Source organism: Acinetobacter entericus, assembly GCF_026168575.1.
GTDB lineage: Bacteria > Pseudomonadota > Gammaproteobacteria > Pseudomonadales > Moraxellaceae > Acinetobacter > Acinetobacter bouvetii.
In genome coordinates this window covers 1-103,922 of the sequence record NZ_JAPEQW010000013.1, presented here as the reverse complement: position 1 = coordinate 103,922, position 103,922 = coordinate 1, and the positions used below count along the sequence as shown (strand labels likewise).

Sequence of the window (103,922 nt, the reverse complement as noted above, 5' to 3'; positions counted from 1 at the left end):
GAGCTTGTTTGAGCCTTTGAGTTTTCCACCCTGGATTTGCCGATGTGAAATGTGGTCTGATGACTTATTAAAGCCGTTTGTGTACCCCATATTCAACGAGATGAGGCATTTGAAGAAGCTTTTAGCGCAATTTGCAAACCAGTAATTGCTCGCCCTTATCCGCGAAATGTTAAAGGTGAATATATTTATAAAGAAATTCATGAAGCATATGTGATGTGGCAAGAAGCCAAAGCTCAAGCGATTCCTGAAGGTTTTGTGCTTATGCCAAAAAATCCGAGCGAAAAAATATTGAAAGCTATTTATGACAATAAAAACTCTACAGCTAATGCATACAGAGCAATAATCAAAGCACAGGAGCAAGGCCATGACAGCTAAAATTTTAGACCCTTGCTGCGGCTCCCGGATGATGCATTTTGATCGTATTAATCCGAATGTTGTTTTTGGGGATATTCGAACAGAAAGTCATATTTTGTGTGATGGGCGTTCTTTAGAAGTTGCACCGGACATTGAGATGGATTTTCGTAATATGCCTTTTAATGACGGCCAATTTAATTTAGTTGTTTTTGATCCACCTCACTTGATTAAAGCAGGCCCTTTAAGTTGGCTGGCACTCAAATATGGAAAGCTTCATGAAAATTGGCGTGATGATATCCGCAAAGGCTTTTCAGAATGCTTCCGTGTGTTGGCCAATGGTGGTGTGCTGATATTTAAATGGAATGAAACTCAAATAAAAGTCAGTGAAATATTGGATCTGACAGATCAAAAGCCAGTGTTCGGGCACATAAGTGGAAAACGCGCTAATACGCACTGGATCACTTTTATGAAGATGGAGTCAGCCGATGACTGAACTATCCCCTGCTGAAATCNTGGAATGAAACTCAAATAAAAGTCAGTGAAATATTGGATCTGACAGATCAAAAGCCAGTGTTCGGGCACATAAGTGGAAAACGCGCTAATACGCACTGGATCACTTTTATGAAGATGGAGTCAGCCGATGACTGAACTATCCCCTGCTGAAATCGAACTTTTAGAAGAATTTCGCGAAGACCTGGCGCCACGGCATGTATCCGGAATGTTTTATACAACAACATTGCCAGCTGAACTTGTCACGCTGTTATACGCGATTATTGATGAAAAATTGGCTGCGGCAGATGGGTTGCCTGCGGCAGTTAGAAAAAGTTTGAAGGAGGTGTCATGATGGTTGCATCAGAATTAAAACCAGAGGAACGCTTAAGCCAGCTTATCTCCTCTGGAACAAGCTTAGTTGGACATACCGACTTTGCAAAAGTAATGGGATTAAAAGCCAATACAGTAAGAGTTTGGGCAACACGCGGCAACGGCCCTATTCAACCGGTGATTATTAATGATGTATATAAATGGCGATTAACTGATATACGAAATCTTCTCAAGATTTAAAACCAGCACCCTAGGGTGCTTTTTTAATGCCTATTCTGGTTTAAAGTATTGTTTTTATCTGCTTACATAGCGCTTACATGGATTCTAAAAACAAAAAACCACTTAGGATTAGTACACCTAAGTGGTTGTTTTATATGGTGGGCCCAGACAGACTTGAACTGTCGACCAACGGATTATGAGTCCGCTGCTCTAACCAACTGAGCTATAGGCCCTATAGGCTGAACTCTTTATATATCAATAAGTTCAAGCGGAAAGAATATTATCGGAGATTATTTTAAAATACAAGCATTTTTAAGACTGCTTGCACATTAAGACAACAATCCCCCAAAAATGGCCAATCTATAGCAAAAAAGTAAACAATAGCCTTTTCAAAAATGAAAAAATTGATGATAAATAAAGCAATAAGCAATCAAGAAAAGAGATAAAAACCGCAGCCAATTGCAGCACTGATACTTTATAAGTATCAGAACATCACACACCAATAACGTTGATTGTTTCAGAAATAAGATCCGCGATTTAAATATAAATCCTGCCGATCTCCAAAATTAGAGATCAAACTGTTCCTGCTTTTTTGATTCTGTATAAAATTCAATCAGCGACCACAGCAACACTAAAGCAAAAATTACTGATGCAAACAAAAAAGCAGTCAAATAAGTCATTTTTCTCAGCCTCTGCAGAATATCTATGACTTAAAAAAGCATCGTACATTTTTCAAGTCCTACGACAAAAGTCTAATAAGAATTAGGCTGTCTGAATAGACATGAGGCTATTTTTTTTAATATTCTTTTTCTATGTTTTAAGACTAATTTTCTATGAATACAAATATAATTATCGTTTTAAAGTCTTAGTCAGCTTCCTGCATCTCTATTAGCAATAAACTATAAAAATGCAAATGTATTTTATTTATCTGCTTTCGCAAATTTCCTATTGACTGTCCTCTGAAACAAGCAGAAATTAGCGCAGATTGCCTTTGCAGAAACTGTAATTTTGTATGTTGAAAAAATTTATCGGTGAAACCTCATTCAAATTGGCTGGCTGGACTTATGAAGTAAAGCCGGATGTGCTTGAAAATAAGCAAGTCATTGTCGGCTTTGAACACACCTCTATGATGGATGCGGTACTGTCTCTAGCCCTCTTCCAAATTTATGACTTAAAAATTCATACCCTTATTAAAAAAGAATTGTTTAAAGGTCCTTTGAAGCCTTTTTTAACGGCGGTTGGCGGCATTCCTGTAGACCGCAAGTCGAGCAAAGATATTGTTTCGCAAATGGTTGAGCATTTTGAAAAAAATGAAAAATTCAATCTGGTGATTGCGCCTGAAGCGACCCGTGCAGAGCGCGGTGAAGCCCGCAAACCCATCCGCACTGGGTTCTGGCATATTGCTAAAGCGGCTGGCGTACCCATTGTTTTAATGTATGCCAACTCTAAAACCAAGCAAGGCGGCATCTTTGGAAAAATTTATCCAACAGAACTCGACTATGACCTCGCTTTGATGAAAAAACTGTATAAAGAAAATGTTGGACTGGACATTATTATTCCAGAACCCAAAAATCAGGCATGATTGTTTAAAAACTCGAAGGCTAGCCCTTTATCAAAAAAAAGGGCTTATGGTAGAATTTGCACAATCTGATAGGCATAAAGCCAATCTACAAGGAGCATATTTCGCATGGCGGGTCATTCCAAGTGGGCTAACACAAAGCATCGTAAAGCAAAACAAGATGCGAGCCGCGCTAAAGTATTCACAAAATTCATTCGTGAAATCGTTACAGCTGCCCGTTTAGGCGGCGGTGATGTTGCGTCTAACCCACGTTTACGTGCTGTCGTTGAGAAAGCCTTAGTTGCAAACATGACACGTGACACCATCAACCGCGCAGTTCAGCGCGGTGTTGGCGGTGAAGAAAATGCTGATTTAAAAGAAGTCACTTACGAAGGTTATGGCGTTGGCGGCGTTGCGGTTATCATTGAAACAATGACTGACAACTTAAACCGTACAGTGCCTGATGTTCGCCATTGTTTCTCTAAAACTGACGGTAACTTAGGTACTGCTGGTTCAGTGGCATATATGTTTACTAAACGCGGTGAAATTACGTTTGAAGATGTGTCTTTAGAAGACAAAATCATGGACGTGGCTTTAGAGGCCGGCGCAGAAGACATTGAAGTGGATGAAGATGAGATTTTAGTCATCACAACACCTGAAACTTTTGGTGAAGTTCAAGATGCGCTCACAGCAGCAGGTTTAAAGTCTGACAATGCTGAAGTAGTAATGAACCCTTCAACTAAAGCCTTGATTTCAGATGTTGATCAAGCGAAAAAAATCGTAAAAATGATTGATATGTTTGAAGATTTAGATGATGTGCAAAACGTTTATACAAACGTTGAATTCACAGAAGAAGTTTTAGCTCAGCTTGATGAGTAATCTTTCAAAAAATTAAAAAACGCGCTCATAGGCGCGTTTTTTTATGCTTGCCTGTAATCAACAGGCTGCAGCTGATAGATGATGCTGATCAGCCGCTGTCTTTTAAGCTTTGCTCAGCAAACCTGTGCAATTAAATACGTTGTATTCCTTAATCACAAAGCTCGAATGCAGTGCTACAACATGTTCAATTTTACCAATGCGCTTGAGCAGGACATCACTGTAATTTTCCATATCCTTCGCAACAACTTCCACAATAAAATCAGCCGACTGCCCCGTGACTAAAAATGCATTTATCACCTCAGGAATGCTTTCCAGTTCTTCTAAAAATTTCGCAAAGGTGTCTGTATCATGCTTACTCAGCGACACCTGCAAAAGCACATGCAGGCTAAACCCCAGCTTTTGATAATTCAGTTCCCGTTTCAGCCCAGAAATCACCCCCGCATCAATAAGATGCTTAATTCGGCGGTGTACAGAACTGACTGAAAGATTGATGCGTTCAGATAATTCATTCAGATTTAAATCTTCATGCGTTAAAATTTCTAAGATTTGCTTATCAAAACGATCCAATTCCATTTTTTCTCCAGTTACTGCCCGCCGCATATGCATGTTTCAATGCATTGAATAAATAACTTTGAACAGCCTATGGGGATTTTCTCCCGATTAAGGCCATTTAAATTATTCTTAAAATGCCGGACAGTTTTTAAAATTTATTTTCATGTATTCTCCATATATAAAAAATATATTTATATTTTGCAAATTATTTTGACTTATTTTTTCTTTTTGATTGCTGTTAACCGTAAAATTTCCTACTTTCAACCCGCTTATCCGTTCTGTGAATTTCATACCTCAAACTGTTGATTTTTTATGCCGCTCATCCGTAAGACATGGCAATCCGATGAATATTTTATTGTTTAAAAATAATTAATTATAAATAGCACAAAACCCCAAAAGAGACTTACATCACATTAAACTGCTGACGGATGCGTCATGCAAATTTTACTTTCCCTTAAAAAGGCTTTAAAAAATTTCAGTTTGAAAAAGAACAATAAATCTTAAAACAATAAGGAATAAATACACATGGCGATCAAGTCTCTTAGCGTTCTGACCTCTAAACTCAGTTCAGCTCTCAGTCCTGCTTTTCAGCTGAATTCATCATCGGCGCAATTAAAGCTGAACAGCACGGCGCTCAGCAGCCTGCTAAATCCTGAAAAAATCAGCAGCACCCTCTCAAACTTATTTAGCGCTGCCAGTGCACCTAAATCCAGCGCAATTGACCTAAGCAGCTTGACCAATTCATTGCCTAAAATCATGGATCTGATGCAAAGCATTCTTTATAATCAAACTTCAGGCAGCAATTCAAATTCACTGAATACGTTGATGCAGACCTTACAGCCCTTGCTTCAATCCTTGAGCGGAACAGGCTCGGCACAGCAAGGCGAATTGCTTCAGGCTTTGCCAGCTGTGATCAGCAGCGTGCAAACGCTGATCAGCAGCTTTAATGGGCAAAGTAATCTGCCAGACAATATTTCATCAGCCTTAACCGCCATTAAACCGCTTTTAAATGTGCTCAGCAGTGTGGCAGCAAATACCGATGCTGCGCAAATCATATCAACATTAAATCAAGTTTTAGAACACGCGCAGCCTTTAATTCAAGCAGCCGGCTCAATCGCTGCTGACCATGCAGACTTAGGGGATATTGCCCAAGGCGCAGCGCAGGCTTTAATGCCTCTGCTGGCGTCAATTGATACAGGCAATACGAATATTGATATGGCCAAGCTGCAGCAAGCGCTTCCAGCGGTGATTGGCAGTGTGACAACTTTGATTTCCACCCTGACCCAGGCCAATCAAGGCAATATTCCTGAAACCATTTCTGGCGTGATTAAGGGCATTAATCCCTTGATTAAAATGTTGGAAAACAGCGACGCCTTAGACAGTATGCAGGCGGATACCGTGCACAAAGTTTATGACGTCTTAAACAGCGTGAAAACTGTTTTAGACTTTGTCAATGATCCTTCATTGCTGACGTTGTCTAAAGATTTAAACCAAGTGATCGATTCACTGAAGCCTGTCATTGCCATGATTGACCAAAAAGGCGATTTCAGCGCGCTGCTGGATCACATTGAAATTCCTGACTTAAGCGGCCTGCTGACCGGCGCCTATAAACCTGAGCTGTTAGCAGGCAGCACGAAAAGCGCATTGGGTGACCTGCTGAATGGAACCGAAAATCATCTTCCCAACATTAGTGACTTGTTTCAGAACACCAGCAGCCTAGGCACGATCAATTTAAGCGATCTCATTACGCAAGCGCCTGCATCGGCTGCAGCCCCAAATACCGCTCAAACTGCGCCGCAAGACTATATGTCATTGCCGAATCCAGCGGTCCAGTTAGATCTTGAACAGGCCGCACACTACATTTGATTACAGCTTACTGCTTTACCGCAAAAAAAACGCACGTTAAAGTGCGTTTTTTTGCGGCGTTGAACGGTTAAACCCCGCGCCAATCCACCCGTGAGTTGCGTTCAGTCTGATAAATACGCAGCACATACTGCCCAAGCGGCAAATCCGTTAAATATGCTTTATAGGCTTTAAAATCTTCAGATAAATTTTCGGAATGCTCTTTTTCCCAAGGTGTTCCAGCAACTTCCAAAATCGGTGCGAGCATTGAACAAACCGCTATATCCGCCAGGCCTAAGCGGTCGCCAACCAAATATCGGCAGCCATGCTGAATGAGCCGCCCATTTAATTCTTCAATAATGCCTTGCATCGCCTCTTTCGAGTGTTCCACCCGGTCAGAGTCTAATTGATACCCTTTCGAGACCAGCGCCTTAATCAAGGGTTTTGAATATTTTTCAAATTGGCGCAAATAGCCCTTCTCACCAATTAAAATATCTAAAGATTCTTCATTTTCTTTCAGCACATGCGACAGCGCCCAGCGGCGCACATGGCGGCCTAATTCAACAGATAGTTCATTGATCTCCAGCGCCTGCTGACGAAGGTCTGCATCCGCACGCAGCAAGGCATGCTCAGGATACTGATCATCCAGATACAGCGCGATTTGGGTGGAATCTGCAATCCACTGCTCCCCATCACGTAAAATAGGCAATTTGTTCTGCCCGGTTTTTAATTGCGCAAAGGCCCGGTGCACACCGGGCATCAAATTATGAGCTGTATATTCCAGTTCTTTGTAATCCAGCAGCCAGCGCGCTTTTTCACAGAAGTGTGATAACGGAAACTGGTATAACGTACGCATAAATGCTCCGAATTTATTGTTTTCCACGACCCAGCATTGCTAAGTATTTTAGTGGGATACTTTAGACATACCGTTTTAGAAAAACAATGGACTTTTTACCTTAAATTAAATATTAAAAGTATTTGCGAATGAATACATTTATACATATTTAGCGCATGAATATATGAAAAGATGATATAAAATTTATAATTTTAGTTTGAAATTAAATAAATTTAATATTTTTCATAATATTAACATATAAAAATACAATACATATTAATCAATAATTCTCTAAAAGACATTTTTTGATATTTAAATCTGAATCCATCATTTAATTTTTCTACACTGAACAGTTAGCGTTTTGATATCTAGTACAGGTGTCATTATGTCTCGTTTAACTGCTGAAAATATTCATATAATCGAAAGCGATCAAGAAGCAATTACGGCTGCCTATCATGTGGCAGATTTTGCTCTGGAAGGCCGCAATGAGCGTGATCAAAACCGTCAGCTTCCCTTTGCCGAAATTGATTTATTTAGTCAAAAAGGCTTAGGCGGCATCCGCATTCCGAAAGCATTCGGCGGCGCGTTTGTTACCAACAAAACACTCGCACAAGTCTTCCGTATTTTAAATAAAGCCGACTCCAGTGTCGGGCAAATTCCGCAAAATCAAATTGCCCTGCTGAACATGATTGACATCATAGGAACAGCTGAGCAAAAAGCCTTTATTTTCAATGAAATTTTAAAAGGGAAGCGCTTGGCCAATGGCGGCCCTGAACGCAATACCAAAGATACAAGAACCTTAAGCACTTTTTTGCAGATCGAAGATGGCAAATATTTTATACACGGTGAAAAATTCTATTCAACAGGCAGCAGTTTTGCGCACTGGCTGACCATCAAAGCCATTCATCCTGAAGGCCATGTGGTTTTAACTATTGTTGACCGCCAATCTCAAGGCCTATCTGTAATTGATAATTGGGATGGTTTTGGACAGCGCACAACGTCAAGCGGCACGGTTAAACTCAATCATGTTGAAGTGGATGCTTTTTTAATTTTTGATGAACGCAAACTGGCGTCGCAGCCGAGTTACCGCGGCGCTTTCTCACAGCTGCTTCAAGTTGCCATTGATGTCGGCATTGCCGAAGCGGCTTTTGCAGATACCGTTGCAGCCGTCAAAAAAGCGCGGCCTATTGCCGATGCGCAGGTGGAAAAAGCCAGTGAAGAGCATTACACCCTGCAGGAAGTCGGCAAATCTGCTGTGCTGCTGGATGCCGCCATCTTGCTGCTGGATGAAGCTGCTGAATATTTAGATGAGCTGGATCTGCTGAAAAATGTCAGTGATGAGCAGGCCGCCAAAGCCTCGATTTTAGTGGCGGAAGCCAAAGTCTATGCCAATGATGCCGCATTGCAGATCTCTGAAAAACTCTTAGAGCTGGGCGGCAGCCGCTCCAGCTTAAATGTGCACAATTTTGACCAGCACTGGCGCAACGCCCGCGTGCATACCCTGCATGACCCAATCCGCTGGAAACTGCATGCTCTAGGCGACTATTACCTGAACCATACCTTGCCCGCCCGCCACGCTTGGATTTAAGGAGAACACGATGACTTCATTTCAAAATATTGTGCCGTTTAAATCGGGTACTGCCTCTGAAACAGCGCATGCGCATATTATTCGCTCTGATGCTGAAGCTTTGGAAATCGCGCAGCGTTTGGCTGAAGAATTCAAACAGACCGCCGTGGCCCGAGATGCACAGCGCATTTTGCCATTTGAGGAAATTGAAGCGTACAGCCAATCTGGCTTATGGGCCATTACCGTGCCGAAAGCATACGGCGGCGCCGATGTTTCCAGCTATACCGTCGCGCAAGTCATTGCGATGATGAGCGGTGCAGACGGTTCAATCGGCCAAATTCCGCAAAACCACTTTTATGCGCTGGAAGTGCTGCGCAATACAGGGACTGAACAGCAGAAACAAAAACTGTATGCGGAAGTGCTGCAAGGCGCACGATTTGGCAATGCCTTAGCGGAATTTAAAACCAAAAGCGCATCTCAAAAACAAACCGTGATTTCACCAAAAGCGGATGGCTATGAGATCAATGGCGAAAAATTCTACTGCACAGGCAGCCTGTTTGCACACCGCATTCCCACATTAGTCAAAGATGCGGAGGGCAATGAATTTTTAGCTTTTCTTCCACGTGACAGCCAAGGCTTAGAACTGGCTGATGACTGGTCTGGCTTTGGGCAGCGCACCACAGGCAGCGGCACAGTAAAGTTTCATCGTGTCCCCGTGGCTGCTGAAGATGTCATTCCATTCGGCACTGCATTCTCTGAACCCACGCTTGTTGGCCCATTTGCGCAGATTATGCATGCCGCGATTGAAACCGGCATAGCCCGCGCCGCTTTTGAAGAAACCCTTGTCCGTGTCCGTCAAGCCCGCCCATGGATTGATTCTGGTGTCGAACATGCCATCGATGACCCGCTGACCAAATTTGAACTTGGACGCATTATTGCCGATGTGCGCGCCAGCGAAGTGTTACTGAAACAAGCCGGACGCTCAATTGATGCTGCCCGCCCTCAGCCAACTGCTGAAAATGTCGCCAAAGCCTCTTTAGATGTGGCCAAAGTCCGCGCGCACAGTTCAGAAACTGCACTCAAGGCATCTTCCAAGCTGATTGAACTGGCAGGCAGCCGCGGCAGCCAGCGTGCAGACGGCTTAGACCGATTTTGGCGCAATGCCCGCGTGCATACCCTGCACGACGCCTCACGCTGGAAATATTACTTTATTGCCAATTATTTATTAAACGGTGTCCTGCCGCCGCGCAGAGGGACATTGTAATGACAAATAATCATACTGCAGATGCACATGCATCAAATCACATCATCCTGAATGCCTTTGACATGAATTGTGCGGGCCATATCAATCATGGCTTGTGGACACATCCACGTGATGAATCGCACCGCTTCAATGAACTCAGCTATTGGACAGACCTTGCCAAGACCTTAGAACAAGGCCTATTTGACGGCTTATTCATTGCGGACATTACCGGCGTGTATGACGTCTATCAAGGCAATATCGACCTGACGTTAAAAGAGTCGATCCAGCTGCCGAGCCATGACCCAAGTACTTTAGTCTCCGCGATGGCAGCCGTGACGGAACATCTCGGCTTTGGCGTCACGGTGAATTTAAGCTATGAAACGCCCTATCAATTTGCAAGGCGCTTGGCCAGTTTGGATCATCTAACCCAAGGCCGCATTGGCTGGAACATTGTCACTGGCTATTTAGACAGCGCCGAACGGCTGATTGGACAAAAAGGCTTAAAAGATCATGACCTGCGCTATGAACAAGCCGAAGAATTTTTAGAACTTTGCTATAAGTTCTGGGAAGGCTCTTGGGAAGATGATGCTGTGCGCAAAGACAAAACCCGGCGGATTTTCTCTGACCCAGCCAAAGTGCATGTCATTCAGCATCAAGGGCAGTTTTACCAAAGCCAGGGCGTGTTTCAGGTGTCGCCTTCTCTCCAGCGGACACCAGTACTGTATCAGGCAGGCGCTTCCCCGCGAGGCCTAGCCTTTGCCACACAGCATGCAGAAGGCATGTTTATCGGCGCAGACAAGCCTGAAAAAATAAAGCAGCAGGTGGATAAAATCCGCACCCAAGCGCAGGAACAAGGCCGTGACCCGCATGCCATCAAGCTGTTTGTCGGCATCAGCGTGGTGACAGCAGAAACCGATGAACTGGCGCAGGAAAAATTGGCTGAATATATCCGCTATGCCAGCCCGGAAGCAGGCCTGGCGCATTTTTCCAGCTCGGTCGGCATGGATCTCAGCAAGTTTTCAGATGATGAAGCGATTCCTTATCAAAAAACCAACAGCATTGCCTCAGTCAACAGCAAATTCAAAGAACAGAAAATCACGCCAAAGGATTTAAAGGCGCAGCTCAAACTCGGCGGGCGCTACCCGCTGATTGTCGGCAGCGGCGCTTCGGTTGCCGAGCAGCTTATTGAGCTATTCGATGAAACGGGCGTCGACGGCTTTAATCTCACCCGCACGGTTGCGCCAGAATCACATCAGGATTTTATCCGTTTGGTCATTCCAGAGCTGCAGCAGCGCGGGCGCTACAAAACTGAATATGCGCATGGCAGCTTGCGCAACAAGCTGTTTCAAAACGGCAACCGCCTGTCTGCTCCGCACCCTGCTGACCAATACCGATTGCACAGCGCAGCGCAAAAGCTGGCGCCGCAATCTGCCGAGCACACTGAATAAACACATTACACAGACTTAAAAATTTCGAGGGAACCTATGGCGCTTAATTCAAAATCCAAACTGACATTGATCGGCGCAATTGCAGCCGCCTTGATTATCGGACTGCTGGTTTGGAATCATCAGAAGAAATCGGTTGCAGATGAATTGGTGATTGGCATCAGTCCATCATTTGCCAAACCGCTGCAGGCAGCTGCAGAAGAAGCTAAACAGCAAGGGCTGAATGTCAAATTAGTGGAATTTTCGGACTGGAATACCCCCAATATTACTTTAAGTCATGGCGATATTGACGCTAACTTTTTCCAGCATCAGCCATTTTTAGACAATGCAAAAAAAGAAACTGATTTTAAAATCAAAGCTTTTGATGTCGGCGCTGCCACGCATGTAGGCCTGTATTCAAAAAAAGTTAAAAGCTTTGACGAACTTCAGCAAAATGCAAAAGTTGTCATTCCGAATGACCCTGTTAACCAAGGCCGCGCCTTGCAGCTGCTGCAGCAAGCTCAGTTGATTACGCTGAAACAGCCGGATAACTTCCTGTCTGGTGTAAATGATATTGCTGAAAACCCGAAAAAACTGCAGTTCATCGAAGTTGAAGGCCCGCAAACTGCCCGCGCTATTGACGATGCCGACTTGGCTTTTGGCTACCCGCATTACTTGCGTCTGGCCAAAACAGCCGATCCGGAAAGCGCATTACTGTTTGACTCTAACACCGATAAGCGTTTTGCCATTTTATTTGCGGTGCGTGACGACTACCAAGACACCAACGGCAAGCTGCGCAAATTTGTTGATATTTACCAAAATTCACCAAAAGTAAAACAGGCGCTGGATGCTGACTTTGGCGCAAAACTTTGGTTCCCAGGCTGGAAATGAGGGTCACATGATGCCAAATTTACTCCGCAAGAACCGTAAAATTTGGACAATCGCCATTGCGGCGGCTGTCCTCGCGCTCAGCCTCATTGCTTACCGCTGGTCAACGCAGCACACGCAGCGCAATACGCTGAAAATCGGCATTAGCCCGCCCTATGCCGAACTGCTGCAAAGTGTCGCGGATGACCTTAAACCGCAAGGCATCCATGTGGAGCTGATTGAATTTTCCGACTGGCAAGCGCCAAATGTTGCCGTGCAAAATGGCGATATTGACGCCAATTTTTTCCAGCAAAGCGTGTTTCTTGCCAATGCAGTGCAGCAAACTGGCTATAAGCTGCATGCTTTTGCAACAGGCAGCGGCAGCCATGTGGGCCTGTATTCCAAACACTATAAAACGCTGGACGCGCTGCCGCAAAAAGCGCGTGTGGTTATTCCAAGCGACCCGGTCAATTCTGCCCGCGCTTTAATTCTATTGAACCGCGCCGGACTGATTCAGCTCAAAGATATCAATAATGAACATTCAACACTTGCAGATATTGCGGCCAACCCGAAACAGCTGCAGTTCCTTGAAGTCGAAGGCCCGCAAACTGCGCTCGCCTATGACGATGCCGATTTAATCTTTGGCTTTCCGCATTACTTGAATATGGCAAAAAAAGCGGACCCGCACAGCGCGCTGTTTTTAGACCCTATTGACAAAAAATACGCGATCCTTTTTGTCACACGCAAAGACTATGCGGATGAAAACCAAAAATTGGCCGCCTTTGTCAGCACCTTTCAAAACTCTGAAAAAGTGAAAGCGATTTTAGACCGCGACTTTGGCAAAGGCATGTGGTTTGAAGGCTGGAAATAAGGAGAATTACGATGGTTAGTTTTGGTGCACATACGGAATTTTCCGTTCCCTATATTAAAATCCGCAACCTGAATAAATATTATACTGTTCAAGGAACACAGGTCCATGCATTGAAGGATATCAATTTAGATATTCCTAAAGGCTCTATTTTCGGCATAATCGGCAAAAGCGGCGCAGGCAAATCCTCCCTGATCCGCACACTGAATGGTTTGGAAAGCGTCAGTGATGGCAGTATTCATATTCACCAGCAAGATTTAGCCCGGCTCAATCACGCAGAGCTGATTCAGCTGCGTCAAAAAACCGGCATGATCTTTCAGCACTTCAACTTAATGTCGGCAAAAACAGTTTATGAAAATGTCGCGCTGCCGTTAAAAGTTGCGTCCTATCCGAAAGATCAAATTGATGCGCGTGTCAATGAAGTGCTCAATTTAGTTGGACTGAGCAATAAAGCCGACAATTACCCGTCACAGCTTTCAGGCGGTCAAAAACAGCGTGTCGGCATTGCCCGCGCGCTGGTGCATCATCCGGAAGTGCTGCTGTGTGATGAAGCAACCTCTGCACTTGACCCGGAAAGCACTTCAGTTGTTTTGTCTTTACTGAAAGAAATTAATCAGACCTTAGGCATTACCATTGTGCTCATCACCCATGAAATGCAGGTGATCCGTGAAATCTGTGATCAAGTCGTGGTGATTGATCACGGTGAAATTGCAGAATCAGGCCAAGTCTGGTCAGTGTTTTCATCACCGCAGCAAAAAATCACGCAGGAATTGCTGAACCTGGAACAGCTGGATCTTCCGATTGATTGTCTGCCGGACATACAGCCAGACAGCACTTACAGCATTTTAAAATTGCGCTATGAATCTGCCGTTGATCAATCCCCCAATTTAAAGACGATTTTTGAACAGTTTGATGCGCCTGTACATTTACTGCAAAGCCATGTCGATACCATTCAAAACTATCTGATTGGTTCATTCATTATTGCTTTGAAGCAAACCGATGCTGATTTCAACGCATTGTCTGCCAAATTAAAACCGTCTATTGCACAGCTGGAGGTGCTGGGTTATGCAAAATCAGCTTATTGATTTATTAGTGACTGGCCTGATCGATACCCTATTAATGGTTGGGTCTTCGGCCATTTTGGCGTTTTTAATTGGCCTGCCGTTGGCTATTCTGCTGGTTATCAGCTCTGAACATGGCATCTACCCATCTAAAGGCATTAACCAAAGCTTAGGATGGATCGTGAACGTAACGCGCTCTGTGCCATTTTTAATTTTAATGGTTGCGCTGATTCCCCTGACCCGCTGGATTGTCGGCACCAGTTATGGCGTTTGGGCCGCCGTTGTGCCGCTGACTTTAGCTGCAACGCCATTCTTTGCCCGCATAGCGGAAGTCAGCCTGCGCGAAGTGGATCATGGCCTGATTGAAGCCGCGCAAGCCATCGGCTGCAACCGCAAGCAAATTATCTGGCATGTGCTGCTGCCGGAAGCGCTGCCGGGCATTGTCGCAGGCTTTACCGTCACCCTCGTCACTATGATTAATTCATCGGCGATTGCAGGCGCCATTGGCGCAGGAGGCTTGGGCGATATTGCCTACCGATATGGCTATCAGCGCTTTGATATGCACATCATGCTGGCGGTAATTGTGGTGCTGGTCATTTTAGTCATGCTGGTGCAGGCTGCCGGAGATACCATTTCCGCACAGCTGGATAAGCGCAAGATTTAAGTCTAACGTATTGGCCTGCTCCCGCAGCTCAACCAAGCCATGACTTTGTCATGGCTTTCATGTAAAATCATCGGCAATTTTTATATAACACTGTGTGAGTCATTTCATGGGTTTTAATTGCGGTATTGTCGGCTTGCCGAACGTTGGTAAATCTACACTTTTCAATGCATTGACTAAAGCTGCGATTGCTGCAGAAAACTTCCCATTCTGTACCATCGAACCAAACACAGGCATCGTGCCTGTACCTGACCCGCGTTTGGATAAACTGACTGCTATTGTTAAACCGCAGCGCGTCATCCCAACCACGATGGAATTCGTAGACATCGCAGGCCTTGTAGCTGGCGCATCTAAAGGCGAAGGCTTGGGCAACCAGTTCCTTGCCAACATCCGTGAAACTGACGCAATTGCTCATGTAGTGCGCTGTTTTGAAGATGAAAACGTGATTCACGTAAATGGCAAAATTGACCCGCTGGACGATATTGCCACCATCAACACAGAACTGGCGCTGGCTGACTTAGATACAATTACTAAAGCAATCACCCGTTTAGCGAAATCTGCCAAAGGCGGCGACAAAGACGCGATTGCAACCAAAGCCGTTTTAGACAAAATCTTGCCTCTACTTGAAGAAGGCAAACCTGCCCGCGCTGCGGACTTAGACGATGATGAACGCAAGCTAGTACGCGGTTTTGGCTTAATGACTTTAAAACCGACAATGTACATTGCCAACGTGGCGGAAGACGGTTTTGAAAACAACCCTCACCTTGATGCTGTGAAAAAGCTAGCAGCTGAAGAAAATGCGATTGTGGTGCCGCTATGCAATCAAATTGAAGCGGAAATTTCATTGCTTGAAGATGAAGACCGTGCTGAATTTTTAGAAGCTTTAGGCATGGAAGAGCCTGGCTTGAACATCGTAATCCGCGCAGGCTATGGCTTACTTGGCCTGCAAACATACTTTACGGCTGGCGTACAGGAAGTCCGCGCTTGGACAGTTAAAATAGGCGCAACGGCACCGCAAGCGGCTGGCGTTATTCACACTGACTTCGAAAAAGGCTTTATCCGCGCTGAATGCATAGCATATGATGACTTTGTGCAGTACAACGGTGAAGCTGGCGCGAAAGAGGCTGGCAAATGGCGCTTAGAAGGCAAAACGTATATCGTTCAAGACGGCGATGTATTGCACTTCCGTTTTAACGTTTAAACCCAATTGGAAAAGCCAGCATTAAGCTGGCTTTTTTATTTGCAAAATTTGCGCATTGCCCATCTTTCATGAACGCTGCTATGTGCAGCATGTGCGCGTCATGCTAGATTCTTTTCTATGTTCTGCGCTATTTTTATTAAAATTCATAAAAAATGATGCTCTTTTATTAATTTTCTGATTGTTGTTTTTTGATCAATACAAGCTTAAACCCTGCTTAAAATCTCAAAAAAACCCACAGTTTCACTGTAGCTGATTGCATTTCAGCAACCGCATTGCAACTGAATCATGAATCAAATTTGCCTAATTTGGAAACAGGCGCTGATGCCTGTTTCCAAAGAATAACAGCAATGAAAAAACTCAGCACAATTCTGACTGCAGTAATCTTCACCATGCTTAGTGCAACAGCATTTGCGTGCCCTAAAGGGACAACCGCTACAGGCGGCACAGGCCCCAATCATAAAGGCGGCACCTGTGTTCCAGCCAAAATGCATGCAGCTAAACCGCATGAAAAAGCTAAAAGCCAGGCCACTAAAGAACACGCCAATATGATGAAGCCTGCAGAGCAAAATATGCACAATGCCAATATGAAAATGAACAAGCCAGCAACAGATATGAATAAAACCCATACCGAGATGAATAAGCCCAAACCATAAGGTTAAAAAAGCCGGTTCAATAAACCGGCTTTTTTATCATTCAACTTTTTAAATTAAGAGATGTTCACAATTTTGGCATCCATCAATGCCCGCTGCCTCCTTGCCTCTCCCAGCATGCGCTGTTCTATCTCTTTTCTGAAGCCCAGCATAAACACCACTTCCGCTAACACAAATAACGGTCCGATGGCTAAGCCAATCACATCATCCATAAAGGCTGGTTTTTTCTTTTCATAAAAATGACCAATAAATTGGATAACCCAGCCCACAAAAAATATGCCTAAGCTGGCACCTAGCCATGCACCCATACTCCATTGCGCAATCATATGCGACAGCGGGTAAGACACGGCAAAGATCAACAGCATGAGGAAACCAAATATTTTATCTAAACTTAAATAATAGATAACCGTCATAGCAATAATCAGCAAAGCCAGCGTAACTTCAAAACCTGCAACCATTACCCCAGCACGGGCGGTTAAACACATAATTGAAAATACAATCAGCGGAATGCCAACAAAATGCGTTAGGATATTTTTATGATCCAGATGATAAGCTGCATACTGGCTAAGCAGCTGTTCGAGTTTAGTCATGGTGATGCGTCCTTGTATTAGTTATGCTTTCACGCGATATATCGACTATATAAGAAAGCCGATACTCGAGTTGTCGTGCAGACGACAAGTGTTGCTCTGACCGCTGCATTCAACTGAAAATGGAATTTCACTTATGCTTGACCCGCAGTATCTACCGCATTTAAACAATAATTATTGGTATGCACAGCTAAGCCCTGATTTTCAGCGCTATATTTTAGAACATGCCCATTTACAGCATGTACAAAAAGAACAGCGCATCTTCCTATCAGGCGATGCCTTTGATGGCATGTATGCCGTTTTAGAAGGCGCAGTACGCCTAGGCTATATTGATATACAGGGCAAAGAAGCAGTTGCTGCTATTGCGGAACCCATTATGTGGTTTGGAGAGATCTCTCTGGTAGATCAGCAGCCGCGCTCACACGATGCAATAGCTATCCAAAAATCTACAATTTTGCATCTGCCAAGCGCCAGTATTCAGCAACTGCTGCATGAGCATCCACAGTTTTGGTTTCATATTGCACAATTAACCAGTCAAAAGTTGCGCTTTGCATTTTTAGAACTCATTTCAATACAAACTCAAAATATTAGTCAGCGCCTTGCACAGCGCCTGCTGTTTATTTTAAACGGCTATGGCAATCATATTGAAATTGAACAGCATAGTATTCATATGTCGCAGGAACAGCTGGCGCAGCTGCTCGTTTGCTCACGGCAAACGGTCAATCAGGAACTTCAAGAGTTAGAAAAACGCGGCGTGCTTAAACTGGCTTTTCGTAAAATAGAAATTTTAGATACTGCTCTGCTGCATCAAATTGCATATGCATGGCCGCACTCTTAAAATCTAAGGCACGATACAATTAATACCGTTGTACAATTTAGGTGCAGTATAGTGCTCTATTTTGGATCGATTTATTTTATTGAATTATATTAGTGCGGTTTTACATCTGTTAAAAATATTAATCTGCCAGATTAAGACAACAGTTGGCAAACATTCACGCTGTCAAAACCATTGGTGCATGGCGCAACTTCTTGAGCATTAGATTCAGATTCAACACTTGTATTGGCCTGTACATTTACGGCTGCAGTTAAACATGCTGCCATTGTTAACATCATTAAAACTTTTTTCATCTTTATCACCATTCATCTTCTTTTGAAATGACATCTACGAAACTTCTTTTACGCAGTTATTTTTACATATTTTATCAAATAACGATAATTCACATTTTTTATTACATTATTGTATTTTTATATTATTCATTGCTTTTACATCTTAGCAAGAAAACAAAAACTAGAGAAAATAAAAACATATCCATTATGTTTCAATTATTTAAGTTTAAAAAAATACCACACCCATAAATTTAAACCTTCTTTTTAAGACACAATAATTCTTATAAAAGCCATTTTTATTTTTTTAATTTATGCTTAATTTTCTTATTTTAAAAACAGCAGTGTTAAAAAAACCGCTAAATCAGCTTTAACGGTTTTTAATCACAGCGGTTATACACCCACTTTTTTCGGATCTGTATTGCCTAACTGCGGCTGCTCAATCGCACCCTGACACTGTTTTTTATCACGCTCATAATCCGCTTGCTTTTGCGCAGCAGTATCTGTCTTCTCTATTGTTTCACGCGCCCAAATTTCTAAACTGGTCAGCGCTTTACGGCACAGTGCATATTTGCCTTCTGTAACAGAGTCAGTCATTTTGACATTAATGCGCCAGTCCGTACTCAGCTTGCGAGCAGGTTTTCGAACGTGCTCTTCCAATTGATCAATCTGCTTGCCGTACACCAACGGATCAACTTGATTTATGAACTTCCATGCTTCATTTGCATATGCCGTTGCGTCATTACTGAGTTTTGGCGCAGGCTTAATGACGACTTTGTCTTCTTGAGCGTCAGATGAATTGCCGCAAGCTTGCAGCAACAGTACACTGCTCATCAGCATTAGGGCTTTTAAAGTATTCGGTGCAAAGCTGAACATCGCAAGTTCACTCATACAAACTATTCGGCACTATGCTAGTAAATTCGGATACAATACACAATCTCATTTGACCTATTGATCAACTCCCCCGCTAAGGTGTGTCGTGTCAGAGCACAATCCCTCTCAAGTACAGCCCGCTGGCTTTTGGCAAGGCGCTAAAGATAGCCAAGCAATTATTTTTACCTATCTTCCTGTTTCTTTTGCCTTTGGCGTTTCTGCGACTCAATTCGGCTTCAGCGCATGGGAAGCTTTGTTTTTGTCCTGCTCAATGTATGCAGGCGCCAGCCAATTTTTAGTAGTCGCCCTGCTCGGCAGCGGCACGTCCATTTGGATGACCGCACTTACGGTAATTGCCTTAGATATTCGTCATTTACTCTATGGCCCTGCCTTACAAAACCTCATTCAAGACCGCTTGAACCTTAAAAAAACTGCTGTTTGGGCATGGGGCTTAACCGATGAAGTTTTTGCATCGGGCATGATTAAGCTGTCGCAGCGCCGTCAAGAGTGGTCAGAATCTTGGATGCTGGGTTTAAGTTTATTCAGCTGGATGTCTTGGGCGCTGGGCTCTTTTTTAGGTGGACTGTTTGCAGATCAAGTCAGTAATTTGCCACAGTTTTTGCAAGCGGCATTAGACTTCTTATTACCTGCGCTGTTCCTCAGTTTCTTATTAGCTGCCTTTGAAAAGAAACACAGTTTTGTCGTTGCGGTCACGATCATTATTTCCGCAATCGCTTGTTATTTTATCGATTTATCTGCCGCCATTTTCATTGGCATTTCATCAGGCATCTGCGCAGGACTGTTTAAACATTATGTGCTTAAACAGCCTGATCCAGAGCATATGGGAGGCTAATTATGAGTTTAGAGATAATCTTGGTCGGCATTGTGGTCGGCATTGCCAATTTTGCTTCACGCTTCGGACCATTTTATTTTATTCAAAAATTCCAGCAAGGTTCACAGCATCGCGGTTCTTTATGGCTAAAAATTGCTTTGGGCTCCATTGGTATTTCAGCAATCAGTTCTATGCTTGTAGTGGCTACTTTGCCGCCTTTACTGGAAACACCCAATAAAAGCATGGCGATGCTGGCGGGGTTTATCGTGCTGACAGGTTTATATTTTAAATTCAAGAAAATTGTACCCGCCACATTGACTGCAGCGCTTACTTATGGCTTGGTGTATACCTATGTGCCTTTTCATTTTTAAGGTCTGATGATGTAATCTACTCGCTTACATCAGAAGCCTCACCTTATTATAAAATTCGCATCTTAAGCGTCTAAATTCATATTTTTAGACGCTTTTTCATGAAGTCTATACAGAAATTCTGCCGAATTTATTCATAAATAAAATTGTTGGACAATATCATTTATTTATGTGAATTGCAGCTTAAACAAACATTCAGTTCTGGTATGCTAAAAGTCCATAAAATCAAGCATGGATGATACACATGAGCGTGACTATTGGTACCCCACTTCAATCTTCTGCTTTTAAAGTTTTACTTTTAGGCTCTGGCGAACTGGGTAAAGAAGTGGTGATTTCTTTACAGCGTTTAGGTGTAGAAGTCCACGCTGCAGACCGTTATGAACACGCCCCAGCCATGCAGGTTGCACATTATTCTTATGCACTGAATATGGCCGATCCAGCCGCACTAAAAGAGCTGATTAATCAAGTACAGCCCAATCTGATTGTTCCAGAAATTGAAGCGATTGCAACGCAGGTTTTAGTAGAGATTGAAGAGCAGAATATTGCCACGGTCATTCCTTCTGCCAAAGCCGTCAACCTCACCATGAACCGTGAAGGTATTCGCCGCCTTGCTGCTGAAGAACTCGGCCTTCCAACATCCGCTTACCGTTTTGCAGACACACTGGAATCTTTCCGTGCCGCCTGTGACGACATTGGCTACCCAAATTTTGTTAAACCGGTCATGTCTTCTTCTGGCAAAGGTCAATCCCGCGTAAAAAGCTTTGCAGAAGTGGATGCTGCTTGGGAATATGCGCAAACTGGCGGCCGCGTTAATCAAGGCAAAGTCATTGTGGAATCGCAAATTGATTTTGATTTTGAAATTACCCTGCTGACTGTTCGTGCTAAAAATGCGGAAACTGGTGAGATTGAAACTTCATTTTGTGACCCAATCGGCCACCGCCAAGACTCAGGCGATTACGTTGAAAGCTGGCAGCCGCAAGCCATGACGCCTGCCGCATTAGAAGAGTCTAAACGCATTGCCAATAAAGTGACCGTTTCGCTTGGCGGCTGCGGCATTTTTGGCGTGGAACTATTTGTCAAAGGCGACAAAGTATGGTTTAGTGAAGTATCTCCCCGCCCGCATGATACAGGCCTCGTGACGCTTGCATCTCAATTCCAAAGTGAATTTGAACTGCATGCGCGCGCCATTTTAGGTTTGCCGGTCAATACTGCACGCCATAGTACAGCAGCCAGCGCGGTGATTTATGCGGGGGTTGATGACACCAATTTATCTTTTTCTGGCTTGAATCTTGCTTTGGCAAATCCAAATACTGATTTGCGCCTCTTTGGCAAACCAGAAGGTTTTAAACGCCGCCGTATGGGTGTTGCAACAGCACGTGCAGAAACAACTGATCAAGCACGTGAACTGGCACTGCAAACCGTACAGTACATCAGTGTTCATCAAAACTAAGCTTGCTACACCATAACGGACAACTGTTCATGATCAATACTTTACCGCTGCTGAATTACATTAAAAGTAATCAAGACATTCAAGCAATTAACCAATGGCGCACAGATGTCGAAAATCAGCTGCAGGAATATTTTGACAATGGGCAGTCTATCCGTGATGTGATTTTAGCGCGCTCCAATATTATTGATGAAGCGCTGCAATTTTTATGGACACATGCCGGTCTTGATCAAACCGGCTTAGGCTTATTTGCCGTAGGCGGTTACGGCCGCCGTGAAATGCTGCCCTATTCCGATGTTGACATCATGATTCTCTCAGAAGACACCATTTCTGAAGAACACGAAAAATTGATATCGACCTTTATTTCATCATTATGGGATGTCGGCAATTTCAAGCCCGGCATCAGCGTGCGCACCATTGCAGACTGCGTAACGCAGGCCACCAATGACCTGACCGTTGCGACTGCGTTAATTGAATCGCGCCTAATTACTGGCAATCAGCATTTGGCTAAATGGCCGCGCCGCATTGTGTCGCAGACATGGACGGACAAAACCTTCTATGATGCAAAAATGCAGGAACAGGCTAAACGCTATGCGCAGCACAACAACACAGAAAGCAACTTAGAGCCTGACATTAAAAACGCGCCAGGCGGCATCCGCGACATCAACCAAATTGGCTGGATTGCCAAGCGGCATTTCCGAGTCAACCGCATTTACGATTTAGTGCATTTGGGCTTTATTTCTGAATTTGAACTGGGCGTACTAGAGGCGGCTGAAAGTTTCCTTTGGGAAATCCGCCATCATCTGCACCGTTTAACCAAACGAGATGAAAACCGCTTGCTGTTTGATTATCAGCGTGAAATCGCAGCGAAATTCGGCTATGTGCGTGAAGAAGACAAATCGCCGAATTACCCAATTGAACAGTTCATGAAGCGCTATTACCGCAATGCGCAGCAAGTATCCACCTTAAATGAAATGCTGCTGGCGTATTTCAATGAATCGGTTATTACTCCGCGCCTGCCGGACTACAGCCGCAGCATTGAAGAGATTAACAGCAACTTTAAACTGGTTGACGGCAAACTGGCTGTGCAGCATCACAAAATTTTTTCAGAAAATCCAAGCGCGATTTTAGAAATTTTCTATCTGCTGGCGAACCGTCCTGAAATTACCGGCATCCGCGCGCGCACGCTGCGCCTGCTGACTTTGGCTGCGAAACGCATTAATCAAAATTTCAGGGATAATCCAGAACACCAAGCCATGTTTATGGCAATCATCCGCTCGCCTTACCGCCTGTATGACACCATGGTTGCCATGAAGCGCTACGGTGTTTTAGGCAATTACATTCCTGCATTTGGGCAAATCATGGGGCTGATGCAGTATGATTTATTCCATATTTATACGGTCGATGCGCATACTTTATTGCTGATTCGCAATTTAAACCGCTTTAAAGAACCTGAATTTGCTAAGGATTTCCCTGTAGTCAGTTCAGTCTTCCAGCGCCTTGCCCGCAGAGACATTGTTTACCTCGCGGCTATTTTCCATGACATTGCCAAAGGCCGTGGCGGCGATCACAGCGAGCTGGGCGCAGCCGATGCAATTAAATTCTGCATGACACATGGCTTTAGCGAGCGTGAAGCCAATCTTGTCGCCTGGCTCGTCAACAATCATTTGCAAATGTCGGTGACTGCACAGAAAAAAGACATTTCAGACCCTGATGTTGTGCGCACATTCGCAGAGAAAATGGGCGACATGGAGCACTTGGATTATCTGTATGCCCTGACGGTTGCAGATATCAACGCTACCAATCCAACATTATGGAATACATGGCGCGCATCATTAATGCGCCAGCTGTATACGCAAGCGCGCGATGTGATCCGTTCCGGCCTTGGCCGTCCAGTCGACTACCAAATGCTGATTGAAGACACAAAATTTGCGGCCAGCGAACAGCTGGTCGAAGAATTCTCATTGGACGAAGTGGAAAAAGTCTGGCAGGAATTAGGCGATGAATACTTTATTAAAGAATCTGCTGATGAAATTGCATGGCACACCCGCGCGATTCTGAAACACGGCGATAATCCTGAACCGCTGGTGCTGATGCGCGCGCACCGCAAATATGCGCAAGACGCCGTGCAGATTTTTATTTACACGCAAGATCAGCCCAACCTCTTTGCCACAACAGTGGCCATTTTAGACCGCATGAATTTAGACGTGCAGGATGCGCGGATTATTACTGCATTAAAAGCATTCAGCCTGGATACCTATGTGGTCTTGGACCGTTTTGGCACACTGCTGAATGACCCTGAACGGCAGGAAACCGTGATTCAAGCGCTGGTGAAAGCGCTCAGCCAGTCTGATAAATATCCAGGCCTGATGCAGCGCCGCATTCCGCGCCAGCTACGCCACTTTGATATTGAAAATACAGTAGATATCTCGCTGAACGAAGCCTTGCAGCAGAATATGGTTGAAATTGCAACACTTGACCACCCTGGCCTACTTGCCAAAGTCGGCGGTTTATTTATGATGCAGGGGCTGGATATTCACTCTGCAAGAATTGCCACTTTAGGCGAACGCGCTGAAGATATTTTCTTTGTGACTAAAAAAGATGGCACGCCAATGAATGCTGATGAAGCCGAAACCTTCGCTGCTCAGCTGAAGTCCGCGCTGGACGAAGCCTCGCATTTAGTTTGCGGCCATCATTAACTTATTTGAACCGGTAACCATTCCATGAACTCTAGTTTGTCATTATTGCACCCATATCCATTCGAAAAGCTGAATAAGCTTTTTCAGGACGTTACACCTGCAAATTTGCCTTTAATTCCATTATCGATTGGTGAACCAAAGCATCCTGCACCTGAATTTGTGAAGCAGGCAATTATTGACAACTTCCAGCATCTCTCCACTTATCCAAACAGCAAAGGCCTTTCTGAACTTCGCAGCAGCATTGCCAACTGGCTGACACGCCGTTTCAAGCTCAACAGCATCAGCTCTGAAAATCATGTGCTGCCTGTTTCCGGCACACGTGAAGCCATCTTCTCGTTTGTGCAGGCTCTGGTAAACCGTGAAGATGCGCCTTATGTGGTAATGCCAAATCCGTTCTACCAAATTTATGAAGGTGCAACTTTACTTGCAGGCGCAACGCCTTACTTCATTAACTGTACTGAAGAAAACAACTATTTAGGCGATTTTGACTCAGTACCCGCAGAAGTTTGGGAAAAAACAACCTTGCTTTTTGTCTGCACACCGGGCAACCCAACAGGCGCAGTCTTGTCTAAAGAACAGTTTAAGAAGCTGATTGCACTGTCTGACCAATACAACTTTGTCATTGCTTCAGATGAATGCTATTCAGAGCTTTGGTTTGACGAAGCACCTGCTGGACTGTTAGAAGTGTGTGCAGAGATTGGCCGTGACGACTACAAAAACTGTGTCGTGTTCCACTCACTGTCTAAACGCTCTAATTTGCCGGGTATGCGTTCTGGCTTTGTGGCTGGTGATGCAGAATTGCTGAAGCCTTATTTGAAATACCGGACTTATCATGGCGCTGCTATGCCAGTTCAGCATCAAATTGCATCAATTGCTGCCTGGGATGATGAAACCCATGTCGAAGAGAACCGTAAGCTGTACCGCGCAAAATTTGAATTATTCCAAAACGAACTTGGTCATTTATTGCCTTTACAGAAACCGGATGCCGGCTTCTATTACTGGCTAAAAGTAGACAATGATGAAGCATTTGCCAAAATGCTGATGGAAAAAGCGCATATTAAAGTTTTACCAGGCCGTTATTTGTCTCGTGAAACTGCCGCAGGCAATCCAGGCGAAAACCATGTCCGCATGGCGCTTGTTGCCGATATTGCACAATGTGAGCAAGTGATTCAGCGCTTAAAAGCCATACTTTAATGGGTTTAAAACATTCAGTTAAAAGCAAAAAAATGCCCCATATGTGGGGCATTTTTTTGCTTTAGATTTGAGTCAATACTATTTTAAAAATCAAACGTTGCACTGAGTTTAAAAGTTCGAGGCTCACTGAGTGACAGATAAGTGTAGTCATTTACTGATGCTGAAGCCCAGTAGTCTTTATCTAATACGTTGGTCACACTGAAATTCAAAGTGGTTGGCACTGTATTAATTTGGGTTTTATAGTTCGCTCCCACATCAACACGTGTCCAGTCGTTTAATTTTAAAGTGTTTGCATTATTTGCGTAAGTTGAACCTGTATATACCACACGTCCATTGACACTGATGTCTTGCTCAGTCGGCAATTGCCAGTCGGCTTCTACATTTGCTTGAAACTCAGGCACACCAATTACATGATGACCATCGAATAAGCCCTGATAGGTGTTTTTTTGCTGTGTATCAATCCATGTTGCCCCACCCAAGATTTTGATTGAATCACTCAATTGACCATAGGCATTAAACTCAACACCTTGGTGAATATTGGTCGCTTGACTGATTTGGGCAGTACCAGAAGTATTCACTGAAGCTTTTTGACGGTCTGTGTAAAAATAATTGAGTGTTCCGCCCAATAAGCCATTTTCAAATTTCAGACCGACTTCTTTTTGTTTCGACACAAATGGATCTGCAATATAGTTATTACCTTCACTATCCAAAATCGCGTCACCTTGCACTAAGGCTTCGATGTAATTGGCATACATAGACCATTCAGGACTTAACTTATAGCTCACACCCAATGCTGGAGTAAGTTGATTTTTATTAATGTTGTATTTGTACGTCCCGTAAGAATATACGTCTTGATCAATTTCTTGATAACGTGCACCCAGCATCAGCGTCAAACGATCATCCAACATGGAAATATTGTCGCCTAAAGCAATACTTTTAAGAGTACTTAAACCTGCTTTAGGATACGCTCCCACCTCGCCTAGCCATTTATCAATATTCGAGTTTTCAGTGTAAATCGGGTCATAAAAATTATCATTCAAACTTGTTGCATAACCATAGTTATAGCGCTTATCCGCACGATTTAAGGAGCCAGACACTACAACTTGATGTTTTAAATTGCCCGTTTCAAATTTGGTTTTTAAACCGAGTTCAGCACTGTGGTTGGTATCTTTACGCGGAATCACGGAAGCAGACAATTTTGCCGCTCCTGTGGCGGTATCACTTAATTGCTGACTCGAATACACACCCGCTTCTTCTGATTTACGAAAACCATAAGCGGCATAAGCTGTTGTCGCATCTGTAAGATCATATTCGGCACGTATACTTCCAAACAAATCCTCTTCATTTGAATAGGTCCACGCTTGTCCATGATAATTTGCATATTGTGATGCGCTTGGTACCTGTGTGACGGCATTCGTTAAACGCAAACTTGGCCGATTTTCAGAAAGGCGGTTGTTGTTATAGCCTAAATCACCGGATAGGCGGAATTGATCCCCTTTATAGTCCGCAGAAATTAAAGCCAGCCCCAAGGCTTTATTTTCTTTATCAGCTTCTGTCCCGCCATCATGGTAGGCTGTGTTTACGCGCACACCAAATTGATCATTCTCACCCAAGCGACGCGAAACATCCGATGCCACGTATCCGCCATTAAAATTTGTACCCACACTGATACGCGTTAAAGGATCATTACTGGCACGTTTAGGCAGTAAGTTAATCGATCCGCCAATTCCTGTTCCACCTGGAATTGCCCCATTTAAAAAAGCAGATGCACCTTTAAAAACTTCAACACGTTCAAATAGCTCGGTTGGAATGTATTGGCGCGGCAATATGCCATATAGACCGTTATACGCCGTATCATCGGATGCAAGCGCAAAACCACGAATAAAATAGGCTTCTTGAAAGTTCCCATAACCTTTTGCTGTCCGCACCCCAGCATCCGCTTGCAATACTTCCCCTACACTTTGCGCTTGGCGGTCTTGAATATACTGATTGGTATAACTAGTAATATTAAAGGGCGTGTCTAAATTTTTCTGATTGCCAAATATCCCAATTTTACCCCCTGTAGCGACTTGGCCGCCCGCATAAGGTTTCATTAAACCATCTGCAGAAGCATCTGCACTCACTACAATATTTATTACATCTAAAGTCTGAACAGCAGATGCATCAACACGTCCAGCTAAATTATCCGTTTCAGCTGCCTCATTAGCATAAGCATATGTAAAGCCTTGAGCCGTACATGCCATCATCACACAGAGCTGTTTCATTTTTAACATTGGGAAATTATCCTAGAAAACACGCCACACATAATAAATAATAATTATTAGCATTTACCTTTTCATTTCATTATTTCCTATGCGTTTTATTCATCACTTTTTATTTTTTAATTGTATTTTTTTATTAAAGCCTATCTAGTGAGCTAATGTTGCCCGATTACTGAATAGATATTTTGAATTAATTGAACTTTTATAAAACGGCTCAATCATGATCATCATTTTAAGTAAAAAATCGCTTATTTCACTGGTCGTTTATAGCTTTTCATCGCACCACTCCCTACCCTAAGGATTTTTTTAGGAATGCCATCTAGAGATTCGGTGTTGCCAAAAATAAAGGCGCCTATGCGCCTTTAAATCTTATATTTGGAAAAGTTTAACCAGCTAAAGCCTTTTCAATATCTTCCTGCAAAGCGTCTGGTTTTGTAGTTGGCGCATAGCGGTTCAGTACCTGACCATTCTTACCAATTAAAAACTTAGTGAAATTCCACTTAATGCCATTTCCCAAGACCCCTTTAGAGTTATTGGTTAAATAACGGAAAATTGCATGCGCTTCAGGGCCTTTTACATCCACTTTTGCAAACATTGGAAAATCTACACCGTAATTTTTTTGACAAAACGCGCCAATTTGATCATTTGATCCAGGGTCCTGCCCACCAAACTGGTTGCAAGGAAAGCCCAGCACCAGAAATCCTTGGTCTTTATACTGCTGGTATAATTTTTCTAGTCCAGCAAATTGCGGGGTAAAACCGCATTTGCTTGCGGTATTCACTACCAGTAAAACTTTTCCTTCGTAATCTGCGAAAGATTTATTTTTACCATCCAACAACTCAGCTTCAAACTGATAAATGCTTGTCATGGATAAGTTTCCTCGTCATTTTTTTCTTGTGTTTTTAAGTCTAATGAAGCCGAATTCACGCAATAGCGCAATCCTGTCGGCTGTGGACCATCTGGGAAAACATGCCCTAAATGTGCGTCACAATGATGACAGACAATTTCTGTTCTCACCATGCCGTGCGATGCATCTTGATGCTCCTCAATCACTGTCCCATTTATAGGGCGGAAAAAACTTGGCCAGCCACATCCGCTGTCAAACTTTGTTTCAGAAGTAAATAATGGCTCTCCGCAGCAGCGGCAAACATATGTGCCTTCTTGCTTAGTATTCCAGTATTTTCCCGTAAAAGCCGGTTCAGTTCCCTTCTGACGTGTAATGCGAAACTCTTCTGGCGATAACTCTCTTTGCCATTCTCTTTCTGTTTTATTGAGTTTTCCCATGATGACGTCCCTTTATATCGTGCTATTTAAAATAGGATAATCCTATATTTACGTCATTCAATCTTAAATTTCTAGTCTTTATTCAACAATTTACAAAATCTATATAATGCTCAAAAAAGCAAAAAGTAAGCAAACATAAAATCAAAGTAAGCAATTCTAAAAATTAAATGCTTTTTTGTGAGCAAATTTAGTGTTAGGCTTGGTCTGACTCTTGCTCAGGATTAAAAAATGTCGCAGAAAAAGAGCGTAATTTTTAAAAATCTGCTGCCCGTGATTAAACAATATCAACAGGCAGGGTTTACGCATGAAAAAATTGTTGCTTTACTCAGAGATGAACATCATCTCGATTTGGTAACAACCGAGACATTTAAAAGCTATTTATACCGTTATGCAAAAGTGACCTCCACTCTTTCCGAGAACATTAAAATGCCGAACACTTTCCACACCCCACGCGAAATTAAGAAATCGTCTAAGCTCGAGCATGTATGCTACGACATTCGCGGGCCAGTGTTGCGAGCGGCCAACGAAATGGAAGAGGCTGGACACAAAATCATTAAGCTGAATATCGGCAACCCCGCCCCATTCGGCTTTGAAGCACCGCAAGAAATCATCAATGATGTTGCATTGAACCTGCCGAATGCGATTGGCTATACAGATTCGAAAGGCATCTTCCCTGCGCGCAAAGCCATTTGCCAGTATTATCAGCAAAAAGGCATTCTAAACATGCATGTCAACGACGTGTATGTGGGCAATGGCGTATCAGAACTGATTGTCATGGCGATGCAGGGCCTGCTGGATGACGGCGATGAAATGCTGGTGCCCATGCCGGATTATCCGCTTTGGACTGCTGCCGTTAACTTATCTGGCGGCACCGCTATCCACTATAAATGCGATGAAGAAAACTACTGGTATCCAGACATTGCGGATATGGAAAGCAAAATCACGCCCAATACCCGCGGTATTGTGATTATCAATCCAAACAATCCGACTGGTGCGGTATATCCTCGCCATGTGCTGGAACAAATTGTTGCCTTAGCCAAAAAATATGACTTAATTTTGTTTGCTGACGAAATTTACGACAAAATTATTTATGACGGCATTGAGCATGTATCCGTAGCAGCTTTAGCCGGTGATCAGCTGTGCATTTCATTTAACGGCCTATCTAAAGCATACCGCATCGCAGGCTACCGCTCCGGCTGGATGGCCATCACTGGCGATAAATCCCGCGCTATGGATTATATCGAAGGTTTGGACATGCTGGCGTCTATGCGCCTGTGCGCCAATCATCAAGCGCAATATGCGATTCAAACCGCGCTTGGCGGTTATCAGTCTATTAATGACTTGATCCGCCCAGGCGGCCGTTTGTACGAGCAGCGCAACATTGCATGGGAAATGCTGAATGAAATTCCTGGCGTATCTTGTGTGAAGCCGGAAGGCGCAATGTACTGCTTCCCTAAATTAGACCCTGAAGTTTATCCAATTGAAGATGATGAAAAATTCATGCTGGATTTCTTAAGGGCTGAAAAAGTCTTGCTGGTTCAAGGAACGGGCTTCAACTGGCCGACACCGGATCACTTCCGCGTTGTCTTCCTGCCAGCAGAAAATGAACTTCGTGAAGCAATTACACGCTTAGGACGTTTCTTGTCTAAAATGCGTTAAGTTACGGAAAATATAAAACCGCACAACCGTGCGGTTTTTTCATTTTTCATAATAAGGTTAAATTTAATGCAGCTTAAGCGGATTGCCGAACTGCTTAATGTAGGCTAAGCCTAATTGCTGAGAACCTATATAGTTTAGATGATTATCATCTTTATTCCGGTACAGCGGCACGCCATTTATATTAATACTGCACAATGCTGCGCCACAAATTGAATAGGCAGGACGGATAACCCTAAGCTGTGGAAACTGATGCTCTGCCCGCGCAACTATCTTATAAAACTGGATTAAATCCCGCTGAAACACTTGCCGGGAAACAGCGCAATTGACTCGTATATTTAATATTTCATTTCGCACAATGCAATCTGCAGGAACATCATTCTGCATTAAACGCGGCATATCATCCAGCAGGATCACTTGATCAGCAGATTGGGAAGCGATTGCAATTGCTTTCATCAGCCCTTTTTCAAAGATCTCTTCACTGCTGTGTTCTGTGCCATCCTGCAATTTCCATCCCTGATGAAAATACGGATAGTACCCGCCAGCCAAGATAATCACAGGATAATGCTTATGCGCTAGATGCGCAGTAATAGCATCATTTCTTTGCTTCGTTTGTTCCAATTCTATCCATTTGCCATAATTCATTTGCAAGGTATGCACATCTGGCAAATAGAATGTCGAACTTTGCGTTACATCATAGCCGCGCAACTGAGCATCTTTAGCCCAAACATCCAGCATGCCGCTATAACTATTGGCATGTGAATCACCAATCAGTAAAAAATCAATTTCATCTTTTTGCCGGCCCAATACGCAGTCTTCAGGTTTTGGCAAAGTGCTGGGATCTTCAGTATCCATGCATTTATAGTGGATCTCATGCGCAAAAGCATTCAAGGCCGCTGTTTGCGTATAGATCGCTTGAGGAAAACGCTGCGGGTAGCCTTGTTGCTGCCACATCGAAAATGCCGCACTGGAAAACAGCAAGGCTGGCAGTACAAAACCCGCTAAAATCACCGTCTTATTCGGCAGCATGACAAAGCGTTTCGAGGGCTTTTCAATGAATATATAAGTTAAATATGCCAGTGAGAGGGAAATCACCAGCACCAAAAACTGGTTAAGTGCATTCATCGGCCGCATATACATATAAAACAGCACAATAACCGGCCAATGCCACAAGTACAGCGGATAAGAAATTTTCCCCACCCATCGGCTAAAACCATTGCTGAGCAGCAAACTTTGCCGCGGCGCTGAACCGCCAGCATAAATAATCAATGCAGCAGCCACGCAGGGAAACAGCGCCATTACTCCCGGAAATGGCGTTTTATGATCCATTAAGCACGCCGCGGCAAAAATAACCGCCAAACACAACCAGACAATGAGCTTAGTTACAGCGGCCGTCAACTTAATTTTAGGCATAAAGCAGATCAATGCTCCGCAAAGCAGTTCAAAAGCCCGTACTGGCATGCTGTAATACGCTTTTTCTGCATTATCATGAAGTTCAAATTGCGCATAGGCCAAAGACGCAATAAATAAAGCGCCAATCAGCCACAGGACATGCTTGAATCCCCATTTTTGAACAAAAAACAGCAGGATCAGCGGCCAAAAAATATAAAACTGCTCTTCCACGCCTAAAGACCATAAGTGCAGCAAAGGCGTTTCGTGCACACTTTGACTAAAGTAATCTCCCACTTCCTTCTGCATAAAGATATTAGCCATTAAAAACGTTGCGTACAGCACGCTTTTAAAGTAAGTCATAAGATCATCAGGTAAAAGCACATGCCAAGCGCCAAGAGATACAGCAGTCAATACCGTAAAATACGCAGGCGCTAATCGGACCACCCGCTTCTTATAAAAACGAGCTACTGAAAATTTTTCTGTCTGAATATCATGAATCACCGTCATTGTTATCAAATAACCAGAGATCACAAAAAAAATATCTACACCAATATAACCGCCGGAAAAAAAAGTCCAGCCTATATGATTGAAAATGACCAATAAAACTGCAGCCGCTCGTAGACCGTCAATATCAGCGCGGTATGAAAGATTCATGATTTATGACAGTGGCAAAATAGTATCGCGATTGTATGCCTTTCTTTCGAAAATTCAATTTGCAAGCTTAAACGTTTTATTCACTGTACGCCTGAGTACAAGACAAACATACAAGCTGAGCATATGGGCCTCTTTTTTATCATCTTTTGTGATTTACAGTCCTACAAAACCTGCCTTATTCATGCTATTTTTTAAGCAAATGTAGAACCTTATGAGTACAGGATGTCCTCAACCCGCGTTAAATTAAGCATTTTTTTATGCCTATGCATGTGCTTAGGCATTGGCATTCTGCGTTTTTCCTATACGGCGCTTTTACCGACAACACGTGAATCTTTTGGCTGGACAGCTCATTTCGCCAGCATCCTCGGCAGTGCAAATTTGCTGGGCTATTTAATGGGCGCATTTTGGGCGATGCGTTTGCCGCAAACCCGTGTCATGGCAGCTTATATTCAAGCCTCAGCCTTTGCCGGCATGTTCAGTTTAATGAGCTGCGCCTTTTCCGGCTTTCCTGACTTGTGGTATCTATTTTGGCGGGTTATTTCCGGCATCTGCGGCGGTTTGATCATGATTCTTTCACCCAGTATTGTGGCGCAGTGCTGCGAGTTAAAAGACCGTTTTAAAATTAACTTTATCGGCTTTAGCGGCATAGGTATCGGAGTTTTGCTGGCCACGCTGTTCCTGCCCTATTTGGACCAAATCGCAGTCCGTACCGCCTGGCTCATCTTAAGCGCATTTGCACTGGCGATCAGTGCCTGCTTAAATGTGCTGCTGCAAGACCTTAAACCGCTGCTCAGTACCCGTTCGGTAAAACAGCATGAGCAAGTTCAGCTGAATACCGTATTTTTAAGCTTAATTGCAGTCTATGGCTGCAGCGCTTTTGCTTATGTGCCGCATTCATTATTTTGGATTGATTATTTAACCCAAGTGTTAAAGCTGGACTTATATTGGATGAATTTCAACTGGATTCTATATGGTTCCGGCAGCGCCCTAGGCGCATTCTGCTCTTATCTCTTAGCCAAGAAATTAGGGAATTTCACCACTTTAAAAATGCTTTACTGCACTTATGTTTTTGCTATTGCAGTGGCAATACTCAACATCAGCCCGCTTTTTACCTTTATGTCCTCATTTTTGACAGGCCTGCTCAACCCTGCCGTGGTCTTTTTAACCTCCTACACCATTTTGCAATTATACGGCAACGCCTATAAAAAGCTGTGGAGCATTGCCACGCTGACTTTTGCCGCCATCCAATTGATCGGAGGACTCAGCTTCAGCGCGCTGCAGCATTTTAACGTCAGCTATCATCAGCAATTTATGATTGCTTCTGCTGTTCTGCTGATTGGCACCTTGCAATTGTTTTGGGTAACACGAAAAAAAGCACATATAGCGGCTCAGTAGTCCCGTGAGTTAAGCCTGTCATCCAGCAGAAAAGCAATACTGCTATTGATGGCAAAAACAAACAGGCGTCAAATCCCTTGACGCCTGTTTATTTTATAGCTTTTGCTATGGGTTTTATTCTTAGCCAAAACACCGTCTAATTCTAAAGCAATGCCTTGGCTATTAAGCCTAAATTTTTAAAAACTCCATATAAACACTGTCATTCGCAGCTCAGCTGAAACTTTAGCGCTGCTGCTGATTGCGTTGATTTTTCTGGTTGTGCTGCTGTTTGCCAGATTTCTGATCTTGCTGCGGTTGCTGTTGCTGTTGTTGATTCTGCTGGTTTTGCTGTTGCTGATCCTGTTGCTGCTGGTTTTGCTGTTGCTGCTGATGACGGGCCATTTCATGTAACTCCTGCTCTGTGAAATGAAATCAATGCATACACCTAAAGCCATGTATCCATCTGTGATAAAAATACCGCTTTGTTCAGCTTTCCTTATTCAACATCTTGGCAATAACCACTTTAGCCCAGTTATCCGTGTTTCCAAGCTCCGAGCTGTTTCAAAATGCTTCAATGTAATGACACTTTAAATAAAATGAATAAATTCAGCAGCCCGATAATTTAATATTTACGGAATTAACGCTACTGCTAACGATGCAAACTTAATTAAACACAACCTTCAGCAGAGTAAAAATTTTTCCCGACTGTACTGCAAATACTGAGCCTGCATAGCCTCATGTCGCAATAGATCTGAAAATCATCTGATGCAGCGCTGGGCTATCTATCCCTGCAGATAGTGTGCCAAGCTGCAGGCCAAACAATCAGGATGAGCATCACTTATGCAAATAATAATCCCGCAAAAAGCGGGATTATTATTTGACGGCAATCAGGCGGCATACAAACTTGCTTTAAGCGTTACTTTCAACGCTGAAGGCTTAGCGCTCTTTCGTCATTTTGTAAGCATCTTGCGCAATGGCTAAACTTTTCTTTTTGCCTTCTTCGGTATCAGCAATTTCATTCGTTGTGCCATTTTTTGCTTTAGGCTGACTGGGAGCATGTGTTTGACCGTATAACCGCCGCTGCTCTTGCTGAAAATTGGCATCTGCTGTCGCGCCCGGACAAGGCTTGGACTGATAAATGATTGAACCTTTAAGATTGCATTTATACACTGCGCCAGCCTGCGCTAAACATGGCATTCCCAGCAAAATTAAAATTGACCAGTAAAGTTTCATTTTTTATTTCCCTTATAATTTCCGTACAAAATATCATCAAGTTTTTAAAAATTCTAGCTTTTACAAACAAATAACCCGCAATATATGCGGGTTATTTGAAATTGGACGGAGCTTCTTGCCAGCGGCTATTCCATATTATCAATAATGGCTTGGCCAAATTCAGAACACCGAAGCAACGTTGCATCCGGCATCAAACGCTCAAAATCGTAAGTGACGGTCTTGGCCTCTATTGCTCCGGAAATGCCTTTGATAATTAAGTCAGCAGCCTCTCCCCAGCCCATATCGCGCAGCATCATTTCGGCAGAAAGAATAATGGAGCCTGGATTCACCTTATCTTGGCCTGCATATTTGGGCGCTGTGCCATGTGTCGCTTCGTACACCTGAACCGCACCGCCAATATTCGCTCCCGGAGCAATGCCAATACCGCCAACTTCGGCCGCCAGCGCATCTGATATATAGTCACCGTTTAAGTTCAGCGTCGCAATTACGGAATAGTCTGACGGACGCATTAAAATCTGCTGCAGGAATGCATCAGCAATCACATCTTTAATAATGATATCTTTACCTGTTTTGGGGTTTTTAATTTTAACCCAAGGGCCGCCGTCAATCAGTTCTCCGCCAAAACGCTCAAGTGCCAGTTCATAGCCCCACTCTTTAAATGCGCCTTCGGTATATTTCATAATATTGCCTTTGTGAACCAGCGTCACAGACGGCTTATTGTTATCAATCGCAAATTGAATGGCTTTACGAACCAGACGCTGAGTGCCTTCCTTAGAGACTGGCTTAATGCCGATACCGCAGTTCTCTTCAAAACGGATCTTGGTGACACCCATTTCTTCTTTTAAAAATTTGATGACTTTTTTCGCTTCCGGAGAATCCGCCTTCCATTCAATGCCTGCATAAATATCTTCAGAATTCTCACGGAAAATCACCATGTCGGTCTGTTCCGGATGCTGCACAGGAGACGGCACACCTTTAAACCAGCGTACTGGGCGCACGCAGACATATAAGTCAAGTTCCTGACGCAGTGCAACATTAAGCGAGCGGATACCGCCGCCTACAGGAGTTGTCAGCGGGCCTTTAATCGATACAACATATTCACGCAGCGCTTCCAAAGTTTCATCCGGCATATAGGTGCCGTAAATTTTATTGGCTTTTTCGCCGCAATACACTTCCATCCATTCAATAGAGCGTTTAGCGCCATAGGCCTTTTGCACAGCCGCATCGACCACGGCTTTCATGACAGGTGTGATGTCTACACCAATGCCGTCACCTTCAATAAAAGGGATAATCGGCTGATTAGGAACGTTTAATGACAAATCTGAATTTACACTTATTTTACTGCCATCCACAGGCACGGCAATTTTTTGATAACCCATTTTCTGTAATTCTCCTTCTTCTTTATCTGGCAATCTAAAAAATATTTGCCAATTCACAATACTTTCATTCTATCTTCACGCATAATAGATTAATCGAATTCAAACATCTTTGAGATTTATAAGGGAAATAGCCTTATTTCCCGCTTAAATAAAACTCGATGTTTCTTTTATTTATATTAGTGAAGAAGCTATTTCATATGAAAATCGTCATTCTCAATAAGCCTTATGACGTGCTCTCCCAATTCCGTAAAGACGAAGCGCACTTGACCATGTCCGACTTCGTAGACGATCCAACTTTGCGTTTGGCTGGCCGTCTAGATATGGACTCCGAAGGTTTAGTCTTCCTAACCGATCACGGCGGTCTAAACCAATACATCACCAACCCTGCCAATAAAAAGTTTAAAACTTATTTGGTTCAGGTGGAAGGTGATGTCACTGAAGAAGCACTTGAGCAGCTTCGCAAAGGCGTAGAGCTAAAAGACGGCATGACACTTCCTGCCAAAGCAGACAAAGTTGAACAACCTGAATGGTTGTGGGAACGTGATCCTCCTGTACGTTTCCGTGCCTCTATCCCGACATCTTGGGTTGAAATTTCAATCTGTGAAGGACGTAACCGCCAAGTGCGCCGTATGTGCGCTGCTGTAGGTTTCCCAGTTTTGCGCTTGATCCGCACTCAAATTGGCGGAATCAGTCTGGTTCAAATGGACTTAAAGCCAGGTGAAACAAAAGAGATTGAACCGCTGCTTTACCCAGACTTCCAAAATATTCCTGCGGAAGAGCCTTACCGTTCACGTTCTTATGTAAAAAAACCGGGCGGTACGGGCGGTAAGCCAATGGTTCGTAAGAACAAAGATGGTTCTGTTAAAAAGTCTGGTACTAAACGTATCTGGCAAATGGATGACAGCGAGAAGCCAAAGCGCCGTACCAATGGTACGACACGCCCAAATACTAAAGCGCCACGCGGCCGCGGGCGTAATGGCCGTTAAGACTTAGGATTTTTTTATAAATTAAGCCCCTCAATTGAGGGGCTTAATTTTTTAATATTTACTTTCAATCTCATTAAAATTAAGCTGATAACTATCAGGCTCTAAATACATTTTATAAAATTTAATATTCTTATTTTTTAGTGCAAACATAACATCGTTTTGACTAACTACAACATCTTTATCACCACATTCAGGCATTCTTAATCCAAAATATATCCCTGTTATAGCATCTTCACTAATTTTTTTTGACCCAGATGATTCTGTCAGTAATCTAATTTCATCTTCATGTATCCAAGCATTAGATTTATTGCCTAATATTAATTTCAATAACTTATTTATCGAGTTATTAACAAATGCACTTCCAAAATTAAGCTTATTAATATCTCCATAATTAACATCAAAATATGTTTTTAAATCATTTATTTTAAGTAGCTCATCTAAATCGTATTCGATACAAAAACCCTTATGAGAATTAGCATAATAAGCCCAAAGCAATTCATCTATTGGCGTTTTACTTAAAGAATAAATACCTATATTTTCACTTTCTTCGTAGAATCTTTTAAATTGTTCTCTAAGATATGGATGTAAAGAATTTCCTTTATCTGACACAATTTCATCAATGAATACCCCTTCACAAGGATCAGTCAACTGATTACTATTTGGTGCAAATAATTCCATCGATTCTAAAGTTTTCAAATCCCTCCCAGAACCACACCTATACTTATATACTTTCATTATTCACCAATAAAAACCCATACCTAAGTATGGGTTTTACCTGAAAATTAAATGCTTATCAAATTAAGCTTTCAGCCATAAATTCGCTTTGGCCTGATCTACAACTTTCAGTTCAACTTCACTCAGTTCAGAACCTGCAGCCTTCACACCAAAAGACATCAATTCATCACGGCGGAACGCCAGCACAGTATAATCACCCGCTTGCTTGGCATACTGTTCAAGCAGCTTGGCTGTCGCCCTCAAGCCGTCAACAGCAATAATGATGTCATTTGCAGATAAGCCTGCTTGAGCGCCAGCGCCATCACGGCGCGCAGACTGAACTAGAACGCCTTCAGGCTTATCGGCAAGCTTTAAGCCAAATGGCAAAGTTTTGTCATTTTTCAGGCTATAGCTTAAACCAAACTCTGGGAACAGCTGATCTAAGGGCAATTCATCTGTGGTATTGATCAAATGATTAATCTGTTCCAGCCAGCTGTCACCCGTCAGTTCTTTACATAAATCGAAAATGGTGCGTTCATTGACTTGAATGCCATTTTGCGCATTTTCGTACAGCTTACGCATTAAAGCATCCAAGCTCGAACCGCGCATCCGTAAGCCTAAATCCAAGCACAGCGCCACTAAACAGCCTTTGTTATAGTAGCTCGTACCCGCATTATTTGAGTTTTCATCCTGACGGTAAAACTTCACCCATGCATCAAAGCTAGACTCAGACACTGACTGCACTAAACGTCCAGGGTTTTGCAAATAACGGTCTATTTGCGCTTTCAGCAATGTCAAATATGAATCCTGATGAATCACGCCGCTGCGCAGTAAAATCAGATCATCATAATATGAGGTAAACCCTTCAAAGATCCACAGCAAAGAAGTGTAGCCTTCTTTGTTCAGGTCATAATTGACGAAATTTTCAGGGCGGATAAATTTCACCAGCCATGAGTGGAAATATTCGTGACTGCATAAGCCCAAAAAGCGCTGATAGTCCTTTGACGGCTCTTCCGGTTCATCGGCTTTTGGCAGGTCATCACGCGGTGTAATCAGGCTCGTACTGTTTGGATGTTCTAAACCGCCATAGCTGCTGCCTGTCGCCATGGTCATAAAGGTATAGTCCGTGAACGGCGCTGAACCAAACATTGAAATTTCAGTGCTGCAGATTTTTTCAATGTCCTGCTGCATGCGCTGCGCATTCATGGCATGTTTGCCAGACACCACAAACTCATGCGGAATGCCATTGGCTTCAAAGCTAAACCGTGTTTGATCTGCGAGCTCAAAAGGCGAATCAATCAGCTGCGCATAATTGTCTGCATACAGGGTGTAACGGCCTTTCACCAAAGTTTTAGACTTTAAGCCGGTGGCAATCTGAAAATGCTTCAGTTCTTCAGGCAAGAAAATTTCCGCTTCAATGGCCTTGTGTTCCTGCCCTTCCAAACCTAAACACGCGCAAGCTGGATTGACATATAAACGGGACTGGTCGACATAAGCACCGCGCACTGACAAATCATAAGCATAGACGTCATATTCAACCGTAATCAGCTCATGATCGGTATTGAATAAGCGCCATTTATTCTTTTCAAATTTTTGAATCTGCAGCTGGCGCCCGTCTTCATCATAAGCGCGTACTGCTTCAATATGTTTTGAAAACTCGCGGATTAAATAGCTTCCCGGTATCCAAGACGGCAGTGACAGCACTTGCGTTGGATCTGCCAAGAAACGCGCGGTGACATGAATAAGGTGCTGACGATAATCGTCAAATTCGATTTGATAATGCAGCATAATGGGCAATACAAAATAAAAAAAGATAACTTGGCAATAAGCTTAACATTTTTTGACACAACGGTGCGCAACAGTCTTAATTGTCTACAATTAAGACTAGTCAGCGGAAAAAAAAAGGCATAGCATTCCTTAAATTTTTTTGTATTTTCGGCCTACGGAAAGGCTATAAGGAATCTCATTGAAACGCGTAATTTACTTCATCGTGGCGCTATGCGCTTTATGCTCCACGGTAGCAAATGCTGCACTGCTCAACATCAATCCAGAAACGGTAGAAGCTGAAGCGTGGACTATTCTAGATCCGCAATCGGGACAAGTGATTGCTGAACATAATAGCCATGTACAGCGCGCTCCTGCCTCTTTAACCAAAATGATGGTGGCCTATATTGCCCTGAAAGAAATCAAAGCGGGCCATTTGAATAAAAATGAAGTTCTGACAGCCACCCCAGTGGTCAATGTGGTTCAATGGGATGAATCGCAAATGTATTTAAAGCCAGGCGAGCAAATTACGGTTGACCACCTGTTGGCAGGCCTAGTGGTTATGTCCGCGAATGATGCAGCGGTCACTCTGGCAGAGAAAATTTCTGGCGGCCTTCCGCAATTTATTGAGCGCATGAATAAAGAAGCCAAAGCGCTCGGCATGAATGACACCCACTTTCAAAACCCGGCAGGCATTACTATGCCGGAGCACTATTCTTCTGCAGCAGACCTCGCGCGTTTGGGCCGCGCCTTAGTGCAGGAAACACCGGACTATCTTAACTATTCCAAACAAACCAGCTTCAGCTATAACAATCATTTTCATAAAGCGACCAATATCTTGCTCAAGCAAGACCCGACAGTCGATGGCATGAAAACTGGCTTTACCAAAGCGGCTGGCTATAACCTAGCCTTAACCACCAACCGCCCTTCAGGCCTGCATAATGTGCCTGACCGCCGTTTAATTGTAGTGGTTATGGGCACTAAAAGCGGACTGAAGCGCGCTGAAGTAGCCCATAAGCTGATGAACCTTGCTTATGTCTATACCCGCAATGAAGTTGCCATTAAAGACAAACAGCTGATTGCCGAATTGCCAGTCATTAAGTCCACTTTAAAAATGTTTAAAGTGGAAACCAAAAAGCCGCAAATCATTACCACGTCATTATTTGACCCTGCGCTGACCATTGATATGAACACCTTTGATCAGCCGCATCAGCGCATCATGCTGGATACTGGCAATGGCTTATTGCAAGGCATTGAACCGCTGCAGCAAACTCAAACGCATATGAATATCGAAGTGAATGAAAAATTGCTCACTGCACCTTTGGCTCAAGTGATGAAATTAGTCACCGTAAATGTGTATCAAAACAACCAGCTGATCAACACCATTGATATTGAAGATGACGTAAATATTGACGAGGCCAATGTTTTCGAGCGTTTCTTATTTTGGCTTAAAAGTGTTTTCGGTATTTTCTCAGCAGATTCAGGCGCTGTAAAAACCTACCCATTGCAGCAATAATCGGCCTGCAGAATTCTTATCGGTGAGATAATGTAACTTGTAAGACAATTCAAAAAACACCCATAAAAATAGGCATTTCGATGAATCCTGAAAAGAATAGTAATCTGCACCGGATTGTCATTGTCGGCGGCGGCGCAGGCGGTCTGGAATTAGCTACACAATTAGGCGGCAGTCTCGGGAAATCAGGCAAAGCGCATATTACTTTGGTTGACATGAAACTCACCCATGTCTGGAAGCCGCTGCTGCATGAAATTGCAGCCGGCACCATGAATATCAATGAAGAAGCCACCAATTATTATGCCCATGCCGCCAAGCATTCTTATGACTTTGTTTTAGGCTGCTTGAAAAACATCATTCCTGCAGAAAAGCGCATTGTTCTGAACCGGGCACCCTTGGGAAAATACGGCAGTTCAGACGAAAATTTGATGCTGCATTACGACACCCTTATTTTAGCTGTAGGTTCTGTTTCCAATGATTTTGGCACAGCCGGCGTATCAGAGCATTGCCACTATTTAGACAGCCTGCAGCAGGCTGAAATCTTCCAGCAGGATCTGCTGCATCTGTATTTAGATGCGCAAAACAGCAATGAACCCTGCCAGCTGAACATCGGCATTATTGGCGCTGGTGCAACGGGCGTAGAACTTTCTGCCGCGCTGACAGAAGCCAAGCACAATTTTTACCAATACGGGCTCAATAAAATCTTGCCCCAGAATGTGCAAATCACCTTAATTGAAGGCGCTGACAGAATTTTGCCCGCCTTGCCCGAAAAACTGGCCGATCATGCATATAAACAGCTGGACCGCATGAAAATTGATGTGCTGACCTCTAAGCGCGTCGCAAAAGTCGATGCTGACAAAATTTACTTTGATGACGGCAGCTGCATTCATGCAGAACTCAAGGTCTGGGCAGCAGGCATTAAAGCTCCGCCAGTTATTGCCAGCCTGCCAGGCTTTGCCAAAGACCATATGGGCCGCATAGACGTCTATGCTACCCTGCAGACTAAGGCAGACCCGAATATTTTTGCCTTTGGGGATTGTGCGCATTGCCAGCCGCGGGCCGACGAGCCTGTACTTGGCCCTCGGGCGCAGGTTACAAGCCAACAGGCGTCTTTTTTGGCAGAAGCCTTAAAAGCCCGCCTGAACGGTCAGCCGCTGCCCATGTTTAATTTTTCAGATAAGGGCTCTTTAGTTTCACTCAGTAAAAATAAAGCCGTCGGTGAATTATTAGGCCAGGTTAATGTGCAGGGCTTTATCGCAAAATCCATGTATGTGTCTTTATACCGCATGCATCAAGCCACCATTTACGGCTATGCGCATGCAGGCTTACTGACCGCCAAAGATTTTGTGAGCAGAAAAATTTCGCCAAAAATAAAAATGCATTGAAATTTTAATATTCACCCCGATTAATGAAAAAACCATCATCTGAATAGTAAAAGTGCAATTTTTTAGTAAATTTAGTCTACAAAAAAGCAATTTCACTTTATGATGTACCCTTAAAAAATTGAATGGATCAATAACATGACTGCTATTGCAAATAACCTTGTGGTTTCTTTCCACTACACATTGACTAATGCTGAAGGTGAAACACTTGACCAATCTCAAGGTGAACCACTTGCCTATTTGCACGGCGCTGGCAACATCATTCCTGGCCTAGAAAAAGCATTATTAGGCAAAACAGTTGGCGAAAAATTTACTGTAACTGTTCCTGCTGCTGAAGGTTATGGCGAATACAACCCAGACCTAGTACAAGAAGTTCCAGCTCAAATGTTCCAAGGCGTTGACAATATTCAAGCTGGCATGCAATTCCAAGCTCAAACTGATGACGGCGTTCAAATCGTAACTGTTAAAGCAGTTGAAGGCGACAATGTTGTTGTAGATGCAAACTTCCCGCTTGCTGGCCAAGACCTGACTTTTGCAGTTGAAATCATTGAAATCCGTGAACCTTCTCAAGAAGAATTAGATCACGGTCACGTACACGGTGCAGGCGGCCACCACCACTAAGATCTTATGATCTGACGTGCAAAAGGCAAAGTTTTTACTTTGCCTTTTTTATTGCTGATACATGGCAAATGATATTCCGCACCCAGGGCAGTTTCAACTATTCATCCGGCTTTAGATCATTTCATACTGCAGCACACTTTATTTTTAAGCTTATATGTGAACACCCAATCATTATCTAAGCACCTGCACTAGCGCTAAAAAAGCGCATTGTAAAAGCCGCTGTGGCTGTTGAACATACAGCTGAACAGAATGAATGACTTCAAATCCCGCTTAGCTAGCATGCAAGTGCCAAGGTACACATCATCATCTGAATAAACATCGGCCTTAAAACAGCGCCTCCGTTTAACTTGAAAATTAGATCGCATAAAAAAGCAGAGCCTATGCTCTGCTTTTTTATCGGAATTTATATCCTGCGCATGCGCTTTAATTTTTTTTATCTGCGCTGGTTGTAAATCTGCTGCGCAGCCGGCAGGTTTTTACGCATGGCATCAATCCGCTGGCTATTTGACGGGTGAGTCGACAGGAACGATGAACCGCCAGCGCCTTCAAGCTTATTCATTTTTTCCCACAGCGTAATTGCAGCTTGAGGATTATAGCCTGCCCGCGCCATCAGCATTAAGCCACCCTGATCCGCTCGGCTTTCCAAACTGCGTGAATAGGGCAAGCCAATCCCAATTTGGCTGCCCAATTGCGCTGCCGCTGTGCCTGTCTGCCCTACACCCGCTGCACTTAAGCCAATGCCCAGCGCCAAATCTGTCAACGCCTGCGCGCCCACTTTATTCTTCGAATGCTCTTCTAGGGCATGCACCATTTCATGGCCCATCACCGCCGCAATTTCAGCATCCGTCAGGTTCAGCTTAGTGACAATCCCTGTATAAAATACAACTTTACCGCCTGGCGCCACATAAGCATTGACTTGCGGCGATTTCAGCACTGCAAGCTGCCAGTCAAATTTAGTCCCGGTTTGGTTCATTTGATCTGCATAAGGCTTAAGGCGGGTAAACACGCTGTAAATACGCTTATAAGTCGCAGATGAGGTATCTAAAGTATTGCTGTTGCGCGCTTCAGCGACCGTTTTATTAAAACCTTGAGTCGCTACCGTATTCAGCGTTGCTGTATCCGCGCCAGCCATATCAGCCACAGTTGTACAGCCAGAAACTGTTACAGCACCCGCTGCACATAAGCTCATTAATATTTTTTTATTCATTATTCAGGACTCCAAACCCACAATCTAAACAGCATGAATTATAGCAATTATATTCTTCAAATTTAGGAGGTTGAATGAAGTTAAAGCACATTATCATAGGATTTATGTAAAATGTGTTCATCCAATAAATTGGATATAAAGCCAATAGAGCAAACAACAGGCATTCAAAAATAGATACAGTTTGCACAGCGGTTCAACCTTTGCCTCAAGTGTTTCACTTTTACGCTTAAAAAATAGAAATGCATTTTGAATCAATATAATTGGTACTAAAATGCAGGCAATCATGGCCGATAATCCAACAAAAGCTGTGTAAATAATTTCAGGGTCCGAGGTTTGCGCCCGAATAATCATCATCGCGATTGTGGGCGCACCGCCCATGGCAAACAGCAAAGAATAAAAAATAGTTCCTGATATATACTTCTGCATCCTGCAGCGCCTGAAATATGAAGTGAAATGCATTTTAGCAACTCTGCTGACACTGTACAGCACACTGAACTGCAACTTTAGTATCGAGATTAACCCGAACTCAGATTTTATTCAAAATCTAGGGCTTAGCAGAAACGGCTGAACAGGTTTGATCAGATTAGGCTTAGGCATCCGATTGCTGTTTTACAGCTGTAAAAAAGCCCCGCTTTTGCGGGGCTTTTTTTGCATCATATTCTAAGCATTAAGCTTGGAATGGGTGACGCAGAATCATCGTTTCTTCACGGTCTGGACCTGTAGAAATGATGTCGATTGGACATTCAATCAGCTGCTCGATACGCTTAATGTAGTTGATCGCATTTTGAGGCAATTGATCTAAAGATTTTGCACCAAAAGTTGACTCAGACCAGCCCGGCATCGTTTCATAGATTGGTTTTAAAGTTTCAAATGCAAGCGCATCAGATGAACCCACACAGCCAGAATCTGCAGCTTCATAACCCACGCAGATTTTCACTTCTTCTAAACCATCAAGAACGTCAAGTTTAGTTAAGCAAATGCCTGAAAGCGAGTTGACATCTACAGAACGGCGCAGGATTTCAGCATCAAACCAGCCGCAGCGGCGCTGACGGCCAGTAGACGCGCCAAATTCTGAACCGATTGTACCCAGGTGTTTACCAATCGCATCGCCAACATCATTGGCGGCATCGTAAACAAGTTCAGTTGGGAATGGTCCAGCGCCGACACGGGTTGTATACGCTTTGGTAATACCCAAAACATAATCCAGGTGCAATGGGCCAAGGCCTGAGCCTGAGCTTACGCCGCCAGCAGTGGTGTTTGAAGAAGTTACATACGGGTATGTACCATGGTCGACGTCAAGAAGTGAACCTTGCGCGCCTTCAAACATAATGTTGTCGCCGTTTTTACGGTAGTTGTGAAGCTCTGTGGTTACGTCAATAACCAGCGGAGCAACAACTTTACGCCATTCATCACACAGCGCAACAACATCATCAACATTTACGGCTTCAACACCGAAGAATTGAGTCAATTGGAAGTTATGGTATTCAAGTAATTCTTCAAGCTGCGCTTTAAGATGCTCACCGCCGCGTACCAAGTCAGCAACACGGATTGCACGGCGTGCAACTTTGTCTTCGTATGCTGGGCCAATACCGCGGCCAGTGGTGCCAATTTTTGCATTGCCGCGCTTAATTTCGCGCGCCTGGTCTAACGCAATATGATGCGGAAGAATCAATGGGCAGTTTGGAGAAATACGCAGACGCTCACGAACTGGCACACCTTCTTTTTCAAGAATGTCCATTTCTTTAATCAGCGCTTCCGGTGAAAGTACAACACCATTACCAATTAAGCACAGTACGTTTTCACGCAAGATGCCAGATGGAATGAGGTGTAATACAGTTTTCTTACCACCAACTACGAGAGTATGGCCAGCGTTGTGACCGCCTTGATAGCGAACAACTGCAGCCGCTTGATCTGTGAGCAGGTCGACGATCTTGCCTTTGCCTTCGTCGCCCCATTGGGTACCAAGTACCACAACATTCTTGCCCATAATAGCCTCATTACATCATGCTGTTAAAATTGAGAGTAAAACTGAATGACATGAACATTCAGCCTTGCCATTAAACTGTTTCGATTAAACCGCTTCGACTTTCCACTCACCTGCAACATTCACCAATTGATGCGTTGCATTTGGAACTGATTTTAAATTATCGTTCCCAAGTAACTGAATTACACTTAGGCCTTGTGCGCGGACGTCCGCAATTGCGTCAAGCAATGCCTTGTCTGTGCCTTTAGGCGCAACAACTTTTTGAATCTGCTTAAATTGACCTGCACATAATGCATAAAGGTCACAAGAAAAGCCTGTTGCCGGACGCGCGCGTCCAAAGTGCTGGCCAATTCCGTCATAACGTCCGCCTTGAGCCAGCGGCGCTGCACGGTTTGGCGCATATACGGCATACATTAAACCAGTGTGATAGTGATATGAACGAAGCTCTACAACATCTATACCAATATGCAGCGCTGGCCAGCGCGCCTGAATTTCTGACTGGGTTTGCTTAACAGCATCAAATGCCTGCTTGAACTCAGGATTTTCAAAAATCTCAGCACTTAAATGTGTCTGCAGCGCATCTAAATCGCTTGCATAACGGCCTAAATTATAAAAATCTGCACCGAATTTTAATTCTTGAGTAAATTCAGCTAGTTCAGGCAATGCTTTGCGCTGATATAAATCAGAAAGCTGACGCTCAACTGCTTTCGATAAGCCTGCATGCGCCACCAGGCTGCGGAATAATCCGACATGGCCTAAATCTAAATGAATGCCCTCAGCCAAACCAGCTGTTTGAAGCAAGCTCAGCATCACATCGACCATTTCAACGTCGGCATCAATGCTGTCTGAACCAAATAATTCTGCACCCAGCTGCAGCGGCGCGCGTGTGGTATTAAACCCCTGAGGCTTCGTATGCAAAACCGTGCCAGCATAGCAATAACGCGCTACGCCTTCGACTGGATGTACATGCGCATCGATACGGGCCACTTGCGGTGTCATATCGGCACGCACACCAAGCAATCGGCCAGACAGCTGGTCAATCACTTTAAAAGTGGCTAAGTCTAAATCTTGATTCGATTCGGAGAGAGAAGAAAGAGATTCGATGTATTCGATAAATGGCGTGTACACCAGCTGATAACCTCGAGTTGCGAGGAAATCCAATGCTTCACGGCGCAAAGCTTCAATAACTTGCGCTTGTTCTGGTAATACATCAGCTACACCATCAGGTAATAACCATGTCTCTGAAATGGGCATGTTGTAAACCTAAATACTTGTCAGCGCGGAAATAATCCGCATAAAAAAATCGGGAACACACCCGATTTCTCATAGTGTATCACGTTCAATTTAGCCATGCATCAGACAATTCAGGAAAATTTCATTTATCGTGTTAAAGCCGTACAGGCTGGCTTAGAGCCGCCGCTTCAATTGCACAGGCAAGCAGCAGTTTTAAACTAGAACGCGTTAAAAAAAAGTAACGCTCCGCTCCATAGTATTTATTGATTAAATTTATTTAAAACACAATTTTATTCTTAAATTTCAATTATAAAAAGAATGGTTTAGGCCGCTAATTCATCTATACTTTTGTTCAATTCAGCATCAACAACAAGTCCAGCTGAACATTCATTCAATGCTTTGATTACGCAATTTCACTTTGGGGAAAAGATATGGAATTACACAGCAATTTGTATTACAGGCATGCAGATGCTCAAATAATGTCAAAATTAGACCGTTTATTTGAAGAACACCGCGGTGATTCAGATAAATTTATCGCCCTCGCCTGTGACATTAACCCCGAACATGGCGCTGAGCTGGCCAGAGAAATTTTAGAAACTGTGGATAACATTGAATTTGATCTGGGGCCAGAACTGCTGTACCCGATCGAAGGCTATTCAATTGCGCATTTTGTGCATGGCTCATCAGGTGATGAATTTATTGAGGCAATATTATTTTTTCTAAAAGCGCTGGCCCCGTCTATCCACGCTCAGGCTTGGGGATGCGGTGACGATGATCCTTGGGAATTTTGGTTTAAATTTGAGGGCGATGAACTGCTACGTGAAGATGATGAGCCATTCAATGATCCTGAAGAAGACGAAGAAATTAAAGCCAATATTTACACTTGGTGGCATGCCGGCCTGCCTCAGCAAATCAAAGAAGGCTTTTTAAACGAAAACGTTGAGCAATAAACCTTTGAATACCTGACAACCCGCAGCTTGAGGCGGCGATTATACCTCCCAGGCTGCAGACCGCAATATATAAATCTGAGCATTATTTGCGCTCTAAAAAATACTTCCGCATCGTTATAGAATAGGCAATGCGGTAGTCTGCTTGATTTTCTGCAGCGGAATTTCCGTCTTCACATTTTGAATACTGGAAATTTTATTCAAACGCTGAATTTGAAACTGACGGTAGGCATCCAAATCTGCCACCATAATTCTCAGGAAAAAATCACAGTCTCCTGCCATCAGCTGGCATTCCACCACTTCATCCATAGACTGAATAGCCTCTACGAAGGCATTGACCGTTTGCTCATCCTGCCCTTTTAGCCAAATTCGGGCGAATACGGTCAGCCCTAAATTGATCTTCTGCGGATTCAGCAGCGCCACATATTTTTCGATAATGCCGTCATCTTCCAGCTGTTTGACACGGCGCAAGCATGGCGATGGTGAAAGCCCCACTTTCTGAGCCAAATCGACATTCTGCAGCCTGCCATTGCGCTGAATTTCCCAAAGAATCCGCTTATCAATAAGATCCATCTTAAACCCCAGCAGTTCATGCTAATTTTCTATACATTTAAAGCATATTATGCCAAAAGTGAATGCATATAAATTAAATTCAGCGCCAAATGCTGCAGTGAAGCTTTTACAATGTTTTTCTTTGTAATTAAAAGATTGGAAAGCCTCATGTTGACCTTTCGGACTGCCGCAGCTGACACCAAAACCTCCGAGAAGCTTGCAGAATTCAAACGCGGTCTGAAAACTTCCATTCCCCTGCTGCTCGGCATTATTCCCTTTGCTTTAGTGCTGGGCGCGCAAGCTACTCAAAAAGGCTTGTCATTTGCGGAAGTTTCATTGCTGACTGGCTTAAACTTTGCCGGCGGTTCTGAGTTTGCCATTTTGGAAGTGTGGACTAATCCGCCAAATATTATCATGCTGATTTTCATCACTTTCCTCGTAAACAGCCGGCACTTGTTAATGGGTGCAAGCCTAGCGCCCTATTTACGGCATTTACCCAATCGCACAGTGTTTACCGCCCTGTTTTTTATGTGCGATGAGAGCTGGGCTTTAAGCTTAGCTGACGCACAAAAGAAACAGCACTATTTAGGCATACAGCGCGCATTCAGCATGCTGTTCTACGCAGGCCTTTGTTTTGCGCTTTACCTCATGTGGATTGGCTTCACCACACTCGGCGCAATAATTGGCCCCGTGCTGGGAGATGTCAGCCGTTTCGGTTTTGATATGGCCTTTCCTGCTGTCTTTTTAGTGCTGCTGCGCGGCATGTGGAAAGGCATTCGCGCTGCCCGCCCGTGGCTGGTCAGTTTAGTTGCCGCAGCATTGGCTTACTTATATTTGCCTCCTGGCTGGCATGTGCCTATCGGCGCGGTTTGCGGAATTGCCTCTGCTGTATTCTTGACAGGAGATGAAGCATGATTCACGCACCAACAGTCATCGCGATTTTATTTATCGCCTTCACCACTTACCTGACCCGCGTCCTCGGCTATGTTTTGCTGAAGCATAAAACGTTAAGCAAGAAACAGCGCCAGATTTTGGAAGTTGTGCCCGGCTGCGTGCTGATTTCTGTGATTGCGCCTTATTTTGTAAAAGACAACCCTGCAGACCTTCTCGCAATTGTTATTACCCTGCTGGCTGCATCGCGTTTTTCATTATTGCCGACCGTGGCCATCAGCATGGCATCCGCTGCATGTCTGCGGCTGCTGCTGGTTTGACCCCACAGCCGCACAAAAAATAAAGCCTCCCATGTTCATCACAGAGAGGCTTTTGTAAATAGGATTATGCTTTCGCACTTAACTCTCAATCTTTAGGCGCCATGACTTTCGCCAGCAAATTCACCAGCTCTGCATTTTGCAGCTCAACCTGCTGCAGCTTCTGCGATGTTTGATCCATCGTCTCCTGCTGCACATGCATCTTTTTCGCTAAATCCTGCATAATTTCTAAGGTTTTCTTCAGATTCGCTTCTAAATGGACGATTTTTTCTTCCAAGTGCAAGCTTGCTTGAACTTCAGCATTGTCATCTTGATTTTTAAACTGCAGCCATATCAGAAAGATTACTGCCATCGACAGTAAAAAAATAAATCCCCACAATAGAATCATCAGCTTTGCTCTTTTTAATCATTCATTTGTTTCATCTTACCTAATTTTTTAAAGTTTTTTTTCAGAAAAAACCGTTATTTCATTACTTTTACGATCAATGATGCAATTCCAGCGATCAAAACAAGGTGATTTCACTTTCAGTTCGAACAATCCAGCGCCTTTAGGCGCTTTAAACTGATAACGTCACGTAAAAGACTCGCAGAGATCCAGCAGGCGGTTGGCATAGCCCCATTCATTGTCATACCAGGCAAAAACTTTGGCTTGCCGCCCGACAGCCATGGTTTGGCTTAAATCGACAATTAAAGAATACGGCGAATGGTTAAAATCGCTGGAGACCAGCGGTTCATCCGTCACTGACATAATTGCAGCGTAATCATGCTCAGCAGATTTCACCAAAACCTCATTCAAGCGGTGCTGAGTAATAGGCGACTGTGCGATAAACGTCAGATCAATCGCCGCCACATTAATGGTAGGCACTCGAATAGAAAAACCATCGATGCGGTCTTCCATTTTCGGCATTACACGTTTTAAAGCGCCTAAAGCAGAAGATGTGGTTGGAATGATGTTTTGCCCTGATGCGCGCGCGCGGCGCAGATCACGGTGCGCATGGTCTAAAACTGACTGATCTGCGGTTACCGCATGAATTTCCGTCATCAGCGCAGACTCTATGCCAAAAGCATCATCAATAATTTTCACCAAAGGCACTAAAGCTTGAGTCGTGCAGGATACACTGGAGATAATCTGATCGTGCGCTTTGACATCATGATGATTCACACCGTACACAATCGCAGCATCCACACTGTCAAAAGGCGCCGCGCCAATGATCACGCGTTTCGCCCCAGCATGAATATGCTGAGTGGCCGCTTCTCGTGAACGGAATAATCCTGTGCACTCTAAAACCACATCAATATTCAAAGCTTGCCATGGCAGCAATACCGGCTCTGCACTGCGCAACACCTGAACCCGCAGCGCAGCCTCACCGGCCCGTATACTTAGAAATTGCTTGCCATTTTCAGTTTCTATTTGCACTTCGCCCTGAAACCGGCCATGGGTTGAATCGTATTTAAACAGATGCAATAAAGTTTCGATGTCCGCAACATCGTTAATGGCAATAATTTCAAAATGAAATTGTTTAGGATTTTCAAACCAAGCTCTGAGAACATTGCGTCCAATTCGCCCAAATCCGTTAATTGCCACACGTTGCATCATTATTCCTTACAATTGAAACAAGGGTTTTCACGCTTATGTTATCGGATTTCTTAGCTTTTACGGAGAATATTTGTCAAAATTAGCGAGAAATATTTACATTAAAAATAAATGCCATATATCCAATACTTTGTGAAAAATAAAATGAACCCATTTAAGCAAATTTCGAAATTATGTTTATGTCTTTTCGCCTTCTATAGTTCTGAACTATTAGCCACATCGCTTTATTCCTCTTGTGCGCCAGAACAGACAGCTAAACTGATTCAAGAGCTAAAACTACTTACAAGCAAGACATTGAAATCTGATGAACTGCAAGAGCGTTCAGATTGTATTTATCTCGATGCCAACAGCTTGCTTATTGCAACTGCAAATCTCATCCCAAATAAAGAAAATATTTATCAAATTCAGCTTTACCTGCTTAATCCAAATCACAAAAAAATCTTGTTCAAATATATACATTCACAAACGATTTCTGAGGAAAATGGCAGATTTTCATCGATTAAATTTGATCGTGTTCCCTACTCTAGTTTACCAAAGGAAAATGTGGTTGGACTCAATACCCATCATTTGAACAATGGCTACTTTAGCTATGACTTGGATACATTCAATTTATTTCGCGTTCGATCCAATCCAAATTCTCAAAAATACAATATTCAATGGGTGCTTAGAGATATCCAGACCAACATCCAAACCAATTGGCGTCCTGCATATGGCTGTGAAAATGGAACAAATGACGATATTAAAAGTATTTTCATTCTCCAAAATAGTCAAAACCATCAACTGCAAGATATGATTTTAAAACAAATTAAGAAATCAGAAGATACTGATGAAAAATGTAAAACGATACACTCCAAGAAAACTGAACAACAACTTTTAAAATTTAATGGGGAATATTATCAAATCAATAAAAAGCAACTGTTAACATCGGAAGATATCAGAGATGAATAAATCAAATTTATGAAAAAATCTATTTAAAGCCTTCCCCCTTGGGTCTCCTTTTATTTTCTTAAAATGCTGGTGCCACTCCCATACCTGAGCCTAAATGCAAATCAAAAACTGCCCGCCATTAGTAACTCTATACAGTTAAAAGAAGACGTTTCGGATTATTATTTAAAATTGTTTTTCATTGATGTTCATCTTTATAAAATTATGAAAAGCTATAAAGAACCGATCAGCACAGCTTCCGAGGCCTCTCGCTTTGAAATATCCGGTTTGATATCACCCCTTTTCACTTTCACATCAACGAAAACTGGCGGGTCTTCGATATCAACATGGACATTATCCAAAAGACATGTGATACATTTAAACCCACATATCACAAACGGCTTACAAGATATAATATCAACGGGATGCAAACCTCGACTGATTTTTGATGATCTAAATCAGGACAACATTGAACCTAAAGCAAAAATTTCAAAAGAGACACACGCCTTCAAGTCTAATACTCAACAATATCAAGTTGATGTAAAAAAGCTTTTCATGCTCAATAAATAAAATACCGAGCTGAATAATAAAATAACAATGACCATGCATACTCAAATTTAAGGGTCAAAATTACATTTTCAATAAAGCACAATTTTTGCAGTTTGATGGCTTTTGAATCTTTTTAGATTAACCAGTTCAGCGAATTATAAAAAAAAATAATTCACCTTAAAATCATTGGTGCGTACAGCATTTTCCGTTATAATTTGTCGTTTTAAAATTTTAAGCCAGCATATCAAGTCAGCTTGAATCAATAAGTAAGACTCGCTTGCTATGCTATCCGCCAAATACAAAATTGAGGAGTGACTTGGTTGTGAGTACTCGTTTTATGACAACTGCTGAAATACGTGAAGCATTTTTGCGCTACTTTGAATCGCAAGGACATACACGTGTCGCGTCAAGTTCACTTGTACCTGCCAATGACCCTACTCTGCTGTTTACCAATGCAGGGATGAACCAATTCAAAGACTGTTTCCTCGGTCTTGAAAAACGTGACTATGTCCGTGCAACAACCTCACAAAAATGCGTTCGTGCTGGCGGCAAACACAACGACTTAGACAACGTCGGTTATACAGCTCGTCACCATACATTCTTTGAAATGCTGGGCAACTTCTCTTTTGGCGATTATTTCAAACATGATGCCATCCGATTTGCATGGGATTTCCTAACTGGCGAAGAATGGTTAGCGCTGCCTAAAGATAAACTCTACGCCACTGTTTACCATACCGATGATGAAGCATTTGACATCTGGAACAAAGAAATTGGTCTGGATGCAAGCCGTATTATCCGCATTGGTGACAACAAAGGCGAAAAATACGCATCAGACAACTTCTGGGCAATGGGCGATACAGGTCCTTGCGGCCCTTGTTCTGAAATCTTCTTTGACCATGGCGACCACATTTGGGGCGGCTTACCGGGTACACCTGAAGAAGACGGCGACCGTTTCATTGAAATCTGGAACAACGTATTCATGCAGTTCAACCGCACTGCAGATGGCGTATTGCATAATCTTCCTGCACCTTCTGTCGATACAGGCATGGGCTTGGAACGTATTTCTGCAGTTTTGCAGCACGTCAATTCGAACTACGAAATTGATTTATTCCAGCACTTGCTAAAATCAGCGGCTGAAATCATCGGTGTAGATACTGCTGAAGCTGAAGCAGCGGCCAAAGAATCAGGTAAACCTGTTGAATACCCAGCTTCACTGAAAGTGGTTGCGGATCATGCTCGTTCTTGCTGCTTCCTGATTGCAGATGGCGTGAACCCTTCTAATGAAGGCCGTGGCTATGTATTGCGCCGCATTATCCGCCGCGCAGTGCGTCACGGAAACAAACTTGGCGCAACAGGTGCATTCTTCTACAAAATGCTGCAACCGCTGATTGAAGCAATGGGTCTAGCTTATCCTGAACTTGAAGCGCAAAAAGCACGTATCGAAGCGCAATTGCTGAAAGAAGAAGAACAGTTTGCAAAAACACTTGAGCAAGGCTTGAAGTTGCTTGAAGGCGAATTGGCAAATCTTAAAGGTTCTGTCATTCCAGGTGAAGTCGTATTTAAACTTTACGACACTTATGGCTTCCCTGCTGACTTAACGGCTGATATTGCCCGTGAACGCGATTTAACTATTGACGAAGCTGGCTTTGACGTTGAAATGGCGGCTCAGCGTCAACGTGCGCGTGATGCCGGTAAGTTTGCAATTGATTACAACTCAATTGTTAAAGTTGAAGGCGAAACTCAATTTGATGGCTATGATGCAACGCAAGGTCAAGGTCAAATCATTGCAATCTATAAAGATGGCGAGCCAGTTGATGAAGTCGTTGAAGGCGATGAAGCGCTCATCGTATTGAACCAGACCCCTTTCTATGCGGAAAGCGGCGGTCAAATCGGCGATACAGGGATCTTCAAAAACGATACCGGTATTTTTGAAGTTCAAGATACCAAAAAATCTGGGGGCGCATTTGTCCACCAAGGTATCGTGACCATGGGCAGCTTAAAAGCCGCTCAATCTGTTGAAGCGATTGTGAAAGCTGATCTTCGTGACGCAACTGCACGCAATCACTCTGCAACACATTTACTGCACGCTGCTTTACGTCAAGTTTTAGGCGAGCATGTACAACAAAAAGGTTCATTGGTTGCGTCAGAAGTTTTACGTTTCGACTTCGCCAATGACCAGCCTGTTTCATTTGAGCAATTGCAAGAAATTGAACGTATTGTCAATGCTGAAGTGATTGCCAATACTGCTGTTTCGACTGAACTTTTAAACATTGAAGCGGCCAAAGAGAAAGGCGCAATGATGTTGTTTGGCGAAAAGTATGGCGATGAAGTCCGTGTGCTTGCGATGGGTACGACAAAGGATGAGAAAAACTTCTCAATCGAACTTTGTGGTGGTATCCATGTGAAACGTACGGGTGATATTGGTTTATTCAAAATCACTTCTGAAGGCGGTGTGGCTGCCGGCGTCCGCCGTATCGAAGCGGTAACAGGCACGAAAGCGCTTGAAGTGGTTCAAAAAGTTGATGCGGATATCGTCCACATCAATGATTTGCTCAAAGCGCAAAAAGACCAAACTGTTGAGAAAGTTGAAGCCACTGTTGAAACAGCGCATCAATTGCAAAAGCAAATTGAGCAGTTAAATCAAAAACTGGCGAACTTCCAAGCGTCTGAACTGATGAATCAAGTTCAGGAAATTGCTGGCCGCCAAACACTGACTGCCACCGTTCAAGGACAAGATGCGAAATCACTTCGCCATCTGCATGACAGTGTTAAATCTAAATTAGACCATGCTGTGATTGTACTGGCAGGTGTTGAGGGCGATAAAGTCAGCCTGATCGCTTCTGTTGCGAAAGACTTCACTTCAGCAGTAAAAGCGGGCGACATTATCAAGCATTTAGCCACTGAGTTGGGCGGCAAAGGCGGCGGTAAACCTGATCTCGCTCAAGGCGGCGCACCACTCAATGAGAAGTTTGAATCCGTTATGGCCGATTTAACTGCTTGGCTTGCACAAAAATAAACCGCAAGTATTTCAGGTAAAAGCTGGCCATGCTGTTGGCTTTTACCTTCCCCAGTTCAGCTTATAAGATGCTGTGTTAAGCCCACGCGGTTTGGAACAGCATCGCTTAAGCGGATAGAGCAAGCGTCTGACGCTGCAAATGATATTTATGCTGAAATCACACAATGACAGCCGCTGAATAATAAAGATGGAACCTGATGACTGTTTTGTGCAGTATCAGGCGCAAAGTATCCCGATAAATTGCGATTGCAGATTGCAATTTAGGAGCTGCGTGGTATTTTGGGGCTGCTCACTGCAGTAAGCTCCAAATATGTGTAAGTGCTTTAAGTCTTTAGACTTATTTACTTGGTAAGGATAGTTATGGCATTAATCGTTCAAAAATATGGCGGTACTTCGATGGGTACTCCTGAGCGCATTTTAAATGTAGCTCGTCGTGTAAAGCGCTGGCATGATCACGGTCACAAGGTCGTTGTGGTCGTATCTGCGATGAGTGGCGAAACCAATCGCCTGCTTGCTTTAGCGAAAGCCATTACGGACACCCCTGACCCTCGTGAGTTAGACCAAATGGTCTCTACAGGTGAACAGGTAACGATTTCGATGTTAGCAATGGCGCTGAATTCTATCGGCGTTGCAGCTAAGTCACTGACAGGCCGTCAAGTTGGTATTAAAACCGACAGCGCCTTCACCAAAGCACGTATTGAATCAATTGACACTGATGTGATGACCAGCCATTTAGATGCGGGCCGTGTCATTGTTGTTGCCGGCTTCCAAGGTTTTGATGCTGAAGGAAACATCACAACTTTAGGCCGTGGCGGTTCTGATACTTCAGGTGTTGCGCTTGCAGCAGCGCTGAAAGCAGATGAATGTCAGATCTATACCGATGTAGACGGTGTTTATACCACTGACCCGCGTGTTGCGCCTAAAGCGAAAAAAGTGGATCGCATTTCTTTTGAAGAAATGCTGGAAATGGCATCTCTTGGTTCTAAAGTTCTTCAAATTCGTTCAGTTGAATTTGCAGGAAAATACCAAGTGCCTTTACGCGTATTATCAAGTTTTGATAATGACAATGATGGCGCATTCGACGAAAACTTTAAACAAAACGTCGGAACACTAATCACCACTGAAGCGGAAGATAATATGGAACAGCCAATTATTTCAGGTATCGCGTTTAACCGTGACGAAGCAAAATTAACCATTTTAGGTGTGCCTGATGTTCCAGGTATTGCCTCTAAAATCTTATCGCCTATCGGCGCTGCAAACATTGAAGTGGATATGATTATCCAAAATGTTGAAGAAGATGGTACGACTGATTTCACCTTTACAGTAAACCGCGGTGACTTTAAAAAAGCCAAAGCAATTTTAGAAGCGACTGCTCAAGCAATTGGCGCGCGTGAAGTTGCAGCACGTGACGACATTGTAAAAGTATCTATCGTAGGCGTAGGCATGCGCTCTCATGCAGGCGTTGCAAGTAAAATGTTTACTGCTCTTGCTGACGAAGGCATCAACATTTTGATGATCTCTACTTCTGAAATTAAAATTTCAGTCATCATTGAAGAAAATTACCTGGAACTTGCAGTACGCACCTTGCACACAGCATTTGGCCTTGACCGCGAACACGGCGAATCAAGCGTACGTGCGTAATAAATGTATCAACAATTGTCATTGTTAGACAGTATTTGAAAAACATTACAAATAAACTAGAGCCACTATAGTTTTTCTTATAGTGGCTCTGTTATATTAAGCCTGAGGATTTTTAGAAACTTTATTAGAATTAAATTTGTAACAACGATGGTTACTGTTATCTGGTGAATTTTCTTTGCTTTTTCAGGTTGTGTTTTTACATTCTAGATCAATTGCAGGTTTAGCGTTTTGCAAGGAGATAAACATGCTGATTCTGACTCGACGCGTCGGAGAAACATTGATGATTGGGGACCAGGTCAGCGTGACTGTGCTTGGGGTTAAAGGCAATCAAGTGCGTATTGGCGTAAATGCTCCAAAAGAAGTATCCGTTCATCGTGAAGAAATTTACCAACGTATTCAACATGAACGAGCTATGCACGAGCATCTTCAACATCTCGATCAAGATTATCAGCCTTCTTTTGAAGATGATAATTTTTCACAGAACAACTTCAATCGCTAATATTGGCGTTGTTCTGTGAAAATAAAGCGGCTATCCAGCCGCTTTAAACTTTTCAAGCATCTCAATTTTTTACTTTTCTGCTTTTATTTCCCGCCCTGCTCAATCACTTTTCGCACAGGCCCAAAACTTCGGCGATGTTCAGCAATCACACCATATTGCGCAATTGCTTCAAAATGAGCTTTGGTCGGATACCCCTTATGCTTGGCAAAACCATATTGCGGATATTTTGCATCCAGTTCCACCATTTCGCGGTCACGGGTCACTTTTGCCAAAATGCTGGCTGCTGAAATTTCAGGATGCAGCGCATCACCGCCAACTACCGCATCACAACTCATGCTTAAGCCTTGGGGCACTTTATTGCCATCCACCAGTAAATGCTCCGGCTGAACTGAAAGCTTCTCTACAGCACGGCGCATCGCCAGCAGTGATGCCTGCAAAATATTGTATTCATCAATTTCAGCAGCAGAACATTCCGCAATTGCCCAAGCTAAAGCCTTTTCCTGAATTTCAATAAATAACTTTTCCCGTTTTTTTTCACTGAGCTTTTTTGAATCGTTCAATCCTTCAATTGGATTGCTGGGATCCAATATTACAGCAGCAGCAACTACCGACCCCACTAAAGGCCCTCGTCCCGCTTCATCAGCACCTGCAATTTTCATCATTATTACCTTTTGAATATCATAAAAATAAGCTGAACTGGTCAGCCTATTTTCAAACCGCTATTTTATTTCAGCTATATTTAAAGCTGCACTCGAATAGCGGTAAATCACTCATGCTTAGTTTACAGCTTCCCGCACACACGCATTAATTGTTTTAGACACAACATTGCTGACGATTGCAGCACGCGCATTCGGATCAAGCGCAGCCGTTGCCAAATCAACAGCCGTTACGCTTTGCGGCGCTTTTTCACTGACGCAGCCGCAAATCTCAGATTGAATATTTTGCTTTTGTGTTGAAGTCATCACTTTAGTAGCGGTTTGCCATGCTGGAAGCGTATTCAATTCAGTTGTGCATTTTGCGTTAATTGCAATTTTAATCGCAGCCATTCCCAGCTGCTGTGTCGCAGTCTGTGCGCCAGTTGAAGTCGTCGATGATGTGCCGGTTGCTGTACAAGCCGAAAGAACAATTGCGAGTGGCGCCATAACAGCAAGAAGTTTTTTCACTGCGTTTCCTTATCATGTTTATAAAATTCAGCAGCGCTATTTTGCCCAAAGTTGAAATTTTAAGAAATAGCTACAATACAAATACACGGCAGATGTATATTAATAAAACATTATTGAGCGTTGCAGATTTTCAACGCTATGTTCCTAAATTTCACTTTCTTCCCGCTCAGATATAAAATAGGATTCATCAACCTCAAATAGCTTGATGCTAAAATGAAAAATACAACTGGATACTACACGCGCACAGCACAGCTGCTGCATTGGCTTATGGCAATTATTTTTATTGCCGCATGGCTTATTGGATTTTACAGCGGCAATTTTTTAAGCTATGAAACAGATGGCAGCTTTAAAGGGGAAGTCATCACCCTGCATAAAAATATTGCAACCACCATCATCTTTTTAGTGGTCATCCGGATTTTCTGGCGCTACACTCACCCCGCGCCGGAGCTGCCCGCGAGCATGTCGCCGCTGATGAAAAAATTGGCGCATTTGGGCCATTTAGCGCTTTATTTAGTTTTACTTGCACTGCCGATTACTGGCTGTCTGTTCAGCTGGAGCGCAGGCCACCCCGTCCCTGTACTGTATTTATTTGATATTCCGCGCTTAGTGCAGGAAGACCCGGATATCCTCACGATTGTTAAACCGCTGCATATTTATATCTCATGGGCTGCTGGCCTACTGCTTGCGGGTCATATACTGGCGGCTTTAAAGCATCACTTTATTGATAAAGACAACGTCTTGAGAAGCATGATCCGCCAAGGCAAATAAACCGCAATTTCCCTCTAACACCCATTAAAAGCGCCTTAAGGCGCTTTTAAATTTTCTGCTGCATGATGCAGCTTTTTACCGTATTCAGCACAGCTTTTTTAATCAGCTGATTTTTAGCCTCAGCGCTTACTGCAGCATGCGCCAATTCTGACGCCGGCACATCATTCAGCGCATTGGCACTGACACAGCTGCAGACATCCTGTTCGAATTGCCGCTTATTGCCTGCTGTCATTAAAAACGTAGAAGCTTTCCATAAGTTAGAATCTTTCAATTCTAAAGCGCATTGATGTTCAATCACGGGATTCAGCATTTTCTGCATTGCAGACTGGCCAGCTTCTGCACTGCAGAAATAGAGCATGCTGCAGAAAAATACAGATGCTTTGGCACATACATTCATTTTTGATGTCGATTCAATTTTCTTGATTTAAAAAAGGGCAGCTGATGCTGCCCTCTATTCGCTCAGCGCTTAATGCAAGTTTTCAATTTGCAGCTTCCATTTCTGCTTTTCTTCAGCAGAAATAAATGAAGCTTCAAATGAATTAATTGCCAGCTGCTTCAGCTCCTCATTGCTTAAATCCAGCGCTTGAGCAATCGCTATGAAATTATCATTCATATAGCCGCCAAAATACGATGGGTCATCTGAATTGACCGTAACATGCACGCCCTGCTGCAGCAAACGGCGGATGTTATGCTCTGCCATATCTTTGACCACACACAGCTTTAAGTTGCTGAGCGGACAGACCGTTAACGGCATTTTTTCAGCAATCAGGCGCTGCATCAGTTTCGGATCTTCTTCCGAACGCACACCGTGATCAATGCGGTTCACTTTCAGCAAATCCAGCGCTTCCCAGACATATTCCGCTGGCCCTTCTTCGCCCGCATGCGCAACAATCAGAAAGCCCTGCTCACGCGCTTTGGCAAAGACACGTTCAAATTTTGCCGGCGGATGCCCCATTTCACTGGAGTCCAGACCTACGCCAATAATTTGATCTTTGAACGGCAGCGCCTGCTCCAGCGTTTCAAATGCAGCTTCCTCGCTCAAATGACGCAGGAAGCACATGATTAAATGCGATGTAATGCCCAATTTCGCTTTTGCGTCATCACAGGCGCGCTGCAGGCCATTCATTACTGTTTCAAATGCGATACCGCGGTCGGTATGTGTTTGCGGATCAAAGAACATTTCTGTGTGAACCACATTGTCTTCTGCGCATTTTTCAAAATACGCCCAAGCCAAATCGTAAAAATCCTGCTCATGAATGAGCACATTCGCGCCCGCATAATAAATGTCTAAAAAAGACTGTAAATTATGAAAGTTATACGCCTGCTTTACTTCTTCTACAGATTGATAAGGGATTGCAATTTGATTGCGCTGCGCGATTTCAAACATTAACTCGGGCTCAAAGGTCCCTTCAATATGCACATGCAGCTCTGCTTTAGGCAAAGCGCAAATCAGCTCAAGTTGATCCATCTCTTATCCTCATAAAAATAAAAAAGGGTGTAAACTGAGTTTACACCCTTTGACTTGCCTGGCGAATTAACCGCCAAACATCGCAAATTTCAATGCCCAAAGCGCAGCAATAATCCATACCATATAAGGTACAGTTTTCGCTTTGCCAGTAAACAATTTAATTAATGCATAGCTGATGAAACCCATTGCAATGCCGTCTGCAATTGAATAGGTAAACGGCATAAAGACAATGGTTAAGAATGCTGGAACTGCTTCCGTAATTTCATCCCATTCAATATGCACAATCCCCTGAATCATCAGTACGCCAACAAACAGAAGCGCTGGCGCTGTGGCAAAGCCCGGCACCGATTGCGCTAATGGCGCTAAAAATAAGCACAGGACAAACAGGATAGCGACAACGACAGCAGTCAATCCTGTACGGCCGCCGGCAGCAACACCGGCAGAAGATTCAATATATGGCGTTGTAGATGATGTGCCTAATGCAGCGCCGGCAACAATTGCTGTTGAATCAGCAAATAAGGCTTTTTTCAAACGCGGCAGTTTGCCATCTTTCAACAAGCCTGCACGGTGTGAAACACCAACCAATGTCCCTGTTGAGTCAAACAAATCGACCAAAAAGAATACAAAGATGACGCCAATCAGACTTGCTTCAAACAAGCCCGAAAAATCCATTTGCATGAATGTTGGCGCAATTGAAGGAATTTCACCGACTACGCCTTGGAACTGGTTATAGCCTAAAGCAGTAGAAATCGCAGTAACCACCAAAATACTGATGATAATTGAACCGCGGACTTTAAACTGATGCATGATCACAATTAATAAAAAGCCCAGCAGCGCTAACATTGCAGGAGGCTGACCCAGGTCGCCCAAGCCCACTAAAGTTGCATCATTTTTGACAATAATGCCTGCATTTTTCAATGCAACCAGCGCAAGGAACAAGCCAATACCGCCGCCAATCGCCAGTTTCAGCGACATTGGAATTGCATTGACAATTGCTTCTCGGATTTTGAACATGCTGATGGCAATAAAAATTAAGCCTGATACAAAGACTGCTGCCAAAGCCGTTTGCCAAGGCACGCCCATGCCTAAACACACTGAATAAGTAAAGTAGGCATTCAAGCCCATACCCGGCGCAAGCGCAATAGGATAGTTTGCAACCAGCCCCATTACCAAACAGCCGATGGCTGCTGCAAGACAAGTTGCAACAAAGACAGCGCCATGATCCATGCCTGTTTCAGACAAAATCATTGGATTCACAATAATGATGTAACACATCGTAAGGAATGTCGTTACACCTGCTAATACCTCTGTTCTAAAGCTGGTTTTGTTTTCACTCAGCTTGAACAGGCGTTCAAGTATATTTTCTGAAGATGGATTAGGAGTCGTCATGACCTAGCCCCTATTGAGTAAACTTTATGCCCTAAGCACTCCACAAAATTAATCACAATTGAAATATCATTAATTTTGTGGATGTTCTAGCAATCTGTATGCCAGCATTTTCATACTGCAAGAAAAAATATTTATGCAATCAACCAATTAAGCGATATATTGCAAACAGCTAAACGGTCACCAACAAAAAAGCTGCATAGTCTTATGCAGCTTCATTTACCTGAATTAAATCAGAAGCTTAAAAAGCAATAAACCGATCTAATTTTACATACCTTAAATTATAACACATTGATTTTTATTGTTTCTAAATTTTATTGTGCTGATAAATGCATTATATTTAAGGTATTGGTTTTATTTAAAAGAAATTCAATTTCCTAAAAAAGTTAAGTTTTTTATCCTGCTGGCTATTTTTCCGCAGTTTGAGCCGAACTAAGGCTAAAAGAGCTGTCCATCCCTTCTACGTTTTGGGTCTGATTGACTTCATTCATCAGCTGATTCAGTTCCTGCTGCCTCTTGACCTCTGTATCTTTATAGACCACAAATCCCAAGATGCACACGAGCATGATAAAGAATGGAATGATAAGAATTTTCATAACTGGCTTTTATTGTTTACTTAACTTTTTATTATAATAACAAAACTAAAACACAAAATGTGATTCAAATCACTCTTTATTGAGTAAGTTTATCGTTTTTATCTTTTTTTTCATCGGAAAAGTTATAATTTATTTTAAAAATAAACTTACCTATAGTTACTAGCTAAATAAAAGATAGCAATATGCAATTTTTAATACGGCCAAAGTGAAATACATACATTTTCGTATTGCTAACCATGCGGCACAACATTCAGCAATGCGTGTTCCCGGTAAAATGCATTGCTGAAAATATGATTCAGGACTATTCATAATTTGCCTGACGCTTTATCGCATGATCCAATAAAGCGCAATTTAAGCAAAATTAAATTAAGGCTTTAAGCTGCTTGCTCATCACGTTTAAACACCAATTCGCTTTGGGATGAGCTATCTGCATCAAAATAATACCCTCCTGTATTAAATGACTTTAAGTCTTCAGCCCGTTCAATTTTATGTTCAAGCATATAGCGCGCCATTAGACCGCGGGCTTTTTTGGCATAGAAACTGATGACTTTATATTTGCCATTTTTCTGATCCAAGAACACAGGCTTAATAATCTGAGCTTGAATCCCGCTTTCCTTGACCGATTTGTAATACTCATCTGAAGCGATATTTAGCAGAAGCTCTGAGCCGGCTTCCGCCAAGTCCTTATTAATCATTTTCGTGATGTGATCGCCCCAAAATTCATAAAGGTTATGACCGCGCGGATTTTGCAGTTTTGTTCCCATTTCTAAGCGGTACGGCATCATTAAATCTAAGGGGCGCAATAGTCCATATAAACCCGAAAGCATGCGCAAATGCTTTTGCGCATAATCGATTTGCTGATCATTCAGGCTATATGCATCTAAGCCCGTATACACATCACCTTTGAAAGCAAACAGTGCCTGCCGCGCATTAGAAAAATTCAGGTCGGACTGCCAATCCCGAAAGCGCGCTGCGTTTAAAGTCGCGATTTTCTCACTCACACTCATTAAATTGGCGATATCTGAAGCGGACAGTTTACGACTTACGTCGATAAGCGCTTGTGAATGATCCAGCAATCTTGGTAATGTGTTTTGATCTGTAGGTAAAGCAGTTTCATAATCCAAGGTTTTGGCAGGAGAAATTAAAGCGAGCATAAATAACTTGATTAAAATTTAAGTAAACAAACTATAACAGTAGACTTATTTTATTTCCAATCTGTGTTTTTACTGAGCATTATCGGTAGAATAGTGTATTCTCCCGCCATTTAATCTCTCCTTATGTCTGAACAGATTTTCCTTCAAGGCACAGCCGGCCAAATTGAAGTTTTTGTAGATTATCCACAGGGTGAAGTGAAAGGATTCGCGGTAGTTACCCACCCCCACCCGCTGCAAGGCGGTACGCCGCAGCACAAAGTCCCTGTACTTTTAGCACAAATGTTTTTAGAACGCGGCTGTATTGTATACCGCCCAAGTTTTCGCGGTTCTGGTCAAAGTGCCGGCATTCATGACGATGGCAACGGTGAAACCCAAGACACCATGAATGTCATTCAATACGCGCGCAGCCAGCATGCCGATTTGCCGTTTTATGCAGGCGGCTTCAGTTTTGGCGCAAATGTAATGACCAAATGCTATGCCTTGCTTCCTACTGACTTACAGCCCGTGCAAACGATTTTATGCGGTTTACCAACCACAACAGTCGCGGGTGTCCGCCACTATGTAACACCGCATATTAAAGGTGACATTTTATTTATTCATGGCGAAGCCGATGATGTAACTCTGCTGTCTGACTTAATTCAATGGGCTAAACCGCAGCGCCATTTAATTACAGTTTTACCTGGCGCAAATCATTTCTTTACAGGCTATTTAAAGCAATTGCGCGTTGCAATTAGCCGTTTTTTAATTGTAAGTTAATTCTTCTAAGCTATGAATAAAAAAGCCATGAAAATCATGGCTTTTTTATTCATAGCGTTTTATATTTCAGCTGAATTCACACATCACCAGCAGGTTTTCAGACAGAATAGAATATTGGAAAAATCCACCACCAATTGCTAAAAATTAAGCATTATTGCAATTCATATAATAAACTAATAAAAATACAATCAACTACTTAGCCAATATTGGCTTTTAGACTTTACATGGAACTTCTTTCATACTTATAGGGATACTATGAAAACATTCATTGGGATAATGAGTCTTGCTTTGTTATGTTCTTCTGCCATGGCGCAAAATATTACAGGAACATGGCGTTACATGGATGATAAAACAGGCGAAGCTAAAGGGTTAGTAAAAATAGAACAGCAAGTCGATGGAACTTATGCCGGCACTGCTCTAAAGGCCACTCCACGCGCGGGCTATATACCGAAAGAGTTGTGTTCCAATTGCCCTGCACCCTATACCAATAAGCCAATTATCGGCATGCAAGTCATCACAGGCTTAAAAACATCAGATCAAGTAAATTATACCGATGGGCGAATCATCGACCCTGTTTCAGGAAAAATCTACCGCTTAAAAGGTAAATTAAACTCAAGCGGGAAAAAATTATTTCTTCGCGGCTATATTGGCGTTTCTGCGGTAGGACGCAATCAAACGTGGCTGCGTGTGGAATAAAATGCAACTCAACACCCCATTTATTCACGACAGCTATTGATTAACCGCCAAAAAACAACATGGCAGACTGCGTATTACTGCTATCTGCCATGCAAACTATAAATTTATTTTTCTCTAGACATTCAGAGCAGCAAAATCAGCTTTTCCACTGAAACTGACTAAATGACTCATCTTCTTTCAGCGTATTTTCAACCGCCTGCGCCAATTGATTCAATAAACTCTGTTCTGCAATGCGGTCTAACCAATCCTGATCTTCATCCGGGTATGATGTAATTTCACACACCAAATGGCCATCTACATTATGTCCTTGGCATGTCACTGACAATGGCAAAGCATGATTATCCACGCTCACCGCAATTTGATCGCCGCTTTGAGATAAGGTTTGAAAACCGTATTGACTCAGTTTAGCAGCCAATAAATCAGCCACTTGTTTTTGCACGACATTATAGTCATCTACTTTTGGCTGATGGGCACAGTTCGCCGCAAATTGTAATTTTCTCATCGTGTTATCCAAAGGCATTTTTGTTGTATGGTTTTAGAATAAGCAATAAATACAAAACAGCCAAGCATTTGCTTGGCTGTTGTCTAACAAATATACAGTTTTTACATATTTTTATTCAGTCACCTGAATCGCCAAACCTGCCTGAGTTGCCAATCCAGTAAATGTTGGGAAACTGGTTGCCACGGTTTCTGTACCCACGATTTTAATCTCACCTGATGTACGCAATCCAGCCATAGAAAAACTCATGGCAATACGGTGGTCGTGATGCGACTCAATTTCACCGCCAGTGAATATTGCGCCCCACTCGTCTGCTTTGCCTTTTCCTTCAATGATGATGCCATCATCAGTTGGCGTGCAGTCAATGCCCATAATTTTCAAGCCATCCGCCATCACTTGAATACGGTCAGACTCTTTCACGCGAAGTTCCGCAGCGCCGGTTAAAATGGTTTGGCCTTCAGCACAGGCCGCAGCGATAAACAATGCAGGAAATTCATCAATGGCCAACGGCACTTGATCTTCCGGCATATGAATGCCTTTCAATGTCCGTGTCCCGCGGATACGGATGTCTGCAATCGGCTCACCGCCTGCAATGCGTTCATTTTCTACAGTTAAGTCAGCGCCCATCTGTTTTAAAATTTCAATGACACCTGTGCGCGTTGGGTTAATGCCCACAGCTTCCAGTGTTACATCTGAACCTTCATTAATGGCAGCGCCCACCATAAAGAAGGCCGCCGATGAAATGTCAGATGGAACTTGAATATCGGTAGCGGTTAGCTTGCCGCCGCCTTGCAGTGAAATACGGTTGCCTTCAGTTTTCACATCATAGCCAAAAGCGCGAAGCATGCGTTCTGAATGATCCCGCGTCGGTTCTGGTTCAGTAACCGCTGTTTCACCTTCAGCCCAAAGCCCTGCCAATAAAATACCTGATTTTACTTGTGCAGACGCCATTGGCAAATCGTACTGAATCCCTTTTAAAGACTGGTTGCCCGTAATTGATACAGGCGGTGTTCCGCGTTCACCCGTTGTTTGAATATGTGCGCCCATTGCACGCAAAGGTTTGGCAATACGCTCCATTGGGCGCTTAGACAGTGATGCATCACCGGTCATGACAGAATCGAATTTCTGTGCAGACAGCATGCCTGCAAGCAAACGCATCGATGTGCCTGAGTTGCCCATGTACAGCGCGCTGGCCGGTGCTTTCAAGCCATGCATGCCTACACCGTGAATAGTGACTTCGCCATTTTTAGGGCCTTCAATGCTCACGCCCATATCCCGGAAAGCCTGAAGTGTTGCAAGCGCATCTTCGCCTTCCAAAAAGCCTGTCACGTGCGTTGTGCCTTCAGCAATGGCGCCAAACATGATGGAACGGTGTGACACAGATTTGTCGCCTGGCACGGTAAATTTACCTTGGAAATTTTTCTGGCCCGGTAAAATAGTAAATTGCTGTGTCGTCACTTTGTTTTTCTCCATCAAAGGTTTGTTGGCAAGCATATGATTAAAATGCTGGCGGGCTGCCTGTGCATGTCCCAATACACCCATGAGTGCTTGAGAGTTTTCATCTTCAATCAATTGACGCAAAGTCTTAAGCTGTTTTTCAAAGCCGTCGACTGCATTTAAGATTGCTTTTTTATTGGCAAAAAAAATGTCATGCCACATTTGCGGATCACTGGCTGCAATTCTGGAAAAATCGCGGAAGCCGCCAGCGGCATAACGGAAAATATCTAGATTGTCTTCACGGTTGGCCAATTGCTCGACCAGATTAAAGGCCATTAAGTGCGGAAGATGGCTGGTATGCGCAAGCACTTCATCATGCTTTTCAACATCCATACAAATCACTTCCGCCTTGGTGGCTTGCCACAGCTGAATCAGCTTCTCTACAGCCCAATCTGCGCTGCTCGGCAGCGGCGTTAAAATCACTTTATGGTTGGCAAATAAATCGACTTTACCTGCATGCACCCCTGTGTGTTCTGCACCTGCAATCGGATGACCAGGCACAAAACCTGCTGGCAATTGCTCGCCAAACACAGCTTTGGCTGCATCAACCACATTGCCTTTGGTGCTGCCGACATCGGTCAAAATCACATTTTCAGACAAATATGGCTTGATGCATTCCAGAACTTTTTGCGTAGCGCGCACAGGCAAAGCCAGTACCACAAGATCAGCGCCTTTTACGGCTTCAATCGGGTCAGTATAGCCTTCTTGAATTAAACCTAAGGCTTTTGCATCTGCCAGCGTCTGTTTAGAACGAGTAGATGCAACGATTTGCTTTGCTAATTTTTCCGCAATAATCACACGGGCAAGACTTGAGCCAATCAGCCCAAGCCCGATAAAAGCAACTTTTTCAAACAGTGGCGCAGACATAGCTTAAGCAACAGCCTCTAATTCAAGTACTTTTGCTAAAGCAGCAAGGAACTTGGCATTTTCAGCTTCTGTACCAATGGATACACGAAGATGATTTGCAATACCTACTGGACGCACAATCACACCCTGTTTAAGCAAACCATTAAAGGTTTGCGCAGGATCGGCTTGTACATCCACCAAAATAAAGTTGGCGCGGGACGGTACATAATTCAAGCCCAGCTTTTCAAAACCCGCCTGCAGCTGAGCCATGCCCGCTTTGTTCACTTCACGCGATTTTGCAATAAAGTCTTCATCTTTTAGGGCAGCAACCGCAGCTACCATCGCCAAGTGATTGACGTTAAATGGCTGACGGATACGGTTTAAATAATCAGTCACTTCTACAGATGCCAAAGCAAAACCAACGCGCAGCGCAGCCAAGCCATAGCACTTAGACAATGTACGGCTCACAATCAGGTTTGGATACTGCTCTAAAAATTTCAAGCTATTGAAGTTTTCTGGGAAATATTCCACATAGGCTTCATCCAGCACAACAATGACATTGGCTGGCACTTTTTTCATGAAAGCATCAAATTCTGCCTCTTCAAACCAAGTCCCCGTCGGATTGTTCGGGTTGGCAATAAAAATCAGCTTGGTATTTTCTTTTACCGCCGCGGCCATCGCGTCTAAATCGTGCGAAAAACCTTTAGCTGGCACTTCGATTGCTTCAGCATTAATCGCTTGCGTGACTAAGCTGTACACAGCAAAAGCATGCTGGCTGTACACCACTGAATCGCTTGAAGATACGAATGCACGGGCAAACATTTCCAGAAGATCGTTTGAACCATTACCCAAAGTAATTCGGTCATGCGCAACACCAAACTGCGCTTGAACTTGGTATTTTAAAATGAAACCGCCGCCGTCTGGATATCGCCCAATTTCAGCCAACTCTGCAGCTACCGCCTCTTTCACCTTGTCAGAGCAACCCAATGGATTTTCATTTGAGGCTAATTTGACAATATCAGTAATCCCCAACTCGCGTTCAAGTTCACTGATCGGTTTACCCGGTTGATACGGCTTAAGTTTAGCAATGCCTTCATTGGCTGGGACAAACGTCATTTTACACTTCCGATAATTACAAGTGATTAATGCACTGAACCCTGATGCAGATTCAGTGCGGCTGTGATTTATAAAACGGCAATAGGATATGAACCCAATACACGCAGCTCTTTCACCAATGGGCGGATTTCTTCCAGCGCAGCTTTGACATTGTCCTGTTCTACATGGCCTTCCAAATCAATGAAGAACACATAGGCCCATTTCTCAGGCAGCGCTGGACGGGTTTCAATACTGGTCAAGCTGATTTTATGCTTAGCGAACGGCGCCAAGATTTCCAGCAATGCGCCAGCGCGGTCATGTGCTGAAATTAACAAAGAGGTTTTATCATTGCCGCTTTGCGGAATTTTTTCACGGCCAATCACCAAGAAACGTGTGGTGTTTTCTGGGTTGTCTTCAATGTTGCTGTGCAGAATTTCTAAATTGTAAATATTGGCAGCCACTTCTGACGCAATCGCGGCAGAATGCCATTCATTGCGGATACGGCGCGCCGCTTCTGCATTTGAGCTGAGCGCTACGCGTTCCACACCCGGGTAATGCGCATCCAGCCAGCTGCGGCACTGCGCCAACGTTTGCTGATGCGCATAAATCTGCTTAATGCTGTCTTTACGGGTATTTTCAGAAATCAAAAATTGATGATGAATGGGCAATTCAACTTCGCCAATCACATTTAAATGCGAAGTTTTGAAGCAATCCAATGTATGGTTAACCACGCCTTCTGACGAATTTTCCACCGGCACCAGACCATAATGCGCACTGCCCGCTTCAACTTCACGGAAAACTTCATCAATCGTCGGCAATGGGCGGATCACTGCATCCTGACCAAAATGCTTTAATACGGCGGAATGCGTGTACGTGCCGACTGGGCCTAAAAATGCAATGCTTTGCGGAGCTTCCAGCGCCAGGCAAGCCGACATAATTTCACGAAATAAGCGCGCCATTGTAGCATCTGACAGCGGACCTTCATTACGCTCCATAACTTTGCGTAAAACTTGCGCTTCACGTTCAGGACGGTAAAACAGCGGGTTCTCTTCAGCAGCAAACTTCGCTTTAGCAACGGCTTCTGCCAATTTTGCGCGGCGGTTAATCAGCTGTTGAATCTGCATATCAACCGAGTCAATGTCCTCACGGATTTGAACTAGGTCAAGAGAAGCCGTGGTGTTCTGATCGTCATTGATCATTGTTATGTCGCCCTTCAAAATCATGGTTGCAGACAGTATAACAATAGTTAGGTTTCAAATGTTGCGCAATACAACATTGATTGATTCAGCCTTAAAAACATACAGTTGTTTAAACCATCAGCAGTATTGAAAAACCTCATCAACAAAATAAATATAAGGCCTGAGATAAACAAAGCGGTTTAGCAATCCTATTACCGCCATTGTATGCGAAATACAAAGCTACTGATGCATCATTTCCCGATGAGCACAGATATTTTATCTATAAAGAAAACCATGAAAGTGATAGTTTTTTAAGCAAAAGTCATTTAAATTTGAATGATCAAGGCTTGGCCGCCGCAATCAATATCCATCTACTTAAAACTGAATACATTTTATTTTTAGCAAATATTTTCAATAACATTATTAGACCAATATGCTGCAAACCAATCACAGATTTTTAATATTTTTCCTATAGTCTTTTAGAATGCAATACTGGAACAGGAATTTCGCTCATGCGCAAAAGAATCGCGGTACTGGTCACTCATGATTTTGAAGATTCAGAATATGCCGAACCGGTTGAAGCATTCCGCGCAGCCCGGCATTGCATTTCCAATATTGAGCATCGCGCTGGCAATATTGTCTATGGAAAAAACAGAACCTACGCCGTCACTATCGACCAAAGTATAGACCACGTTTCAATTCATGATTTTGATGCGCTGCTGATCCCTGGAGGGCACTCACCCAGCTTGCTGCGCAGTGATGAGCGCTATGTGGAGTTTGTCCGTGATTTTGCCGGCGCCTACAAGCCGATTATGTGCATTTGCCACGGACCGCAGCTGCTGATTAATGCGCAAGTGGTGAAAGGCCGCAGAATGACCTCGATTGAACCTATAATGATTGAACTGCAGAATGCAGGCGCCGTCTATTTTGACAAGCCGGTCGTGAATGACAATAATTTATATATTACCTCCCGCGCGCCGGCAGACCTGCCTGAATTTATCCGCGAAACGCTGCATGTTCTCAGCCAGTAAGCCGCAATAAAAAAGAGCGCGGAAGCTCTTTTTTATTGCCTGCCTGCAGCCATTAGCGGCCTAACATGCCGCGCGCGACAATTTCTTTCATAATTTCATTGGTGCCGCCATAAATGCGCTGAATCCGCGCATCAACAAAGAAGCGTGAAATCGGATATTCAGTCATATAGCCGTAGCCGCCAAACAGCTGCAGTAAATTGTCTGCAATTTTCATCTGCATATCTGTTGAGAAACTCTTTAAAGCAGCCGCTGTTTCTACATCTAATTTGCCTTGCATATACAGTTCAACATTGCGCTCATAAAATGCTGCTGTAGCCAGTTCATCTATTTTGGCCTGCGCCAAGACAAAGCGGGTATTTTGGAACTGGCCTATCGCTTGGCCAAAAGCCTGACGCTCTTTGACATATTGAACAGCCAAATCAATAGAGCCGCGGATGGCGCCTATTGCCGTTGATGCGATGGCAGTGCGTTCACGCGGCAATTCCTGCATTAAATAAGCAAAACCTTGGCCAGCCTGCCCCAAAAGCTGTTCTTTTGGAACTTTAACATTGTCATAGAACAGCTCCGAAGTGTCCTGTGAATGCAGGCCAATCTTGTCGAGGTTTGTCCCCTTCTTAAAGCCGTCGAAATGCGTATCCACCAGCAGTAAAGAAACGCCTTTCGCGCGCGCTTGCGGATCTGTTTTCGCCGCCAGCACCACTAAATCTGCATGCTGCCCATTGGAAATAAAGGTTTTAGAACCATTCAGCAGATAATGATCGCCTTGCAAAATTGCGCTGCTGCGCATGGATTGCAAATCTGAACCTGCCCCCGGCTCGGTCATGCCAATTGCGCCCACGACTTCACCGCTGACCATTTTCGGCAGCCAATATTGCTTTTGCTTTTCTGAGCCAATGTGCAGAATATACGGCGCAGCAATTTCTGAATGGCATGAAATGCCTGTCGACAGCGCGCTGAATCCCGCACGGGCAGACTCTTCCACCAGCATCAGAGAATAGTGAGTCGGCACCCCATATCCGCCATATTCTTCTGGCACATCTACGCACAGGAAGCCATTTTCACCTAAAGCAGTCCATACAGAACGCGGCATAATGCCCTCACGCTCCCATTGCTCATAATGCGGCGCAATCTGTTCCTGCATAAAACGGCGGAAATTATCTCTAAATAATTCTAAATCTGCATCATAAGCCAGCATGGCGCATTTCCTTGTTCACATTGTTGTTTTGATTCACACCATCCTATTCGAGTTTTTTGCATGCGTCATGAAAGAAAACCTCAGCGTTCAAATTTCGCGGCCGCTGAATCATGTAGCCCACAGCGGACACAAAAAAAGGAAGCCGAAGCTTCCTTTTTAACAGCAAAACAAATTAAGCATGCGCCTGATTGTTTTCCTCAAGCATTTTGCGGTCAACTTCTGCAGGATTATTCAATGCATCATTCAGCTTATCAGTATCTAACTGGCCAACCCATTTTGCTACCACAATAGTTGCCAAAGAGTTGCCGACCAAGTTAGTTAATGCGCGGGCTTCTGACATGAAACGGTCAATACCTAAAATCAATGCCAAGCCTGCAACAGGAATATGGCCGACAGCAGACAATGTCGCCGCCATGACAATAAAGCCTGAACCTGTTACGCCAGCTGCGCCTTTAGATGAAATCAGCAGAACCGCTAAAAGCGTAATTTCATGCGCTAAATCCAACTGCGTATTAGTCGCTTGCGCAATAAAGATTGCGGCCATTGTTAAATAGATGGATGTACCGTCTAAGTTAAATGAATAGCCGGTCGGAATCACCAGACCCACAACCGATTTTTCACAGCCGGCAATTTCCAGCTTTTTCAGCATGCGCGGCAATACAGATTCAGAAGATGATGTGCCCAGTACAATCAGCAATTCTTCACGGATCATGCGGATCATTTTTAGAATACTGAAGCCGCTGAAACGCGCGATAGAACCCAATACAATAAAAATAAACAGCAAGCACGTGATATAGAAGCAGATGATCAATTGCGCCAATTGAGCCAAAGAACCAATGCCGTATTTACCAATCGTAAACGCCATTGCGCCAAATGCGCCAATCGGAGCCAGCTTCATGATCATGTTCACAATGTTAAAGAATACATGTGAAATTTGATCAATAAATTTCAATACCGGCTTGCCTGCATCGCCTAATTTATGCAGCGCAAAACCAAACAGCAGCGCAAACAGCAGGACTTGCAGAATTTCGCCTTCCGCAAATGCGCCAACAACGGTATTTGGGATAATATGCAGCAAGAAATCAACTGTCGATTGCGAAGCGCCAGATTCTACGTATTTAGAAATGCCCGATACATCTAAAGTCGCAGGGTCGATGTTCATGCCCACACCCGGCTTGGCGATATTAATCACCAGCAGGCCAATAACCAATGCCAGGGTCGACACGACTTCAAAGTAAAGCAGCGCGATACCGCCGGTTTTACCGACAGACTTCATGCTTTCCATGCCGGCAATACCGCTGACAACTGTACAGAAAATTACAGGCGCAATGATCATTTTGATGAGCTTAATAAAAGCATCACCCAATGGTTTCAGCTGCTCACCCAATCCAGGTACGCTTTGTTTTACGCCGTTTACTATTTCAGTGGAACTTGGTGAGAAATGCCCCACCAGAACACCCAAAATAATAGCAACAATAACCTGAAAATACAGCGACTTATAAATTGGTTTTTTCGTCATGAGAATACTTCACGATCAGCTTCCGTTTCCAGAAAATTTCCATTTTTATGTTTATTTCCTAAGAAATAAACAGCCCAAACTCATTTGCCGCTGACAAAAGAGCACTATCGTATTGAATATCATCCAATACTTAAAAAATCTTAAAAAGTGTGAGTGTGATTTTTAAGGAGAAAAAAACCACGTCAAGCCAACATTACATGCAGTAAATGCTCAGGAGATAAAGAACACACAAGAATACGGTTAAATTTTACCAATTTCTTAAGCCGATTTTTTGCCTTAAATGTTAAATTTGATCAATAAACGCTCATTTTTTATTAGACTATAGTCTAGCATCTACTAAATGGTCATAAAAAATTGGCTGAAAAATACCAAATGAAAACGTAAACTGAAATGTTTGCCTATACTTTTAAAAAATCCCGTCCCATGAATACCAAACGAAATATTTATAAAGATGCTGAACATCCATTTGCCCAATTTGTCCGCATTATCGGCAAAGGGAAAAATGGCGCCCGCTCATTAAGCTATGACGAAGCCTATCAAGCCTTCAGCATGATTTTGAAAGATGAAGTCCTGGACGTGCAATTAGGCGCATTTCTAATGCTGCTGCGGGTAAAAGAAGAATCGGTAGATGAACTGGCCGGTTTTGTACAGGCGACCCGTGATCAATTGAATTTTAAATCTTTACAGGTCGATTTAGACTGGTCTTCATATGCAGGAAAGCGCAAGCACTACCCGTGGTTTTTACTTGCGGCGCTGACGTTGGCTCAGCACGGCTATAAAGTGGTTATGCATGGCGCATCGGGACACACAATTAACCGCCTGTATACCGAGCAGGTTTTAGAATACCTCAGTTACCCAATCTGCAGCAGCGATACTGAAGTGGAAGCACAGCTGGCTGAACGGAATTTTGCTTATCTGCCTTTGCATGCCATTTCTCCAATCCTCAGCGATTTGATTGCCCTGCGCAATGTGATGGGGCTGCGTTCCCCTATTCATACTTTGGCGCGACTGATTAATCCATTTAATGCCAAAGCCACGATGCAGGCCATTTTCCACCCGGCATACCGCAGTTCACATCAGCAGGCCGCTTTTAAACTGGGTTATCAGAACAGTGCCGTCATTAAAGGTGAAGGCGGCGAGTTTGAACGCAATCCAGATGCAAAAACCTTAATTTGCGGCATTCAGGATGGCGAGATGTATGAACATGAATTGCCAAAACTGACGGTCAACCGCAGCCCAGTCGAAGAAGAATTGGATTTAGCAGTCTTTAAGGCGGTTTGGGAAGGCAAGCAAAGTCATGAATATGGTGAACTTGCAACTGTAGAGACCATGGGCATCGCGCTGTATGCCATGGGCGCCGTCCGCAGTTTTGAAGAAGCAATGCCGCTGGCTCAAAACCTATGGCTGAAACGCGGCGCTGCATCTGAAATTGCGGAATAAATTGCTGCAAGATTAATACAGAGCAAGATGAGATCCGCTAGGCATAGCGGATCAACCATGCTAATTTATTTGTGTGCATCCGTTATCATAAATAAAATAAAGAGGGACCCACATGGCAATATCAATGCATACCCGCGCTGCGGAAAAAGAATCGCAGGCCCGCAACGCCTTATTTGACGCCATCAGTTTTAGAAACTCATTTACCCAAGTGGTCATGCAGTTTATCCAGCATCATTTGGATACTATCCCTGCCGCATATTGGACAGCGCATTTTGGCAGCCCTAAACCAAGCACAGAACAAATTATTGATAAATTAGAACTGGATGACCATTACGCATTAAATGCTGATGATTTAACCGATGATGAAATCCTGTTTCATGAAAATCATTTAGATTTTGTACTGCCTGCAGATGTCAGCATCTACGCGCTGTGTGTCAGCTTTGAAAATAGTCAAATGTACAGCATCAGCATTGCCAATTAAAAAGCCAGCATGATGCTGGCTTTTTAGATATTGTACCGAAATCAATCACACAAAACGAATTGGCTTGAACTCAGGCTCTTCAACATGAGAGTCGCAATGTTCATCTTCTTCTTTGGTTCCGCGGTCAATATAACCGCTGCGCTCAGTTTCCGGTAAATTCTTAATTTCCCATGCATAGACCGCTTGCATGCAGGTTTTACGCTGTTCTGGCGTAAGCGCCACGCCATTAGGCCATTTTCCAATTTCAATTGCCGTCTTTAAGCGCGCAACGATTTCAGGATCAAGTACGGCAAGCATTTGTTCAATATTCATGGGCTAATCCTGTTTAAATGAGTCAAAGTCTTGATTCCAGCCAAGCTTGGTACGGCAAGCCATATAGAAGTCATAACCTGGCGGGTGAAGCAAATTTAGTTTAAATGGATGCTTACGGATGTGTAAGCTGTCGCCAACACCCAGCGTTACACTGTTTTGGCCATCAGCGCTGACCATGGGCAGCACGCGGTTTTCACGGATGAAAATCTTAATTTCGCTTTGGCCTCCCACCACAATCGGGCGGGATGACAGCGTATGCGGATGCATCGGCACTAAAGCTATTGCATCCATGCTGGGATGCACAATTGGCCCGCCGCCAGACAGCGCATAGGCTGTTGAACCAGTCGGTGTAGAGACAATTAAGCCATCACTATGCTGGCGGTAAACATATTGACCGTCAATATTCAATTCAAAGTCAATCATGTGGACCGATTTGCCTGAGTGCAGCACCACATCATTTAAGGCAATCGCGTCATAAATAGTTTCGCCTTTTGAGCGGATTTCAATTTCCAGCAAAAAGCGCCGATCTTGCTGAAACTCACCTTTCAATACTTGATCCAGCTTAAAAATCACTTCAGTTGGCTTGATGTCAGTTAGAAAGCCTAAACGTCCGCGGTTGACCCCGATGACTGGGGTATTGAACTTAACCAATGACCGCGCGGCATGCAGCAAAGAACCGTCACCGCCGACAACGATGACCAAATCCACGACTTCACCCAGCAATGCCTTGCTGACCGTTTGGGTATTGCTGTAAGGAACCAGCTGTGCTGTTTCCGTGTCAAAAACCGGATGCAGCCCTAAACTCAATAAATGATCATGTATCAGGCATAAGGTTTCAACCACTGACGATTTGTCAGGACGTCCAATTAATCCGATATTACGAAAAGCCTTATGTGAAATATGCACCTGCGCCATTGCTCCGCTACGCCTCATGCTTATCATAGCATTAACGCTTTTGATTTAAAAAAACTTTGAATTGCAAATTAATCAGACCTCAGCCTTCTTATTTTGCATAGTTATACAGTTTAAATATTGCAAATTACGCAAAAGCTTCGCATGATTAGCAAAATTTCTCAGGATCTTATAATAATTTATGAAGTCTGAACGCGGCATAGGCGCTATCGCATTTATTTTCTGTATTTTGGTCATTGGCGCATTCGTCGCTTTCAGTGTTTATCTGATCAAAATTGATAATGTGGTGAGGGCCAAATTTGAAGGACAGCGCTGGGACATTCCTGCGAAAGTATTCGCACGCCCAATGGAAATCTTTACCAATGCGCCTGTCAGTCAGGATGATATGCAGGAAGAGCTGAAAATGCTCGGCTACAAGAATGCTGAAAGCTATGCAAAGACTGGCAGCTATGTTACTTCCGGCAACGAAATGTATGTGCATACCCGCGGTTTTGACTTCGGCGACAGTCTTGAACCTGAGCAAGTCTTAAAAATTTCATTTGGCAAAGACACGGTTACCGATGTCAGCGCAACCAAGCCGTCATCAAATGGCATTGCCCGTTTAGAACCTTTATTGATCGGCGGCATTTATCCGCAGCACAATGAAGACCGCGTGCTGATCAAACTGAAAAATGTGCCTAAGCCGCTGATAGAAGCCTTAATTGCCACCGAAGACCGTAATTTTTATCACCATCATGGCGTATCCGTGCGCGGCACTGCCCGCGCGATAGTCAGCAACGTGACAGGCGGCAAGCGTCAGGGCGGTTCAACGCTAACTCAGCAGCTGGTCAAAAACTTTTACTTAAGTCCTGAGAAAACACTTAAGCGCAAAGTCAATGAAGCGCTGATGGCACTGCTGATTGAGCTGCATTACGATAAAGATGAAATTCTTGAAGCGTATTTGAATGAAGTAAATTTAGGCCAAAACGGCAACTATTCGATTAATGGCTATGGCTTGGCATCGCAGTTTTACTTTGGCCTGCCTTTGCGTGAGCTGAACATTGCCCAGCAGGCTTACCTGGTCGGGTTGGTGCAAGGGCCAACACTGTATAATCCTTGGCGCAACCCGGAAGCGGCTATAAAGCGCCGCAATATTGTGCTGAACAATATGCTGGTGATGGGCTACTTAACTCAGCAGCAATATGAAATAGAATCTGCGCGTCCGCTCAATGTCATTGCAAAACCGACCCTTGGCCCTGCCCGCTTCCCGGATTTCTTAGATATTGTCCGCCGCCAGCTGCGTACAGAATATCAAGAAAGCGACTTGACCAACCAAGGCCTGAAAATTTTCACCACTTTAGACCCCTTGGCGCAAACCCGTATTCAAAACAGCTTTAAAGAAACTGTAACGCGCTTGAGCAATGCCAACCCAAACCGTTTGAAGGAACTGCAAGGCGCAGTGCTGATCGCCCATCCTGAAAATGGCGAATTAGTCGCTGCTGTCGGCTCTACGCAAGATTTTACCGGCTTTAACCGTACTGTAGATGCCAAACGCCAAGTTGGTTCTTTGCTGAAACCAGTGATTTACCTGAGCGCAATTGAGTCTGGACGCTATAACTGGGCCAGCCCAATCGAAGACAGCGCCATCAGCATTCAAAGCGAAGGAAAAGCCTGGACGCCGAAAAACTACAGCGGCGGCGAACACGGCGTTGTTCCAATGGTGCAGGCACTGTCACAATCCTATAACCTGGCGGCAGTGCGCTTAGGTCAGGAATTTGGCATTTCAACCTTCATTAACCATCTAAAAAAATTTGGCGTCACCTCAAATATTCCCAGCTATCCATCCATTTATTTGGGGGCGGTAGATATGTCGCCTATGGATGTCATGAGCATCTATGGCAACTTTGCAACAGGCGGCTTTAAATATCCTGTGAAGTCGATCCGCTCAGTTGTAGATAACAATGGACATACGCTGGAGCGCTACAGTTTATCCGTGCAGCCGACCATTGATCCTGCTGCGGCCTATGTCTTGAACTATGGCTTGCAGCAAGTGATGAATTCAGGCACCGGCCGCTCAGCCTACAGCACTCTTCCGACTTCACTGGAACTGGCTGGAAAATCAGGCACCACCAATGATACCCGCGACTCATGGTTTGCCGGTTATGCTGGCAACTATGCTGCCGTGGTTTGGCTGGGTCTGGATGACAACAAAATTACCGGGTTAACTGGCTCTTCAGGCGCATTGCCGGTTTGGATCAATGTGATGAAACAGCTGCGCCTGAAGCCGGTTAATTTACGCCAGCCTGCCGATGTGCAATGGCATTGGCTAGACAGCACTACCGGTGAACTGTCTGCATCCGGCTGTGCAGGCGCTATTCATATTCCGCTGCTGCGCAGTTCTGTGCCTAACCGCGCAACGGCATGCGGCCAGTCACAATATGAAGTGCAGCCGCAGCCTTACACAAGCGATACTGAAACCCCTCAAGAAACTGCCCCGCAAAATGATAGTTTAGACAACTACATCCGCGAGAGTGATTCGGGCACAGAGCAAGACTCATCTGATAATCCGCGTGTCATTTCCAGCGGCAGTTTTAACAACTGAGGTTAACCATTGATTTTAAGAAAGACGCTGATCAGCGCAATTGTATTGGGTCTTGCAGGCTGCCAAAGCCTGCCGGCTCCTGAACAGAATGCGCCAGAGAAAAAAGTACAGAAAGAACCGCCCAAGGAAATCCACGATCCTTCCGGCGTTATGATTCATCCTTATGACCGCCCTGACATTGAGCGCAAGCGCCTTGTGATTCCGGAACAGCAGGAACGCGTTCAAAGATTTGAAGATGGCCGCAACCTGCCAGCCTTTAAAAAGCTCATGCAGCAGACACAAGCGTTTTATGCCAAAGGTGAGCTGAATAAGGCCGAAGATAGCGCAATGCAGGCACAGCGCCTTGCACCGCAATCAGCTGAAACCTTTATGTATCTGGCAATGATTGCCAGCCGCAAGAATCAGCCAGCTAATGCCGAAGCCTTGGCGCAGCGCGGTTTAAGCTATGCGCAAAGCGGCCCGATGAAAAAGCAGCTGTGGAAAATTATTCTGCAGGCTGGACAAAAGCAAAAGAAAACTCAAACCATTCAAAAAGCGCAGCAAGCATTAAAAGCCCTTTAAAAGACTTTTAATGCTTCGGCTGGAATTTTTATAGAAAGCGCGCACCTGCAATGCCATAGCCATGATGATGCTGCACATCAGTTAAACGCTCTGGCGTCATCCCGCCCAATGCAAATACGGGAATATCCAATTGCTTTGCGATCTGTGCAAATTGTTCCCAGCCTAAAGGCCTCGCATCCGGATGTGTTGCTGTCGGCAAAACAGGGCTGAGCAGAATGGCATCACAGCCTATGGCCTGCGCATGCAAAGCAGAGATTAAATCATGACAGGCTGCAATATGGCGGCAGCCAATTTTTAAATCACCTGGCTTCAAGTGCATCAATTGCGCCTGCTTAAGGTGAATTGCGCCTATATTCTGCTGCTGAATGCTGTTCAGCTGCTTCCAGAGTTCTATATTGATGATCAATTTATCCAGCAGATTAATATTGCATGCCGCCAGCGTGATCAAATTTTCCTGATTCGCCTCAACCCGCCAATACATCAGCTGCTGCGCATTCAACTGCTCCACTGCAGACAGATCACTAGAAATCTTGATTTGATGCTGCCAATGCAGGCGCTTCAGCATCGCTTTATTGGCTTTCGGAAAATTTAAACCCAGCAATTGGTCACGGCTGTACCATGTCCACGGCTGCTGAATTTCATTCAGCAGTTCATCAGGCACGGCGGCTTGAAACACATGCAGATTCACCACGACATCATCATATTCATGACGGATAAAATCGAACGCTTGCCAATTGTTCAGCCCTACGCCGACCTCTTCATATATTTCACGGCGGCAGGCTTCGGCAGGCGTTTCGCCATCTTCAACTTTTCCGCCAGGAAATTCATGCTTATTGCCCTGATGCTGCGATGCTTCACGCCAGCCCACCAAAACTTTGCCCTGATGCAGCAAAATGCCGATCGCTATATGCAGATTTGGCTTTGACATAAAACCGGTTCCATTTTGTTAAAATTTTACTGAGTGTAAGCAAATTTGAGTTTTTTATAAAATATTATCATTTACCGTTGACAGGTCTATTCGATAATGATTATCATTTAAATCACTCAAACACACCACGGAGTCAACGGAATGAACGCACCATTTAGCTTATTTACACGCCACACAGAATCTCATCATGCACTGCCAATGCTGCACTCGAATAACTTATTTGCATTAGGCCGTGAAATCCGAATCATGCACGCGGGTGAAGAATACCGCTTACGTTTAACGCGCAACAACCGGCTGATTCTCACAAAATAATTAAAATAGCGAAAGAATAATAAACGTGGGAATAAGCAGTATGCGCTACTTCATACTGCTTTTTTTAATGCTGTTGATCATATTCAAAAATGAAAGCGCACAAAATCAGCTGATCCGCTCTGCCTGAGGCAGCAGAATTTGCACTTGCAAACCGCCCATGGCCGATTTTGAAAAGACCACTGCGCCTTGATGCAGTTCGATAATTTTTTTACAAATGGATAAGCCGAGTCCCGACCCTTGAGTTTGCGTACCCAAAGCGCGGTAGAAACGCTCACCTAAGCGCGCTAAAACTTCCTCAGTGACCTCTGTGCCATTATCCTCAATCTTCCACTCCACCTGCTGACTCACTTCTGCTATCTGAATCTGCAGCTGCCCATTGCGGCTGGCGTAACGCACGGCGTTGTCCACTAAATTGCGCAGGCAGGTAAACAGGAGCTCTGTATTGCCAAAAACCTGCAGCGGACTCGTGTGCACCGCTACATGGATTTCTTTTTGCTGTACAAATGGCGCGAGCGCCTGCAGCACCTCATGTGTGACATCGGCCAAATCAATGCGTGTTTTGATTAAATCATTTGGCTTGGATGGATCGAGCCTTGCCAGCAGCAGCAAGTTTTCCAGCACTTGTGTGCCGCGGCTGACGTCCTGCTGAATTTGCAGCAATTCTGCCGGCAATTGCGGATGATCCTGATATTTACGCTTTAAAACCTGCACCCGCATTTGAATGGCAGACAGCGGAGAACGCAATTCATGTGAAGCATCTGCGGTAAAGCGCTGTTCTGCAATCAAAGCCTGCTTGACCCGTTCCAGCATATGATTAAGCTGCTGCACCATCGGCTGCAGCTCAGCCAACTCAGGCTCAGGTGAATTAATCGGTTCTAGATCATCAGCGCTTTTTTCTGAGATTTGCTGTGATAGAGCATGAATATTTTTAAATTGCTGCTTTACAGACAAATGCACAATCAGCCATTGCAAACACCACAGCACCGCTAAAACCGCTGCATAACCCGCCGCTGTAGAAATAATCTCTGCAAAACGCACGTCTAATGGCTGCACGGCATACAGCGTCATCCCTGATTCATTTTGGACATAAGCCCGCCATAATTCCCCCCTATGCCACATGATGGAGTAGCCATGCTCAGAATGATGCTGCGCCAAATACTGAAAAACTTCATTTTGCGCATCTTCAGACTGAGTTAGGGTTTGCCCCTCATAAATCAGGCGGTAATGAATATCAAACTGGTCACTCAGCTCATCAATTTGATGTCCCGAACTATGCGCTATATCAGTCAGCAGCAGCATGTCTGAGATTTCATCCATAATCTCATCCTGCAAATGCATGGTCTGATACACTGAAATGCCCAGCAGCAGCAGCAGGGAAATTAAACCCGCAGCAATCGAACTGAAAACCGAGGTTTTGACCAGCCGATGCTGCAGCGAAACCGCCTGTTTTTTCTGCATGCCTTATTCCTGCGGCTGATTCATGCGGTAACCCAGGCCGCGTATCGTTTTGATGTACTGACTGCCGATTTTTTTGCGCAGCTGGTAAATAAAAACTTCAATGGCGTTGCTCTCAATTTCATCACCCCATGCATATAGTGACTCTTCTAGCTGTTCTCGGGTAATGACATGCTCTGGCTTTTGCATGAGTTTATAGAGGATTTGAAATTCTTTGGCTGTCAGTGTCAGCGTTTCATCATTTTGAATAACAACTTTTGCCTGCGTATCCAAAGTCAAATCTGCGAAATGGATTTGCTGGCTATTCACACAGTGCTTCTGGCGCATTTGCGAACGCACACGGGCCGACAGCTCTTCCAGGCTAAACGGCTTAACCAAGTAATCATTGGCGCCTAAGTCCAGACCTTCTACACGGTCTTGCACACTGTCCCTTGCCGTTAAGAAGATCACTGGCGTATTCAGCTGCTTCTTCCGCAGGGCTTGAAGAATTTCATCGCCTGTTGCTTTGGGCAAGCCGCGGTCCAGCAGTACGCAATCATATTGATGCTGCTCAATCGCGGAGATGGCAAAATCGCCTCGCTCCACCCAGTCAATGCTGTAGCCATCCATTTCCAGCCAAGTTTTTATACTTTGCGCCTGAGAGGCATCATCTTCCGCAAGTAAAATTCTCATAAAGCCTCTGCCTATTGATTGCTAATCTTTGATTCATGATACTGCTTAAATTTCTTTACAGCATTGTTATTACACAAATAAAAACAGCATGCCTATAGCTGTAGCGGCATGCTGTCATTTGATTCAAAGCTGCTGTTCATTGCCCTATGCGCGGATTAGAACTTGACTGAATCCACATCAATGCTGACACGTTTGGCCGGCTTATAATCAATATCAATTTCGCCAGTAATGGTGACCGGTGTTTTGGCCAAGACTTTTTTGCCATGCCAAAGCTTGTCGTCAATTTCTACTGTAATGGTGCCAGTGCTGTCACGGAACTGATATTTTTCATCACCCAGCGACTTGACCACATGGCCTTTTAATTCAACTTTTGCATCATCTTTCATGGCCAGCGCCTGCTTCACTGTAACTGCCTTGGCAAAAGAAGCATGATTGACCGCTTCATGCCCTGCATGCTCTGGCATTGCAGGCGCCTTTGCTGTATTTGCCATAGACACCGCTGATACAGCAGTAAAACCAGCAGCCAAAATGACTTTAGTGAACTTATTCATGTTCTAGCCTCATAGTTGTGTTGTATTGCGTTAAAATCATTTAAACAATTGCAAATGAACTGAACCTTAAGAGCGCATTGCCGGCTGAAAGCGCTACCGATCTTAATTCAGCGGCACAACCCTTAAGACCTCTTCTAAGGTGGTGATGCCGGCAACCACTTTACGCGCGCCCGCAATTCTCAGCGGCTCAATGCCTTCCTTGCGCGCCTGCAAGCGCAGCTGCGCTAAGTCCGCATGGGCGCCAATAAGATGCTTAGCCTCCAAACTCAAGGGCATGAACTCATAGATGCCGACACGGCCTTTATAGCCGGTATGACGGCAAGCCTCGCAGCCAACCGCTTTAAACACAAATTCAGGCGTTTTTACATTGTAATCAAAGGTTAAATGTTTCCATTCCTGATCATTGATGAAGGTTTCTGCCTTGCAGTGCGGACATAACTGACGCACCAAGCGCTGCGCTAATACTCCAAGGATTGTTGCTGCGGTTAAAAATGGCTGAACACCCAAATCATGCAGGCGGGTTAAACTGGATGGCGCATCATTGGTATGCAGCGTCGACAACACCAAATGCCCTGTCAATGCAGCCTGAATCGCCATATTGGCGGTATCCTGATCCCGGATTTCCCCGACCATAATAATGTCCGGATCTTGGCGCATCAGCGCGCGCACACCGTCAGCAAAACCAAGGTCAATGCCTGTATTGACCTGCATCTGGTTAAAGCTCGGCTCCAGCATTTCAATCGGATCTTCAATGGTGCAGACATTGACTTGTTCTGTCGCCAGCTGCTTCAGCGATGAATACAGCGTGGTGGTTTTGCCTGAACCCGTAGGGCCCGTCACTAAAATGATGCCGTGACTGTGGCTGGTCAGCTGATTCCACGATTCCTGCAGGCGGCCTTCGAATCCGAGCTGCTGAAAGCTTCGCACCAGCACGTCTGGATCAAAAATACGCATGACCATTTTTTCACCGAAGGCAGTCGGCAGTGTCGATAAACGCAGCTCCGTTTCCTGCCCTTTCGGCGTTCGGGTTTTTAAGCGCCCATCCTGCGGCTTGCGCTTTTCCGCAACATTCATCCGGCCTAAAATCTTGATCCGGGAAATCACCGCAGTCAATGTATTCGCAGGCATGTTGTAAATGGTATGCAGCACGCCGTCAATACGGAAACGCACCTTGCCGGTATCCTTGCGCGGCTCTAAGTGAATATCGCTAGCGCCCTGCTCAAAGGCAAACTGCAGCACCCAATCCACCAGCTTAACAATATGCTGATCATTGGCATCCGGGTTTTGCGAATCTCCCAGCTGCAGCAGCGCCTCAACCCCTTTATTTTCACGGTCATAAGACGATGATTTTTGCGATGAATTCACCGCACGGCTGACTTGGTAATATTCCACCAAATAACGCTGCAGCTGATCTGGGCTGAGCAGCACACGCTTAATCTTTCTTGGAAGCACTGTCCGCTCTAAATTGCCCACCCATTCAGATTTATAAGGCTGATCGGTTGCAATTAAGACATATTCATTTTGCAGCTCTACCGCCAAAATCTTATTGCGCATGGCAAATTCTTGCGACATGACACTGGTCAGCGCCTGAACATCAGCTTTTAAAGGATCAATAATATAAAACGGCAGATCTGCTTTTTCTGACAGCCACTGGCACAGCCGGTTCAACGTTAATTTGCTTTGCGGATGGCTCAAATCGGCTAAATTGAAATTGGCAATCCACTGCAAAGGATGCCATTTCAGCTGATCACGCTGACGGTGCGTGGTTTGCACCAGCATTTTCTCACGTTCTGTAATACGGCCGTCTTTTTGTAATTGCTCTAAACACCAAGAGGTGTCAATCTCAAAATTAAATGTCATTCGTTCATGTCCCCAAACATGGCTCAACTATAGCAAGTTTTCACAGCGCTGTTGCACTATAAAAAGGACTTATCTGCCGCTCACTGGACTCCATATAATCCAATCTCAGATAAATACTGTTAATACCATATTATTTTTAAGGATTAGTTAATTTAAGCTGATTTTTGCTTGATCATTCTTGAACGCATCGCCTATATTTTAGACTCGTATGCTCTTTTAAATTTAGGGGGTAATGCTTGGATTTTTCAATGCTTTCAGTCAGTACAGGTAATTTTCAGGAACTGCTTGCCATGTTTGCCTCTGCATTGGGCTGCGGACTGCTGATTGGCTTAGAGCGTGAGCGCAGCAAGCAGCGGGAAAATCAGCACAGTTTTGCAGGGTTACGTTCTTTTGCTGTCTGCGCGCTGCTGGGTGCAATGTGTTTTTTATTAGGCCCTGCGATTGGCATTACCGGTGCAATTATTGTTGGCGGCATTGTAGTGTTATCCCTCAAAAATCAGCCGGAAGATCCAGGCATTACCACTGAGCTTGCTTTCGTTATGACGTATTTTATTGGCGCAATGTGCCTATGGAATGCGCCCTTAGCCGCAGGACTGTCGGTATTTTTGACTATTATTTTAATGGCAAAACACTCGATGCACAGCATTGCTGGAAAATGGATCACTGAAGCTGAATTCAAAGACGGCTTGTTCCTGCTGGCGCTGATTTTAATTGCGCTGCCTTTAACCCCCAATATGCCGCTTTGGGGAGCGGTGCTGAACCCCTATGTCATTTTAAAACTGCTGAGCCTGATTTTAGCGGTGCAGTCCTTAGCGCATATTGCTAAACGCCTGCTGAACTCTAAAAATGCCATGATTTTGTCTGCTGTCGCGTCTGGCTTTGTATCCAGCACTGCAACCATTGCCAGCTTAGGCATGGAAGTCCGCGCTGGGCGTGCAGACGCCAAAGCCAATGCAGGAGCCGCACTAATGTCCTGCGTCGCCACCTTGCTGCAGCTGCTGATTATTGTCGCTGGCGTCAGCATGCTGTGGCTGAAAACAATTATTCTTCCAACCATAATTGCCGCCGTAATTTTAGCCTGCTGCGCGTACTGGCTGCTGCGTACAGCGGCGCCGACAGAGCAAATGATGCAGACGGATACCCGCATGTTCAGCCTAAAAGAAGCAGGCATCATTGCCCTGAGCTTAACGCTTATTCAAGCCGGCGTTTACGGGCTGAATCTATGGCTGGGAGATGCAGGCTTAATCGCAGGCACGCTGCTGGCTTCTTTATTTGAAATTCATGCGGCCATGGCGACAGTCGTCATACAAGGAACGCCTGCGGATCAAGCTGTATTTTGGGCCTTCTTTTTAGGACTGGGCGCGCACGCTGCGGCAAAGTCAGTCAATGCCTTACTGACCGGCGGCTGGAAGTTCTTTCTGGCTTTCGCGCCTGTGCAATTTTTCCACATGGCCGTGCTGATCGCCCTTTTATGGTGGACTGTTTAAATGTAATTACTTTGCACACACAGCCAAACCAGTAATATGCACCACATCTGCTTCAACTTTAAATGCCGCATCGACAGCATCAAAGCGCAGCTTATACACCCGGTCAGCATCTTCCTGATATGCAGGACGCGGATCTAGAGACAGCACTTGCTCCAATTCTTCAGTCATTTGCGCTGTGATATGCGACTGCTGCATTAAATACAGCTTCTGCTGCTGCGCATCGCTGGTCCAAAGCACCTGCTTACGCTTCGGTTCTTGCTGCGCATAGCCGCTGCGCGCATCCAGCACTGCATCTGAATAGCGGATATACGGCTTGATATCAATAATCGGCGTTCCATCCAGCAAGTCACTGCCTGTGACATAAACCCGCACAGACTTACCGACTTTTTTTACTTCCTTCAGCTGCACCACCGAAAGTCCTATCGGTGCAGGACGGTACATGCTGCGTGTCGCAAATACGCCGATTTTTTTATTGCCGCCTAAACGCGGCGGCCGCACTTGCGGCCGGAATGCAGTCTGTTCCTTCTGATTTTTATTGTCATGAAATTGCCACACCAGCCAAAGATGACTGAATTCATCAATCCCCTCAAATGCCAATTCATCATTATATGGCGCCTGCATTTCAATATAGGACTCTACCTGCACTAAATTGGGCTGGCGCGGAATACCGAACTTTTCTTTGTAGGGAGAGCTCATATACCCAATAATTGGCAGATTTAAGCCTGTCATAATCACTTTTTCTGATAAGTTCAATTAAATATATTCAGTTTATCGAGAATGTTTTTAGATTAGAATAGCAACCTGTTCTAATTTGATAATTTATTGAGACCTTTAATGGCTGCTTTCAACGTCGAAAAGATTACTCACGTACACCACTGGAATGACACTTTATTCAGTTTTAAAACCACCCGCGATACTGCGCTGCGTTTTAAAAATGGTCAATTTGTGATGATTGGTCTTGAAGTGAATGGCAAGCCTTTAATGCGCGCATATTCGATTGCCAGCGCAAACTACGAAGAAGAGTTAGAGTTTTTCTCTATTAAAGTGCCAGATGGCCCTTTAACGTCTATTTTGCAAAAAGTAAAAGTGGGCGATGATATTTTAGTGTCCAAAAAACCGACAGGCACTTTGGTTCTTGATGACTTGAACCCAGGCAAAAACCTGTACCTGCTTTCTTCAGGCACTGGCCTTGCGCCATTCTTGTCAACCATTCGCGATCCTGAAACTTACGAACGCTTTGAAAAAATCATCGTTGTTCACGGTACACGTTTTGTTTCTGAATTGGCGTATCAAGATTTGATTGAAAATGAAATTCCAAATCATGAGTTTTTCGGTGAGCTAGGCGCTAAAGAAAAGTTAGTATACTACCCGACAGTGACACGTGAAGATTTCCATACACAAGGCCGTGTCACAACTGCCATTGAGTCAGGTCAATTATTCGAAAAAATTGGCCTGCCGCGCTTTAACCCAGAAACAGACCGCGCAATGCTTTGCGGCAGTCCAGCTTTCCTTGACGATGTTGCAGCGCTTCTCGACCAGCATGGCTTGAAAGAATCGCCTAAAATGGGTGTTCTTGGCGACTACGTGATTGAACGCGCATTCGTAGAAAAATAAGATCTCCTGAATCTTTAAAACCGAGCTGAGACAGCTCGGTTTTTTATTGCGCAAACGTTATTTCTCTTTTTTAAGTTTGAATTATCAAATTAAGAATATTGAATAATGAAACTCATAAAAAGCTTAAATATTAAACAGCCTTTTCTCTTTTTTTTACTAAGTGTTATAATATTTTCACAAATCCCCATCATCATTGATGAATTCTTTACCCAAGAGTGAATCAATCACTGACTTTGTTACATAGACATCTATCCGATGTGAATTGACCAAGCATTTACCTTTCTCAGTTTACTTTTCTTGCCTATGCAACCAAGCCATTAATTTAATAGGCATGGTATGAGCACAGAAACACCCTCCTCTCCAGAGCGCACTGGAGCTAAAGTCTATCGGTATTTTTTTATCGTTTTGACTGTACTCATTGCGTTATTTCTTATTATTCAAGGCTCTAAATTACTTAGCCTTGGCGGTACAAGCTATTATCTCATTGCCGGCATCACGTATTTTGCGGTTGCTGTTTTATATGCAATGAAAAGAACGGCTGGCTTGCAGCTTTCTATTGTCACATTGATCGCCACTGTTCTTTGGTCTATTGCCGAAGTTCAGGCACTCGATTTTTGGCAATACATCCCGCGTTTAGTCGTTCCAACTATTTTGTTTGTGCTTAGCCTTTGGGCCAGCCTCAGCCTTCCCGCTTTAGAAATAGGCAAAGTAAAAATCGCCAATGCTGTTGGCTTTGCAGGTTTTGCTGCCTGTTTAATGGCTTTAATTGCCATGTTCTTCCCGCACGGTAAAATTTTAAACCCGATTGATATTGTTCAAGACCCTGCATTAGCAAAACCCAATGCTGAAAATTCAGATAACTGGGAATACTTTGGCCGTAACGGCAACGGCACACGTTTTGCGCCCTATAGTAACATTACCCCCGAAAATGTTAAAGATTTAAAAGTGGCTTGGACGTATCACACTGGCCGCGATACCAAAGCTGGGGTTGATGAAAATACCCCGATTCAAATCGGCAGCACGTTATATTCGTGCACACCCACCAATATTATTTCTGCAATTGACGGTGACAGCGGCAAGGTGCTTTGGAAATATGATCCTAAAGCAAAAACTGCTGAACACATTACCTGCCGCGGTGTCGGTTATTATGACGCGGCCAAAGATCAATCTTTAACTGTTGCAAATTTAGCATCTCCAGCGTTAACAGCGTGTCCACAACGTATTTTAACGTCTACTGTCGATGGCCGCTTAATTGCCTTAAACGCTAAAACGGGCGCATTGTGCCCTGAGTTTGGTGTCAATGGCCAAGTCGATGTCTTGCATGACATGGGGCCTACTGAACAAAGTAAGCGTTACCACCCAACCTCTACACCGCTTATTGCAGGCCATGTTGCCATTCTTGGCGGCTGGGTCCGTGATATTGTGCATGGTGAACCGTCTGGTGTGGTCCGCGCTTATAACGTGCGTACAGGCAAACTGGCTTGGGCTTGGGATGTGGGCAATCCTGAACTGACCGGTGAACCGAAAGACGGCAAAGGCTTCAGCAAAGAAACCCCCAATATGTGGACAATTCCGACATATGACAAAGATTTAAACCTGGTTTACTTGCCTACAGGTAATGGCCCTCCCGATTATTGGGGCGGTGACCGCAGTGCAGCCAATGAAAAATTTGGTTCCTCAGTTGTCGCAGTCAATGCGTCTACAGGTAAAACGGTTTGGTCTTATCAAATGGTTCACCATGATGTCTGGGATTATGACATTCCGTCACAGCCTGTGCTTTATGATGTCACCAATGACCAAGGCCAAAAAGTTCCTGCATTAATTCAAACCACTAAAATGGGCATGATCTTTGTTCTGGACCGCCGTACCGGCAAACCTATTACGAAAGTTGAAGAACGCCCTGTCGATACCCATGGTGCAGAAGGCGAAAAACTCTCTCCGACTCAGCCATTCTCTGTCGGCATGCCGCAAATTGGCAACACCACACTGACTGAACAGGATATGTGGGGCATTTCTACCTTTGACCAATTGGCTTGCCGTATTGACTTCAAAGACTCGGTCTACAAAGGCATGTATACAGCGCCGGGTGAAAAACCCTATATTGAATGGCCAAGCTTGCTGGGCGGCATGAACTGGGGCGGTATGTCGATTGATGAATCGACCGGCATCATGTATGTCAACGATATGCGTATGCCGCTTCGGATGTCTTTAGTGCGTAAAGAAGACGCGGCTAAATACAAAATTTCGACTGATGAAGTGCCTGGATTCATGGGCACCATTCGTCCGCAATATGCAGGCGCTTATGCAGGTATCAAAATTGATATCATGCAGTCTAAATTAGGCGTTCCATGCAACAAACCGCCCTTTGGCACCATGACTGCGATTGACTTGAAAACCAAAAAAGTCATCTGGGAAGTGCCAATGGGGACAGCCAAAGAATTAGGTCCATTGGGTGTAAAAACACACATGCCAATGCCTTTAGGCATGCCGACTTTAGGCGGCCCAACAACAACGGCTTCCGGTTTGGTGTTCTTTGCCGGCACTCAAGATTACTACTTGCGTGCACTGGACTCTAAAACAGGTAAAGAAGTCTGGAAAGCGGAACTTCCTGTAGGCGCCGTTGCAGCACCGCTGATTTATAAATCACCGAAAACCGGCAAACAATATGTAGTCATTTCTGCAGGCGGCGCCAGCCACTCTAAAGATGTCGGTGACTACATTATTGCTTATGCCTTGCCCGATCAAAAGTAAGCTCAATTTTTAGAATTGCTTTCAGACCGAAATAAAAAACCGGAGCTCAGGCTCCGGTTTTTTTATTGATTAAGCATTAAAACAGGATCATCCTTCATGGTTTTTTGGCAGTGAATGGGCATCCCTGAAGGCATTGGGGCAACCGGTAAAAATGTCAATGAACTGCCGGATAAGCTCAACATCTGATTATCAGCCCAATCAAATTTCTGGAAAACTTCCTTCAGGCGGGCAGCATAGGCTGGATCATCAGAGTGCACAGCCTTCAGCTGGATTTGGCTCAGCCGGATTGTATTGCCCTTTAAAGACCAGCCGCCTCCACGTGAATGGAAGATTGCCTTTCACGTTCACCCTGCCGTATTTGTGTGACACTTTCAGAACGATAGGTGCCATCTGCACGGTACTCATCCCGCGTATTGGTTTTAATTTGATACTCGGCAATCTCAGAACGGCAGTGCCATTTACCAATCAATTTGAGACGGTTCTGACTTTCCATCTGGGTAAAAGCGGTTTCTGCAGATACCGCAGCCAGCGCATGCTGAGCACTGACAAATATCAGTGCCAATAGGCCTATTTTGAAAAGAGTTATTTTTTGCATTTTTTAAATGAATTATCAGCTTGCTGACATATTAAGCAGTAAATGGCATTAAAAGATAGTCCTTTAAAAAAGCGCACGGTTCTTTTGGAGAATACCGCATTCAATGCATCTTTCCGTTCTGCAGTAACATCAGCACTACATGAGCGTCTAATTCCCGGCCAGCCTAAAAGCCATAAAAAAACTCCAAAAATAGCTTATAAACTTATATTTACTCTGATTTTTATTTTGCCTAAACTTCATTTACAACGATAAATTTAAAAAACAGCACGTTATGACGTTTCCAGAACTCAAGTTTAAAGACTTTTTACACCCGCGCCCGCAGCCCAAAGGGCTTGATGTGCAATGCAAGCTGCAGCATTTTGCCTTAGTCACCTATGCCTTAGACCCTGAGCGCTTTACCCATATCATTCCTGAACGCTTTAAGCTGGATACCATTCATTATCAGGGCAGAGAACAGGCGTTAATGTCGGTTGTTCCTTTTATCGATGTGGATTTTACCTCTGCGGTTTATCCTTTTCCCAAATTCCGAATGGGGCAAACCAATTACCGTGTTTATGTGATTGATCAGGAAACACTGGAGCGCTGCGTCTGGTTTATTGGCACCACGCTGGATTCCTGGACGCTGATCGTGCCCCGCTATGTATGGCAATTGCCCTGGCATGCAGCCGAGTTCACTTTTGACTGTCATCAGGATGCTTTAGGCTTCTACAGCCAATATAAAATGCAGACCCGGTCGGCTTGGGCCGCAGCTAAATTAAGCCTCAGCCAATCTGCAAATGATCCGTGGAATTTTGAAGGCTTTCCAGACTTAGAAAGCTATCAAGTTTTTTTAACTCATCCTTTAGCAGGTTTTTATCACCGCAGAGATGGAAAATTAGGCACTTACCGGGTCTGGCATGACCGGCTGCAGCCTAAACCGGCAAAACTGCTGCATGCGCGTTTTGAACTATTGGCGAAACTGAATCTAGTTTCATTTGAAGAGCAATTAAAGCCTTATAGCGTGCTTATAGAACCGGTCAATGAATTTACAATTTATCTGCCTCCAGCACTAATCAGCAAATGAATAAGCAAAAAAAGGCATATTTTGTAAATTTTCAGCACAATTGTAAAAAAAATGAACAAAAATAGATAAGCTTTTGTTGTTTTTTAAATCAGAACCCTTATAATTTAGCAAAACAGACAAGTCTGTCTATTTTGCTGCTAAAAAACCGAATGAATTAAACATTCAGAGGGTACAAAATAAATACAAGAAGATGCTTTAAGCTTCTCATCCCCAGTGTGTTCATTGTTGCTACAATGGTGAACACACTGGAACATAAAACTATTTATCAGCAGAGCGTGATTAACCCAGTTAATCACGCTTTTTTATTTTCAGTACTGTCCAGCTATAGCAAAAATCTCAAGATAGCCGCAGCGCAGCCGAGCTTTATGGACTTAAGCGTCATTATGCTTAAGCTAATTCCAGCTGAATCAGGGTTTCCACCCGTTTCCAATAGTCGTCTAGATGAACTTGCGCGGAATCAATTTGCGCCTGTATGGTCATTCCATCCAAAATACTGGATAAGAAAGTGGCCAGCTGTTCCGGCTGCCGAATGCCTAAATGCTGCAATGCATTGCTCAGCTGCGCTTTCAGCCATTCCTTATAATCAATGGCCGGCTGCAATGAAGATGGATAAATTTTTGAAATTTCTTCTACCGCTTTCTGGAACATGCATCCGTTAAAATCGGCGGCGCGAAACCAAGCGTCATACCACACAAATATGGTTCTAATATGAGACAGGTAGTCATGCGAATCACATTGAGCGATTGCAGCATCTAAAGACTGCTGCAAATTCTGATTTCTGGTCACCAGACATTCTTCAATTAATTTTGCCTTAGATGGAAAATATTTATAAAACGTCATTTTAGCAACGCCAGATTCGCTGATGATCCGGTCTATGCCAATAGAATTATAACTATGGGAGTTGAACAGATTCAGCGCCGTGTTAATGATGTCTTGTTTTTTTGACATTTATTTTACCTGATGTACAAAACTTTAAAATTAAAATTAAGCCATTGGGATGTAAGAACAGCACATGAATAAAAAGTGCATCGAAATATTATATGAATTATATCTTAAATTTAGAGCAATACTGTTTTTTTATAAAAAATACTGTGTATGCAAAAAAGCAAGACATTGAAATATAAGTAATTAAATTACACAAAAAACTGGCAGAATGCAAAAAATTTTACTATGATAAAAAAAGATGAAAATTAAAATTTAATGCCGTATATGAATACATTCTCCTTTACTCAATCTGAACAGACCCGCACAGAACTTCTGCATTTTATTCAGAATTCCTTAAATGCTGAGTTATGGAAAACCAATACGCAGGCAGTCAATGCATTAAAGCAGTCTATCGCTGACCATGCTTTATTCCAGCACCCTATGCTGCAGAAACTTCATCAATGCCAGCTCAGCCTAGAACAGCTTAAATTTATACATCTCAACTATTTTACTGCAATTGTTAAAAATTTTACGGATGCGCTGAGCATGGCCATTTATCAGGCATGCAGTTTAGAAAAATGCCCGAATATTGACGCCGGAAAACGCATTGCATCCAAAATTTATGCCCGTTACTTACTGTCACTGAACCTGATGGATGAGCTGGGGTTCAATACCCGCCAGCTGGAAAAAAGTTCGGCGGCCAAATCGCATTTAGTTTATTTTTTAACCTTGCTGCAGCAGCTGAACTTAGACCCAGCAAACCATCAGCAAACAGAACCTGAAGCATTTGCACTCGCGCAGTTTATTCAAAAACATATCAACTCATATGCCGATTTATTGCTGATTTTGGCCTGCACAGAGCTTCAGGTGATAAAATTCAGTGAAGCATTGCGAAATAATATGTCTGTGTATGACCGCCTTTTTACTGAAGGCTACTATGCCTGCCACGGCATTGCTGAACAAGGCAGCGCAGAGCTCGCCAACGATGACAATCATGAAGATGATATTTGGGCCCTGCTGACGCAGTGCTATTCTCAAGAAAATGAACTGCATTTCATGCAACTGCAGTCTGAATATTTAGAACTTTGGAATCATTTTTGGAGCAAAATGCAGCCGCATGCAGCCTCACTTGAAACACTCTAATCCCGGCTGCAGCCAGCAATACGCCTAGCTGCAAGTCTGCTTTAACACAAGCGAAAGGCGCTGCGCTGATTTTGCCGACAAATCAGCTGTATTCATGCGAACACTCAAAACAAATCATTGTGAATGTCGTAATGGGATCACAAATTTTCATTCAAGCGCCTGTTTTTCCAAAGGGTTATTTCTGCGCTCCTGCAATGCATTGAGGATCACTTGATAACCGCCCGTTAACCCCAGCACAGCCATAATTACAGCGACAATAATATCCGGCAGCAGGCTGCCTGTGCCAAATACCCCAATGGCGGCCAAAATCACCGCCGCATTACCAATGGCATCATTACGGCTGCAGAGCCACACCGATTTCATATTGGAATCGCCATCGCGGAAAGCATATAAAATTGCCGCAGATGTGACATTTGCAGTCAGCGCAAGCACGCCGATTGCGCCCATGGTCATTGCTTCAGGCGGAAGGCCTTGGATGGCGGCATAAACGACTTTAGCCATGACAATTAAGCCAAACGCTGCCATGACCAGCCCCTTCGCTAATGCAACCGTTGCCCGCCAATACAGGCTGGCGCCAAACACGGCCAAAGAAACGGCATAATTGGCCGCATCACCCAAAAAATCCAGTGAATCTGCCCATAAGGATGAAGAATGCGCATAAGCGCCGCCAATCAGTTCAACGAAAAACATGGCAATATTAATGAATAATGCAATCCACAATGCGGTTCTGAATTTGCTGTCCGGTTTTTGCGGCGCCGGCGCATGACTGCAGGTACAAGCCATTTAAAAATCCCTCTATTCGTATTATGCTTATTCAAAACTATGGACTAACTCCAAGGTCAAGCCCTATGAACCCAAATAGCGCTGCTGGATATTTAATTAAAGATTTAGTGCAAAAAACCGGGCTAAGTGCCGATACCATCCGCTTTTATGAAAAAAAGCAGCTGATACAGCCAAGCTTTCGGGGCGCAAATAATTACCGCTACTATAATGACGATGCTTTGCGCAGATTGGTTTTTATTCAGCGCTGCCGCGCATTGGATATGACCTTAAAAGAAATTCAACGGCTGATTGAACTGGAGCAGAATCCTGAACAGGACTGCCGCGCCGTCAATGATTTAATCGATGAGCATTTACAGCATGTGCGGAACCGCATTGCGGAACTGCATAAATTTGAAGCACAGCTGCTGCAGCTGCGCCAATCCTGCACGTCTCAAAGCACAGTTGATGACTGCCAAATTTTAAAGCAGCTCGAGTCTTTCAATTAAATAAGCGAACTTGACCAATGGCTGATGCATAACAAGGCCGAATGCTTTAGATCGCGTGCTGATTGACCCGTTTCGACAGCGCTTCAGCGGATTCCTTACGCTCTGAATAGCGGTCGGTTAAATAGCCTGCCTGCCCTCGCGTCAACAGCGTGAACTTGTACAGTTCCTCCATCACATCCACAATCCGGTCATAATAGCTGGACGGTTTCATGCGGTCATTTTCATCAAATTCCAGAAAGGCTTTGGGCACAGATGACTGATTCGGGATGGCAATCATGCGCATCCAGCGCCCCAGCACACGCATTTGATTCAAGGTATTAAATGACTGTGAACCGCCGCAGACCTGCATTAAAGCCAAAGTCTTGCCTTGTGTGGCGCGGATAGCTCCTGCTGCCAGCGGTATCCAGTCAATCTGCGCTTTCAAGATAGAGCTCATCGCGCCGTGGCGCTCTGGCGAACACCACACCATGCCTTCCGCCCATGCCAAAAGCTCATGCAGCTCCAGCACTTTCGGATGTGAAGCTTCCGCATCTTCCGGCAGCGGCAGGCCTTTAGGATGAAAGATTTTCACCTCTGCGCCAAACTGCTGCAAAATACGCCCGGCTTCCAGCACCGCCAGACGGCTGAAAGAGCGCTCACGGTTTGAACCGTACAGCAGCAAAATGCGCGGCGCATGCGCCAAGGCTTTGGCCTGTACCTGTTCAAATTCAGGTGTTTCAAGCAGTTCTAAATCAATATTCGGCAAACTCATATTTAACTCTTTATTCAGCGCATTTAGCCCGCCCATATATCCCGCATACTGATGACCAATGAGTGTATGGAATATGGCTGAGACAGTGAAAACTAATCCATTGGTGATGGCCGCGCCGCTAAAAAACTTTTTTGCGCAGCCACAGGGACACACTGACCAAAGCGATCAGCACAGGCACTTCAACCAAGGGCCCAATAACTGTGGTAAAAGCAACAGGTGACGCCAAGCCAAAGGCGGCTATTGCGACTGCCAAAGCCAGCTCAAAATTATTGCCTGCTGCTGTAAAAGAAACGGCGGCCGTTTTCGCATAATCATTGCCAACCCATTTGCTCATATAAAAGCTCAGAAAGAACATCAGCACAAAATAAATGCTCAATGGAATTGCAATTCTGAACACATCCATGGGCAGGCTCAGCACTTCCCCGCCTTTTAAACTGAACATGGCTACAATGGTAAACAGCAATGCCAGCAGGCTTACAGGACTGATCTTTGGAATAAACTTTTGCTGATACCAATCCAGCCCCTTGCGTCTGACTAAAATGTTCCGCGTCAAGAAACCCATTAAAAATGGAATGCCCAAATACACCAGCATTGCCTGGGTAACCGTCCAGTAACTGACATCAACAACTTGAGCTGCCACGCCCAGGTATGGCGGCAAAACCGTCAAAAACAGCCATGCATAAGTGCTGAAAAACAGAATTTGAAAAATGCTGTTAAACGCAACTAACGCCGCAGCATATTGATTATCGCCGCCAGCCAGATCATTCCAGACTAAAACCATTGCAATACAGCGCGCCAAACCGATTAAAATCAGACCTGTCATATACTCTGGATAATTCTGCAGAAACACGACAGCAAGGATAAACATCAGGCATGGGGCAATGAGCCAATTCTGAACCAAAGATAAAATCAGCGTACGCTTATCCTGAAATACCGCAGGCAAAGCGTGATAATCGACTTTAGCCAAGGGAGGGTACAGCATTAAAATTAAGCCGATGGCAATCGGCAGATTGACAGATCCGAGGCTGAATTGATTCAAATGTTCTGGCACTTGCGGAAACACTGCTCCTACCACAATGCCAAACGCCATGGCGATAAAAATCCAAAGTGTTAAATTACGGTCTAAAAATGATAGTTTTTTAGCAGTCATGTCAGACTCAATTATGTAATTTCAGCAATTTTTTCAATTTCTTTGTTTAATTCTTGTTTCGTTAAATGGGCAAAATCCAGCATAAAAAATGCATCCAGACGGCGGTTAATATGGTCTGCCGTGGCCTGAAAGGCCGCCAATTTTTCAGTTTCAGGCAGGTCTAAATGCGAGGGATCTTCCAGCCCCCAATGCGCTTTCAACGCTTTGCCCAAATACAGCGGGCATGGCTCCTGCGCCGCCGAACTGCAAACTGTAATGACAATTTCCGGCTGAAACGCTTCACAATCCTGCATGCTTTTGCTGCTAAAACGGCCAGTCGAAAGTCCTAAACTTTGCAAAGTTTTAATGGTTAAGGGATGCACCTGCCCTGATGGCTGGCTGCCCGCGCTGCAGGCACTGAAACCTTCAGGCGCGCGCGCATTGAATAAGGCTTCCGATAAAATGCTTCGGCAGCTGTTTCCTGTACATAAAAATAAAAATTTCATAATATTTACAATAACCTGAAAAAAATTAATCGCAACAGCCGCTATCTGCGCATGCTTTCTGTTGAAAGCCAGAATGCGCTCCTGCCGAAGCCTGCAAAACGTCATGGCACCAGCCCGGCAAACTGTCATGCAGGCGGTAATATACCCATTGCCCTTGGCGCCGATCTTGCAAAATCCCCCCCTTGCGCAGCAGCGCCAAATGACGGGAAATTTTTGGCTGGCTCATGCCCAGTCCGGCAGTTAAATCACAGACACAGCGCTCGCCTTCCTGCACGATCATCATCACAATATCCAGCCGTGTACGGTCAGCTAAGCATTTAAAAAATTCGTCTTGATTCATAGTATATATGCATATCTGTATTTCCATATATACTAATACAGAAATTGTTTCATTTGAAAGTCTAAGCCAATCTTTTTAGCAGCAATCCCGAGCTTTTTACTGGGTTGAATCCTTTTTTTTTATCCCTAAAATAAAGCCATAAATTTTTTATGCCTTTAATGACATGACCATTTCACACGTGACTGAACTCCTCTCTCCTGCCGGTTCGCTGAAGAATATGCGCTACGCATTTGCTTATGGCGCAGACGCCGTATATGCAGGTCAGCCGCGTTACAGCCTGCGTGTGCGCAACAATGCTTTTGATCATGACAATCTGCAAATCGGGATTTCCGAGGCGCATGCACTGGGCAAAAAGTTTTATGTGGTGGTGAACATTCAGCCGCATAATTCTAAGCTGAAAAACTTCATCCGGGATTTAGAACCTGTGGTGGCCATGCAGCCTGATGCGCTGATTATGTCCGATCCAGGCTTAATCATGATGGTGCGTGAACACTTTCCGGATGTGCCTGTGCATTTGTCTGTACAGGCCAATGCGGTCAATTGGGCGACTGTAAAATTTTGGAAAAACATGGGCCTGACCCGCGTGATTTTGTCGCGTGAGCTGTCTATGGAAGAAATTGAGGAAATTAAACATAACGTGCCAGATATGGAAATTGAAGTTTTCGTACATGGCGCGTTATGCATGGCTTATTCCGGCCGCTGCTTACTTTCCGGCTATATGAACAAACGTGATGCCAATCAAGGCGCTTGCACCAATGCGTGCCGCTGGGACTATAAAATTCACGAGGCAGCTGAAGATGAAACTGGCGATGTTATACCAGTAACACAAATTGAAGAATCATCATGCTGTCAAAACAAAGATGCCGACGAGCAGCACGCCATACAACAACACCAATTTGGCGAGCCGGTTTTATTACAACGCAATGAAGAAGACATGTTTGCAGCCGAAGAGGATGAGCATGGCACTTACTTCATGAATTCAAAAGATCTGCGTGCCGTGCAGCACGTGGGCCGTTTGACTCAAATGGGCATTCATTCGCTGAAGATTGAAGGCCGCACCAAATCTTATTTTTACTGCGCCCGCACAGCGCAAATTTACCGCAAAGCCATTGATGATGCTTTAGAAGGCAAGCCTTTTGATCCTGCGTTAATGTCGCAGCTGGAAGGCTTGGCCAACCGCGGCTATACCGAAGGCTTTTTACGCCGCCATGTGCACAGTGAATACCAAAATTATGAAACCGGCTCTTCGCGCTTTGACCATCAGCAGTTTGTCGGTGAAGTTTTAGAGCGCAATGGCGGTTACCTCAAAATTGAAGTGAAAAACCGATTCATTGTTGGCGACTCGCTGGAACTCATGACCACTTCAGGCAATATCACTTTTACATTAACAGAAATGAAAGACAAAAAAGGCAATCTGATAGAAGATGCTAAAGGCTCTGGCCATATTGTCGATATTCCTGTTCCGGCGGATGTTGATATGGCTTATGCCCTGCTGATCCGCAATTTGCCTAATTCGGCTGCAGATATTTCTGCATCGTCTTTGGCTTATCAGGCTTAAAGGCTTGTATGGCATTGCTGATTACCGACAAGTGCATTAACTGCGACATGTGCTTGCCTGAATGCCCGAATGAGGCCATTTATGAAGGTGAAAAAGTCTATGAAATAGATTCAGAGCGCTGCACAGAATGTGTGGGTTTTTATGACCACCAAACCTGTGTTTCAGTCTGCCCGATTGAATGCATTATTGTGAATCCTGAACATGTGGAAACGCAGGAACAGTTAATGAAAAAATTTGAGGGTTTAAATTTATTTAGCAAATAACCTTGGGGAAGGCAGGATAAGAGGAACAAAGCGGTTAGAAAGTTCCCAACAATAATAATATGTACAATGAAAACAACACCTAACACACTGTGTTGAGAACAAGCCAAAGTAACTGGGGATACTTTGGCTTGTTCTTTTCTATTGGACATAAAAAAAGGAACTTTGGTGTTAGCATCCAAAGTTCCCAAGAGGTGAAATCTAAAGCGCATTTACATTGATATTTTACTGATTGCGCTCAAATGCGGGCATCTGAGCGCAATATCATATTCACTGTACAATCTTACATTCCAGAGCGGATGATGTAATCAAAAGCGGACAATGATGCTTTCGCGCCTTCACCCGTT

General features: G+C 44.0%; 103 protein-coding genes and 1 tRNA gene. 54 read left to right on the top strand and 50 right to left on the bottom strand.

What is annotated here, in order from left to right:
• Positions 1-213: 213 nt before the first annotated feature.
• The 4 genes from OKC24_RS11675 (at position 214) to OKC24_RS11655 (ending at position 1,416) form a co-directional block, all read left to right on the top strand.
• Entirely contained in the window at positions 214-375 is a 162-nt protein-coding gene (locus OKC24_RS11675) for a hypothetical protein (protein WP_265465235.1), read from the top strand.
• Positions 365-847: a TRM11 family methyltransferase gene (locus OKC24_RS11670; RefSeq protein ID WP_265465231.1), complete on the top strand. Its 483-nt coding sequence runs from the start codon at positions 365-367 to the stop codon at positions 845-847. Before OKC24_RS11675 ends, OKC24_RS11670 begins: the two co-directional genes overlap by 11 nt.
• A gap of 147 nt (positions 848-994) precedes the next feature.
• Positions 995-1,198 carry a hypothetical protein gene (locus OKC24_RS11660; protein ID WP_265465229.1) on the top strand — a complete coding sequence of 68 codons (204 nt, stop codon included), beginning with the start codon at positions 995-997 and terminating at the stop codon, positions 1,196-1,198.
• On the top strand, positions 1,195-1,416 hold the full coding sequence (locus OKC24_RS11655) for a hypothetical protein (RefSeq protein ID WP_265465227.1): 222 nt from the start codon (positions 1,195-1,197) through the stop codon (positions 1,414-1,416). The genes OKC24_RS11660 and OKC24_RS11655 overlap by 4 nt, the downstream gene beginning before the upstream one ends.
• Before the next feature lie 135 nt (positions 1,417-1,551).
• Here the strand turns inward: OKC24_RS11655 and OKC24_RS11650 are convergent.
• Positions 1,552-1,628: transfer RNA gene (locus OKC24_RS11650), tRNA-Ile, on the bottom strand.
• A 779-nt stretch (positions 1,629-2,407) separates the two neighbouring features.
• On the opposite strand from OKC24_RS11650, the gene OKC24_RS11645 reads away from it, so the two are divergent.
• Both OKC24_RS11645 and OKC24_RS11640 read left to right on the top strand, forming a co-directional pair.
• Entirely contained in the window at positions 2,408-2,977 is a 570-nt protein-coding gene (locus tag OKC24_RS11645; protein WP_130145254.1) for a 1-acyl-sn-glycerol-3-phosphate acyltransferase, read from the top strand.
• 105 nt (positions 2,978-3,082) lie between these two features.
• A complete protein-coding gene (locus tag OKC24_RS11640; RefSeq protein WP_130145252.1) occupies positions 3,083-3,832 on the top strand; it encodes a YebC/PmpR family DNA-binding transcriptional regulator in 750 nt (249 codons plus the stop codon).
• Between the two features lie 102 nt (positions 3,833-3,934).
• Here the strand turns inward: OKC24_RS11640 and OKC24_RS11635 are convergent, their stop codons facing one another.
• Positions 3,935-4,405: an Lrp/AsnC family transcriptional regulator gene (locus tag OKC24_RS11635; RefSeq protein ID WP_005010857.1), complete on the bottom strand. Its 471-nt coding sequence runs from the start codon at positions 4,403-4,405 to the stop codon at positions 3,935-3,937.
• A gap of 504 nt (positions 4,406-4,909) precedes the next feature.
• Here OKC24_RS11635 and OKC24_RS11630 point away from each other — a divergent pair.
• Positions 4,910-6,250, top strand: a complete 1,341-nt coding sequence (locus OKC24_RS11630) for a phage tail family protein (protein ID WP_130145250.1) — start codon at positions 4,910-4,912, stop codon at positions 6,248-6,250.
• 67 nt (positions 6,251-6,317) lie between these two features.
• On the opposite strand, the gene OKC24_RS11625 is transcribed toward OKC24_RS11630, so the two are convergent.
• Complete coding sequence (locus tag OKC24_RS11625; RefSeq protein WP_130145248.1) at positions 6,318-7,082, bottom strand: glutathione S-transferase family protein; 765 nt, start codon at positions 7,080-7,082, stop codon at positions 6,318-6,320.
• A gap of 364 nt (positions 7,083-7,446) precedes the next feature.
• On the opposite strand from OKC24_RS11625, the gene OKC24_RS11620 reads away from it, so the two are divergent.
• The 9 genes from OKC24_RS11620 (at position 7,447) to OKC24_RS20035 (ending at position 16,606) form a co-directional block, all read left to right on the top strand.
• A complete protein-coding gene (locus tag OKC24_RS11620; RefSeq protein WP_265465222.1) occupies positions 7,447-8,649 on the top strand; it encodes an SfnB family sulfur acquisition oxidoreductase in 1,203 nt (400 codons plus the stop codon).
• Positions 8,650-8,659: 10 nt separating this feature from the next.
• Complete coding sequence (locus tag OKC24_RS11615; protein ID WP_131277525.1) at positions 8,660-9,892, top strand: SfnB family sulfur acquisition oxidoreductase; 1,233 nt, start codon at positions 8,660-8,662, stop codon at positions 9,890-9,892.
• Entirely contained in the window at positions 9,892-11,319 is a 1,428-nt protein-coding gene (locus OKC24_RS11610) for an LLM class flavin-dependent oxidoreductase (RefSeq protein WP_131277527.1), read from the top strand. The genes OKC24_RS11615 and OKC24_RS11610 overlap by 1 nt, the downstream gene beginning before the upstream one ends.
• Positions 11,320-11,355: 36 nt before the next feature.
• Complete coding sequence (locus OKC24_RS11605; RefSeq protein ID WP_130145240.1) at positions 11,356-12,186, top strand: MetQ/NlpA family ABC transporter substrate-binding protein; 831 nt, start codon at positions 11,356-11,358, stop codon at positions 12,184-12,186.
• Between the two features lie 10 nt (positions 12,187-12,196).
• Positions 12,197-13,033, top strand: coding sequence for a MetQ/NlpA family ABC transporter substrate-binding protein (locus OKC24_RS11600; protein ID WP_130145238.1), 837 nt, complete (start codon positions 12,197-12,199; stop codon positions 13,031-13,033).
• A gap of 11 nt (positions 13,034-13,044) precedes the next feature.
• Entirely contained in the window at positions 13,045-14,115 is a 1,071-nt protein-coding gene (locus OKC24_RS11595) for a methionine ABC transporter ATP-binding protein (RefSeq protein WP_265465216.1), read from the top strand.
• The gene (locus OKC24_RS11590) at positions 14,096-14,755 is read left to right on the top strand and encodes a methionine ABC transporter permease (RefSeq protein ID WP_005010874.1); all 660 of its coding nucleotides are present in this window, start codon (positions 14,096-14,098) and stop codon (positions 14,753-14,755) included. The genes OKC24_RS11595 and OKC24_RS11590 overlap by 20 nt, the downstream gene beginning before the upstream one ends.
• Before the next feature lie 106 nt (positions 14,756-14,861).
• Positions 14,862-15,953: a redox-regulated ATPase YchF gene (ychF, locus tag OKC24_RS11585; protein ID WP_130145234.1), complete on the top strand. Its 1,092-nt coding sequence runs from the start codon at positions 14,862-14,864 to the stop codon at positions 15,951-15,953.
• Positions 15,954-16,300: 347 nt separating this feature from the next.
• A complete protein-coding gene (locus OKC24_RS20035; protein ID WP_130145232.1) occupies positions 16,301-16,606 on the top strand; it encodes a hypothetical protein in 306 nt (101 codons plus the stop codon).
• 53 nt (positions 16,607-16,659) lie between these two features.
• Here the strand turns inward: OKC24_RS20035 and OKC24_RS11575 are convergent, their stop codons facing one another.
• Positions 16,660-17,193: an Mpo1 family 2-hydroxy fatty acid dioxygenase gene (locus OKC24_RS11575; RefSeq protein WP_130145230.1), complete on the bottom strand. Its 534-nt coding sequence runs from the start codon at positions 17,191-17,193 to the stop codon at positions 16,660-16,662.
• 133 nt (positions 17,194-17,326) lie between these two features.
• Here OKC24_RS11575 and OKC24_RS11570 point away from each other — a divergent pair, with 133 nt between their 5' ends.
• Positions 17,327-18,028 (top strand): Crp/Fnr family transcriptional regulator, encoded by a 702-nt coding sequence (locus OKC24_RS11570; RefSeq protein ID WP_130145228.1) that lies wholly within the window; start codon positions 17,327-17,329, stop codon positions 18,026-18,028.
• Between the two features lie 131 nt (positions 18,029-18,159).
• Here the strand turns inward: OKC24_RS11570 and OKC24_RS11565 are convergent, their stop codons facing one another.
• Entirely contained in the window at positions 18,160-18,291 is a 132-nt protein-coding gene (locus OKC24_RS11565) for a hypothetical protein (protein ID WP_265465209.1), read from the bottom strand.
• A gap of 396 nt (positions 18,292-18,687) precedes the next feature.
• Complete coding sequence (locus OKC24_RS11560; protein ID WP_130145323.1) at positions 18,688-19,170, bottom strand: hypothetical protein; 483 nt, start codon at positions 19,168-19,170, stop codon at positions 18,688-18,690.
• Between the two features lie 103 nt (positions 19,171-19,273).
• On the opposite strand from OKC24_RS11560, the gene OKC24_RS11555 reads away from it, so the two are divergent.
• The 5 genes from OKC24_RS11555 to dapC all read left to right on the top strand — a co-directional run bounded on the left by OKC24_RS11555 (position 19,274) and on the right by dapC (position 25,707).
• On the top strand, positions 19,274-20,020 hold the full coding sequence (locus tag OKC24_RS11555) for an AzlC family ABC transporter permease (protein WP_130145226.1): 747 nt from the start codon (positions 19,274-19,276) through the stop codon (positions 20,018-20,020).
• Between the two features lie 2 nt (positions 20,021-20,022).
• A complete protein-coding gene (ygaH, locus tag OKC24_RS11550) occupies positions 20,023-20,370 on the top strand; it encodes an L-valine transporter subunit YgaH (RefSeq protein WP_130145224.1) in 348 nt (115 codons plus the stop codon).
• A gap of 232 nt (positions 20,371-20,602) precedes the next feature.
• Complete coding sequence (gene purT / locus OKC24_RS11545) at positions 20,603-21,817, top strand: formate-dependent phosphoribosylglycinamide formyltransferase (RefSeq protein WP_171458885.1); 1,215 nt, start codon at positions 20,603-20,605, stop codon at positions 21,815-21,817.
• A 29-nt stretch (positions 21,818-21,846) separates the two neighbouring features.
• The gene (gene glnD, locus OKC24_RS11540) at positions 21,847-24,513 is read left to right on the top strand and encodes a [protein-PII] uridylyltransferase (RefSeq protein ID WP_130145220.1); all 2,667 of its coding nucleotides are present in this window, start codon (positions 21,847-21,849) and stop codon (positions 24,511-24,513) included.
• A 24-nt stretch (positions 24,514-24,537) separates the two neighbouring features.
• A complete protein-coding gene (gene dapC / locus OKC24_RS11535; RefSeq protein WP_130145218.1) occupies positions 24,538-25,707 on the top strand; it encodes a succinyldiaminopimelate transaminase in 1,170 nt (389 codons plus the stop codon).
• A gap of 83 nt (positions 25,708-25,790) precedes the next feature.
• Here the strand turns inward: dapC and OKC24_RS11530 are convergent, their stop codons facing one another.
• The 3 genes from OKC24_RS11530 to msrB all read right to left on the bottom strand — a co-directional run bounded on the left by OKC24_RS11530 (position 25,791) and on the right by msrB (position 29,252).
• A complete protein-coding gene (locus OKC24_RS11530) occupies positions 25,791-27,980 on the bottom strand; it encodes a TonB-dependent receptor (RefSeq protein ID WP_130145216.1) in 2,190 nt (729 codons plus the stop codon).
• A gap of 373 nt (positions 27,981-28,353) precedes the next feature.
• Positions 28,354-28,836, bottom strand: coding sequence for a glutathione peroxidase (locus tag OKC24_RS11525; protein WP_130145214.1), 483 nt, complete (start codon positions 28,834-28,836; stop codon positions 28,354-28,356).
• Entirely contained in the window at positions 28,833-29,252 is a 420-nt protein-coding gene (msrB, locus tag OKC24_RS11520) for a peptide-methionine (R)-S-oxide reductase MsrB (protein ID WP_130145212.1), read from the bottom strand. The genes OKC24_RS11525 and msrB overlap by 4 nt, the downstream gene beginning before the upstream one ends.
• Positions 29,253-29,480: 228 nt before the next feature.
• Between msrB and OKC24_RS11515 the strand changes: the two genes are divergently transcribed.
• Positions 29,481-30,911, top strand: a complete 1,431-nt coding sequence (locus tag OKC24_RS11515; protein WP_005010899.1) for a pyridoxal phosphate-dependent aminotransferase — start codon at positions 29,481-29,483, stop codon at positions 30,909-30,911.
• A 63-nt stretch (positions 30,912-30,974) separates the two neighbouring features.
• Here OKC24_RS11515 and OKC24_RS11510 read toward each other — a convergent pair whose 3' ends face one another.
• Positions 30,975-32,954 carry an acyltransferase family protein gene (locus tag OKC24_RS11510; protein ID WP_265465201.1) on the bottom strand — a complete coding sequence of 660 codons (1,980 nt, stop codon included), beginning with the start codon at positions 32,952-32,954 and terminating at the stop codon, positions 30,975-30,977.
• 222 nt (positions 32,955-33,176) lie between these two features.
• Between OKC24_RS11510 and OKC24_RS11505 the strand changes: the two genes are divergently transcribed.
• Complete coding sequence (locus tag OKC24_RS11505) at positions 33,177-34,349, top strand: YbfB/YjiJ family MFS transporter (RefSeq protein WP_130145208.1); 1,173 nt, start codon at positions 33,177-33,179, stop codon at positions 34,347-34,349.
• Positions 34,350-34,571: 222 nt separating this feature from the next.
• Here the strand turns inward: OKC24_RS11505 and OKC24_RS11500 are convergent, their stop codons facing one another.
• The 3 genes from OKC24_RS11500 to icd all read right to left on the bottom strand — a co-directional run bounded on the left by OKC24_RS11500 (position 34,572) and on the right by icd (position 36,940).
• Positions 34,572-34,730 carry a hypothetical protein gene (locus tag OKC24_RS11500; protein ID WP_005010906.1) on the bottom strand — a complete coding sequence of 53 codons (159 nt, stop codon included), beginning with the start codon at positions 34,728-34,730 and terminating at the stop codon, positions 34,572-34,574.
• A 534-nt stretch (positions 34,731-35,264) separates the two neighbouring features.
• A complete protein-coding gene (locus OKC24_RS11495) occupies positions 35,265-35,561 on the bottom strand; it encodes a hypothetical protein (protein WP_130145206.1) in 297 nt (98 codons plus the stop codon).
• Between the two features lie 125 nt (positions 35,562-35,686).
• The gene (gene icd / locus OKC24_RS11490) at positions 35,687-36,940 is read right to left on the bottom strand and encodes an NADP-dependent isocitrate dehydrogenase (protein ID WP_130145205.1); all 1,254 of its coding nucleotides are present in this window, start codon (positions 36,938-36,940) and stop codon (positions 35,687-35,689) included.
• Between the two features lie 197 nt (positions 36,941-37,137).
• Between icd and OKC24_RS11485 the strand changes: the two genes are divergently transcribed.
• Positions 37,138-37,926, top strand: a complete 789-nt coding sequence (locus OKC24_RS11485) for an rRNA large subunit pseudouridine synthase E (protein WP_130145203.1) — start codon at positions 37,138-37,140, stop codon at positions 37,924-37,926.
• A 51-nt stretch (positions 37,927-37,977) separates the two neighbouring features.
• On the opposite strand, the gene OKC24_RS11480 is transcribed toward OKC24_RS11485, so the two are convergent.
• Together OKC24_RS11480 and OKC24_RS11475 are read right to left on the bottom strand one after the other, a co-directional pair.
• Positions 37,978-38,622 carry a DUF2971 domain-containing protein gene (locus OKC24_RS11480; protein ID WP_265465184.1) on the bottom strand — a complete coding sequence of 215 codons (645 nt, stop codon included), beginning with the start codon at positions 38,620-38,622 and terminating at the stop codon, positions 37,978-37,980.
• A gap of 102 nt (positions 38,623-38,724) precedes the next feature.
• The gene (locus OKC24_RS11475) at positions 38,725-40,428 is read right to left on the bottom strand and encodes a M61 family metallopeptidase (RefSeq protein ID WP_131276382.1); all 1,704 of its coding nucleotides are present in this window, start codon (positions 40,426-40,428) and stop codon (positions 38,725-38,727) included.
• Between the two features lie 178 nt (positions 40,429-40,606).
• Here OKC24_RS11475 and OKC24_RS11470 point away from each other — a divergent pair, with 178 nt between their 5' ends.
• The 3 genes from OKC24_RS11470 to OKC24_RS11460 all read left to right on the top strand — a co-directional run bounded on the left by OKC24_RS11470 (position 40,607) and on the right by OKC24_RS11460 (position 43,920).
• Positions 40,607-41,920, top strand: a complete 1,314-nt coding sequence (locus tag OKC24_RS11470) for a D-alanyl-D-alanine carboxypeptidase PBP6B (protein WP_265465179.1) — start codon at positions 40,607-40,609, stop codon at positions 41,918-41,920.
• 80 nt (positions 41,921-42,000) lie between these two features.
• The gene (locus OKC24_RS11465; protein ID WP_265465176.1) at positions 42,001-43,302 is read left to right on the top strand and encodes an NAD(P)/FAD-dependent oxidoreductase; all 1,302 of its coding nucleotides are present in this window, start codon (positions 42,001-42,003) and stop codon (positions 43,300-43,302) included.
• Positions 43,303-43,437: 135 nt separating this feature from the next.
• Complete coding sequence (locus OKC24_RS11460; RefSeq protein WP_005010926.1) at positions 43,438-43,920, top strand: FKBP-type peptidyl-prolyl cis-trans isomerase; 483 nt, start codon at positions 43,438-43,440, stop codon at positions 43,918-43,920.
• A gap of 433 nt (positions 43,921-44,353) precedes the next feature.
• On the opposite strand, the gene OKC24_RS11455 is transcribed toward OKC24_RS11460, so the two are convergent.
• From OKC24_RS11455 to OKC24_RS11440, 4 genes are all read right to left on the bottom strand, one after another.
• Positions 44,354-45,127: a M48 family metallopeptidase gene (locus tag OKC24_RS11455; protein WP_130145193.1), complete on the bottom strand. Its 774-nt coding sequence runs from the start codon at positions 45,125-45,127 to the stop codon at positions 44,354-44,356.
• A gap of 117 nt (positions 45,128-45,244) precedes the next feature.
• Positions 45,245-45,553, bottom strand: coding sequence for a hypothetical protein (locus OKC24_RS11450; protein WP_130145191.1), 309 nt, complete (start codon positions 45,551-45,553; stop codon positions 45,245-45,247).
• Positions 45,554-45,794: 241 nt separating this feature from the next.
• A complete protein-coding gene (locus OKC24_RS11445; protein WP_130145189.1) occupies positions 45,795-47,114 on the bottom strand; it encodes an adenylosuccinate synthase in 1,320 nt (439 codons plus the stop codon).
• 84 nt (positions 47,115-47,198) lie between these two features.
• Positions 47,199-48,365: an ATP phosphoribosyltransferase regulatory subunit gene (locus OKC24_RS11440; protein ID WP_130145187.1), complete on the bottom strand. Its 1,167-nt coding sequence runs from the start codon at positions 48,363-48,365 to the stop codon at positions 47,199-47,201.
• A gap of 410 nt (positions 48,366-48,775) precedes the next feature.
• Between OKC24_RS11440 and OKC24_RS11435 the strand changes: the two genes are divergently transcribed.
• Positions 48,776-49,294: a hypothetical protein gene (locus OKC24_RS11435; RefSeq protein ID WP_130145185.1), complete on the top strand. Its 519-nt coding sequence runs from the start codon at positions 48,776-48,778 to the stop codon at positions 49,292-49,294.
• Positions 49,295-49,408: 114 nt separating this feature from the next.
• Here the strand turns inward: OKC24_RS11435 and OKC24_RS11430 are convergent, their stop codons facing one another.
• Positions 49,409-49,864 (bottom strand): Lrp/AsnC family transcriptional regulator, encoded by a 456-nt coding sequence (locus OKC24_RS11430; RefSeq protein ID WP_130145183.1) that lies wholly within the window; start codon positions 49,862-49,864, stop codon positions 49,409-49,411.
• A gap of 147 nt (positions 49,865-50,011) precedes the next feature.
• Between OKC24_RS11430 and OKC24_RS11425 the strand changes: the two genes are divergently transcribed.
• Positions 50,012-50,758, top strand: a complete 747-nt coding sequence (locus OKC24_RS11425) for an AzlC family ABC transporter permease (RefSeq protein WP_265465169.1) — start codon at positions 50,012-50,014, stop codon at positions 50,756-50,758.
• Entirely contained in the window at positions 50,755-51,054 is a 300-nt protein-coding gene (locus OKC24_RS11420) for an AzlD family protein (protein WP_131276385.1), read from the top strand. Before OKC24_RS11425 ends, OKC24_RS11420 begins: the two co-directional genes overlap by 4 nt.
• 85 nt (positions 51,055-51,139) lie before the next feature.
• On the opposite strand, the gene OKC24_RS11415 is transcribed toward OKC24_RS11420, so the two are convergent.
• Together OKC24_RS11415 and OKC24_RS11410 are read right to left on the bottom strand one after the other, a co-directional pair.
• Positions 51,140-51,439 (bottom strand): hypothetical protein, encoded by a 300-nt coding sequence (locus OKC24_RS11415; RefSeq protein ID WP_005010951.1) that lies wholly within the window; start codon positions 51,437-51,439, stop codon positions 51,140-51,142.
• A gap of 183 nt (positions 51,440-51,622) precedes the next feature.
• The gene (locus OKC24_RS11410) at positions 51,623-52,645 is read right to left on the bottom strand and encodes a type I glyceraldehyde-3-phosphate dehydrogenase (RefSeq protein ID WP_131276386.1); all 1,023 of its coding nucleotides are present in this window, start codon (positions 52,643-52,645) and stop codon (positions 51,623-51,625) included.
• A gap of 144 nt (positions 52,646-52,789) precedes the next feature.
• Here OKC24_RS11410 and OKC24_RS11405 point away from each other — a divergent pair, with 144 nt between their 5' ends.
• The 5 genes from OKC24_RS11405 (at position 52,790) to csrA (ending at position 59,274) form a co-directional block, all read left to right on the top strand.
• Positions 52,790-53,593, top strand: a complete 804-nt coding sequence (locus OKC24_RS11405; protein WP_252151899.1) for a hypothetical protein — start codon at positions 52,790-52,792, stop codon at positions 53,591-53,593.
• A 63-nt stretch (positions 53,594-53,656) separates the two neighbouring features.
• Positions 53,657-54,139 carry a hypothetical protein gene (locus OKC24_RS11400; protein ID WP_131276388.1) on the top strand — a complete coding sequence of 161 codons (483 nt, stop codon included), beginning with the start codon at positions 53,657-53,659 and terminating at the stop codon, positions 54,137-54,139.
• Positions 54,140-54,440: 301 nt separating this feature from the next.
• On the top strand, positions 54,441-57,134 hold the full coding sequence (gene alaS, locus OKC24_RS11395; RefSeq protein ID WP_171458870.1) for an alanine--tRNA ligase: 2,694 nt from the start codon (positions 54,441-54,443) through the stop codon (positions 57,132-57,134).
• A 360-nt stretch (positions 57,135-57,494) separates the two neighbouring features.
• Positions 57,495-58,775 (top strand): aspartate kinase, encoded by a 1,281-nt coding sequence (locus tag OKC24_RS11390; RefSeq protein ID WP_130145173.1) that lies wholly within the window; start codon positions 57,495-57,497, stop codon positions 58,773-58,775.
• 244 nt (positions 58,776-59,019) lie between these two features.
• A complete protein-coding gene (gene csrA / locus OKC24_RS11385; RefSeq protein ID WP_004989721.1) occupies positions 59,020-59,274 on the top strand; it encodes a carbon storage regulator CsrA in 255 nt (84 codons plus the stop codon).
• A gap of 83 nt (positions 59,275-59,357) precedes the next feature.
• Here csrA and rnhB read toward each other — a convergent pair whose 3' ends face one another.
• The gene (rnhB, locus tag OKC24_RS11380) at positions 59,358-59,936 is read right to left on the bottom strand and encodes a ribonuclease HII (RefSeq protein WP_265465157.1); all 579 of its coding nucleotides are present in this window, start codon (positions 59,934-59,936) and stop codon (positions 59,358-59,360) included.
• Between the two features lie 114 nt (positions 59,937-60,050).
• On the bottom strand, positions 60,051-60,437 hold the full coding sequence (locus tag OKC24_RS11375; RefSeq protein ID WP_131276389.1) for a hypothetical protein: 387 nt from the start codon (positions 60,435-60,437) through the stop codon (positions 60,051-60,053).
• A 213-nt stretch (positions 60,438-60,650) separates the two neighbouring features.
• On the opposite strand from OKC24_RS11375, the gene OKC24_RS11370 reads away from it, so the two are divergent.
• Positions 60,651-61,205, top strand: a complete 555-nt coding sequence (locus OKC24_RS11370) for a cytochrome b (RefSeq protein WP_131276390.1) — start codon at positions 60,651-60,653, stop codon at positions 61,203-61,205.
• A gap of 46 nt (positions 61,206-61,251) precedes the next feature.
• Here OKC24_RS11370 and OKC24_RS11365 read toward each other — a convergent pair whose 3' ends face one another.
• From OKC24_RS11365 to yaaA, 5 genes are all read right to left on the bottom strand, one after another.
• Positions 61,252-61,602: a hypothetical protein gene (locus tag OKC24_RS11365; RefSeq protein ID WP_131276391.1), complete on the bottom strand. Its 351-nt coding sequence runs from the start codon at positions 61,600-61,602 to the stop codon at positions 61,252-61,254.
• A gap of 69 nt (positions 61,603-61,671) precedes the next feature.
• On the bottom strand, positions 61,672-62,673 hold the full coding sequence (locus OKC24_RS11360; protein ID WP_131276392.1) for an adenosine deaminase: 1,002 nt from the start codon (positions 62,671-62,673) through the stop codon (positions 61,672-61,674).
• A gap of 66 nt (positions 62,674-62,739) precedes the next feature.
• Positions 62,740-64,062: an NCS2 family permease gene (locus OKC24_RS11355; protein ID WP_131276393.1), complete on the bottom strand. Its 1,323-nt coding sequence runs from the start codon at positions 64,060-64,062 to the stop codon at positions 62,740-62,742.
• Between the two features lie 404 nt (positions 64,063-64,466).
• Positions 64,467-64,655 (bottom strand): hypothetical protein, encoded by a 189-nt coding sequence (locus tag OKC24_RS11350; protein ID WP_130145159.1) that lies wholly within the window; start codon positions 64,653-64,655, stop codon positions 64,467-64,469.
• 374 nt (positions 64,656-65,029) lie between these two features.
• On the bottom strand, positions 65,030-65,809 hold the full coding sequence (gene yaaA, locus OKC24_RS11345) for a peroxide stress protein YaaA (protein ID WP_130145157.1): 780 nt from the start codon (positions 65,807-65,809) through the stop codon (positions 65,030-65,032).
• 123 nt (positions 65,810-65,932) lie between these two features.
• Between yaaA and OKC24_RS11340 the strand changes: the two genes are divergently transcribed.
• Positions 65,933-66,565, top strand: coding sequence for an alpha/beta hydrolase (locus OKC24_RS11340; RefSeq protein ID WP_131276394.1), 633 nt, complete (start codon positions 65,933-65,935; stop codon positions 66,563-66,565).
• 255 nt (positions 66,566-66,820) lie between these two features.
• Positions 66,821-67,261 carry a DUF2147 domain-containing protein gene (locus OKC24_RS11335; RefSeq protein ID WP_131276395.1) on the top strand — a complete coding sequence of 147 codons (441 nt, stop codon included), beginning with the start codon at positions 66,821-66,823 and terminating at the stop codon, positions 67,259-67,261.
• A gap of 136 nt (positions 67,262-67,397) precedes the next feature.
• On the opposite strand, the gene OKC24_RS11330 is transcribed toward OKC24_RS11335, so the two are convergent.
• The 4 genes from OKC24_RS11330 to pheA form a co-directional block, all read right to left on the bottom strand.
• Positions 67,398-67,763, bottom strand: coding sequence for a hypothetical protein (locus OKC24_RS11330; RefSeq protein ID WP_005010983.1), 366 nt, complete (start codon positions 67,761-67,763; stop codon positions 67,398-67,400).
• A gap of 111 nt (positions 67,764-67,874) precedes the next feature.
• A complete protein-coding gene (locus OKC24_RS11325; protein WP_131276396.1) occupies positions 67,875-70,124 on the bottom strand; it encodes a bifunctional prephenate dehydrogenase/3-phosphoshikimate 1-carboxyvinyltransferase in 2,250 nt (749 codons plus the stop codon).
• A gap of 3 nt (positions 70,125-70,127) precedes the next feature.
• Positions 70,128-71,219: a histidinol-phosphate transaminase gene (gene hisC, locus OKC24_RS11320; protein ID WP_131276397.1), complete on the bottom strand. Its 1,092-nt coding sequence runs from the start codon at positions 71,217-71,219 to the stop codon at positions 70,128-70,130.
• 68 nt (positions 71,220-71,287) lie between these two features.
• Positions 71,288-72,397, bottom strand: coding sequence for a prephenate dehydratase (gene pheA / locus OKC24_RS11315; protein WP_005010987.1), 1,110 nt, complete (start codon positions 72,395-72,397; stop codon positions 71,288-71,290).
• 491 nt (positions 72,398-72,888) lie between these two features.
• On the opposite strand from pheA, the gene OKC24_RS11310 reads away from it, so the two are divergent.
• On the top strand, positions 72,889-73,407 hold the full coding sequence (locus OKC24_RS11310) for a type 1 glutamine amidotransferase domain-containing protein (protein WP_005010988.1): 519 nt from the start codon (positions 72,889-72,891) through the stop codon (positions 73,405-73,407).
• 52 nt (positions 73,408-73,459) lie between these two features.
• Here OKC24_RS11310 and OKC24_RS11305 read toward each other — a convergent pair whose 3' ends face one another.
• Both OKC24_RS11305 and OKC24_RS11300 read right to left on the bottom strand, forming a co-directional pair.
• A complete protein-coding gene (locus OKC24_RS11305) occupies positions 73,460-74,602 on the bottom strand; it encodes an acyl-CoA dehydrogenase family protein (protein WP_265465146.1) in 1,143 nt (380 codons plus the stop codon).
• Positions 74,603-74,774: 172 nt separating this feature from the next.
• Entirely contained in the window at positions 74,775-76,121 is a 1,347-nt protein-coding gene (locus OKC24_RS11300; protein WP_005010993.1) for a dicarboxylate/amino acid:cation symporter, read from the bottom strand.
• Between the two features lie 423 nt (positions 76,122-76,544).
• Here OKC24_RS11300 and OKC24_RS11295 point away from each other — a divergent pair, with 423 nt between their 5' ends.
• Both OKC24_RS11295 and OKC24_RS11290 read left to right on the top strand, forming a co-directional pair.
• Positions 76,545-77,561: a glycosyl transferase family protein gene (locus OKC24_RS11295; RefSeq protein ID WP_130145145.1), complete on the top strand. Its 1,017-nt coding sequence runs from the start codon at positions 76,545-76,547 to the stop codon at positions 77,559-77,561.
• Positions 77,562-77,673: 112 nt separating this feature from the next.
• Positions 77,674-78,042, top strand: a complete 369-nt coding sequence (locus OKC24_RS11290) for a hypothetical protein (RefSeq protein WP_130145143.1) — start codon at positions 77,674-77,676, stop codon at positions 78,040-78,042.
• Between the two features lie 45 nt (positions 78,043-78,087).
• Here the strand turns inward: OKC24_RS11290 and OKC24_RS11285 are convergent, their stop codons facing one another.
• Together OKC24_RS11285 and OKC24_RS11280 are read right to left on the bottom strand one after the other, a co-directional pair.
• Positions 78,088-78,354, bottom strand: coding sequence for a YeaC family protein (locus OKC24_RS11285; protein WP_005010997.1), 267 nt, complete (start codon positions 78,352-78,354; stop codon positions 78,088-78,090).
• 3 nt (positions 78,355-78,357) lie between these two features.
• Positions 78,358-79,269: an NAD(+) kinase gene (locus OKC24_RS11280; protein WP_005011001.1), complete on the bottom strand. Its 912-nt coding sequence runs from the start codon at positions 79,267-79,269 to the stop codon at positions 78,358-78,360.
• A 178-nt stretch (positions 79,270-79,447) separates the two neighbouring features.
• Between OKC24_RS11280 and mrcB the strand changes: the two genes are divergently transcribed.
• Both mrcB and OKC24_RS11270 read left to right on the top strand, forming a co-directional pair.
• Complete coding sequence (gene mrcB / locus OKC24_RS11275; RefSeq protein ID WP_130145141.1) at positions 79,448-81,847, top strand: penicillin-binding protein 1B; 2,400 nt, start codon at positions 79,448-79,450, stop codon at positions 81,845-81,847.
• A gap of 9 nt (positions 81,848-81,856) precedes the next feature.
• Positions 81,857-82,408, top strand: coding sequence for a tetratricopeptide repeat protein (locus tag OKC24_RS11270; protein WP_130145139.1), 552 nt, complete (start codon positions 81,857-81,859; stop codon positions 82,406-82,408).
• 28 nt (positions 82,409-82,436) lie between these two features.
• On the opposite strand, the gene OKC24_RS11265 is transcribed toward OKC24_RS11270, so the two are convergent.
• The gene (locus OKC24_RS11265) at positions 82,437-83,336 is read right to left on the bottom strand and encodes an NUDIX domain-containing protein (RefSeq protein ID WP_130145137.1); all 900 of its coding nucleotides are present in this window, start codon (positions 83,334-83,336) and stop codon (positions 82,437-82,439) included.
• 141 nt (positions 83,337-83,477) lie between these two features.
• Here OKC24_RS11265 and hemP point away from each other — a divergent pair, with 141 nt between their 5' ends.
• Positions 83,478-83,648, top strand: a complete 171-nt coding sequence (gene hemP, locus OKC24_RS11260; RefSeq protein ID WP_005011010.1) for a hemin uptake protein HemP — start codon at positions 83,478-83,480, stop codon at positions 83,646-83,648.
• A gap of 105 nt (positions 83,649-83,753) precedes the next feature.
• Here hemP and OKC24_RS11255 read toward each other — a convergent pair whose 3' ends face one another.
• From OKC24_RS11255 to tfpB, 4 genes are all read right to left on the bottom strand, one after another.
• Positions 83,754-85,106, bottom strand: a complete 1,353-nt coding sequence (locus OKC24_RS11255) for an ATP-binding protein (protein ID WP_130145135.1) — start codon at positions 85,104-85,106, stop codon at positions 83,754-83,756.
• Between the two features lie 3 nt (positions 85,107-85,109).
• Positions 85,110-85,775, bottom strand: coding sequence for a response regulator transcription factor (locus tag OKC24_RS11250; protein WP_130145133.1), 666 nt, complete (start codon positions 85,773-85,775; stop codon positions 85,110-85,112).
• Positions 85,776-85,930: 155 nt separating this feature from the next.
• Entirely contained in the window at positions 85,931-86,326 is a 396-nt protein-coding gene (locus OKC24_RS11245) for a NirD/YgiW/YdeI family stress tolerance protein (protein WP_130145131.1), read from the bottom strand.
• 102 nt (positions 86,327-86,428) lie between these two features.
• On the bottom strand, positions 86,429-88,186 hold the full coding sequence (gene tfpB / locus OKC24_RS11240) for a type IV pilus assembly ATPase TfpB (RefSeq protein ID WP_130145129.1): 1,758 nt from the start codon (positions 88,184-88,186) through the stop codon (positions 86,429-86,431).
• Positions 88,187-88,434: 248 nt separating this feature from the next.
• On the opposite strand from tfpB, the gene OKC24_RS11235 reads away from it, so the two are divergent.
• Positions 88,435-89,673: an MgtC/SapB family protein gene (locus OKC24_RS11235; protein ID WP_130145127.1), complete on the top strand. Its 1,239-nt coding sequence runs from the start codon at positions 88,435-88,437 to the stop codon at positions 89,671-89,673.
• Positions 89,674-89,679: 6 nt separating this feature from the next.
• Here OKC24_RS11235 and tsaA read toward each other — a convergent pair whose 3' ends face one another.
• Positions 89,680-90,402, bottom strand: a complete 723-nt coding sequence (gene tsaA, locus OKC24_RS11230) for a tRNA (N6-threonylcarbamoyladenosine(37)-N6)-methyltransferase TrmO (RefSeq protein ID WP_131276420.1) — start codon at positions 90,400-90,402, stop codon at positions 89,680-89,682.
• A 105-nt stretch (positions 90,403-90,507) separates the two neighbouring features.
• Between tsaA and OKC24_RS11225 the strand changes: the two genes are divergently transcribed.
• Together OKC24_RS11225 and OKC24_RS11220 are read left to right on the top strand one after the other, a co-directional pair.
• Positions 90,508-91,287 carry a ferredoxin--NADP reductase gene (locus OKC24_RS11225; protein ID WP_005011025.1) on the top strand — a complete coding sequence of 260 codons (780 nt, stop codon included), beginning with the start codon at positions 90,508-90,510 and terminating at the stop codon, positions 91,285-91,287.
• 336 nt (positions 91,288-91,623) lie between these two features.
• Positions 91,624-94,038, top strand: a complete 2,415-nt coding sequence (locus OKC24_RS11220) for a membrane-bound PQQ-dependent dehydrogenase, glucose/quinate/shikimate family (protein WP_131276400.1) — start codon at positions 91,624-91,626, stop codon at positions 94,036-94,038.
• A 298-nt stretch (positions 94,039-94,336) separates the two neighbouring features.
• On the opposite strand, the gene OKC24_RS11215 is transcribed toward OKC24_RS11220, so the two are convergent.
• Positions 94,337-94,633, bottom strand: a complete 297-nt coding sequence (locus OKC24_RS11215) for a hypothetical protein (protein WP_252151900.1) — start codon at positions 94,631-94,633, stop codon at positions 94,337-94,339.
• A 42-nt stretch (positions 94,634-94,675) separates the two neighbouring features.
• Here OKC24_RS11215 and OKC24_RS11210 point away from each other — a divergent pair, with 42 nt between their 5' ends.
• Positions 94,676-94,885, top strand: coding sequence for a hypothetical protein (locus OKC24_RS11210; RefSeq protein WP_213073344.1), 210 nt, complete (start codon positions 94,676-94,678; stop codon positions 94,883-94,885).
• A gap of 19 nt (positions 94,886-94,904) precedes the next feature.
• Positions 94,905-95,696, top strand: a complete 792-nt coding sequence (locus OKC24_RS11205) for a DUF2071 domain-containing protein (protein WP_131276401.1) — start codon at positions 94,905-94,907, stop codon at positions 95,694-95,696.
• 387 nt (positions 95,697-96,083) lie between these two features.
• On the opposite strand, the gene OKC24_RS11200 is transcribed toward OKC24_RS11205, so the two are convergent.
• Positions 96,084-96,644, bottom strand: a complete 561-nt coding sequence (locus OKC24_RS11200; RefSeq protein WP_005011036.1) for a TetR/AcrR family transcriptional regulator — start codon at positions 96,642-96,644, stop codon at positions 96,084-96,086.
• A 261-nt stretch (positions 96,645-96,905) separates the two neighbouring features.
• On the opposite strand from OKC24_RS11200, the gene OKC24_RS11195 reads away from it, so the two are divergent.
• Positions 96,906-97,763, top strand: coding sequence for a hypothetical protein (locus tag OKC24_RS11195; RefSeq protein ID WP_130145117.1), 858 nt, complete (start codon positions 96,906-96,908; stop codon positions 97,761-97,763).
• A 147-nt stretch (positions 97,764-97,910) separates the two neighbouring features.
• Here OKC24_RS11195 and OKC24_RS11190 read toward each other — a convergent pair whose 3' ends face one another.
• Positions 97,911-98,546 carry a cation efflux transmembrane domain-containing protein gene (locus tag OKC24_RS11190; RefSeq protein ID WP_130145115.1) on the bottom strand — a complete coding sequence of 212 codons (636 nt, stop codon included), beginning with the start codon at positions 98,544-98,546 and terminating at the stop codon, positions 97,911-97,913.
• Positions 98,547-98,611: 65 nt separating this feature from the next.
• Here OKC24_RS11190 and cadR point away from each other — a divergent pair, with 65 nt between their 5' ends.
• The gene (gene cadR / locus OKC24_RS11185) at positions 98,612-99,031 is read left to right on the top strand and encodes a Cd(II)/Pb(II)-responsive transcriptional regulator (RefSeq protein ID WP_130145113.1); all 420 of its coding nucleotides are present in this window, start codon (positions 98,612-98,614) and stop codon (positions 99,029-99,031) included.
• Positions 99,032-99,077: 46 nt separating this feature from the next.
• On the opposite strand, the gene arsH is transcribed toward cadR, so the two are convergent.
• The 4 genes from arsH to OKC24_RS11165 form a co-directional block, all read right to left on the bottom strand.
• Positions 99,078-99,782 carry an arsenical resistance protein ArsH gene (arsH, locus tag OKC24_RS11180; RefSeq protein ID WP_130145111.1) on the bottom strand — a complete coding sequence of 235 codons (705 nt, stop codon included), beginning with the start codon at positions 99,780-99,782 and terminating at the stop codon, positions 99,078-99,080.
• A 118-nt stretch (positions 99,783-99,900) separates the two neighbouring features.
• Complete coding sequence (gene arsB, locus OKC24_RS11175; protein WP_130145109.1) at positions 99,901-100,932, bottom strand: ACR3 family arsenite efflux transporter; 1,032 nt, start codon at positions 100,930-100,932, stop codon at positions 99,901-99,903.
• An 11-nt stretch (positions 100,933-100,943) separates the two neighbouring features.
• Complete coding sequence (locus tag OKC24_RS11170) at positions 100,944-101,417, bottom strand: arsenate reductase ArsC (RefSeq protein WP_130145107.1); 474 nt, start codon at positions 101,415-101,417, stop codon at positions 100,944-100,946.
• 25 nt (positions 101,418-101,442) lie between these two features.
• Positions 101,443-101,757, bottom strand: a complete 315-nt coding sequence (locus OKC24_RS11165; protein ID WP_130145105.1) for an ArsR/SmtB family transcription factor — start codon at positions 101,755-101,757, stop codon at positions 101,443-101,445.
• Between the two features lie 163 nt (positions 101,758-101,920).
• Here OKC24_RS11165 and trhP point away from each other — a divergent pair, with 163 nt between their 5' ends.
• Positions 101,921-103,315 carry a prephenate-dependent tRNA uridine(34) hydroxylase TrhP gene (gene trhP, locus OKC24_RS11160; RefSeq protein ID WP_131276402.1) on the top strand — a complete coding sequence of 465 codons (1,395 nt, stop codon included), beginning with the start codon at positions 101,921-101,923 and terminating at the stop codon, positions 103,313-103,315.
• 8 nt (positions 103,316-103,323) lie between these two features.
• The gene (locus tag OKC24_RS11155; RefSeq protein ID WP_131276403.1) at positions 103,324-103,578 is read left to right on the top strand and encodes a YfhL family 4Fe-4S dicluster ferredoxin; all 255 of its coding nucleotides are present in this window, start codon (positions 103,324-103,326) and stop codon (positions 103,576-103,578) included.
• Positions 103,579-103,922 lie beyond the last annotated feature (344 nt).

What these genes read in the sequence shown, in the direction of transcription:
- OKC24_RS11675 (WP_265465235.1), top strand. Translation starts at nt 214, where the DNA reads ATGTGGCAAGAAGCCAAAGCTCAAGCGATTCCTGAAGGTTTTGTGCTT.
- OKC24_RS11670 (WP_265465231.1), top strand. Translation starts at nt 365, where the DNA reads ATGACAGCTAAAATTTTAGACCCTTGCTGCGGCTCCCGGATGATGCAT.
- OKC24_RS11660 (WP_265465229.1), top strand. Translation starts at nt 995, where the DNA reads ATGACTGAACTATCCCCTGCTGAAATCGAACTTTTAGAAGAATTTCGC.
- OKC24_RS11655 (WP_265465227.1), top strand. Translation starts at nt 1,195, where the DNA reads ATGATGGTTGCATCAGAATTAAAACCAGAGGAACGCTTAAGCCAGCTT.
- OKC24_RS11645 (WP_130145254.1), top strand. Translation starts at nt 2,408, where the DNA reads ATGTTGAAAAAATTTATCGGTGAAACCTCATTCAAATTGGCTGGCTGG.
- OKC24_RS11640 (WP_130145252.1), top strand. Translation starts at nt 3,083, where the DNA reads ATGGCGGGTCATTCCAAGTGGGCTAACACAAAGCATCGTAAAGCAAAA.
- OKC24_RS11635 (WP_005010857.1), bottom strand. Translation starts at nt 4,405, where the DNA reads ATGGAATTGGATCGTTTTGATAAGCAAATCTTAGAAATTTTAACGCAT.
- OKC24_RS11630 (WP_130145250.1), top strand. Translation starts at nt 4,910, where the DNA reads ATGGCGATCAAGTCTCTTAGCGTTCTGACCTCTAAACTCAGTTCAGCT.
- OKC24_RS11625 (WP_130145248.1), bottom strand. Translation starts at nt 7,082, where the DNA reads ATGCGTACGTTATACCAGTTTCCGTTATCACACTTCTGTGAAAAAGCG.
- OKC24_RS11620 (WP_265465222.1), top strand. Translation starts at nt 7,447, where the DNA reads ATGTCTCGTTTAACTGCTGAAAATATTCATATAATCGAAAGCGATCAA.
- OKC24_RS11615 (WP_131277525.1), top strand. Translation starts at nt 8,660, where the DNA reads ATGACTTCATTTCAAAATATTGTGCCGTTTAAATCGGGTACTGCCTCT.
- OKC24_RS11610 (WP_131277527.1), top strand. Translation starts at nt 9,892, where the DNA reads ATGACAAATAATCATACTGCAGATGCACATGCATCAAATCACATCATC.
- OKC24_RS11605 (WP_130145240.1), top strand. Translation starts at nt 11,356, where the DNA reads ATGGCGCTTAATTCAAAATCCAAACTGACATTGATCGGCGCAATTGCA.
- OKC24_RS11600 (WP_130145238.1), top strand. Translation starts at nt 12,197, where the DNA reads ATGCCAAATTTACTCCGCAAGAACCGTAAAATTTGGACAATCGCCATT.
- OKC24_RS11595 (WP_265465216.1), top strand. Translation starts at nt 13,045, where the DNA reads ATGGTTAGTTTTGGTGCACATACGGAATTTTCCGTTCCCTATATTAAA.
- OKC24_RS11590 (WP_005010874.1), top strand. Translation starts at nt 14,096, where the DNA reads ATGCAAAATCAGCTTATTGATTTATTAGTGACTGGCCTGATCGATACC.
- ychF (WP_130145234.1), top strand. Translation starts at nt 14,862, where the DNA reads ATGGGTTTTAATTGCGGTATTGTCGGCTTGCCGAACGTTGGTAAATCT.
- OKC24_RS20035 (WP_130145232.1), top strand. Translation starts at nt 16,301, where the DNA reads ATGAAAAAACTCAGCACAATTCTGACTGCAGTAATCTTCACCATGCTT.
- OKC24_RS11575 (WP_130145230.1), bottom strand. Translation starts at nt 17,193, where the DNA reads ATGACTAAACTCGAACAGCTGCTTAGCCAGTATGCAGCTTATCATCTG.
- OKC24_RS11570 (WP_130145228.1), top strand. Translation starts at nt 17,327, where the DNA reads ATGCTTGACCCGCAGTATCTACCGCATTTAAACAATAATTATTGGTAT.
- OKC24_RS11565 (WP_265465209.1), bottom strand. Translation starts at nt 18,291, where the DNA reads ATGGCAGCATGTTTAACTGCAGCCGTAAATGTACAGGCCAATACAAGT.
- OKC24_RS11560 (WP_130145323.1), bottom strand. Translation starts at nt 19,170, where the DNA reads ATGTTCAGCTTTGCACCGAATACTTTAAAAGCCCTAATGCTGATGAGC.
- ygaH (WP_130145224.1), top strand. Translation starts at nt 20,023, where the DNA reads ATGAGTTTAGAGATAATCTTGGTCGGCATTGTGGTCGGCATTGCCAAT.
- purT (WP_171458885.1), top strand. Translation starts at nt 20,603, where the DNA reads ATGATACACATGAGCGTGACTATTGGTACCCCACTTCAATCTTCTGCT.
- glnD (WP_130145220.1), top strand. Translation starts at nt 21,847, where the DNA reads ATGATCAATACTTTACCGCTGCTGAATTACATTAAAAGTAATCAAGAC.
- dapC (WP_130145218.1), top strand. Translation starts at nt 24,538, where the DNA reads ATGAACTCTAGTTTGTCATTATTGCACCCATATCCATTCGAAAAGCTG.
- OKC24_RS11530 (WP_130145216.1), bottom strand. Translation starts at nt 27,980, where the DNA reads ATGTTAAAAATGAAACAGCTCTGTGTGATGATGGCATGTACGGCTCAA.
- OKC24_RS11525 (WP_130145214.1), bottom strand. Translation starts at nt 28,836, where the DNA reads ATGACAAGCATTTATCAGTTTGAAGCTGAGTTGTTGGATGGTAAAAAT.
- msrB (WP_130145212.1), bottom strand. Translation starts at nt 29,252, where the DNA reads ATGGGAAAACTCAATAAAACAGAAAGAGAATGGCAAAGAGAGTTATCG.
- OKC24_RS11515 (WP_005010899.1), top strand. Translation starts at nt 29,481, where the DNA reads ATGTCGCAGAAAAAGAGCGTAATTTTTAAAAATCTGCTGCCCGTGATT.
- OKC24_RS11510 (WP_265465201.1), bottom strand. Translation starts at nt 32,954, where the DNA reads ATGAATCTTTCATACCGCGCTGATATTGACGGTCTACGAGCGGCTGCA.
- OKC24_RS11505 (WP_130145208.1), top strand. Translation starts at nt 33,177, where the DNA reads ATGTCCTCAACCCGCGTTAAATTAAGCATTTTTTTATGCCTATGCATG.
- OKC24_RS11500 (WP_005010906.1), bottom strand. Translation starts at nt 34,730, where the DNA reads ATGGCCCGTCATCAGCAGCAACAGCAAAACCAGCAGCAACAGGATCAG.
- OKC24_RS11495 (WP_130145206.1), bottom strand. Translation starts at nt 35,561, where the DNA reads ATGAAACTTTACTGGTCAATTTTAATTTTGCTGGGAATGCCATGTTTA.
- icd (WP_130145205.1), bottom strand. Translation starts at nt 36,940, where the DNA reads ATGGGTTATCAAAAAATTGCCGTGCCTGTGGATGGCAGTAAAATAAGT.
- OKC24_RS11485 (WP_130145203.1), top strand. Translation starts at nt 37,138, where the DNA reads ATGAAAATCGTCATTCTCAATAAGCCTTATGACGTGCTCTCCCAATTC.
- OKC24_RS11475 (WP_131276382.1), bottom strand. Translation starts at nt 40,428, where the DNA reads ATGCTGCATTATCAAATCGAATTTGACGATTATCGTCAGCACCTTATT.
- OKC24_RS11465 (WP_265465176.1), top strand. Translation starts at nt 42,001, where the DNA reads ATGAATCCTGAAAAGAATAGTAATCTGCACCGGATTGTCATTGTCGGC.
- OKC24_RS11460 (WP_005010926.1), top strand. Translation starts at nt 43,438, where the DNA reads ATGACTGCTATTGCAAATAACCTTGTGGTTTCTTTCCACTACACATTG.
- OKC24_RS11455 (WP_130145193.1), bottom strand. Translation starts at nt 45,127, where the DNA reads ATGAATAAAAAAATATTAATGAGCTTATGTGCAGCGGGTGCTGTAACA.
- OKC24_RS11450 (WP_130145191.1), bottom strand. Translation starts at nt 45,553, where the DNA reads ATGCAGAAGTATATATCAGGAACTATTTTTTATTCTTTGCTGTTTGCC.
- OKC24_RS11445 (WP_130145189.1), bottom strand. Translation starts at nt 47,114, where the DNA reads ATGGGCAAGAATGTTGTGGTACTTGGTACCCAATGGGGCGACGAAGGC.
- OKC24_RS11440 (WP_130145187.1), bottom strand. Translation starts at nt 48,365, where the DNA reads ATGCCCATTTCAGAGACATGGTTATTACCTGATGGTGTAGCTGATGTA.
- OKC24_RS11435 (WP_130145185.1), top strand. Translation starts at nt 48,776, where the DNA reads ATGGAATTACACAGCAATTTGTATTACAGGCATGCAGATGCTCAAATA.
- OKC24_RS11430 (WP_130145183.1), bottom strand. Translation starts at nt 49,864, where the DNA reads ATGGATCTTATTGATAAGCGGATTCTTTGGGAAATTCAGCGCAATGGC.
- OKC24_RS11425 (WP_265465169.1), top strand. Translation starts at nt 50,012, where the DNA reads ATGTTGACCTTTCGGACTGCCGCAGCTGACACCAAAACCTCCGAGAAG.
- OKC24_RS11420 (WP_131276385.1), top strand. Translation starts at nt 50,755, where the DNA reads ATGATTCACGCACCAACAGTCATCGCGATTTTATTTATCGCCTTCACC.
- OKC24_RS11415 (WP_005010951.1), bottom strand. Translation starts at nt 51,439, where the DNA reads ATGATTCTATTGTGGGGATTTATTTTTTTACTGTCGATGGCAGTAATC.
- OKC24_RS11410 (WP_131276386.1), bottom strand. Translation starts at nt 52,645, where the DNA reads ATGCAACGTGTGGCAATTAACGGATTTGGGCGAATTGGACGCAATGTT.
- OKC24_RS11405 (WP_252151899.1), top strand. Translation starts at nt 52,790, where the DNA reads ATGAACCCATTTAAGCAAATTTCGAAATTATGTTTATGTCTTTTCGCC.
- OKC24_RS11400 (WP_131276388.1), top strand. Translation starts at nt 53,657, where the DNA reads ATGCTGGTGCCACTCCCATACCTGAGCCTAAATGCAAATCAAAAACTG.
- OKC24_RS11390 (WP_130145173.1), top strand. Translation starts at nt 57,495, where the DNA reads ATGGCATTAATCGTTCAAAAATATGGCGGTACTTCGATGGGTACTCCT.
- csrA (WP_004989721.1), top strand. Translation starts at nt 59,020, where the DNA reads ATGCTGATTCTGACTCGACGCGTCGGAGAAACATTGATGATTGGGGAC.
- rnhB (WP_265465157.1), bottom strand. Translation starts at nt 59,936, where the DNA reads ATGATGAAAATTGCAGGTGCTGATGAAGCGGGACGAGGGCCTTTAGTG.
- OKC24_RS11370 (WP_131276390.1), top strand. Translation starts at nt 60,651, where the DNA reads ATGAAAAATACAACTGGATACTACACGCGCACAGCACAGCTGCTGCAT.
- OKC24_RS11365 (WP_131276391.1), bottom strand. Translation starts at nt 61,602, where the DNA reads ATGAATGTATGTGCCAAAGCATCTGTATTTTTCTGCAGCATGCTCTAT.
- OKC24_RS11360 (WP_131276392.1), bottom strand. Translation starts at nt 62,673, where the DNA reads ATGGATCAACTTGAGCTGATTTGCGCTTTGCCTAAAGCAGAGCTGCAT.
- OKC24_RS11355 (WP_131276393.1), bottom strand. Translation starts at nt 64,062, where the DNA reads ATGACGACTCCTAATCCATCTTCAGAAAATATACTTGAACGCCTGTTC.
- OKC24_RS11350 (WP_130145159.1), bottom strand. Translation starts at nt 64,655, where the DNA reads ATGAAAATTCTTATCATTCCATTCTTTATCATGCTCGTGTGCATCTTG.
- yaaA (WP_130145157.1), bottom strand. Translation starts at nt 65,809, where the DNA reads ATGCTCGCTTTAATTTCTCCTGCCAAAACCTTGGATTATGAAACTGCT.
- OKC24_RS11340 (WP_131276394.1), top strand. Translation starts at nt 65,933, where the DNA reads ATGTCTGAACAGATTTTCCTTCAAGGCACAGCCGGCCAAATTGAAGTT.
- OKC24_RS11335 (WP_131276395.1), top strand. Translation starts at nt 66,821, where the DNA reads ATGAAAACATTCATTGGGATAATGAGTCTTGCTTTGTTATGTTCTTCT.
- OKC24_RS11330 (WP_005010983.1), bottom strand. Translation starts at nt 67,763, where the DNA reads ATGAGAAAATTACAATTTGCGGCGAACTGTGCCCATCAGCCAAAAGTA.
- OKC24_RS11325 (WP_131276396.1), bottom strand. Translation starts at nt 70,124, where the DNA reads ATGTCTGCGCCACTGTTTGAAAAAGTTGCTTTTATCGGGCTTGGGCTG.
- hisC (WP_131276397.1), bottom strand. Translation starts at nt 71,219, where the DNA reads ATGACGTTTGTCCCAGCCAATGAAGGCATTGCTAAACTTAAGCCGTAT.
- pheA (WP_005010987.1), bottom strand. Translation starts at nt 72,397, where the DNA reads ATGATCAATGACGATCAGAACACCACGGCTTCTCTTGACCTAGTTCAA.
- OKC24_RS11310 (WP_005010988.1), top strand. Translation starts at nt 72,889, where the DNA reads ATGCGCAAAAGAATCGCGGTACTGGTCACTCATGATTTTGAAGATTCA.
- OKC24_RS11305 (WP_265465146.1), bottom strand. Translation starts at nt 74,602, where the DNA reads ATGCTGGCTTATGATGCAGATTTAGAATTATTTAGAGATAATTTCCGC.
- OKC24_RS11300 (WP_005010993.1), bottom strand. Translation starts at nt 76,121, where the DNA reads ATGACGAAAAAACCAATTTATAAGTCGCTGTATTTTCAGGTTATTGTT.
- OKC24_RS11295 (WP_130145145.1), top strand. Translation starts at nt 76,545, where the DNA reads ATGAATACCAAACGAAATATTTATAAAGATGCTGAACATCCATTTGCC.
- OKC24_RS11290 (WP_130145143.1), top strand. Translation starts at nt 77,674, where the DNA reads ATGGCAATATCAATGCATACCCGCGCTGCGGAAAAAGAATCGCAGGCC.
- OKC24_RS11285 (WP_005010997.1), bottom strand. Translation starts at nt 78,354, where the DNA reads ATGAATATTGAACAAATGCTTGCCGTACTTGATCCTGAAATCGTTGCG.
- OKC24_RS11280 (WP_005011001.1), bottom strand. Translation starts at nt 79,269, where the DNA reads ATGGCGCAGGTGCATATTTCACATAAGGCTTTTCGTAATATCGGATTA.
- mrcB (WP_130145141.1), top strand. Translation starts at nt 79,448, where the DNA reads ATGAAGTCTGAACGCGGCATAGGCGCTATCGCATTTATTTTCTGTATT.
- OKC24_RS11265 (WP_130145137.1), bottom strand. Translation starts at nt 83,336, where the DNA reads ATGTCAAAGCCAAATCTGCATATAGCGATCGGCATTTTGCTGCATCAG.
- hemP (WP_005011010.1), top strand. Translation starts at nt 83,478, where the DNA reads ATGAACGCACCATTTAGCTTATTTACACGCCACACAGAATCTCATCAT.
- OKC24_RS11255 (WP_130145135.1), bottom strand. Translation starts at nt 85,106, where the DNA reads ATGCAGAAAAAACAGGCGGTTTCGCTGCAGCATCGGCTGGTCAAAACC.
- OKC24_RS11250 (WP_130145133.1), bottom strand. Translation starts at nt 85,775, where the DNA reads ATGAGAATTTTACTTGCGGAAGATGATGCCTCTCAGGCGCAAAGTATA.
- OKC24_RS11245 (WP_130145131.1), bottom strand. Translation starts at nt 86,326, where the DNA reads ATGAATAAGTTCACTAAAGTCATTTTGGCTGCTGGTTTTACTGCTGTA.
- tfpB (WP_130145129.1), bottom strand. Translation starts at nt 88,186, where the DNA reads ATGACATTTAATTTTGAGATTGACACCTCTTGGTGTTTAGAGCAATTA.
- OKC24_RS11235 (WP_130145127.1), top strand. Translation starts at nt 88,435, where the DNA reads ATGCTTTCAGTCAGTACAGGTAATTTTCAGGAACTGCTTGCCATGTTT.
- tsaA (WP_131276420.1), bottom strand. Translation starts at nt 90,402, where the DNA reads ATGACAGGCTTAAATCTGCCAATTATTGGGTATATGAGCTCTCCCTAC.
- OKC24_RS11225 (WP_005011025.1), top strand. Translation starts at nt 90,508, where the DNA reads ATGGCTGCTTTCAACGTCGAAAAGATTACTCACGTACACCACTGGAAT.
- OKC24_RS11220 (WP_131276400.1), top strand. Translation starts at nt 91,624, where the DNA reads ATGAGCACAGAAACACCCTCCTCTCCAGAGCGCACTGGAGCTAAAGTC.
- OKC24_RS11215 (WP_252151900.1), bottom strand. Translation starts at nt 94,633, where the DNA reads ATGCAAAAAATAACTCTTTTCAAAATAGGCCTATTGGCACTGATATTT.
- OKC24_RS11210 (WP_213073344.1), top strand. Translation starts at nt 94,676, where the DNA reads ATGGCATTAAAAGATAGTCCTTTAAAAAAGCGCACGGTTCTTTTGGAG.
- OKC24_RS11205 (WP_131276401.1), top strand. Translation starts at nt 94,905, where the DNA reads ATGACGTTTCCAGAACTCAAGTTTAAAGACTTTTTACACCCGCGCCCG.
- OKC24_RS11200 (WP_005011036.1), bottom strand. Translation starts at nt 96,644, where the DNA reads ATGTCAAAAAAACAAGACATCATTAACACGGCGCTGAATCTGTTCAAC.
- OKC24_RS11195 (WP_130145117.1), top strand. Translation starts at nt 96,906, where the DNA reads ATGAATACATTCTCCTTTACTCAATCTGAACAGACCCGCACAGAACTT.
- OKC24_RS11190 (WP_130145115.1), bottom strand. Translation starts at nt 98,546, where the DNA reads ATGGCTTGTACCTGCAGTCATGCGCCGGCGCCGCAAAAACCGGACAGC.
- cadR (WP_130145113.1), top strand. Translation starts at nt 98,612, where the DNA reads ATGAACCCAAATAGCGCTGCTGGATATTTAATTAAAGATTTAGTGCAA.
- arsH (WP_130145111.1), bottom strand. Translation starts at nt 99,782, where the DNA reads ATGAGTTTGCCGAATATTGATTTAGAACTGCTTGAAACACCTGAATTT.
- arsB (WP_130145109.1), bottom strand. Translation starts at nt 100,932, where the DNA reads ATGACTGCTAAAAAACTATCATTTTTAGACCGTAATTTAACACTTTGG.
- OKC24_RS11170 (WP_130145107.1), bottom strand. Translation starts at nt 101,417, where the DNA reads ATGAAATTTTTATTTTTATGTACAGGAAACAGCTGCCGAAGCATTTTA.
- OKC24_RS11165 (WP_130145105.1), bottom strand. Translation starts at nt 101,757, where the DNA reads ATGAATCAAGACGAATTTTTTAAATGCTTAGCTGACCGTACACGGCTG.
- trhP (WP_131276402.1), top strand. Translation starts at nt 101,921, where the DNA reads ATGACCATTTCACACGTGACTGAACTCCTCTCTCCTGCCGGTTCGCTG.
- OKC24_RS11155 (WP_131276403.1), top strand. Translation starts at nt 103,324, where the DNA reads ATGGCATTGCTGATTACCGACAAGTGCATTAACTGCGACATGTGCTTG.